This window comes from Alkalimonas sp. (genome assembly GCF_020831925.1).
Taxonomy (GTDB): domain Bacteria; phylum Pseudomonadota; class Gammaproteobacteria; order Enterobacterales; family Alteromonadaceae; genus Alkalimonas.
The window spans coordinates 1-115,343 of record NZ_JAFIFQ010000005.1 but is presented as its reverse complement, the minus strand read 5'-3'; the positions used below and the strand labels follow the sequence as shown (position 1 = coordinate 115,343).

Genomic DNA, 115,343 nt, shown 5'->3' with positions numbered 1-115,343 from the left:
AGCATTTCCAGTGCCTGATTGACGTTATTGATTAAGTCTTGAAAGTCGCCAATCATGCCATTCACGTCGGTAGCCAGCTGAGTCATTTCATCCTTGCCTTCCACCTGAATACGCTGCCTAAAATCATTGTCACGCCGGATCAGACCTACGGTCTGACACACCGCCAGGATCGGCTGCAAAATGCTGCGGCTGGTTAAAAACACCAGGCCAAGTACCACGAAGAGCACGAGCAGAAAGAAACTTAGCGCCAGCCACTGGGTACGGGCAACCGCAGCGGCGATGGCCTGACCGGTGGCCTCAGATAATTGCTGCAAGCTTTGCTCGGTGGCATGAATAGCCCGGCGCATCTCGCCCTGCAAACCCGAGTTTTGATCAAGCCCTGCTTGCTGATAAGCCGATACCAGATTGGAAAACGCCTGCTGGTAATCCGCTAACAATTGAAGCACTTGCTGACGGCTTGCTGCATCGACAATGCCAATCTGAATGGCACGCTGCAAGCTTTGGGCATCCTGTCCAAAGCGCTGGTAATAATCAGCATCCCGCCGTAACAAAAAGTCCTTTTCGTGCCTACGTAGCTGCAGCAACTGCGCCATCAGGCGATCATCCGAGCGCTGTTGAATGATGTGTTCGATTTGCTGTGCAGTCCGCCGCAACTCACCTTGCAAACCCTCAGCAGGGGTTAACCCCATCAGCTGATATTGCCGCACCAAAGCAGCAAAGCTGTGCTGGTACCGTTCTGTCAATTGGCTGAACTCCTGCAGTGGTCCCCGATCAATGCCATGGCGCTGCAGGTTTGCATCCAGACTGTTGGCCAATTGCTGCATACCACTGTAGTGTTGCTGCATCCGCTCCAGATAACGAGCCTCATACCGAAGCAAAAAGTCTTTTTCATGACGGCGAAACATCAACACATCGGTATTCAAACGCTGCACACTCTCCTGCGCCTGAGCAAGGCTAGTCAACTGACTGCTTTGATAAAACAACAGCCACAACATCACCAACATTGCCAGCACCAAGGCAATTCCATTGGCCATCAACCGCTGTTTAATACTAAATTGTCGAAACATAATCTCTCCAGTCAGAGCACTCCTTAGTTCATCAACAAGAATAGTGAGTAATTTCTGATACTGCCCGAAAATCAAAGAAAAAATTGATGCACTACTAAGATTCTGCAGATAAAGGACAAACTGCCGAGATAAGCGCTTGAGCTGTCACACAGGCCAGTTATACTATGGTTACCCGCGCTGTTCATCCGGAGCCACCCATGGAATACAATACCTCTGAATTATCCGATCTCTACGCCGACTCAATCGATGTGGTCGAGCCCATCTTCAGCAACTACGGCGGCCGTCGCTCATTTGGGGGCCAGGTTCGGACCGTCAAGTGCTTTGAAGACAATGGCCTGATTCGTCAGGTGCTGGCTGAGTCAGGTATTGGCAAGGTGCTGCTGATCGATGGCGGTGGTTCTACCCGCCGTGCTTTGCTGGATGCCGAACTAATTTCATTGGCCAATAGCCAGGGCTGGGAAGGTATTGTCTGTTATGGCTGTGTGCGGGATGTTGATGCGCTGGAAGACTTTGATGTCGGGGTGCAGGCCATTAATGCCATCCCGGTAGGCGCTGATGATAAAGGCTTTGGCGAACTGGATGTACCGGTGAACTTTGCCGGCGTTACCTTTTTACCCGACGATCATCTCTATGCCGATAATACCGGCATTATTTTATCGCCCGATCCACTGGATATCGAATAAATCATGGCTCTGCTGCGCTTCCAGGCCGATCAGCTCCAGGCCTTGTTCAACACCCGCCCAAAGGAGCAACGGCAGGGCCAGCATCTGCTGCTGCTGGATAAAGCACTGCCGCTCACAGAGGCATTGCAACAAGCCCGGCAGCAGGGCACTCGCTTTGCTCTGCTGGGGATACCGGAAGATATTGGCCCCAGAGCCAATCTTGGTCAAGGCGGTTCAGACCTTGGCTGGCAGGCTTTTCTGCGCAGCTGGCTCAACCTGCAGGCCAATCAGTTTACAGAAACTGCCGGCCCAATTTTACTGGCCGGTGAGGTGGACTGTGCTGATTTACAACTACAAAGTCAGACGCTGGATAGCAGCAAGCCAGAACAACTGCAGCAGTTAAGACAGCTTTGTACCGAGCTCGATCTGCGAGTAGAGCAAGCCATCCAGCCTTTATTTGATGCAGGCTTTGATGTGATGGTGATTGGTGGTGGTCACAACAATGCCTACCCCATCATCAAGGCGTTGGCCACGCACACCGCCATGCCTGTCAACTGCGCCAACCTGGACCCCCATGCGGATTTCAGGGCGCTGGAAGGACGTCATAGTGGCAACGGCTTTAGCTACGCCAAAGCAGAGCAATTGCTGGGGCAGTATTTTGTGCTTGGTCTGCACGAGTTAAAGAATAACAGAGACAGCCTTACTGCGCTGCAGCAAGCAGGCGCTGAGTTTATCAGCTTGCAAAAGTTAAGTCCCAGGCTAGAGCTTTCCTTTGCCGAGGCTTTGGATCAATGCGTTGATTTTATTGCCAACTCGAACGGGGCTATCGGCATTGAGCTCGATACCGACAGCATTGAGCTGATGCCAGTTAGCGCCTTTACCAGCAGTGGATTGTCAGTGCAAGCAGCCGAGCAATACGTCTACCAACTGGCCCAGCTGCCTCGCTGCCGCTATCTTCACCTGGCAGAAGCTGCACCCGTTCGGCACCCAGCAGGGCAAGCTGCTGGCATGCAGCATGCCGGTCAGGTGCTCGCAGGTTTATGTTATGCGTTTATTCAGGCGAGAGCTGCGCTGCCGGACCAGACGATTGCTGCCACTGTTTAAGCCAAGGCTGCAATCCTGCTAACTCGAAGGGCCGGGAATAATAAAATCCCTGCCCCCTTGTACAGCCCATCCGCAGTAATTTTTGCTCCACCATCTCTTCTTCAATACCTTCGGCAACAACCCCTAAGCCAAGGTTCCTGGCGATATCGATAATGGCACCAGCGATGGCAATATGGGTATCACTCTTATGCAAGTCATTGATGAAGCTACAATCAATCTTGACATGACTGATAGGCAGCTGACGCAAATAAAACAGCGAAGAAAAGCCAGTGCCAAAATCATCCAGCGCGAGCTCAACGCCAAGATTATGAAAGCGCTGAAGCATGGTAAGCGCTCGCACTGGATCATCGCTTAAAGCCCGCTCGGTTAGCTCCAGCACCAAACTGGCCGGTTTGACCTGGTATTCCAGCAACAAGCCTTGCAGATAATCCACCAACTCATCCTGCAACAGATCTTTGCTGGATAAGTTGACCGCCAACTTCATAGCCGGAAACTCAGCTTTTAATGAAGCCAGACTAGCAACGGCATGTTGAAGAACCCATTCAGTCAGTGAATAAATCACGCCCAGTTGCTCAGCAGTCTCCAGAAAATCTTCCGGCGGCAACAAACCAAGTCGAGGGTGCTGCCAGCGCACCAGCACCTCTGCAGCCAGAAGTTTTCGCTGTTTCAGTTCGATTTGCGGCTGTACATATAACAGCAATTGGTTTTGCTCAATACCCTGCCGTAACTCGGCCATAAAACGGAGCTTGTCATCACTGTAGTTGAGTAAGGAAGGATCAAACATCGCCGTATCCGGCGCTTGCCAGCGGTGATGTTGCATTGCCAGATAAGCGCGCTCCAGCAATTCATTCAACTGACTGCCATGGTCAGGGTAACAGGCAATACCGCTGACCAACTGGTAATTCATCGCACTGCTATGCAGCATCAGTGGTTGCGCTACCAATTGTTCGACTTGCTTGGCCAATTGCTCAGCCAGATAAGGTTTAGCCGTCACATCAGCCCAGGCCATAAAATCAACCCCGCCCAGATGGCATAACCGGACAGCTTTTTGCTCACGCCACTCCAGGCAAAGTAAGGCCTCGTGCTGATGCAGCTGTTCATTGATTCGATGCGCCAGCTGCATCAGCAGCAAATTGCTGTTCTGATAACCCAAGGCTTCGTTAATTTGTTCAAACTGAGTGACTTTAAACAGCAGTAACGCAAAACGTTTACCCTCTGATTGTTGCAACAACGGCTTTAATTGTCGGCGCAACAGTTCCTTATTTGGATAACCACTGATTTCATCATGCAGCAAGGTATGCTCAGGCGCGGTCGCCGGTTGTTGCCGACGCAGTTGTTGCTGCAGCACCCGGATCCGCCATAACAGCAACAGGATCACAACAACCAGCGCCAAGGGCCACCACAATAACCAGGCCGGAACAGTCGCTGTTTCGGCGATTGTCGGCAAAGGGCTTACCAGCAAGCAGGCAGTTAAAAAGCGCATTTTTTACAACTCAGTAGCATTCATTCGCCTAGCATAGCTGCTTTCACCTAATTGTAAAGTCAGTGCTTATTGGGTATCGACAGGCCATCAATCACCAATTGCCGCAACACATTCACCCCTTGCTGATACACCAGCTCAGCCGGTTGTTCGATAGCATAGCAGCCAAAGTTTGCCCGCTTTCCCAGCGCCAAGGTTCCAACATCGTGTAAGGCAAGCGCTTTGGCGGCATGGTGTGTTACCCCCAACAATGCTTCTTCCGGCGTTAAGCCAAACAGAGTGCAGGCCATATTCAGCATCAGGGGCAAATTACAAAAAGGCGAAGTGCCCGGGTTCAAATCCGTTGCCACCGCCATCGGCACCTGATAACGACGTAGCAGTGCTATCGGCGGTAGCTGGGTTTCTTTTAAAAAGTAATAAGCGCCGGGCAGCAAAACGGCGACCGTGCCAGCCTGAGCCATTGCCTGCACCCCGGTTTCATCCAGATACTCGACGTGATCGGCCGACAAACCGCCAAACTCAGCTACCAAAGCACTGCCGCCCAGATTGGACAACTGCTCGGCATGAGCTTTGACTGGCAACCCCAGGGCCCGGGCAGTTTCGAACAGGCGGCGGCTTTGTGCCACACTAAAGCCAATGCCCTCACAAAACACATCAACTGCATCTATCAGTCCTTCGTGGCGCAGCTCAGGTAGCATGCTCTGGCACAGGTAATCAATGTAGGCATCGCTGTCAGCGAATTCCGGCGGTAAAGCATGGGCGCCCAGAAAAGTCGTATGAATACGGATCGGGTACTGTTTATCCAGCGCACGGGCGACCCGCAGCATTTTGCGCTCTGTTGCCAGGTCCAGTCCATAGCCGGATTTAATTTCCACCTCGGTGACACCCTGTGCCAGCAAGGTATCCAGCCGGCGCTGACCCAGCTCAAACAGCTGCTGCTCTGTGGCTTGTCGGGTAGCCTGCACAGTGGAACGGATACCACCACCGGCTTTGGCAATCTCCTGATAACTTGCACCCTGTAAACGCAGTTCAAACTCGTTGGCCCGGCTACCGCCATAAATCAGGTGCGTGTGGCAATCGATCAGTCCAGGCAGCAGCCATTGACCACCAGCATCATGCACAGCCGTACAGGAGGTATCAAAGGCCGGCAAAGCACTTTGTGGCCCCAACCAGGCAATGCGACCATCCTTCACTGCCAAGGCGCCATTCTCAATGGCACCATAAGGCCCTAGCTCTGTTTGCATGGTGGCCAGGTTGGCATTAAGCCAAACCGCATCAAATTCTGTCATGGCATTGCTTCCTACATTCGTTGCCTGTTGCTGATAAAAATAGTGTACCGCAAAAACTTGTATATACAACCAAGATCGGCTATTTTTATTAGCACCAGTCGCAATCCACGGATAGTCACCGCATGGCCGTCGCAAAATTTGCCGAAATCAAAGATTTTATGCTGACCCAGATTGAAATCGGCGCCTGGCCGGAGCACAGCCGGGTACCGTCTGAAAACGAATTGGCCGAGCAGTTCTCGGTCAGTCGGATGACAGCGCGCCGTGCCTTGCAGGAACTGACCGAGCAAGGCATTTTGTATCGCACCCAGGGTGTTGGCAGCTTTGTCGCCGCGCTTAAGTCGCAATCCTCTTTGCTGGAAATTCGCAACATCGCTGATGAAATTCATAGCCGTGGCCACAGTTACCGGGCGCAGTTACTGCAACTGACCGAATTGCCCTGCCCGGCTACCGTAGCCGCCGCCCTAGGCTTAAAACACAACGAGCGGGTGTATTTTTCGCTGATTGTGCACTTTGAGGATCAGCTGCCGCTGCAGCTGGAAGCCCGTTACGTCAATCCACGGCAAATCCCGGAGTACATCCAGCAGGATTTCGCCCACATCACCCCCCACCTGTATTTGAGCCAGGTGGCACCGCTGACCGAAGCCGAGCATACCGTTGAGGCGATATTGCCCGACAGCTTCACCTGTCAGCATCTGCAGTTAAAAAAACCGGAAGCCTGCCTGCGCTTAACCCGTCGCACTTTTAGCCGCGATGGCGCTGTCAGTCTGGCTTATCTTACGTCTCCCGGCAGTCGTTACCGGCTGGGAGGCCATTTAAATTTCGCGCCAGCAGGCGCAACGAGGAGCTAATCATGTCTGATCCACGTTTAGATACCACCCGGGTGATCCGGGCCACTACAGGGCCTGAGAAAACCGCCAAAAGCTGGCTGACCGAAGCGGCCAAACGCATGCTGATGAACAACCTGGACCCGGATGTAGCCGAGCACCCGCAATCGCTGGTGGTGTACGGGGGTATCGGCCGGGCAGCACGTGACTGGGCCTGTTTTGATAAAATTGTCGAAGTGCTGGACAGACTGGAAGACGACCAGACCCTGCTGGTACAAAGCGGCAAACCGGTGGGCGTGTTCCCGACCCACCCGGATGCGCCACGGGTGCTGATTGCCAACTCTAATCTGGTACCGGCCTGGGCCAACTGGGAGCATTTTAACGAGCTGGATAAAAAAGGCCTGATGATGTACGGCCAGATGACTGCAGGCTCCTGGATTTACATTGGCTCGCAAGGCATTGTGCAAGGTACTTACGAGACCTTTGTCGCCATTGCCAAACAGCACTTTAACGGCGATGCCAGTGGCAAATGGATCCTGACCGGCGGCCTGGGCGGCATGGGTGGTGCCCAGCCACTGGCTGGAACCATGGCAGGCTTTCATATGATTGCCTGTGAGGTGGATGAAAGCCGCATTGATTTCCGCCTTCGTACCGGCTACGTCGATGTCAAAGCCACCAGCCTGGATCAAGCCTTAGCGCTGTTAAAGCAAGCCAAAGCATCCGGTAAGCCAACCTCCATTGGTTTGCTGGCCAATGCCGCCGATGTATTCGCCGAGCTGGTAAAGCGCAACATCATTCCGGATGTGGTGACCGATCAGACCTCAGCGCATGACCCTTTGAACGGTTATCTGCCGCAAGGCTGGAGCATGACACAAGCAGCGGAGCAGCGGCTGCAGGATCCCAAGGCAGTAGTGAAAGCCGCCAAACAATCGATGGCGGTGCAAGTACAGGCCACGCTCGATATGCAAAGCAAAGGTGCTGTTGCGGTGGATTATGGCAACAACATCCGCCAGATGGCGCAGGATGAAGGCGTACAGAATGCCTTTGACTACCCAGGCTTTGTGCCAGCTTACATCCGGCCTTTGTTTTGTGAAGGCATAGGCCCGTTCCGCTGGGTAGCCCTGTCCGGCGATCCGGAAGATATTTATAAAACCGACCAAAAAGTGAAAGAACTGATCCCGGACAATCCACAGCTGCACCACTGGCTGAATATGGCGCGCGAGAAAATCCATTTCCAGGGTTTGCCAGCCCGTATTTGCTGGATTGGTTTAAAAGATCGAGCCCGGGTAGCATTGGCCTTTAATGAGATGGTGAAAAGCGGCGAATTAAAGGCCCCTGTTGTCATTGGCCGCGACCACCTGGACTCCGGCTCGGTCGCCAGCCCAAACCGTGAAACCGAAGCCATGCTGGATGGCTCGGATGCTGTCTCCGATTGGCCACTACTAAATGCGCTGCTCAATACCGCTGGCGGCGCCAGCTGGGTTTCACTGCACCATGGCGGTGGCGTTGGTATGGGCTACAGCCAACACTCAGGCGTAGTCATTGTGGCCGATGGCACCGAAGCTGCCGCCAAACGGCTTGGCCGGGTGCTGTGGAACGATCCGGGTACCGGCGTGATGCGCCATGCCGATGCCGGTTACGACATTGCCCAAAACTGCGCCCGTGAGCAAGGGCTGGATTTACCGATGCTGAGCACCAAGGAGTAAGCCATGACCACCCCATTTATCGTAACACCCGGCCAGCTCAGCCTGAGCCAGTTGCGCCAGCTGTGGCAAACTGACCAAGCCATTGCGCTGGATAAATCCGCCTACCCGGCCATTGCCGCCTCGGCCAAAACCGTGGCCGAAGTGCTGGCCAAAGGCAAAACCGTCTATGGTATCAATACCGGCTTTGGCCTGCTGGCCAATACCAAGATTGCACCGGATCAACTGGAACTGCTGCAACGCTCTATCGTCTTGTCGCATGCAGCCGGTTATGGTGAGCTGATGTCCGACCAAACCGTGCGGTTGATTATGATCCTGAAAATCAACTCGCTGGCCCGTGGCTACTCCGGCATTCGTCAGGAAATTATCGATGCAATGATTGCCATGGTAAATAAAGGCGTTTATCCATGCATTCCAGCCCAGGGCTCCGTCGGCGCCTCCGGCGATCTGGCCCCGCTGGCACACATGGTGCTGCCATTGATTGGCGAAGGAGAAGTGCGTTATCAGGGTAAGCAGCTACCGGCCCAAGAAGGGCTGAAACTGGCTGGCCTGCAGCCGGTAGTTCTGGCCGCAAAAGAAGGGCTGGCTCTGCTAAACGGTACCCAGGCCTCTACTGCACTGGCGCTGGAAGGCTTATTCAAAGCCGAGGATTTGTATGCTGCGGCCAGCGTGATTGGCGCACTTAGCGTGGAAGCAGCTCTTGGCAGCCGGGCCCCGTTTGATGCCCGCATTCATGCCATCCGTGGCCAGCAAGGCCAGATTGATGCCGCTAGCGTGTACCGTCATTTGCTTGCTGAGCGCTCCGAGGTTGGCGACTCACATCAGGACTGCGAAAAAGTGCAGGACCCTTACAGCCTGCGTTGTCAGCCCCAGGTGATGGGCGCTTGCCTGACGCAAATCCGTCAGGCCGCTGTGGTGCTGGAAACCGAAGCCAATGGCGTCACCGACAACCCGCTGGTGTTTGCCGATGAGGGCGATATCCTGTCCGGCGGTAACTTCCATGCCGAGCCGGTGGCGATGGCAGCCGATAACCTGGCACTGGCTATTGCCGAAATCGGTTCTTTGTCCGAGCGCCGGATGGCGCTGCTGATTGATGCCAGCCTGAGCAAACTGCCAGCCTTTCTGGTCAACAACGGCGGTGTCAACAGCGGCTTTATGATTGCCCAGGTCACCTCTGCTGCTTTGGCATCCGAGAACAAATCCCTGGCCCACCCAGCCAGTGTCGATAGCCTACCGACTTCAGCCAATCAGGAAGATCACGTCTCCATGGCCACTTTCGCTGCCCGGCGCCTGGCCCAAATGGCCGACAATACCCGCGGTGTATTGGCCGTCGAGTACCTGGCTTCGGTGCAGGGACTGGATTTTCGTGCACCGCTTAAATCCACCGAGCGGCTGGAGCAGGCCCGGGCACTCTTGCGTGACCAGGTCAGCTTTTATGCCGAAGATCGCTACTTCGCACCGGATATCAAAGCCGCTGCCGAGCTGCTGGCTAGTGGCCGCTTAAGTAAGCTGCTGCCTGCGGCCATGCTGCCCAGCCAGTAAGTGCGTCTGGTACTAACTAGTACCGCACCCCATGCACCAGGCTGCAAGCCGGCAGCCGCACTGGGGTGCTTAGCGGTAGCAAGCGGGTAATAGCCGCCTTGCCAATGGCATCGCGGCTATCACTGCGCTCTATCTGGTAATAAAAATTCAGGTAGGTCTGCTCCTGATACAGCTGCAGATAAGGGTAACCGGTAAGCCGCCAGTTCGCCTGAAAGGACGGGTACGCCGGGTTGTCGCTTTCAAACACCATGCGGCCATCTGGCTGCAAGTTAAGCCGGTAATCAAAGTCACAGTCTTCGGCACTGTACGAATGCGCAACATCCATCGCGGTGCGGCCACCATGCACCTGTACCCCGGCCGGCACCAGAAAAAGTCCCACATTGTCCCGGGTAAACCACTGATTTGACTCCACCAGCAAGCGGTTGTCGCGCAGATGCCAACCGGTGTCATCCAGCGCTTGCTGCAACCGGCTGGCTGTTGCCTCTGGGTTTCGCATCATTGGCGAGTAGATCAGGGTGTTTTCACTGACCCGCGCCGGAAATGGATGCTGATTCAGTTCCACCCGCAGCCCTTGCTGCTGCAATGCCGAGACCAACTCACTGGTCTGCTTCTCATCCAGATAACGATGGTTCAGATGGACGGTAGGTTGAGCGCAGCTCACTAACAGCAACAGCGGCATCAGCGCGCACCACCTCAGGTAGTAACGCATTATTCGGCTACCGCCACAGACTCAGGGCAAGTTGGGGCTTCCCTTTCCAGCCACATCAGGCTTAGATTGCCCTCTTGTAAATCATCCGTCTGCTGAATAAAGGTCAGTAATAGACCTTGGCTGGTATGATGCACCGTGCTTTTGGCAGCGTGCACCTGCTCAGAGGAAAGCAGCTCTTCTACTGAGCCAAAGGTTAGCTCGGGTGTCACACAGGTCCGGTAAAGCCCTAAACGCTGATTCTCGCCCTTTGCTGAGTAATAAATATCAAGATTGCCATCCAGCCGCTTCACCGGGCTTAGATCATGGATATCCCCCTGCTGGGGCAGTGATGCCATGTCAGACCAACTATGCCCTTGATCAGATGAGACCTGCAACCGCCCCCCCATTTCGGTGATGGAAGGACCATTTTGGTAACTGACCAGCACAGTCCCATCGGCAAAACTGGCACTGGCAGGCATGGTCCCCACCGCAAACTGAACCGGCTCCCCAAAGGTAATACCGTCCTGCGAGCGACTAAAAAACAATTGGCTACGCCCGGCTCGGTACACCATCCCCAAACTGCCATCCTGCAATGCCACCACTCGGGCGATGGAATAAGCCCCATAATTGCCCGGTAATACAACGGGTTCAGCAGCTTTTAGGTTGGCTACGGGTGCTCGTAGCCATTGCGCCTGAGTACCCCAAAAACGAGCAGACACCATATAATATAGAAACTCCTGCCCCTCAAACTCAACGACAGAAGGGGAGGAGACAAAGTCGTAATCCGCGGTTGTGGTCAACGCCAGCGTTTCAGGCTGGCGATTAGCCAGTGCCAGCTGACGAATGATGGAAAAGCTAACCTCTAGATCTGAACGACCATAGAACAGGCTTTGTTGCTGATGGCTAAAAGCAGTCACAAAGTCCTGCCCTTGGCCCTGCTCAACGCTTTGCCACTCTGGCTCGACTGCCCTCACAGCCGGGCTAAAAAGTCGAATCGCCAGCACCAGGGTAACAGCGAACATGAACAATGCTTTGCACAACAAGGGATGACCAGCCACAGATAGCATCACTCAAAATTAACAGAAGAGGCAACAATAGCAGTAACATAAAAACAAAATCAAGCCATGATTAACGACTGCAATGCTTTTCATTCCTCGGATACTGAGCAATGGGTTCTGGCTAGACCAGTTGTGCAAAGTTTGCTAAGGTCAGAACCAGCTATAATAAAAATTCAAATAAGCTGAGACCTTTTCATGACACTGACCATTGCGCATCGCATCATCCTTGGATTTGGCTTGATTGTCCTCTTGCTGGTAGTGGCCAGCGGCTCCGCTCTGCTGAGCTTTCTATCAATAGAAGAGTCAACCCGCAACGTTAATGAGCGTGCCATACCCACCCAACAACTGAGTAATCAGGCACAAATCCAGTTACTGAGTATGGCCAATGCCAGCGCCCAGGGCTTTTCAACCGAACAACCAGCGCTGATCAGTCAACAGCAACAGCTCTTTGCTCAGGCCGATCGTGACCTGCAGCAGTTGTTGCAACAAGCAGCAGAGCTGACAGAACAACATAGCGAGCTGCAACTGGCCCTGCAAAAAGCCGAACAACAAAGCAGTGCCTACCGCCAATCCGTGCAACAAATGTTTGCACTTCGATTGGAAGTTGAACAAAGCCGGGATGAGGTACTGGCTTTGTTTCAGCAATTGGAGCAAAAACTCGATGCTCTCGGTGCCTTGCTGCTGGATTTATCCTATCTGGATGGTGCCGATAGCGAGACCCTGGAACTGGTTGAAGGTACCGCAGGTCGTATTGACGGCCAGTTGCTTGGCTTGATCAACACCTTACGAGAAGTGGCGAATGCCAGCGAGCTGGGCCAGTTACAACGCAGCGAAGATAACATCAGCTTTGCCTTTAGCGATATGCAGGTCAATATCGATTATTTGGCTCAGTTGGTGGCACAGATTGACACCGGTGGGCTTTGGTCGGATTTCCAGACACAGCTGCAACAACTGGAGCAAAGCCTGCTGCAAGAGCAGCCGTTGCTGCGCCTGCAACTGCAGCGGCTAACCCAGCAACAAAACGCGCGCCAGCATTTAAACCAGGCCGAGCTGGAATTCAGCAATGGCATCACAGCCTTGCAGCAAATGGCCAGTGCGGCCGATCAGCAGGTTAATCAACTGCAGCAGGCGGTTAGCCGCACCATTTCACAAGGCAACTGGCGCAATGTCATCATTTTGTTGGTGCTTATTGTGCTGGCGACAGTCATTGCCTGGGTCACCATCCGCGCCATGCTGCAACCGCTGGCTAAAATAAATCAGGTGCTAGGGGTGATGGCACAGGGCGATCTAAGCCAGCGCCTTACCATTCAACGCGATGATGAGTTTGGTAAATTGGCTGGTAACGTCAATCAACTGGTGGAAGCACTCAGCAGCCTGGTGCAGCGCATTCAAAACTATGCCAGCGAACTAAACCAAAGTTCGCAGCGCTCCGGCATGGATGTACAAGATATCCGAGAAGCACTGCAACAGCAAACCAGCCAAATCGCCAGCATTAACTCCAGCACGCATCAGCTTAGCGAACAAAGCCAGCACATCACCAAGCAGGCTGAGCAGGCAGTGCTAGAGATGCAGCAAGGGATGCAGCATAACAAAGAGGTGCATCAGCTGTCCGAGCAAAGCAATCAGCGTATTGGTCACCTGGCAAAACAGCTGCACAGCATCGATGAACTGATGCAGCAGGTCAATGCGCAAACCAAGCAAATTGGCAGCATTCTGGATACCATTGGCAGCATTGCCGAGCAAACCAATCTGTTGGCACTGAATGCAGCTATTGAAGCAGCCAGAGCCGGTGAGCAGGGCCGCGGCTTTGCGGTGGTTGCCGATGAAGTCCGCACTCTTGCGGGGCGCACCCAGCAAGCGACCAATGATATTCAAACCATGATAGAAACCTTGCAGCAAGGCACCAAAGCAGCCGTACAAGCGGTGCAGCAAGGCAACACAGATGCCAGTCAGTGTGTTGAAGAAAATCAGGCATTACTGCAAGCATTACAGCATATTCACCATGCCATCACTCAGATGCACGGCATCAATGCCAGCATCGCAGATGCCACAGCCATGCAGCTAAGTCAGGGCGAGCAAATCAGTCAGTCGATGGAAGTGGTGGTACAGCTGGCGCAAAACAGTACCGAAAAAGCCAGCAGCACCATGGCACATAGCCAGGATGTCACAAGGCTGGCATCAGAACTGGAGCAGGCCAGTTCGGCTTTCCGTTTGCGTCAGTAGAGCAGAGCGGCCGCTAAAGCCCTGCTCCAACATATCCGGCTGGTATTCAAGCAACTCAATATTGGCTTCGCGGGCGAAAATACGTTCCTGGCTGGTAAAACCCTGAAAACTAACTAGCATTCCCTGTCGACAATCATGACTGAGCATCTGCTGGAAGCGTTCACGTAAGCACTCCATCGAGACCATATTCTCAGCATCGGGATGAAAGTACACCAGGGTTTTTCCGGCCTTACTGTGCCAGAAAAATACTTCGTTATCGTCATTACAGACGGGTTCAATGGCACCTTGTTGTTGCAGTTGTTGTTTTAGGCGGCTGAAAAAAAATTCCTGCTGCTCGAATCGATTCTGTTCACGTTGAAATCGTTTCGGAAGTGCCAACCAACGGTTGCCTGAGTCCATTTCGATAAAAGCGATCAAATTAAACATCAAAGCCGACACAAACAGCAGGACAAACGCCCACAACAGGAAAGTGGACCAAAACTCTGATAACACCAGAGCTGACTGGGAAAATACGATGGAGTGTTCTGAAAACAACAAGAACAATGCACCTGCTGCTATCCCTAGCAAGGTACTGATGGTAGACAACAACAACCATTGACTGCGCATAACAACTCAACCTTGAGTGGCAAATACTGTGAGTGTGAGTATGGGGTGTTAACGGGTACTAGTCCTGACAAAAGCCTGATAAAAGTCCGATAAAGTCACTAGCGACCTGATAAATGTGTGTTTAGGAGCACTCAAGCAGCGCATGCAACGCAGATGGGTAACAATAGTCAAAGGGCAACTGTCGGCTAATACGATGAGCCAGCACCCGGCGCTGACTGGAACCAGCTGCACCAACTGTAAGCGCCGGAAGCTGCAACAGCGCCCTGGCTTGCTGATAAAACTGCTGGCGTGTGACCAAGTCCGGACAGCTCAAATTGTACAGCGCCGGCCAGGCTTGCTGCTGCAGAATAACCCGTACAGCCTCAATCACATCGTGACTATGCACCATATTCACCGGAGCATCTGGGTCATCCAACACGCCACTGCGCAGAAAGTTGCCTGGGTGTCGGCCAGGCCCGAACAAACCAGCAAGCCGCAAGGTACAGGTTGGCAAGGCTTGCTGTAGCAGTTGTTCACCTTGATACAGTAACTGCGCTTTGGCATCATTTACGGCCAGTTGACTTTGCTCATCGACTTCATCACTCAGGCCATTGTAAGCGCCGGTAGAACTAAAGTGCACACAAGCCAGGCTATTGGCTGCCTGCATCAGCCTGGCCAAAGACTGTAGGCTATCCAGATAACCAGCCCCACCCTGTTTACGCCAACCTGGTGTAATGGCAGATATCACCACCGCTTGCTGAAACTGATCCAATAACTTTGCCGAAAATGGCAGTGACAGCGGCAGCCTCAGCACCTGGCCTGAAACAGAGCCCGGTAGCTCTGCTAAAGCGGCCTCAGACTGGCGGGTGACCAATAGCTGGTGGCCATCCTGCTGCAAAACCGGCAGCAGTTGCCGTCCGAGCCAACCGCAACCCAGCAAAACAACTTTCATTGGGCTCTCCGTGGCAGCAGCGCCTTGTAATGGCCTTCAAACAAAGCCACCACCTTATCTGCGCTTAGCAGCTCTACCTTGATACGTTGACTGGCATGTCGCCCCTGGTTCAGTACCGATAAATCCCCTTTGGCGCTGAGCATGGAACAACGCGCTTGCGGAGTCTGTTGCATCGGCTTGAGATAACGAATATGTCCATCGGCTAGTACCAGATCGGCTTGTATTGACAACGCTTGCAATTGCAAATGCAGCAGGCCCCAGCCCGTCAGTGTGGCAAGGCTGTAAAGGCTGCCGGCAAACATGGTGCCGTGCAGGTTTATATTAGGTTCAAGCGGTGCCTGACAGCACAGCTCGGTGCCATCAAAGGTCACAATCTCTAATTGCATAAAGCGACTAAGCGGTATTTGCTGATGCCAGTTTTGTTGCAACTGTTGGCAACGAAGCTGCCAGTCTTCAGCAGATCCTGGCAGACGCAAATAACGTTGCATGCGGTAATGCGCAATACCAAACTGGCTGGCTGCTTCTTGCTGCATGCTGTACCCAAGCCGCTGATAAAAACCCAAGGCAGTGTCGCGAGCATTCAGCACCACCTGGGAACAACCAAGCGCCAACGCCTGCTGCTCAAGCTCCGTCAGCAAACGGGCACCAAGTTGCTGGCCCTGATATGCCGGGTCCACGGCCATGTAACGAACTTGCGCCTTACCATCATCCAGCTGATGCAAGCGAGCCACGCCGATCAGGCGATCTCCGTCCATCAGCATGCGATGATGGCTCTGATGCTCCAACTCATCACGTTCTGACCCAAGAGGCTGCTGCCAAGGGGCTCTTAGCTGTTGCCAACGGAACTGATAGTATGCCTGCCAGTCGGCGTCATTTCGCGGGATGTGCATGCGAATGGCCATGGTTTACCCGCTTTTGCTTTCAAGTAAAAAGGTCACAGGGCCATCGTTGACTAATGCTACCTGCATATCGGCCGCGAAACGACCACAGGCCACGTTCAGATTATGCTCTTCGCAACGCTCGATAAAGTGCTGGTACAAACGCTGTGCCTGTTCTGGCACGGCAGCTTGAGAAAAGCTGGGTCTGAGGCCCGTGTTGGTATCAGCTGCCAGCGTAAACTGCGAAACCACCAGCAACTGGCCTTTCACCTGCTGCACATTCAGATTCATTTTACCGTTGTCATCGCTAAACACCCGGTATTTACAGACCTTATCCGCCAGAAGCGCCGCACTAAGCTCCGAATCCGCCTGCTCGACCCCCAGCAGCACCAACAGGCCCTGTTCAATCTGCGCAATTTGCTCCCCAGCCACGCTAACATTGGCACTACGCACCCGCTGAATTAAGGCTTTCATTCACAGCATTCCTCCGTTTCACTGGCTTCATCCTTAGTAAGCTGCTCCCAGTCTTTCAGATAGGCGGTCAGCTCAGCACCCACCAAGACCACCAGCCAGCTCAGATAGACCCACAAAAATAGGATTGGGATCAAGGCCATGGCTCCATAGATCACCTGATAGGATGGGAAATGAGTGATATAAAGCGCAAAGCCATACTTCAACAGTTCAAACAACAGCATGGCCAGCAAGCCACCAAAGAAAGCATGCCGGATCCGGACCTTGGTATTAGGCACCACCAAATACAAAATACAAAATGCCAGCCAGGACATCAGATAAGGGACCAGCCCTAACAAGAAACTGGACAAACCGGGCGTGAAGTCATCAGCAAAGCGGGTCAGGGTCACCAGGTAGGAGCTAACCGCAATGGAAGTGCCAAACAAAATAGGGCCGAGTGTCAGGATCATCCAATAGATAGAAAAGGAGATCACCGGACGGGGTCGCTTATTGATGCGCCAGATTTTATTCAGGGTTTTATCAATGTTATGGATCAGCAGCAGCGCTACCACGATCAACGCTGTAATACCAACAGCGGTCATGCCACGGGTATTGCCGATAAATTCATTCACATAGTCTTTGATTTCATCACCGCGCGACGGCACCACATTGGCATAAAGCAGGCCCTCCATGCTTTGGCGAAACTCCGCAAACATGGGAAAAGCACTTAACATGGAGAACATCACGGCAATAAAGGGCACCAGCGATAACAAGGAAATATAGGCCAGGTACCCGCCAACCAGATTGATCTGATCCTGCTGACAACGCTGAATATAGCCTTTGATAAATAAATGGCTGGTATGAATACACTCTCGCCACTTGATTGCCTGCACCAGACCACTCCTTTGCATGAGGTTAGCGTCCATAGTATAAAAAAAGCCGGAAACTGACCAGCAGTTCCCGGCTCTTCAAGCCTTCTTTACCTTAAATCAGGCTATCATTAGGCACCTGACTGACGACTGGCACGTTTGCGGTCGTTTTCGGTCAGGTGACGCTTACGGATACGGATCGAGGCTGGAGTCACTTCTACCAGCTCGTCATCGTCAATAAACTCCAGCGCCTGCTCCAGCGTGAAGCGAATCGGCGGAACCAGGTTAATGGCTTCATCGGTACCCGATGCCCGTACGTTGGTCAGCTGCTTGCCTTTTAAGCAATTCACCGTCAAATCGTTGCTGCGGCTATGAATCCCAATGACCTGACCTTCATAGACTTCTTCGGCATGGCCGATGAACATCCGGCCGCGCTCCTGCAAGGAGAAAATGGCGTAACCAGCCGCTTTACCCATAGCATTGGCGATCATCACACCATTATTACGCAGACCAATGGTACCGCCTTTGAATTCACCGTAGTGATCGAAGCTGTGGTACATCAAGCCTGTACCAGAGGTTAAAGTAATGAACTCGGTACGGAAACCAATCAAACCGCGACTAGGCACCACGAAATCCATCCGTACCCGGCCTTTACCATCTGGCTGCATATTGGTCATTTCTGCCTTACGCTCACCCATTTTTTCCATAACAGCACCCTGATGCGACTCTTCACAGTCGATGGTCAGTTGCTCGTACGGCTCCATTTTGACGCCATCCACAGTTTTCATGATCACTTCCGGCCGCGATACGGCCAGTTCAAAACCTTCACGACGCATGCTTTCAATCAGTACACCTAAGTGCAGTTCACCACGACCGGAAACACGGAATTTATCACCATCTTCGGTTTCCTGAACCCGCAGCGCCACGTTGTGTTTCAGTTCATTTTGCAGACGCTCTAAAATCTGGCGTGAGGTGACAAACTTGCCTTCTTTGCCAGCAAAAGGCGAGGTGTTCACCTGAAAAGTCATGGTCACGGTTGGCTCATCAACCGTTAAAGCAGGTAAGGCTTCTACTGCAGATGGTGCACAAATGGTATCGGATATTTTCAGTTCACCCAGGCCGGTAAAGGCGACAATATCACCAGCAGTCGATTCGGTGGTATCAATCCGCTCCAGTCCGAGGTAACCAAAAACCTGACCAACTTTGCCATTGCGCTTTTTGCCATCAGCACTGACGATGGTCACCTGCTGGTTAGGGCGCAAGGTACCACGCTTTATCCGGCCGATACCGATGATGCCAAGGTAGCTGGAGTAGTCCAGCTGAGAAACTTGCAGCTGGGTGTCACCTTCCGGATCCACATCCGGCGGTGTCACATTATCCACGATGGCCTGGAACAATTCGGTCATGTCGGTTTTTGGCTCGTTATGATCCAGCGTTGCCCAACCATTCAAAGCCGAGGCATAGACAATCGGGAAATCCAGCTGCTCATCGGTCGCCCCCAGGTTATCAAACAGGTCGAAGACCTGATCAATCACCCAATCCGGCCGGGCACCAGGACGGTCGATTTTGTTTACCACGACGATAGGCTTCAAACCATGCGCAAAGGCTTTTTGGGTCACAAAACGGGTTTGTGGCATGGGGCCGTCTACAGCGTCCACCAACAACAGCACCGAATCGGCCATTGAAAGTACGCGCTCCACTTCACCGCCAAAGTCGGCGTGACCAGGGGTATCCAGGATATTGATGTGGAAACCGTTCCAGCGAACTGAAGTGTTTTTCGCCAGAATAGTAATACCACGCTCTTTTTCCTGATCATTCGAGTCCATCACCCGCTCTTGCAGTTTGGCACGTTCATCAAAGGTGCCGGATTGCTGCAGTAGTTTATCTACCAGCGTGGTTTTGCCGTGGTCAACGTGCGCAATAATGGCAACATTACGTAGTTTCTGAATATCGGTCGCGGTAACGCTCATGCTTTCTCTTTCCTCTGTGGCACCCTGTGACCGTCAACGTGACCACCAGGCAAACAACAAACTCTTTAAATAAGGGCGCATATTCTACTCTGTTTCGCGTCAAAGAAGAAATAAACTCGGATTTTTTTCCCGTTGGCGCCCAAAGCGCCCTGCTGGAGGTCAGAATTGTGCTAGGCTGGTATGCACCAGCATGGAGAATGGTCGCACCACACTGGTGCGCCATGGCAGTGCAGAAGCATAAAGTAAGTTTTATCTATTTGATTTTAAAGGCACTGAATGAATGGCACATATCTGGCATCTATTTGGTCGATGAAAAATTTTCCTATGGAACCAACTGGAGGAACCCATGGCTGCATCTATAATGAAGATGATTGAAGAAAACGAAGTTAAATACGTCGATTTACGTTTTACCGACACCAAAGGCAAAGAGCAGCACGTCACCGTGCCGGTTAGCCAGATTTCGGAAGATTTTTTTGAAGACGGTAAAATGTTCGACGGTTCTTCCATCATGGGCTGGAAAGGAATCAACGACTCCGACATGATCCTGATGCCAGATCCGGAAACCGCCGTGATGGATCCTTTCTTTGAAGAAAGCACCCTGAATATCCGCTGCAACGTCATTGAGCCAGGTACTATGCAGGGCTATGATCGTGATCCACGCTCCATCGCACTGCGCGCTGAAGAATACCTGAAATCAACCGGCATCGCCGATACCGTGCTGTTTGGCCCAGAACCAGAGTTCTTTATGTTCGACGACATTCGTTTCCACACCGATATGTCGGGCTCATTCTTCAAAATCAACGATGGCGAAGCTGCCTGGAACTCAGGTGCCGAGCTGGCTGATGGCAACAAAGGCCACCGTCCACGCGTGAAAGGCGGTTACTTCCCACTACCTCCGGTTGATTCATCACACGATATCCGTAGCGCCATGTGTACGGTGCTGGAAGAAATGGGCCAGGTGGTGGAAGCCCATCACCACGAGGTCGCCACGGCAGGTCAGAACGAAATTGCTACCCGTTTCAATACCCTGACTAAAAAAGCAGATGAAGTGCAAACTCTGAAGTATGTGATCCACAACGTAGCGGACATTTACGGCAAAACCGCCACCTTTATGCCAAAACCATTGTTTGGTGATAACGGCTCTGGTATGCACTGCCACCAGTCACTGGCCAAAGACGGCGTCAACTTGTTTGCCGGCGACAAATACGCAGGCCTGTCTGAAATCGCCCTGTACTATATTGGCGGTATCATCAAGCATGCCCGCGCTATCAATGCATTTACCAACCCGTCGACTAACTCGTACAAGCGTCTGGTGCCACATTACGAAGCTCCGGTGATGTTGGCTTACTCAGCCCGCAACCGCTCCGCTTCGATTCGTATTCCGATGGTACCAAGTGCCAAAGCGCGTCGGATTGAGTGCCGTTTTCCGGATCCGGCAGCCAACCCTTACCTGGCCTTTGTTGCCCAGTTGATGGCCGGTTTGGATGGCATTCAGAACAAAATCCATCCTGGCGATGCGATGGATAAAGATCTGTACGACTTGCCAGCAGAAGAAGCAGCCAATATTCCACAGGTTGCTACCTCACTGGATCAGGCGCTGGATGCACTGGATGCCTCACGCGAAATCTTCACCAAAGGCGGTGTGATGTCAAACGACATGATTGATGCCTACATCGCAATCAAGCGGGAAGAAGCGCGTCGGGTCAATATCGCCATTCATCCACTTGAATTCGAGCTGTACTACAGCGTCTAAGTCCTCTCCTTTGCTTTAAGCCCGCCAACCGGTGGGCTTTTTTCTGCCGATATCCTGGCAACAGGTCCTGCCTGCACAACAAATCTGGTCAAATGATGAAAACAGGCGTACAGTTAATGAAGAAAGGTTGACCAAATCAGCGACAGGATCCAACACCGTGATAACACGACTACTCACCATTGTGGTTTTGCTTCTGCTGTGTTTACCCATGCCAACAGACGCCAATGGCAAAGTTTATGTCTGGCGTGATGCCAATGGCGTGCTGGTGTTTTCCGACAGCCCCAAACCTGGCGCTGAAGAAGTCAATCTCACCACCCGGATCAACCTGATGGAGGCTACCGAGCCATTTCGGCCACAGCAACAAGAAAAGACGACTCCTTTCACCATTGAAATTACCAATCCCGAGCAGGAAGCGACTATTCGCGACAACACTGGCACTGTTCATATCACCGGGCGTGTACTACCCCGCTTTACCCGTGGATTCCAGGTCGCACTTAAGGTCAATGGCAGCCGTTACGGCGCCCCGCAAACTAGCACTACCTTCGTGCTACGCGATCAAGACCGCGGTGAATATCAGCTGCAAATGGAGCTCCTTGATCAAAGCGGCAAGCAAATTGCACTTAGTGAGATCATCACCTTTTATTTGCATAGAGCAACGGTGATATCCCCTAGATAGGGCATTTGTGATGCATTTTTCAGCGGACTGACGTACACTGGCATCGCAAATGCACCATAATGGTGCGTGAGGATTGGCCGTGACCGAATCAGGACAACAGTCGAGTACAACCGTTTCTTTTAAACCTGAGCAGCTCAGCGAGCTTCTTAGCACCGCTGTATTGGTGCTGGACCAACAACTGCGGATCTGTTTTTACAATGCCGCCTGCAGTCAGGTATTGACCATCAGCGCAAAACGGCTGAGTGGTCAGCCATTTCCCGAGCTATTTCAATACTGTGAGCTGGGGAAAGAACCTTTGCTTAGGGCCCTAGAGCAACAAACTAGCTTTGCCATCAGTGATGTGCAAACCATTTTGCACGATGGGCATCCGACCCTGCTGGATGTTTACCTGAGCCCTTTTGAGCATCAACAGCAGTGGTATTTACTGTTGGAAATTCGCCAAATTGAGCGGCAACGCAAAATCAGCCAGGAAAATGTGCAGCAGCATCAGCATCATGCAGCCCGCGAGCTGGTTCGCAATTTAGCACATGAGATTAAAAACCCGCTTGGTGGGCTGCGCGGTGCCGCACAGTTGCTGGAATCCTCGCTGTCCGACGAACAAAAAGAATACACTCAGCTCATCATTGCGCAGGCCGATCGGTTGCGCAAGCTGGTGGACCGCTTGCTCGGCCCCTATCGGCCACCACAGCAGCAATTTGCTAACTTGCATCAAGTGATTGAGCGGGTGTGTCAGCTGGCCCAACTGGATAACCCGGCACAAGTCCGTTTTCAGCGCGACTACGATCCAAGCATCCCGGTGTTTCGCTTTGATCCAGAGCTAATAGAGCAGGCTCTGCTCAACATTGTACGCAATGCCCAACAAGCTCTGGAACAAGGTGGCCAAATTCTGCTGCAAAGCAGAATTTTGTATCAACACACCTTGCACGGCCAGCGGCATAAATTAGTGGCTGCCATCAAGGTGATCGACAATGGCCCCGGCATCCCGGCTGATATTCGCGACACCCTGTTTTACCCCATGGTCAGTGGCAAACCGGGCGGCAGTGGTCTCGGCCTGACCATAGCGCAAACCCTATTGCACCAGCACAGTGGCTGGATCGATTGCGACAGCTGGCCTGGCCATACCGAATTCACCCTGTACCTTCCCATCAGTGACACAGAGGAAACCGCATGAATCAGGACGTATGGATCATTGATGACGACAACTCCATTCGCTGGGTGCTGGAAAAAGCATTGCAACGAGCTGAGATCCCCTGCGAGAGTTTCGCCAGTGCCGACTTGATGTTGCAGCGGCTTGACTACCACCAGCCAGCCGTAGTGCTCTCCGATATTCGTATGCCCGGCACCGATGGCATGGCCTTGCTGGCCCGTTTGCAACAATTAGCCCCGGAATTGCCAGTAATCATTATGACCGCCCACTCGGATCTGGACAGCGCCGTCAATGCCTTTAAACGCGGGGCCTTTGAATACCTGCCAAAACCCTTTGATATGGACGAAGCCGTAGCACTGGTAAGCCGGGCGCTGGAGCACAGCAAAGCCAGCTTGCGCAAAACCAAAGCCAGCCAACCGCAACTGTTGCCGGAGATCATTGGTGAAGCCCCAGCCATGCAGGAGGTATTTCGTGCCATCGGCCGGCTTAGCCGCTCCAGCATCAGCGTGCTAATTAATGGCCAATCCGGTACCGGCAAAGAGTTGGTGGCACATGCGCTGCACAAGCACAGCCCGCGCAGCGACCAGCCCTTTATTGCGCTGAATATGGCCGCAATCCCAAAAGATCTGATTGAATCCGAATTGTTCGGCCATGAAAAAGGCGCCTTTACCGGCGCCGCTAATGTGCGCAAAGGCCGTTTTGAACAAGCCGATGGCGGTACCTTATTTCTGGATGAAATCGGCGACATGCCACTGGATGTACAAACCCGGCTGCTACGGGTACTGGCCGATGGCCAGTTTTATCGGGTGGGTGGCCATCAGGCCATCAGTGTCGATGTGCGCATTATTGCGGCCACCCACCAGAATCTGGAGCAATTGGTGGCGAAACATTTATTTCGGGAAGATTTGTTTCACCGTCTGAATGTGATTCGGGTGCATCTGCCGCGTCTAAAAGAGCGGCGTGAAGATATCCCTGCACTGGCCCGACATTTTTTGCAACAGGCAGCCCGTGAGCTGAATGTCGAAGCCAAGCAGCTCAGCAGTGAAGCCGAAAAATTCCTGCAAAAACTGGACTGGCCCGGCAATGTGCGGCAGCTGGAGAACACCTGCCGTTGGCTCACCGTGATGGCCAGCGGTAAGCAAGTGCTGATAGCCGATTTACCACCGGAGTTATCAGGCCCGCCCCCGCAGGAGAACGAACCACTTAGCAACTCTGAGAATCCGTGCAGCGGCTGGCAGGACAGTTTTCGCCACTGGATGCAGCAGCAACTGAAGCTGGGCCGGATGGATATCCTGAACGAAGCCAGCCAGCAATTGGAAAGTATCGCTTTGCAGCAGGCGCTGCAGCACACCCATGGTCACAAACAGGAAGCGGCCCGTTTTTTAGGCTGGGGCCGCAATACGCTGACACGAAAGTTAAAAGAGTTGGATCTTAGCTAGCTGACGCGGTTGGCGCTCTGATCGCTGCTGCTGCCACTGCTCACGTTGCTCAGGGGTCAGCTGCTGCCAGAACTGATGACGAAACTCCAGCATAGCCAACTGACGCTCCAATTGCTGTTGCTGATGCTGTTCCAGCAGCAAGCGGGCAGCCGTGGCATCAAAACTATCGGCCTGCACCAGTTGCTGCAGTTGCTGACGTTGCTGGCGCTGCTCTGCCCGGTCGCCATACTGTGCTCGCTGCTCTTGCCGCATTGCCTGCAGTTGCTGTTTTTGTGCATCACTCAGTGCTAACTGACGCAAGGTATGACGCTCAGCCCCATGTCGGTTCTGTTTGCGGTACTGGCTGGCACCATCATGCGGCATACCTGCTTGCTTCGCTCTGTGCTGCCAGCGCTTACCTTGTTGTTGCGGTTGTGAAGTGCTGGTTTCAGCAGTCAACTCACCGGCTGCAATGGGTGCTGCCGTAAGGCTGACTGAAGCTGCCATCAATAACGAAATCATGCTGATTGCTTTCATGGTCTGTCTCCTTTTATTTGACGATTTCAGATTAGCAGGCTGAATGCAAAGCAGTGCAAAGGCCGTGTAAAGGTTCCGTAAAGATCTGTTCGCTGCGCCCGGATGACGTTAGACTGATCACCAGAGCAATGCATTGAAGTGAGTTTGATGAACCGAATCCTGATGATCGATGACGATGTCGCTCTGACTGAGCTGGTCAAAGACTACCTGCAGCTGGATGGCTTCGAGTTTGATGCCAGCCACGACGGGCCGGCCGGCCTGGAGCGCGCTCAAAGCCAACAGCATGACTTGCTGCTACTGGATGTGATGCTACCAGGCATGGATGGTTTTAGCCTGTTGCAGCAGCTGCGCAAAACCAGCAATTGTCCTGTGCTGATGCTGACCGCCCGTGGCGATGAAATAGACCGTATTGTTGGCCTGGAACTGGGTGCTGATGATTACCTGGCCAAGCCGTTTAACCCAAGAGAGTTGGTCGCACGCATCAAAGCGATTTTTCGTCGCATCGAACTGGTGCAGCAGAACAAAGAACGCCAAGTGACCACCATCACAGTGCACGATCTGCAACTGGATAGTGCCAGCCATCAGCTCACAGTACAACAACAGCCAGTGCAACTGACAGCCACCGAGTTTCAACTGCTGGATTATTTAATACGGCGGGTGGGCCAGGTCATCAGCAAAGAAGAATTAAGCAAACAGGTGCTGGGGCGCAGCCTACAACTGCATGATCGCAGCCTGGATATGCATCTGAGCAACATTCGTCGCAAACTGGCGCAGCACAGTGCGCAAGAATACATCCAGACATTGCGCGGCAGTGGTTTTCGCTTTGTGCCGGAGTCGGATCCATGTTAAAAAACCCGCTGCACTATTTAGCCAGCCGGATTTTTCTCTGGTTCTGGCTGGTGATTCTGGCCACAGTGGCAGCCACCTTACTGATTGCCCGAGGCCTGCCCGAGCAAACCGAGATCCGGCGACTGCCGCCACCGATGCAGCACCAGTTGCATGCGGCGGCTCGCTTTTACAGCGATGCCGACTCACTGGCTGATTTACTGCAACGACTTGAACGACGACGTCAAGGCCGCTGGTTGCTGGTAGACCCTGAGCAGCAGCAAGTGCTCAATCCTGCTGGGCTGCCAAGGCAGTTTGACCACAACTGGCTGACCGAGCTGTCTGATCTGGAGCAACCACGCCTGTTGCATCACTCCAACCTGTTTCTGGCTGGCCCGGTCGCCATCGAGGTAGAAGGCCGTGCTTTGGTGTTGTATCAGCAGCGGCAACGCCCAGAACAACCCTGGTGGCAGCTGAGCGCACTGCCGCAATCCTTGTTGTTGCTCAGCTTATTCCTGATTTCTGCTATTGCCAGTCTGTTTTTGGCGATCTCCATTACACGGCCACTGCGCGAACTGTTGCACAGCTATCAGAGCTTTGCTGCTGGCGAGCTGGCTCAGCGAAGCAGTAAACTGGCACAACGAAATGATGAACTTGGAGCTTTGGGCCGGGGGTTTAATGCGATGGCAGAGCGAATTAGCGGCTTACTCCAGGGGCAGCAGCGTCTGCTGCGCGATGTGTCGCATGAACTTCGCACCCCTTTAACCAGGGCACAGCTGGCGCTGGCATTGGAAGAGCGCCAGGGGGAGGGTAAACAACTACCACGGTTGCAATACGAGCTGGAGCAAGTGGATGCCCTGTTGGATGAACTCCTAACCTACAGCCGACTCAACAGTGGCCATTATCCACTTGAGCTTGAGCCACTGGATCTATCCGAGCTATTACAGCAGCTGGTAGACAGCAGCCAATTAGAAGCTCAACATAAGCAACAGCACATCAGTCTGGACTGCCCGGCACTGGTCGAACGAATGGCTGACAAGCGCTTGCTTAGCAGAGCACTGGAAAATATCTTACGCAATGCACTGAAATACAGTCCTGCAGGCAGCATCATTCATTGCCAGTTAGGCGAAAACGCGGCTCAGTTACAAATCAGCATCTGCGATCAGGGCCCTGGGGTGCCGGCATCCGAACTGGAGGCTATTTTCACGCCCTTTTACCGGGTCAGCCACAGTCGCAGCAGTGCAACTGGCGGTTTTGGTCTTGGTCTTGCAATCGCCGCTGAATCCGTCCGCCTTCATGGCGGTAAGCTGCAAGCCCAGCTAAATCAACCCGCGGGGCTTTGCCTGGTGCTGACCTTACCCGGAAACTGCAGTTCAACTTTAAAGGAATCAACCGATGCCAGCAAGTGACCAGTTGAACACAGAGAACCTTGTGCAGCAAAACTGGCTGCATCACTGGCAACCATTATGGCAACAAATGCAGCACGACAAGATGCTCAATCAACGCGGGCAGGTGTTGCACTACAGCTGTTTCAGACTTCCTAACGCGACCACAGCTATCGTTATCAGTGCAGGTCGTATCGAAATGGCCGTAAAATACAGCGCGGTGATTTTTGAGCTGGTACAGGCCGGCTACAGTGTCTACATTCTGGATCATCTGGGACAGGGTGCCTCAGCGCGTGAGCTGAGCAATCCGCATAAAGGTCATATCTGCACCTTTGATCATTACAGCGATGACTGGCAGTTTTTTATGCAGCAAGTCGTGATCCCAAGCCAACACCAACGCTATTTGGCTTTATGTCATTCGATGGGCTCCGCGATTTTTGCCAACTACCTGCTGCGCTACCCAGAGCATCCGTTTGCTGCGGCCGTGCTGTGCTCACCGATGCTAGGTATCTACTCGGGACCACTGCCATTTAAAGCGGCAATGCCTGTGGTGCGAGCGCTGCGCTGGCTCAACCGGCTTCTGTCAAGCCAAAGTTGGTATTTACCCGGTCAGGGCAATTACCGGCCCGATCCGTTTCCTGCCAACCGCCTGACCAGTTGCCCCCAACAGTACCAATGGCTACTTTCGCTGTATCAGGCCGAACCAACTCTGCAACTCGGCGGCGTGACGCTCGACTGGTTGTTGGCCGCCGATCAGGTGATGCAGCGTTTAGCAACGGCCGGGCACAGTATTGAGCTCCCTCTACTGGTTCTTCAGGCAGGTGCTGATCGGGTGGTGAATAATAAAGCACAACAGCAGTTTGTTGCCCAGCGGCCAGAGCTGCGCGAACTGAAAGTTCTTGCCGGGGCTAAGCACGAGTTACTGCTGGAGCAAGCCAGTATCCGAGAGCAGACGATGCACTCAATACTGCAGTTCTTTGCCCGCTATAGGGCCATGCAGGAATGACACTGCCCCTCAACTTCCGCCAACAAAGCCCTGCTGACGCCAGGCTTCGTAACTGATAATAGCCACCGCATTCGCCAGGTTCAGGCTACGACTACTTTGCTGCATCGGAATACGAATACGCTGACTGGCAGGGAAGGCATCCCGAATCGAATCTGGTAAACCCGAGGTTTCAGAGCCAAACAACAGCACATCGTCGTACTGAAACGCCACTTGATGGTAGCTCTGACTGCCTTTGGTGGTGCAGGCCAGGATCCGGCGCGAACCGATAACCGCCTGAAATGCAGCGTAATTAGCATGCCGGTGTACCCGGGTTAGATCATGGTAATCCAATCCAGCCCGGCGTAGCTTTTTTTCCTCCAACTCAAATCCCAGAGGCTCTATCAGGTGCAACTGAGCGCCTAGGTTGGCGCATAAACGGATGATATTTCCAGTGTTTGGCGCAATTTGTGGCTCAAAGAGGGCGATTTCAAACATAGAACCTCAATAGTGGTGGAAAAGACCTTTCAAAAAGCAGAAATATAACAGATAAAAGGCAGACTGACATCTGCTCTATCTAGCAGCTGTAAAGGCTTTTGACAGAAAACGTCACTTTAGTTTGCACTAAAATACTCTTTTCGATTTATTGTCTGGAAAACTGCATTAAAAGTTGCAATCTTTTGGCCGGCAGCGCTATAGTTAACGTTCAGATTTTGGTCAACACAGGGATGTTGTTACTATGGCGCAGCTCGGCCGCATTTTTTGTACTGCCACTCTTCTGCTTGTCAGCGGTCCTGCTTTTGCCTTTTCCGTCACATCCTCCACAGTCCCTGTTTACGTGTTGCTGCTAATCTTTGTCGTGCTAAGCCTATCGCTCTGGTTCAAATTGCATCGTGCAAATCAAGCCGCCAGCCAGCTGCATAACTTTATCCACCAACATCAGGATGCCGTCTGCCTGCTGGACGCAGACTTGGACATCCAGCAAGTAAACCCTGCATTTTGCCGGATTACCGGTTTTCGCAAAGAACAGGTAATTGGTCAGCCCCTGCGAGTATTTAACAGCCAGGGGGAGCCTGAAGACATTGCCTACACGATTCAAAAGTCCCTGCTAAAAAGCCAGTTCTGGCACGGTGATATCTGGAGCCGCAAAGCCAACCAACAGGTATTTGCACTGGATTTATCCATCAGTTGTTTGCGACCGGCTACCAAATCCAAGCCAGCGTTGTATCTGGCAACCTTTGCCGACATTAGCACCCGAAAAATGAATGAGTTGGAGTTGCGCCGAGTCAATACCAAGGATCCTGGCACCAGACTGCCCAACCGGGCTGTGTTTATGGATTATCTGGAACGCGAGCTCCAATCGGTCACTGAGCAACACCCAGTCTTTGCAGTGATGATCCTGCAACTCAACTCAGACTCAGATAACATGCCACAAAACCTTCCTTTAGCCGAGTTAGCCACAGCGATTCGCTCGCAGCTACCTACCGGGTTGCTGCTAGCCCGATTAAGCACCAACGAATTCGGCATTTTGTTGCCAGCCTATCTGGCCAGCCAACGATTGGATCTGCACTGTTACCGACTGGCACGCCAAGTCATGGCTGCACTGGAGCGTTCAACCGTAGAGCCGGCCCTGACACCTGCAATGGGAATCGCCTTATACCCGAATGATGGCCATAGTTACGATCAATTGTTGCGAAGTGCTGATCATGCCCTGCAGCGAGCTCGCTCAGCAGCCTCCCCAATCCAACTTTTCCATCAGGCGGCCCTGCCACGTTCCAGTGATTCATTTTTGCTTGAACAAGAGCTGCAATCAGCCTTGGAGAATCAGGAAATACGACTCAGCTTCCAACCCAAGCTATGTGTTAGCAGCAATCGGGTCACAGGTCTGGAAGCTTTGGTGCGCTGGCAGCACCCCCAGCGAGGATTGCTGTTACCTGCTCAGTTTCTGAGTATCGCAGCAGAAAGTGATAGCATCATTCATCTGGACCACTTGGTATTGCAGCAAGCCTGTGAGCATTTAAAACACTGGAATAATACGGGTTTAATGCGTGGTCGACTAGCCTTGAACATTGCCAGCAGGACATTCTTTCAACCGGATTTTTTGACTTATTATCTGCAGCAACTACAACAACACAATCTTAAGCCGGAACAGTTTGAGCTGGAATTGGACCAGACCATCCTGGAACAACAACCCGAACAAAGTAAACGTATTTTGCAAAGCGCCAAAGAAGCCGGTTTTTTCCTGGTGCTTGATCATTTTGGGTCAGGTTTATCTGCCTTGCAGCATCTACGTGATTTCTCCTTCGACCAAATCAAAATTGATGGCAGCCTCATCCAAAAACTGGAGCAATCTGAGCTTGATCGCAATCTCACAGCCAGTCTGATTCGAATGGCAGGCTATCTGCAGCTGGGGGTAGTTGCATGCCAGGTTGAAAACGAGATGCAGGCTTATCTGCTGCATGTGATGGGCTGCGAGACCATTCAGGGGCATGTATTCAGTAAAGCGGTGCTACCTTCGGAACTGGCAGCAGTCATTGCCAGAGAATCCCGAGCCATTCGCCAGCAAACAGGCTAATGCTTTTTGACCAAAAAAACGCGCTGTCACTGACAGCGCGTTTTTTGGCTTTGCGAAAGAAGCTTAGTTAATCTGTGGTGCTTCACCTGCTTCAGCCTGACGCTGTTGCACGTACTGAGCAAACAACGCATCAAAATTTACCGGCGCCAGGTTCAGCTGCGGGAAAGTACCCCGGTTAACCAGGTTAGAGACAGCCTCACGCGCGTACGGGAACAAAATGTTCGGGCAGAAGGATGCCAGCATATGCGCCAATTGATTTTCAGGCAGTTGCGCAATGCTGAAAATACCCGCTTGCTGCACTTCACACAAAAATGCCGTTTCTTCACCCACCGTCGTGGTGACAGTCAGGGATAAAACCACCTGATAGACATCATCTTCCAGCTTATCGCTACGGGTATCTAAATCCAGCTTTACCTCTGGTTTCCACTCTTTACGGAAAATCGCAGGCGCATTTGGCGCTTCAAAAGAAATGTCTTTTACAAAGATACGTTGAATGGCAAATTGCAGTGCCTGTGGATCCTGTTGCTCGTTTGCAACGCCGTTTGCTTGTTGTTCGGCCATGATAAGTCCTAAAATTCTGAGTCAATAATTAATCTAACAGCGGGTCCAGTTTACCGGCTGCATCCAGAGCAACCAGATCATCGCAACCGCCAATGTGCTGATCATTGATAAATATTTGCGGCACCGTGCTTCGGCCACCCGCTTTTTCAATCATCTGTGGGCGCAATTCAGGTTGCACATCAATGCGAAACTCCTGAAAATTGACCTTTTTACTGTTGAGTAATGCCACTGCGCGTACACAATAAGGACAATAAGCTTTGGTGTAAATAGTTACGTCTGCCATGAGTTCCTCACTTTGCACGAACAACAGGAAGGCTTGCACCAAGCCAGCTGTTCATTCCACCTTGTAACACCGTCACCTCGCTGCAACCTTGCTTTGCAAGTGCAGACGCAGCTTTTTGCGCTGAAATGCCAGCCTGACATACCACAATAATGGGGGCCGCTTTGAGCTTTTCAAGGCCTTTCGCTTCGCCTTGAATAATGTCGTTCAGTGGCAGATGCTTCGCACCTGTGATATGGCCTTTCTTGAAGTCGGCCTCCGGGCGAATATCCACCACAGTTGCATTCTGCCGGTTCACCAACATGGTGAGCTCGGTTGGGCTGACCAGTTTGATGCTGGAAAAGCGGGATTTGATCATGCCAAAGATCAACATAAATGCCAGTGCTGCCCAGATCAGACTTAATATAAGGTTGTTACCGATAAATTCTATCCACTGCTCCATGACGCTCTCTTGCACTCTTGCCAAATTGAAAGAGCAAGAGTATACCCGCTTTGTATCAATAAAACAGCCCCGACAGCCTCGGTTCAGGGCTGCAGCCGGCAGAAAAAACAGGTAAGATAAAGCATTCAGATTGACGCATAATCCAATGGAGAAACCGACAGCATGAGCATGGCAAAAAAACCGTTAGTATTGATGATTCTGGATGGTTGGGGTTACCGTGAAGACAAAGATGCCAATGCCATTGCTCAGGCCAATACCCCAGTAATGGATCGGCTGTGGCAGGACTACCCCCATACGCTGATTTCAGGCTCGGGCATGGATGTTGGTTTGCCTCATGGCCAGATGGGTAACTCCGAGGTTGGCCACGTCAACCTGGGTGCCGGCCGGGTGGTCTATCAGGATTTTACCCGGGTCACTAAAGCCATCGAAGATGGCAGCTTCCAACAAAACCCAGTGTTACAACAAGCCGTCGCCAAGGCTGTCGAAGCGGATGGTGCTGTGCATGTAATGGGCTTGTTGTCACCTGGCGGTGTGCACAGCCATGAAGACCATCTACTGGCGATGCTGGAGATGGCCAGAGCTCAGGGTGCTAAAAAAGTCTACCTGCACGCCTTTTTAGACGGCCGCGATACGCCGCCTCGCAGCGCCGAAGCCTCCTTACGGCGTGTTCAGGACTACTTTGACCAAGCGTCGTGTGGCCAGATTGCCTCCATTGTAGGCCGTTATTACGCCATGGACCGAGACAACCGCTGGGAGCGTGTAGAGCAAGCCTACCGCTTACTAACCAAGGGTCAGGCCGAGTATCTGAGTAGCGATGCCATCAGTGCTTTGCAACAAGCGTATCAGCGTGAAGAAAACGATGAGTTTGTTAAACCAACCGCTATCACCGATGCTGCAGGCGATGTGATCCGTATGCAGGATGGCGACAGCCTTATTTTTATGAACTTCCGCGCCGATCGCGCTCGCCAAATCAGTCAGACCTTTATCAATAATGATTTCTCAGGTTTCGAGCGTGGCCAGCGTCCACAATTGAGCCAGTTCACTATGCTGACCGAGTATTCAGCTGATCTAGCTGCGCCAGCGGCCTTTCCGCCAGAAAGCCTGAATAATGTGTTGGGAGAGTGGCTGGCTAAGCATCAGAAAACCCAACTACGCATTTCTGAAACGGAAAAGTACGCCCACGTTACCTTCTTTTTTAGCGGCGGCCGGGAAGACGTGTTCCCCGGCGAAGAGCGCATTTTGATCCCATCGCCGCAGGTGGCTACCTACGATCTGCAACCGGAAATGAGCTCGGAAGAATTAACCGATCAGCTGGTCGCCGCCATTCACAGTGGCAAGTACGATGTGATTGTTTGCAACTACCCCAATGGTGATATGGTGGGCCATACCGGTATTCTGTCGGCAGCCATCCAAGCTGTTGAGGCAGTCGATCACTGCATTGGCCGGGTGGTAGAAGCATTGCAGCAGGTAGGAGGCGAATGCCTGATCACCGCCGATCACGGCAACGCCGAGCAAATGACTGATCATCAATCCGGTCAGGCACATACCGCTCACACCAGTTGTCCGGTACCGCTGATTTATGTGGGACGCTCAGCGAAGGCCGCCACGAAAGGCATTCTCAGCGATATAGCCCCCACCATGCTACGACTGATGGACATGGCCATACCCGCCGAGATGACAGGCCACAACCTGTTTGAACTGAACTAACCCATGCCAGCGCTTAAGCTGCTTCTATTGACTAGCCTGCTGCTGTTTACCACTGCGCTGCAGGCTCAGGATCCCCGCGCCAGCTCAGAGCAAGAGCTGGCCGAAGTGCAAGAGAGCATTCGCCAGACAGAACAGCGACTAAAGCAACAACAACAGGCGCTGCAACAAGCCGAAAACCTGCTGCAGCAAGCGGATAGAACTCTTGCCACTGCCAGCCAGCAAGTACAGCAACAACAACAAGCTCTGCGTGAAACCGAGCAACGGCTGCAACAACTGGTTGCCGAGCAAGCGCAGCTAGAGCAAGACTTTGCCAGACAGCAGCAGCAACTGGCTGCGCAACTGCGAAGTGCTTATCAACTGGGTCAACATGATTATACCCAGCTGCTGCTCAATCAACAGGACGCCAGCCAGTTGGAGCGGGTACTCACTTATTACCAGTATTTTAACCGGGCACGGATGCAGCAATTAAGCGCGATCCGCAGTACCGCCGAACAATTAGAAAGCGTCCAGGCAGAGCTGCAATCCCGCCAGGAATTACTGGAACAACAACTGCAAAGCCTGCAACAGCGCCAAGAGCAGTTGCAACTGGCCCGCACGGAACAACAGAGCACGGTTCGTTCGTTGCAACGCCTGCTGGAAGAACAAGGCCAACAACTCAGTTATCTGCGCCAAAATGAAAGCAGCCTGCAAGCGACTATCGATGCCTTAAAAGCCCGGGCTCAGCAAGTTCAGCTCTCTGGTTTAACTGCGCTTAAAGGCCAATTGCAATGGCCATTACAAGGTCGGTTACTGCAACGCTTCAATGAATTGCGTCAGGGCGGTTTGCGCTCTCGTGGCATCCTGATTGAAGGTAGCGAAGGCAGTGCAGTTAGCGCCATTGCTAACGGCCAAGTGATCTATGCCGATTGGCTAAAAGGTTATGGTTGGGTGCTGGTACTGGATCATGGTGAAGGCTTTATGAGCCTGTATGGCCACAATCAGAATTTACTGAAAGAGCCTGGTGAACAAGTGATGGCGGGTGAGCAAATTGCTCTGGTCGGTCGCAGCGGAGGCCAGGCAACACCAGGAGTTTATTTTGAGATCCGTGACAAGGGCGAAGCGGTCAATCCACAGAGCTGGTTGCAGAGTCGTTAGCAGCACGCGGCCATTCGGTTAAATGGTAAAATTTGGGCTTTCCCTGGTCAAAAAACGACTTATAATGAAAAAAACAAGCTCAAGGTGAAATGCTAACCAGTGCTTTCGCCATCAACAATAAGAACGAACGCGACCTGTGCACGGATTACTAAAACTGCTCTTCCTGTGTTTGCTTGTCTGCTGCACCAGCGTAGCGGCCAAACCGCAAATTGCCATTATCATCGATGATATTGGCTACCAACGCAGTGATCTGGATATGGTGCGCCTGCCCTACCCGCTTACCATCGCTGTATTGCCTTTTACCCCTTATGGTCAACAATCCGCCCAGCTGGCCTACAGCCAACGCAAGGATGTGATGCTGCATATGCCGATGCAGGCCAGCAACGGCAAAGCCTTAGGCCCCGGCGGCCTGACCCACGATATGAACCGGGTAGATTTTACCCGGCAGCTCAGTTATGCCTTGCAGGATATTCCTTACGCCATCGGTGTCAATAACCACATGGGCAGCCTGCTGACAGAACTAGACCAACCGATGAGCTGGCTGATGCAGTATTTAAAACAACGGCAATTGTTTTTTGTCGATAGCCTGACTACTGTGCATAGCCGAGCCCGCTATCAGGCCGAGCAGCACGGCGTTACCAGTCTGAGCCGGCACGTGTTTCTGGATAATGATGTCAGTGAAGATGCGCTGCAGCAGCAATTTGATTTATTGATCCGCATTGCCAAACGACACAACAGAGCCATTGCCATCGGCCACCCTTACCCTGAAACCTACCGCTTTTTGCAACAGCGTTTAGCCGAACTCCCCGAGCTCGGAGTAGAGCTGGTACCCATTTCAGCCTTTTTACCCGAACATCACCGGGTGATTGCCGCCGGCTTCACAGCACCAGCCATCGCGGCACTGGAGTAACGCCAGTGATTGATGCAACATCACCTCTCAGCCAGGTCGTCACAGTTGCCCGCTAAAACCAGCCATGGGCATACCACATCCAACTCGCCATAGCGATCATCATCAGATTTTCTAGCAAGGACACAAAGCCAAGAGGAACCTTGCTCGAACCGCCGACACAGGCACATGTAAGCTCACGCTTATCGATGTATACCGCTTTAAAGACAGAAAAAGCCCCCACGCTGCCAATGAACAACGCCAACGGAATAGACAACCAATTGAGTAAGCCACCTACCATCAAGACGCCGGCCAGGCCTTCGGCAAAGGGGTAAACATAGCCATAGGGCACCCAGCGACGCGCCATTACATCGTAGTTCAGAAACATGGTAGCGAAGCTTTCCACATTCTGCAGTTTGAGCAACGCCAGCACCACCATCGACAGCGCTATAAACCATTCCACGGTTTGCACTGAAAGCCCAGCGCCATGCCCACCAAGGCTCAACGCCATGGCTGTTAATGCCGTCAGTGAAAACAACGCTACAACAGGCCGGTAACTGGTGGCATTGGCATCAGGCACCGACTTGCCCAAATGCCGGCGCAGGTCTTCGTAACCACCAATGCGCTCACCATCAATAAACACCTGCGGGGTTGTTTTCACCTGATACTTGGCTTTAAAAGCATCAATTTCATCTCGGCTTGTCAGGTGGTGATCTTCCACCTGATAACCGGCACGACGGAGTAAATACTGTGTTTTCAGCCCATAAGGGCATTGGTGTTTAGCCGTCATCATGCGGTACAAGACCGCCGTTTTGCTAGCACTCATAGGATGGGCTCCCTCTTGAGAAACGTCAACTCAGCTTCGAGCTTACACTATAGACCTAACTACAGAGTCAAGAGGGTTTTAAAATGAGCCGATGCCAGCCCGTTAGTCTGTTATTGCTTCATGGTTGCTAAGTAGATAGGCCTCGAACTGTTTGCCAAAATTAACCATGCCAGGCCGGTAAGGATCCAACACTTCAGGAGACGCAAACTTAATTGCATAGGTATTCTCGTCAGCGACTATGCTCATTGTTAAAGCGCCTTCAAAGTCCGCTATGGTTTTTCCCATCGGCCGTAAATAACCGGCCAGTACGTGCGTATCTGCTTTAAACGCTTGCAGGTGCCTTTCAATATCCGCAAGGCTGTTATCCCAGCCCTGCTCCAAAGCAATATTTTGGCTATGTGTGACGCTAACATTTACCTCTACGACATTCAGCTTGAGTAACACCAAACCAAGCACTGCAAACAATCCCAGGTAAACTCCTTGTCGCTTCGTCATCATTACGTCCTCATACTCACCTAAAAAAATTGGCCACCATCATCGCCCAAAACGCCCGGCGACTCAGGCTTTCTTTACAAACTCAGATTTTAGCTTCATCGCACCTATGCCATCGATTTTGCAATCGATGTTGTGGTCTTCATCGACCAGGCGGATGTTCTTCACCTTGGTACCCACTTTCACGATCAAAGAGCTGCTTTTCACTTTCAGATCTTTTATCACCGTGATGGTATCGCCATCCTGCAAAATATTACCATGGGCATCCTTTACCACGAAGTCATCGTCTGGCAGGGTTTCTTCGCCGGCTTGCCATTCATGGTCGCATTCAGGGCAGAGCAACAGAGCCCCATCCCGGTAGGTATAGACGGAGCCACAGCTTGGGCAGGCAGGGAAATCACTCATGGGTTCACGCTCTTCTTGATCTGAACTATGAAAAGGCAAGACCTTACAACAATGAAGAGCCGTTTGCCACCAGATAGCTGCTCTTAGACACGACATTAGACCCTGACCACCAGTTGCCTCTGCGGTGAGCCCTGTCGTTGACAGCTTGTGCAGAAAACTATTTTTTGGCTCAATCCGCTAATCTTTCACCAACTTTCTCATACCTCACCTTGCAGAAAGACATAGGTAATTGATTGTTATAATAAAAAATAATGGCATGTCATTTGCGATACGGCATGCTTCATTTGTCAAAAATAAAGAGGTAAACAATGAAACACTGGTTATTCACAATGTCCGCTTTGGCTTGGATCCTAACCGCCCAGGCACAGGATATTGAAGTCACAGTCAGCACCCCTGATCCCGCCGTCACTTTAGCCGGCACCTTAGTAATTCCGGACGGCGTTAGCACAGCTCCTGTCGCCATTTTGCTCACCGGCTCAGGTGACCATGTCCGCGATGGCATTATCTCAGGTACCCCAATGTTCAAAGAGATGTCAGATTATCTGAAGCGTCATGGCATCGCCTCGCTGCGGTTGGATGATCGTGGCACAGGGCAGTCAACAGGCCCCTCAACCCGAGCCTCTACCACGGCAGATCGTGTCACCGATATGGTAGCTGTGATCGACTTCCTGCAAGAGCAACAGCATTTCCAACTCAGCCAGTTGGGCCTGATTGGTTTTAGTGAAGGAGCCATGATTGCACCGCAAGTTGCCAATGCCAGAACAGAGGCAGTGGATTGGATGATTTTGCTTGGTACACCGGCGCTTCCCGGAGAGGTTGTCTGGGTGGATCAGCAAGTTGCCAACTTTGCCCGCCAGTTTGGCGAGCATTCACCACGACTGCCAATGGTCCGAGAGTTATTGCAGCAGATTGTTGCGCTTTCAGTCGCTGGCGGGTCTATGGAGCACATGGAAAAGCTGGTCATTGAGCTATTTGAGCTGGGCGATATTGCGGAGGCACAAGCACGGGAACAAGGCATGATCGAAGGTTTTAGCCGCACGGTGCTGGACCCCTGGATGAGCTTTTTCTTCAGCTATGACCCACGACCGGCACTAACTCAGGTGCAGCAACCAGTCCTGGCAGTGTATGGCTCGCTTGATACCCTGACATCCGCCCGCGTCAATGCGCCGGAATTGATGCAGGCTCTTCTGTTAGCTCCAACTCAGGATTTTACTGTGCAGATCATGCCGGACCAGGATCATTTCTTTTTACGCAGTGACGAGCTGGCACCCGGAGAGCATGCTTTTGGCAAGATGCACCTGGCACCCCAGCTTACTGAGCGGATGCAGCAATGGTTACAACCAAGGTTACCATAACAAAAAGCTATTTTATTTCGAAGCAGAGCCCGGTCAAACCGGGCGCTGCAAAAACCCGCCAACACCCCACTAAGATATGAAAGCAGCAAAGGCAAAACTGCCATTTTTAGGGCAGTTCTAACAGGCCTGGCTCTGGCAGCACGGCCGGTGTGCTATCCATGAAGGTGAGAAAGCGCTGCCAAAGCTCGTGCGTCCGTTGCTGGGTGAGTTCGGTCATGCAGGACAGTGCCATTGCTGTCCGAATGGTGCCATCGCGCCACTGGGTATAGACCGCCTGGCAATGCGCACTGGCATAACGCTCCCAATCCTGCTGAGCTGCCTGTATCGCTGCCACAAGTTCGGCATCATCACGACGATGCTCTAGTACAGTTTCCAGATAGTCCGTCAGCTGTTGCCTGGCTTTGTCCAGTTCCATGGCTGCACACTGATTGATGTCATAAGTGCTATAGGCCTTGTTGCAGTCGATACGGTGCTCCTCACAGGAAAAAGCTGCCAGCGAACAGCAAGCTAAGCACAAAACCAATCGTTTTTTCATCACGTAACCTCTGTAGTGTTCATTCTCACCCATGCTGTGGCAGCTACACATCGGCCACGGTTAGCGACGCACCTCAGTTTGATTGCTGCTCAGGCTGTAAAACACTATCAGCCAGTCCACGGCGCGCTGTTCCCACACCAGCAAGTACTTACCGGTTTAGGTTGTTTGCCCCTGCTCGCGCTGTTGCAAGGCATCGTGTACCTTCGCAGTTTTCGCAGGCACAGGCTGCTGTGCACAAGCACTGATAAACAGCAGCATAAAAACCAACAGGACAGAGACATATCGAGGCATTAAGGCAGCTCCTATTTTCTTAAATACGTTTTTTTGTTTTCAGATCCCCAAAAACACCTATATATATTGAATAAATTCCAAGACATATAAATGCCAATATACCCAGGTGAAAACCTATCGGGTTGTCATCTAAGGTAACAATCACTCTCCCACCTCTTGCTTTAATGACTCCCTCTATATGCATGACAGCAGAAGCCACAAACATCATCAGTGCGACGAATATCCAAATTACACGCTTAAAGATTATTAGCTCAGCTTCGTTTCTCTCTTTGTGTTCGCTGAGCGTCTGTTCATTATTTCGTTCCGGCTTTGCGAGCTCAGCCATCAAATTTTCGTAATTTTCAGGAAATGCAGCAGCATCAATGCTTTCAAGCGCTTCATACAATTCCAACAAACTATATTTCGTATAATCGACACGGCTCAAACGAAACTCCATTTGAAAAATAAAGATTGTATTTAACGGCAGCCCAACCGATGGTTACCTTAAGCATTCTTACTGCCAGCTTTCATCGTCATGCTGCAGCCTGATGATAACATTTCCTTTCTTGCGCCCGGTGTCGACATAGCGATGCGCCTCGGTGATCTGCTCAAACGGATAGCGCCGATCGATGACCGGTTTGAATGCTTCGGCTACAGCCAACTCTGCAAGAAAACGCAGATCTTCTGCGCGCACAGCCGCTGGTCCGGCAATAACTTTCTTGCTGCTCGTCATTGACACCCAAGGGATCTGCAGCATGTCCGGCAGCCCACCTAACACCATCAGCAGGCGCCCGCCTTCTTTTAACGAGGCTTTGCAACGTGCGTACGGAGCTGTGCCAGCGGTATCGACAATAACATCATAGCTTTCGCCATTTCGACAAAAGTCCTCTTTGGTATAGTCGATGACATGACTGGCACCCAGCGACCTGACCAACTCAGCATTCGCCGTACTGCATACTCCGGTCACCTCCGCACCGAAGTGCCTGGCCAGCTGCACCGCAGCCGTGCCTACGGCGCCGGAAGCACCATTCACCAGAACTCGCTCCCCGCGCTGAAGCTTGCCTCGTCTGAAAAAATCCAACGCCGTCGTGCCACCAAACGGCAGTGCTACGGCTGCATCGTAGCTCAGATTGAACGGCTTTAATGCCAAAGCCCCATCTTCCGGCATGCATTTGTACTCGGCATAACAGCCCATGCTCATATCGCTTAATGCAAACACCTGGTCGCCAACTTTGAACTTGCTGACGTCTTTGCCAACGGCTTCAATTTCACCGGCGATCTCTGTTCCTAATATGGCTTGCCTTGGCTTTGAGATGCCGAATACCAAACGCGAGATAAGCCCAAAACCAACAGGCATTGTAAGACTGCGTATCCGGCAGTCCCCGGATGTGACTGTGGTCGCGTGGGTTCTTATCAGGACTTCATTGCTCTGAGGGCTGGGCTTTTCAACCACCTTCAATAGCAGCACCTCGGGCGGCCCATATCGTTCATATACCATTGCTTTCATAGGCTATCGCCCCCGAATAATGCGGCCAGTTTGCACCCTATGGCGCGTTTTTGCTGGGTTCAATCTAGCCAACAACCCACATTCAATCAACAAATTTTTAACCCACCCTGGTTATGAGGCAAAGCAAAGCCGGCTTGCCACCTCGGATTTAGAAGCAAACCAGGTTAACCTTGGTCCATAAAAAAACCACCGCAAGCGGTGGTTTTTTTATGGACCAAGGTTGCTTAGCTCATCGCAGCTTGCAGCTTTTTCATGGCATTTTTTTCCAGCTGGCGTACCCGCTCGGCAGAGACTTGATAACGCTCGGCCAGTTCCTGCAAGGTCATCTTGCTTTGTGCCAACCAACGGGCTTGGATAATATCTTGGCTACGCTCGTCCAAGGTACGCAAGGCTGCGTGCAGTTGGTCATGCGCCATATCACCGGATTGCTGGTCCTGCACCTGGCTGGCCAGATCCGAGCTTTTATCTTCCAGGTAATAAGCCGGTGCTGTGTAAGCCTGGTCGTCATCACCTTCGGGTGCATCGAATGGCATGTCGTAGTTGCTCATACGAGATTCCATCTCGCGCACTTCATGCTCGGCTACACCGAGTGACTCGGCAACATGCTTGACTTCATCCTGGCTAAACCAGCCCAGATGTTTTTTCGATTTACGCAGGTTAAAGAACAGTTTGCGCTGGGCTTTGGTGGTGGCAATTTTCACAATGCGCCAATTCTTCAACACGTACTCATGAATTTCGGCTTTGATCCAGTGCACGGCAAAAGAAACCAGGCGAACTCCAACGGAAGGGTCAAAACGTTTAACGGCTTTCATCAGGCCGATATTGCCCTCTTGCACCAAGTCGCTGACTGGCAAACCATAACCTGAATAACTGCGGGCAATGTGCACCACAAAGCGTAAATGCGACATGATAAGCTGACGGGCGGCTGCTAAATCGCCATGCTGATGCAGACGCTCAGCTAAGCCTTTCTCTTCTTCCGCGCTTAACATCGGAATGGAGCTAACCGTCTGGGTATATGCTTCAAAGCTACTGCTGGCGCCTAAGGTCAGGGTCATAAGTTCAGATGATTTTGTCATGCTGGGCTTCCATCCATCTCAAATTGAAAAGTATCTTAGCACTCTTTGACGGAGAGTGCTAATTTTAGTTTCAGCTTTGCCAGAATTAATTTTTCTAAGGCCGCTATCTTCATAGCCATCAGTAATATACGGCACGAAGAAATTGCTTTACACTGAGCTGAGCAAGCAAAAGGAACCCATTTCATGTACGGTTTTGTGGCGCGCCAACCCATTTTTGACAAAGAGCAGCAGCTGCTTGGCTATGAGCTGCTCTTCCGGGATAGTGCACAAAACCGCTTTCCGGATATTGATCCGGATGAAGCGACCAGTCGGCTACTTTCTGAACAACATCTGCTGTTTGGCCTGGAGCGCATTACCGGCGATAAACTGGCCTTTATAAACTTCGCTGAAGACAGCCTGCTGTATCAATTTCCTACCGCACTCGATCCAAGCAAAACCGTGATTGAAATTCTGGAGTCGGTGCACTTTAGCAGCGAGCTGCTCACCGCCTGCCGTGAACTGCATGAACAGGGCTATCAGCTCGCATTGGACGATTTCACTTTTCATTCGCAGTGGCAGCGGCTGATGCCCTACATCAGCTACCTGAAAATTGACATCCAACAAAACCCACTGTCGGGCCTGGCAGAGAAACTGGCTGAGCTAAAAGACTTTCATGGCAAGCTGTTGGCCGAGAAAGTTGAAACCATGGCCGAATTTCAGCAGCTGCAGCAGCTGGGGTTTGATTACTTTCAGGGCTACTTCTTTGCCCGGCCCGAAATGCTCAAGCATAAACGCCTTGGCCATCACCAGATACACCTGTTGTCCCTGATTGCCGAAGCGGCCGAGCCGGAGCTGGATTTTGATAAGCTGGTGCAGGTTATGGAGCGAGATCTGGGGTTATCCTACAAGCTGCTGCGCTTTATCAACAGCGCCTATTACGCCCGCCCTAACCCTATTCAGTCGCTAAAACATGCCATGGTGTTTATGGGTGAAGTCGAGCTGAAAAAGTTTATCGCTCTGGTTGCGCTGTCCAACCTGGCAGAAAATAAACAACCTGAACTACTCAAGTTATCCATTATCCGGGCCCGCTTTTGCGATCTGGTGACCAAGGCAGCTGGCCAGACTGAACTGCAATCCAGTGCTTTTTTAACCGGCATGCTGTCTTTGATTGATGCCTTGCTGGAGCAGCCACTGGATCAGGTACTGTCGCAGCTGCCACTGGAGTCAAGTATCAAGGTGGCTTTACTGCAGCAGCAAGGGCCGCTAAGTAAGCCACTGAAATTGATCCTAGATTATGAACAAGCCAATTGGCAGCTGTGTGAACAAGCCAGCAGCAAGCTCATTCCTGGCCAAACCGACATCCGCTCGCTCTACCTGGATGCCATTGACTGGGCAGAACAGCTGCAGCTGTAGCTGTGCACCCCAGAGTGTCAGGGGCCACTTGGCTCAATGGCACGAATATGGCGACTGACAGAAATGTAAGAGCCGGCCAGTCCAAGCAGAACTGAAAGCAACAACAACGCCAGAAACTCACTAAAGCTCATCGTCATCAGGGTGAAATGACTCTGGTATAAATCGGTGATCTGACCGATAGCTCCTTCCAACCACCACACCATCAACTCCACCACCAGAAAGGCCAGCAAACCACCAAAAACGCCAAACCAGACGCCGGTGTACAAAAAAGGTCGCTGGATAAAAGCATCGGTGGCCCCGACCAGCTTCATCACTTCAATTTCTTCTTTCTTATTGATAATGGACAAGCGAATAGTATTGCCGATAATCAGTAGTACTGCAGTTAACAGCAACAAGGCAATAGCCAGCACCGCCTGGCGCATCAACAGCAAGATGGCATCCAGTCGTTCCAGCCAGGCAATATCCAGTTTACCAAAATCAACAATCCGCTCTTGCTCAATACGACGGCGTAGTTGCTCCGCCGCCTGAGGCTGGGTATGACGCGGTAACACCAGGATCACATGGGGCAAGGGGTTATCGTCCAGCAGCTGCAATGCCTGACCAAAACCCGATACTTGCTGAAACTCTGCCATAGCATCGCTTTTAGAAATAAAACGCACCTGCTCGATATCCGGATCAGCACTCAGCATGGTGACCAGCGTACTGATTTGGGTATCGGTGGCGTCATCTTTGATAAAAAAGCTGATCTCGGCGGCTTGAGTAAAGCTACCACTGATACTTTGCACGTTTTTAACCAGCAAATGCAGCGTCGTTGGCAGGGTCAGGCTGACACCAAGCACCGCTATGGTCATCAAGGACGCCAGCGGTGTGCGCCACAGCTCACCCAGGCTGCCAATGCACTGACGCAGGTGCTGCACCCAAAACATCAACCAGCGCTGCAATGGATGGATCTGTCTGCTGCTGGCACCAGCCGCCCGACCGGAAAACAGAATACTCACAGTGGCTCCTCGTATTGCAATAAGCCATCGTTGATCATTTTGCCCTGTTTTAACGTCAGGGTACGGTACCGCATCCGCGCTACCAGGCTGTGATCGTGGGTGGCAATCAGTACCGACACACCGACCTGATTAAAGGCTTCAAATACCCGCATAATGTCTTTCGACAACTCGGGGTCAAGGTTACCGGTCGGCTCATCGGCCAGCAGCAAAGGTGGCTTATTTACCACAGCGCGGGCAATGCCTACTCGCTGCTGTTCTCCACCGGATAGGGTTTCCGGCAGACAGCGTACTTTATCCAGCAAACCGACTTTATCCAGCGCCGCATGCACCCGCTTGACCATCTCTTTGCCGGTAAAGCCTTCTATCACCAAAGGTAGTGCCACATTATCGAACACAGTATGCTCCATCAGCAGACGGTGATTCTGGAAAATAATGCCAATATCACGCCGGATATAGGGTACCTGGGAGCGGCGAATCCGCTTTAAATCGACGTTGTTGATCAATACCCGGCCACTGGTAGGGCGCTCGATCAGGCTGATAAGTTTCAGCAAGGTGCTTTTACCGGCACCTGAGTGACCGGTTAAAAACGCCATCTCACCTTTGGCCAGCTCGAAACTGATACGATCCAGCGCGATAAAGCCACCGGGATAACTTTTACTGACCTGATCGAACGTCAGCATAATCAGGAGTCCTTGTTAAACAGTGCCTGGATAAAGTCGGTGCTGTGAAAGGTACGCAGGTCATCGATCCCTTCACCAACCCCAATGTAACGGATAGGGACCTTAAACTGATCGGCAATAGCAAAAATCACCCCGCCTTTGGCGGTACCGTCTAGCTTGGTCAGGCTGATGCCGGTTAAGGGCACCGCCTGATTAAAAATGCGCGCCTGACTAAGTGCATTCTGCCCGGTGCCGGCATCCAGCGTCAACATCACTTCGTGCGGGGCATCCGGCTGAATTTTTTGCAGCACCCGGACAATTTTCTTTAGTTCTTCCATTAAGTGGGCTTTGTTTTGCAGTCGACCAGCGGTATCGGCGATCAGCACATCGGCTTTACGCGCTCTGGCTGCCTGATAAGCATCAAAAATCACCGAGGCGCTGTCAGCGCCGGTATGCTGCGCCACCACCGGGATCTGGTTACGCTCGCCCCAAACCTGCAATTGCTCGACTGCCGCCGCACGAAAGGTATCACCGGCGGCCAGCATGACGGTTTTGCCCTGCTGCTTAAACTGCTGCGCCATCTTGCCTATGGTGGTGGTTTTACCAACCCCGTTGACACCAACCATCAGGATCACGAAGGGACCTTCACGGCACTCTGGCACCAACGGCTGTTCGACATCCTGCAGCAAAGTTGCCATATCCTGCTGCAGCTTTTGATACAGCAAGTCGGCATCTTTTAAGGCTTTACGATCGGCATGCTGGGTCAGCTGGCTGATGAGTTTCTGGGTGGTTTCCACCCCCACATCAGCCAGCAGCAACTGAGTTTCCAGCTCTTCGTACAATTCATCGTCTATTTTCCTGCCGGAAAATAAACTGGCCAGGCCCGCCCCCAGGTTCTGACTGGTTTTGCTCAGCCCTTGCCGCAAGCGGGCCAACAGGCCTGGCTTATTGGCCTGGACCGGCTCAGGCTTACTCATAGACTGCGGTGCATAATCAGCTGCAGACTTTGGTGCAGACTCATTTTCAGAACTAGTTACTGGTTCGGCTTTTTCCTCAGTCTCTGAGCTTGTCATTGGCTCTGGCGTTTTGTCGACTGGCTCAGGGTTGTCGACTCGCTCAGGGCTGTCTGCAGCCTCAGTGATCTCTGCTGGTTCAGTGCTGTCGGGCTTTGGCGCTTTCTTGCCAAAACCAAGCCAGGAGAAGAGTTTGGATTCTTTGCTCATAAGTCGGTGTCAGTGCACTTCAGATCGGGTAAAATTGGTGGTTATACTAGCATCTTCACTGACAGGCATAAACCATTAGATGAGACGACCAGCTGCAGCAAAAAAACCAGCCAGCCCGGGGCAAATCCGGATCATCAGCGGCCGCTGGCGGGGCCGGAAAATTCCGGTCGCCGATGCCGAAGGGCTTAGACCCACCACCGATCGGGTGCGGGAAACTCTGTTTAATTGGCTAATGCAGGAAGTTGCGGAGCAACGGGTACTGGATTGCTTTGCCGGCAGCGGCGCTCTGGCGCTGGAAGCCTTATCCCGTGAGGCCAGCTTTGCGTTGCTGCTGGAAAAAGACCGGCAGCAAGCTCAGCAGCTACAGAGTCTGTGCCAAAGCCTCGGTGCCAACGCCGAGGTGCAACAAACCGATAGCCTGCACTATTTGCAACAAGGCTGCAGCCAACCCTTTGATCTGGTGTTTATCGACCCACCATTTCGTCAGCAACTGGCCGAGCCATGCTGCCAATTGCTGGAACAACACGGGTGGCTCAGTGTCGAGGCCTGGATCTATCTGGAAACCGAGAAAGAGCTACCCTTGCAGGCGTTACCAGCCAGCTGGCAGCTGTACCGGGAAAAAATCGCCGGCCAGCTGGCCTATCGTTTGTTCCGCCGTCAGCCTTAACTTTTTTTCTTAGCCTTCGGCTTACCTTTGCCGGCTGGCTTACCCGGCCGGCCTTTGGCTGCCGGTTTGGCTGCGACCGCTTTGCGCCTGCTGCCAGCTGGCTTTTTCGCGCTCTTCACCACCACCTTACCAGGCAATGGCTGAGCCGGATCTTTGACTTTGCTCTTACTGCGGCGTGGTGTACCGCTTTCTTCCAGTGCAAGATCGATGGTGCGACTTTCTAAATTGACCGCCATCACCTTGACCTTGACCAGATCGCCAAGCCGGTAGCCCTGACGGGAATGTTCACCCATCAATATCTGGCGCTCGGCATCGAAGTGGTAGTAATCGTTTTTCAGTGAGGTCACATGCACCAACCCTTCGATGTACAGCTCGGTTAACCGGATAAAAAGGCCAAAGCTGGTGACGGTAGAGACCACTCCATCGAACTCCATGCCCAGATGATCCTGCATGTACTCGCATTTCAGCCAGTCCGATACTTCACGGGTAGCATCATCGGCCCGGCGTTCGGTCATTGAGCAGTGCTCACCGAGTTGCTCCACTTGCTCCGGGCTGTATCGGTGAGCACCTTTGGTGTGCTGACCTTGCTGCTGCAAAATCGACTTAATACTGCGGTGCACCACCAAATCCGGATAGCGCCGGATCGGGGAGGTAAAGTGGGCATAAGCCGGCAGCGCCAGACCAAAGTGCCCCTGGTTATCGCCCTGATAGACCGCCTGCTTCATCGAGCGTAGTAAGGTAGTTTCAATCAGCTCGCGATCCGGTCGGTCGGCCAACTTAGCCAACTCCTGCACCAGTTGCAGCGGCTCGGGCTCATCCGGCAAGGTGGTTTCAATACCAAGCTCGGCCAGGAAACGGCGGAAGTTGGCAAAGCGATCCGGGTCCGGTTGCTCATGCACCCGATACAGCGCAGGCGTTTTGTGCTTCTCGAGGAAGCGGGCCGCCGCCACATTGGCCATGATCATACACTCTTCGATCAACTTGTGCGCATCATTGCGGTGCACCGGCACAATCTGTTCAATTTTACGATGGCTGTTAAAGATAAAGCGAGTTTCCACCGTCTCAAATTCAATGGCGCCACGCTGCGCTCGGGTTTTCGCCAGCCGCCGGTACAGGCTGTACAAGGTTTCCAGTGCCGTAAGATTGGCTTGGTACTGCTGACGCAAAGCAAGATCGCCCTGCAAGATCGCATGCACCTTGCTGTAGGTCAGGCGGGCTTTCGAGTTCATCACCGCTTCAAAAAAGCGGTAATTCATCAATTTGCCATTGGCACCGATGTCCATCTCGGCCACCAGGCAAAGCCGGTCCACATGCGGGTTAAGTGAGCAAAGCCCATTGGACAGTGCTTCTGGTAACATAGGCACCACCTGATCCGGGAAGTACACCGAGGTGCCGCGTAATAAGGCTTCCTGATCCAGTGGCGTATCCACCTGCACATAGCTGCTGACATCAGCAATAGCCACCCAAAGACGCCAGCCGCCATCATCACGCGGCTCGGCATAAACAGCATCGTCAAAGTCACGGGCATCTTCACCATCGATGGTGACAAAAGGCATGGCGGTTAAATCGACCCGGTCGGCTTTATCGCCCGCGGCAACCTCTTCACCATAGTGGCTGACTTGTTTGCTCACCGCCTCTGGGAATTGGTGCGGGATTTGATGGTTACGAATCGCAACTTCGATTTCCATGCCAGGTGCCATATGTTCACCCAGCACTTCCAACACCCGGCCAACGGCATTCACCCGTTTGGTCGGCCGCTCGGTAATCTCAACCAGCACCACCTGGCCATGGCGCGCTTCGCCCTGGGCACCTTCAGGTACCACAATATCCTGACCAATGCGCGGATCATCCGGCACTACCACAGCCAGAGCATAATCACGGTAATAGCGTCCGACGACCGCTTCAGTGCGTGGTTCCAATACCCGTACAATACGTGCTTCCGTTTTTTGGCGGCCGCGGCTGCTTTCTGTCAAGGTGGCCAGTACTCTGTCGCCATGCAGCAACCGCTGCATCTCATGGTTTGGAATAAACCAATCCGGCCCGCCTTCATCCAGCTTTAAAAAACCAAAGCCATCGCGGTGACCAATCACCCGGCCCTGCTTCAAGTCCATTCGATCGACCAGACCGTAACGCCGGTTCTTGGTAAAAATTAACTGGCCATCGCGCTCCATAGCACGCAGCCGCTTTTTTAAGGCGAAAATAGCATCGTCATCGGTCAGCTTTAACTCGGCAACCAATTCCTCAAAATAGGCAGGTTGTTGCCGCTTTTCGATGTGCTCAAGAATAAACTCACGGCTTGGGATCGGGTTGTCGTACTTTTCCTGCTCACGGGCAAGGAATGGATCTTTAATGGTCATGCATGACCCTTCTGTAACCTAACTAATCTTCAGTGTAACACCTTCAGCGGATCCTTGTATGACATTCAGGACACTGGGCGGCGCGCCCGTTGCACCACCCGTTCAGGCATCCGCTGTTCGAACTGACGAAGTAACTGGCTGATTTTCTGATGCGTTGTGCTATCCGCAGTCACGGAATGGTGCAACCAGCGATAGACCTGCTCGTAATCACGCGGGCTGCCAGCATCGCCAAGCAAGATCTCCGCCAACCGAATAGTAGCCGGTAAATTGCCAAGAGCGGCCGCTTCACGCAAATAGACTATGGCTTTTTCAGCATCGGGCTGAACAAAGCGACCAATGTGGTAATAACGCCCCACTTGTTCCAGTCCCTCCGGCAAACCCTGAGCAGCGGAGTCCTGCATCAACTGCCAACCCCGCTCAATATCCCGCGGCACACAAACCGCATAAGCCAACATATCGCCCCACAAAAACTGATAAGCTGGAAGCTTCATAATATCCGCACGGGCTTCAATATCCCGCACCAGCTGGCAATCGTCGTCCTGCACCCGGCGCAAATGACTGTTGGTTCGGATCAGTGCCAACAGCTCATCCTGGGTATACAGCTGCACCGCTTCTAACTGGCGAATACGCACTTCTTCTGCCAATCCAAGGCCACTTAGCAACACACTAGCGAACACTGCTGCATATAAAAACCGTCTCATCTTATCTCGCCTGGCTGGTTGGTTGCAGAGCAACACCTCTGCACGTTAGCTGCTTAGTATAAAAATATAGCAAAAAAAAGGCCAACTCTGTTGGTTGGCCTTCTTTACGCAGCTTCAGAGGTTAGTGTTCATTCCACTGCTGCCAGAATGGCTGCGCCAGGTTTTGCTTCGGCGCTGTCAGACGCACAGGCCCGTCTGCTTGCAACAACAAGCTGTCAAACAACTGCTGTGAGCTGTCCGAGCAGCTACCGTTCGCTACATAATACAGCGCCTCCTTTAACAAGGCTTCTGAAGTTACCCCCCAATCACCCGGGATGGTTTCCCGGGCAGGGCAATTTGGCATCAGGCCTTCAAAGTAGTCACCAAAACCGTCCGCATTCACTGTCTGGAAATTCACCGCAAACATCACTTGATTACGTGCATCGAAAAACTCTGGCTGTTGGCCGACAGGTTTGCCACAAGTTACCTCACCAATTTGCACCACATCAATAAAAGGAGATAAAGAGTTGATTAAAATTTCGCTAGAGGAACAAGAACCAGGCGTTGTAAGCACATGCACGCGATCTAACCCAAGGGCAGTAAGATTCCTCAACTCCACATTGGTGAACAGGGATGTTTGATTTTTGTGGCTATTCTTATCGTTATAAGCAAAGGTCACAAAGGTTTTCCCTTGCACCGCTGGCCAGGCAATGTGGGATGCAAGCTGGCTTGCCACCCGAATCAGGCCACCACCGTTGTAACGAACATCCACAACTAACTCATCGATATTTTGTTGTTTGAAGTAGCTAAATGCTTGCTCCAGCTCGGTTTCCGACAGTTCAATAAAGGAATTAAACACCAGATAACCAACCCGCTTGCCTGCTTCTTCAATCACAGAGCGATGCAACACAGTATTGGTGGTTACTTCGCGCTTGATAAAATCGGATTGCATTACTGTACCATCCGGTTTAGTCCAAACGAAATTGCGCATCACGCCATCATCATTGGGGCCAAACATATCGTCATTGGTGGCACGTCCTGCATCTATATCGGCATACCACTCAGCAATGGACTTGCCTTCAATCTCCGTGATGCGGTCTCCACGACGCAAGCCGTTTTCAGCCGCTGAACCATCATCGTAGACGAAACGAACCAGCAAAGCGCTGTCGCTATCGACGATCCGAAATGACATGCCAAACCCAAAAAAACGGGCATCGATAAAGCGCGACTGATAGTCCGCTGCCGACATGGTGTAGCTAAACCGATCATTCGGCGCACTTAGTGCCTGCACCAACTGATTGGTGGAATTAAATTGTGTTAAATTGACCGTTTGCGGCATCTCGCGGTACCAAAGGTAGTAACGAAACATCAGGCAAAAGGCTTCGGCGTTAGCCGTCACGTAAGAAGGACAATTTGCCCCTGAAAATTGACTTTGATTTGGGCCCGTTGGTGGTGGAGGACCGCCGGTGGCCCCTGATGAATTAGAACCAGATCCACCACAGGCGACCAACAAAAGCGATGCAAATACAACAAGATACAACTTCATTTTAGCAACCTCATATTTACCTGATTGTGTATCATATAAAAAAAGCTGCCCTAATGGCAGCTTTTTAAGGAACCGAACATCACAAAAAACTAGGCGCTTGTAAAAGGGTGCCGTAAAGTAATCGTTTCATTTCTGTCCGGACCGGTCGAGATAATATCAATCGGCACGCCAGTGAGCTCTTCCAAACGCGCAATGTAATTGCGTGCCGCTTGCGGTAAATCATCAACCGACTGACAACCAAAAGTACTGTCCTGCCAGCCTGGCATGGTTTCATACACAGGCGTGACCTGCTCGTAGCCTTCCGCTGCCAGTGGTGGCACATCCAGCACTTCGCCGGATGGCATCTGATAGCCGGTACAGATACTGACCGTTTCCAGCCCATCCAGCACATCCAGCTTCGTCAGACAAAAACCGGAAATACTGTTCAGCTGTACCGCCCGACGCACCGCCACCGCATCAAACCAGCCGGTGCGACGTTTACGGCCGGTAGTGGCACCAAACTCATGGCCTTTAACACCAAGATGCTCACCAGCCGCACAGTGCAGCTCGGTTGGGAATGGACCAGCGCCAACCCGGGTAGTGTAGGCTTTGACAATACCCAGCACATAGTCCAGGTAACGAGGGCCAAAACCACACCCTGTCGCCACACCACCCGCCGTGGTATTGGATGAAGTAACATAGGGGTAAGTCCCATGGTCAATATCAAGCAAAGTACCCTGGGCACCTTCAAACATAATGGCCTTGCCGTCGCGCCGCGCTTTGTCCAGCAAATCGGTGACATCAGCCACCATGGCTTTCAGTGTATCGGCAATGGCCAGCGCATCATCCAACGTTTGCTGATAATCAACTGCTTCTGCCTGGTAGAATTGCGTCAGAGTAAAGTTGTGCAGTTCCATCACTGTTTTCAGCTTTTCAGCAAACAGCTCCGGATTGAACAAGTCACCAACACGCAAACCTCGACGAGCCACCTTGTCCTCGTAGGCTGGGCCGATGCCACGACCTGTGGTACCAATTGCTTTGGCACCACGCGCTTTCTCACGGGCAATATCCAGAGCAACATGGATCGGCAGGATCAATGGGCAGGCTTCGCTCAGTACCAGGCGATCTTTCACCGGGATACCACGCTGTTCCAGCATGGCCATTTCTTTTAGCAGAGCTTCCGGCGATACCACCACACCATTGCCGATCACGCAAGTGACGTTGTCACGCAGAATGCCTGACGGGATAAGGTGCAGAACCGTTTTCTCACCACCAATTACCAGGGTATGACCTGCATTATGACCGCCCTGATAGCGCACCACATAGCTGGCTTTATCAGTTAACAAGTCAACGATTTTACCTTTACCTTCGTCACCCCATTGGGTGCCCAACACAACGACGTTTTTGGCCATGGTTCCTACAACATGGAAAAAAAATAGGCGTGGATTCTACCAAAACTCTGAGCAAACTGCATCTGGATGGCTGAAAAAAAGTCAGTTACTCGTCGTAAATCGCTCCAGACAGCGCAAATCGAACTGTTCAGCGCATTGATAGAGGGCAAAACCAAAACGCAATCGGTTGCCACGGTAATCCGTAAGAATATGATGTTGCTTTAAAAAATCAGCCAGCGCTGCAGCCTCATCGGCTGTTGGCAGAGCAAAGGTGAAAAAATGACCGTGGTGCTGCACATCGCGCTGCAACAGCTGTTCATTGCTCAGTGCCGTCTGTGACAAGGTGCTGAGCTGTTGTAAAAAAGCCTGTTGCAGCTGCTGCACATAGTGATGAATGCGGCTGACACTGATCTGCTCGCTGTGCAATAAACGCAGCACTGCATGCAAACGAAACAGAGCACTGAAGTCCATGGTAGCGCCGGCAAAACGAAAGCCATCGGTACTGTATGGCACCCGCTCACCACGCTCTGCACTTAAAGTACCAAACTCAGCAAACCAACCGGTATAAAGCGGTCGGTAGGAGTTATCCTTTGGGCAGAGCATGAAACAACAGCCCTCACCCGCCTGAGCATACTTGTAGCTGCCAGCCAGATAAAAGATACGCGATTCAATGGCCGACAAATCCACTGGCAAAGCCATAAAGGCATGATAACCGTCAATGGCAATCATCGCTTGTGACACTGCGGCCAACTGCTGAACAAAGGCTGTTAAATCTGCCAGTGCCACACCGGAATTAAAAAACACCTGGCTGCAGAAAATCAACTCAAATTCCTGACTGGCCGCTGCTGCGACAAAACGCTGCTCAAAGTCAGTGAAGGGTTCGGTTGGAATCACCGTCAGTTGCACCAGGTTGTCTTCCTGCAGCCTGCTCACCTGGCGCTGGAAACTGTAAAACTCACTGTCGCTTGTCAGGATGCGGATGGGTTGGCGCCAGTCAAAACAACTGAGCAAACGCATCACCAGCTCATGGGTATTGGGCGCGAACACCAGTTGCTGCGGTTGTTGGCTGCCCAGCTGGGCTGCCAGTAATTGCTGCGTTTGCGGCAACACCTCGCCAAAGATGGTTTGCCACTTTTCATCGGAGCTGCGCGCGCTTAAGTCCCAGTAGTCCAGCATGGCCTGGCGGGTGACATCCGGCCAGAAGTGGTGGGAGTGACTGGCAAAGTGTTGCTTGCCCTGATGCCCCTGCAAAAAGTGCTGATACAAATGTTGATACATAATGATTTACCTAACAAAAAGGCCCCGCGGGGCCTCTTTTTTATGTACATGGTTTATTGACGTTGTATCGTCTTCATGTGTTTGAAGAAGTCGCTGTCCGGTTGAATCACCAACACATCGTCCTTACTGCGGAAGCTGCGCTTGTACGCTTCTAAGCTACGGATAAAGGAGAAGAACTCCGCATCCTGGTTGTAGGTATCCGCATAGATGTTGGCTGCCTGTGCATCCCCTTCACCGCGCACGGTGCGTGAGTTACGCTCTGCATCGGCCAGCATAACGGTGATACGGGCATCGACATCAGCCCGGATCTTTTCGGCTTCTTCCATACCGCGTGAGCGATGCTCACGGGCAACCGCCTGACGCTCGGCCCGCATCCGGGCAAAGATGGAAATACTGATTTCATCCGGCAGGTTAATTTGCTTCACCCGTACGTCAATGACTTCAATGCCAAGCTCAGCTGCCGCAATACCAGCTTGCTGCAGGGCGCTCTCCATCAACTCGGTCCGCTCACCAGAGACAATTTCCGGAATGGTACGGGTACCAAACTCGGTCCGCAAACCGTTGTTGATGTACTGCTTTAACAGCACTTCAGCTTGCTGGGTATTGCCACCGGTACTTAAGAAGTACTGACCAAAGTCACGAATGCGCCATTTAACATAGCTGTTGACCAACAAGTCTTTCTTTTCTGCGGTCACAAAGCGATCGGCCGGATCATCCAGGGTTTGTACCCGCGCATCCAGCTTACGCACGGTTTCAATCATCGGAATTTTAAAATGCAGGCCTGGCTCAAACACCTGCACATCGCCGGCAGCATCACGCTGAATCTTACCGAACTGGATCACGATGGCCCGCTCACCTTCCGGCACCACAAAGAGCGCCGAAGACAGGATCAGGCCGGCAACCACCAGGATTGCTACAATTAAATTTTTCATGCCTTAACGTCTCCCATCACGAGTTGTGGTGCCACGAATGCCATCCTGCCGCGGAGCGGTATTTTGCGAGTCCTGCAAAGAACGCGGAGGCGTTACTGGCAAGGCGCTGGACGAGCCGGAACCACCCGCACCACCTTTTAACATTTGATCCAGTGGCAAGTACATGATGTTGTTGCCGCTGCTGACATCGATCAAGACTTTAGAGGTGTTGCTGTACACTTCTTCCATGGTTTCCAGATACAAACGCTCACGGGTCACACGCGGTGCAGCCAGATACTGAGGCAGCAACTGCTCGAACCGAGCCACTTCCCCCTGGGCGCGTAAAATCACCTGTTGGCGATAGGCTTCTGCTTCTTGCATGATCCGGTTCACCTGACCACGGGCACGAGGTTCAATTTCACGGGCATAGGCTTCTGCTTCACGCACAAAACGTTCCTGATCTTCCTGTGCTGCTATGGCATCATCGAAAGCATCACGCACTTCTTCCGGTGGACGGGCATCACGGAAGTTGACATCCACCAGGGTCAGACCCATCTGGTATGGCGTTATGATGGTTTCCAGTTCCTGGCGGGTATTTTGCCGCACCACTTCCCGGCCACGAGTCAGGATATCATCCATCAGCGAGTGACCAATCACAAAACGCAAAGCTGCGTCGGTCGCTTCCTGCAGGCTGTTGTCTGCGTTCACCACCGAGAACAGGTAAGAGCGCGCATCAAACACCCGGTACTGAATTTCAAAGGTCACCCGCACCAGATTCTGATCCTGGGTCAGCATAAAGCCATCGGTTCGGAAAGAGCGAACACTGGCGATATCGACCGGTCGCACCTGATCAATAAAGGTGGGTTTCCAGTGAATGCCTGCCCCCACTTCGGTATGGTACTGACCGAAACGCAGGATCACTCCCCGCTCGGATTCTTTGATGGTGTAAAATCCACTGAAGGCCCAGACCAACGCCGCTACAATAGCCACCAGCAAGAGCAAGGTAGATATAGAGCCGCCACCAGAGGAACTTTGGTTGCCCCCGCCAGAGCCGCCAAAGATGCCACCAAACTTCTTACCAAAATTACGAAACACTTCATCTAAATCGGGCGGGCCTTGATCACGACCCCCTTGTTTCCAAGGGTCGTTATCTTTGCCATTCTTGCCCGGCTCATTCCAAGCCATGGTCTACTCCACTCAATATTGCAATTTGGGTTAATGTATCAAAAAAGCGGTTCGCTGACGATATAGTTTTCCAGTCTGCCTTTACTTTGCTGCAGCAAACGTCCCCAATCGGTCGCTGAAACACTGATGCGCAGTTCCGTTGTACCCTGCTCGGTAAAGTGCTCCTGTTCAACTGCATGCAATTGATGCAAGCGCGCCCGCCAGATACCAGCATCAGCCGGCAAGGATAGTGTCAGGCGTAAATAGTGCTGCGCCAACCGCTGTCGGATAGCGTCCAGCAACAGTGGCACCCCTTCCCCGGTCTGCGCCGACAAATACACCGCCTGTGGTAAGTCGTCTTCGTCACGATCAATACGGGGAGCCAGCGCACACTGATCAATTTTATTCCAAACCAGCAGTTGTGGCACCTCGGAGGCTTCAATTTCGGCCAGCACTTTTTGCACCTGTGCCAACTTCGCTGGATAATCGCCATCGGCATAATCCACCACCAACAGCACCAGATCAGCATCCTGAGTTTCCTGCAAGGTGGATTTGAATGCGGCAACCAAATCGTGAGGCAACTCACGGATAAAGCCAACGGTATCGGCCAGCACGACATCACCAAAATGAGCCAGCTCCAGACGGCGTAAAGTAGGATCCAGGGTGGCAAACAGTTGATCTGCCGCATGGACATTGGCTTGCGTCAGGCGATTAAACAATGAGGACTTACCAGCATTGGTATAACCGACCAATGCCAACACAGGCACTGCAGCTCTATGCCTGGCTTGACGGCCTTGCTCGCGCTGCTTCGTCATTTTATCCAACCGCTGACGCAAAGCAGTAACACGCTGACGCAGCAAGCGCCGATCCGTTTCCAGTTTGGTTTCGCCCGGGCCACGTAAACCAATGCCGCCTTTTTGCCGCTCGGCATTATCCCAGCCACGCACCAAACGCGACGATAAATGCCGCAGTTGTGCCAGTTCTACCTGCAGCTTGCCTTCGTAGCTGCGGGCCCGCTGCGAAAAAATATCCAGGATCAGGGTGGTACGGTCAATTACACGGCACTGACAACAACGTTCCAGATTGCGAGTCTGCGCCGGACTCAGATCGTGATTAAATATAAGGACCGTCAGTTCGGATGCAATGACGTGCTCTGCCAGAGATTGTGCAATGCCTGAACCAACGTAATAACGGCTGTCCGGTCGCTGCCTGCGACAACGCACCGTATCCACCACCTCGACACCCGCCGATCGAGCCAGCAATACAAGTTCGTGCAAAGATTCCTGCTGCCTTTGCGCAGAAAACTCGACCTGAACCAGCACTGCCCGTTCCAGATCCATACCCGATGGATCCGGGCTGTTTGGCCCTGTTGCTGCGGAGGGGTTAATCGTCTGCTTCGTCAGAGTCGCTCCCGCTGTTGGCGTGAGCCATCATGGTGTTCACTGCCCGCGAAGGCACCACCGTTGAAATGGCATGTTTGTAAACCATTTGGCTGACTGTATTCTTTAACAGAATGACGAATTGATCAAAAGACTCAACCTGCCCCTGCAATTTAATACCATTGACCAGATAGATAGAAACCGGGATACGCTCCCGCCGTAAAGTGTTCAGGAAAGGATCCTGTAATGATTGGCCTTTTGCCATGTGCCGCATTCCTTATTGTTATAAGTCCGCTTGATCTATGGATTCATTTAGATTTTTCAAGTTAAACAACTGACTATTTTTTTGCGTCCCGAGTTTAGCTTAGCGAAGTTAACACCGCTTGCAAGTTTTCCGTCAGTTTTGCTTCAGTTTTCAACCAGTTTACATTCTGCCAGCCCCGCAACCAGGTCAATTGTCGCTTAGCCAGTTGCCGGGTAGCGGCAATTCCTTGTTGTTGCATCTGCTGGTGATCGATAGCACCATCCAGATAATGCCACATCTGTCGGTAGCCTACACAGCGCATCGATGGCAATTGCAGATGCAAGTCACCCCGCTGCTTAAGTTGTTGCACTTCCTGCTCAAAGCCAGCTGCCAGCATTTGCATGAAGCGTAATTCTATACGTCTGTGCAGCTCGGCCCGATCGGTCGGCGCTATCGCAAATTGCCGAACCGGAAAGGGCAAGGCACTGCCTTGCTGTGCCGTTAGCTCCGTCATGGTCTGACCGCTGATGCGATAGACCTCCAGCGCCCGGTTAATACGCTGTGGATCATTTGGATGTATCCGAGCAGCTGAGACAGGGTCAATGACGGAAAGTTCCTGATGCAGTGCCTCCCAGCCTTTTTCCTGTGCTTCCTGTTCCAACTCAGCCCTGATTTGTGGGTCTGCCGCCGGTAAGGGTGAAATGCCTTGCAACAGCGCTTTGAAATACAACATGGTACCGCCTACCAGCAGTGGCAAACGGCCCCGCTGTTGGCTGCGTTCAATGCAGGCCAATGCATCGCTGCGAAAATCTGCGGCTGAATACGCCTCGGCTGGATCTTTAATATCAATCAAATAATGGGGTGCCGCCGCCAGTTCTTCTGCTGACGGCTTGGCTGTACCAATATCCATACCCCGGTAAATCAAGGCACTGTCAACACTGATGATATCAACCGGAAGCTCCGCCGCCAGCGCCAATGCCAGTGCTGTTTTGCCGGATGCCGTTGGCCCCATCAAAAATACAACCGGAGTTTGCTCTGGCATCTTATTGCTCCAGTGCCTGAACGGCCGGGTTGATATCAATGGCTACAGTGGCGGCTTCTAATCCATCACTCAACAGTTCTGGCTGATAGTGTATAAGGGTATCGGCCTGAAGCCAATGCGCCTTTAGCAGTATATCGATGGCGCCGGCCAAATCGTTCTGTTGCAATTGCTGGAAAAACGGCAGCAGGCACTGTTGCAATGGACTGCGTTGCAACCAAAGCGGCACGGCCCGCACAATCAGCAACTGATCACGCAGCAGTAAATCAAAGCCCAGCCCAACCAGCCTATCGGCCAGCTGTTGTAATAACGTCACTTCCTCCGGGCTGACGGCCAGCCGCATCGGTACCAGCAAGGTTTTGCCAGCAGGACGCTCGTTTGTCGTGGCCTGGCACAGCAGCGCCATGCCTTTGGCCAGGCTACGTAGCTGGATGCCCTCATCGCATTGCAGCAGCAAAAAGCGATTTTGCACCGACCAGGGTGTCGCTGCAGCCGGCGCTGATGCGCTTACGGTTTCTGTCTGCGGCGCCAGCACATAGGAAGCCTTGCCTGCATCCTGCAGCTGACTGACCTCATGTTGCTGGCTGCCTTGCTGCAGAGCATCCAAGTACTGCAACTGGCGCGCGACCTCTGCAGCCGCTGGTTTCGCGGGTGGATTATAACTACGGCTACTGCGGGCAGTGGCGGTTTGTCCAGGGCCTGGAGGTGTTTTCCAAACCGCTGACAATGCCGGCTCTGCTTGCGCTTGCATACTGACCGGCGTTGTAGCCGTAATCAATGCCTCAGGCTGCAACTGCGCCAGGGCATCGCCAAGCGCACTGGCAACAAAGTCGTGCACCAAACGGGCCTGATGAAAACGCACCTCATGCTTGGCCGGGTGCACATTCACATCCACTTCCGTCGCTGGCAGCTCCAGATACAGCACAAAAACCGGTTGCTGATCGTCGCTTAAATGTTCGCCATAGGCTTGCCGGATGGCATGATTGAGCAATTTATCGCGCATCATCCGGCCATTAACGTAACTGTACTGGCAGCCGGCTTGCCGCTCGATGGCTGCAGGCGGTAACAACCAACCCCAGAGCTTCAATTGCTGGTGTTGGTTTTCAATCCAGCAGGCGCTGTCGGCAAAGCGTCGGCCACAAAGACTGCCCACCCGCTGCAATTGTTGGGCGGCAGTACTGGCGGCTTTTAAACGTCGCACCGGCTGGCCGTTGTGACTGAGTGTCCACCCCACATCAAAACGACTAAGTGCCAGCCGTTTAATCAGCTCATCGATATGGAAAAATTCGGTTTTCTCGGTACGCAGAAATTTACGACGGGCCGGCGTATTGAAAAATAAATCCAGCACCTCGACCGTGCTGCCCACTGGGTGAGCGGCTGGACGCAGCTGAACGTGCATATCCCGTCCTTCGGCACTGGCTTGCCAGCCAGTCTCTTGATTGGCTGGCCGCGAGGTCAAGCTTAAACGAGCCACCGAACTGATACTGGCCAGGGCTTCACCACGAAAACCCAGGCTAAGTATCCGCTCCAAATCATCCAGACTGCTGATTTTACTGGTGGCATGGCGGCTTAACGCCAGGGTTAGTTCCTGCTGAGCAATACCGCAACCGTTATCCCGGATGCGGATCAGTCGGGCACCGCCTTTCTCAATATCAATATCGATTTGGCTGGCACCAGCATCCAACGCATTTTCCACCAGCTCCTTCACCACAGAGGCAGGGCGTTCGACGACCTCTCCCGCCGCAATCTGATTGGCTAGCTGCGGCGGCAAAATCTGAATTGGCATTAGTCTGGGATCCGCAGCACCTGGCCGATACGGATGGTATCGCCATTGAGCTGATTGTGTTGCCGCAAGGCTTCTACCGATACATTGTAACGCTGAGCAACCAGCGATAAAGACTCGCCACGCTCGACCCTATGCTCCCGCGAGCGATGCTGCGCAAACAAGGAGTCGGCAGGCGGTGATTCGCGAAAATGCCGGCGTAGGCCCTGGAACATGGATTGCGCCAGACGCTGTTGGTGCTGAGCCGTACGAAGCTGCTGCTCTTCCTGCGGGTTGGAGATAAAACCGACTTCCACCAAGATCGATGGGATATCGGGCGAGCGCAGCACCGCCAAACTGGCCGCTTGAGGCTCGCGCCGATGTAACCGAGTAATTTGCCCAAGCTCAGCCAATACATGTGTTGCAGCCTGGTGCGCCGACACCATCGAATGATTCATCGACAAATCCAGCACGGTTTGCGCCAGATAACGCTCCTGCGTTGAGTCGCGGATAATTTCACCGACCCCACCGAGCAGCTCAGAATGGCGCTCTTTTTGCTCCAGCATTCGACCTACTTCCGAGGTAGCACGGCGTAAGGACAATACCCAGACAGCAGCTCCACGCGGTTGTGGTGAAGTAAAGGCATCGGCGTGAATCGAGACCAGCAAATCAGCCTGCATCTCTCGGGCAATATCTGTCCGCCGATTCAGGTGTACAAAGTAATCGCCGGTACGCACCAGCACGGCTTTCATACCCGGCTCGTTATTAATCAGCTCCGCCAGCCGGCGAGCAATTGGCAGCACCAGGTTTTTCTCAAAAGTGCCCGCAGGTCCGATGGAGCCTGGGTCCTCTCCCCCATGGCCAGCATCGATGGCGATGATAATATCACGACCAGGCTGGCGCTGTGCCCGGGCCTGGGCTACGGGCAGCTCCCGCTGCTCGCCTTTAAAGTCAACCACCAGCCGATGCCCATAAGGCCCGGTCGGTGGCAGGCTAAATACGTTGGCAGAGGCTTTTTCCGACAAATCCAGCACGATGCGCAGCGTTTGGTTGTTGGCGGTATAGCTGGAACGGATATTTTGAATCAGACTGGCATCACCACTGGCTGCAGGCAGCCGGCTCTGGGCTTTGTGCTGGCGTAGATCAATGACAAAACGATGCGGATTCTCCAGTGCAAAGCTACGCTGATCTGGCGCAGCAGCCAAATCAAACACGACCCGTGTATTTTCCGGTGATGGCCAAATCCGGATACTTTGCACTTCATTGCTGGCTGCCCATACCGAACCAGCCCAGCAACACAGCAGTAACCACAGCCAGTGAACCTTTTTCTTATCGTTCTTCATGCGCACTCATCGTTGTTACTATCGAACGGCCCAACTCACTCTGTCCGTGGATACTCAGCGTACGTACCGGCTCGTCAGCGTCAGCCTGATAACTTAGCGCTAACACCAGGTCCGGCTCTGGCAAAAAGCCGAGTCCACGCTCCGGCCATTCAATCAGGCAAATCGCCTGGTCGCTGAAATAGTCGCGACCCCCAATAAATTCAAGCTCTTCCGGATCTGTTAACCGGTATAAATCAAAATGATAAATTTGTCTAGTCGCCAGTTGGTAAGGCTCTACCAGAGTGTAAGTGGGACTTTTCACTGCGCCCTGATGCCCCAGCGCTTGCAGCAAACCGCGACTAAAGGTGGTTTTTCCTGCCCCGAGAGGTCCCTGTAAAAACAACACCGCCTGCTCTGGCAGCAAATGAGCCAGTCTGGCAGCAACTTGCTGGGTCACAGCTTCATCCAGTAACACGATCTGAAAGCGATTTACTGCCTGCACGCGATTTGCCTCTACCATTTAGCTGCTCTGACCGCAGATTTTAACAAAAATTCCGCCCAACTGTTATCCCTGATGACAGCGGCACGAAAGATTACCAGCCAAGGGTGCTTATGCTACCATCGGTGCATTCATCCTTTACTTCACTACGGCATGAGCTTAGCAGCACTGGCAACACGCATTAAAACCTGGGCCAAGGAGCTTGGCTTTGCCGACTGTGGCATCACCGATACCGATTTAAAGCGGGAAGAGCCGCGCTTGCAGGCCTGGCTGGAGCAGGCCTTTCATGGTGAAATGGATTACATGGCGCGCCATGGCATGGTTCGCGCCCGCCCTGACGAATTACTTCCCGGTACACTGCGGGTGATTTCAGTGCGGATGGACTATTTGCCTGAACGCGCAGCTTTTGCCAGTAATTTACAAGACCCAAGCCAAGCCTACATCAGCCGTTATGCGCTGGGGCGCGATTACCACAAGGTGATCCGCAGAAAGCTGAGACAACTGGCTGAGCGGATAGAGCAGGAAGTCAGCGAGCTAGGTTACCGACCTTTTGTGGACTCAGCCCCGGTGCTGGAGCGACCACTGGCGCAAAAAGCAGGGCTTGGTTGGGTGGGTAAACACAGCTTGCTGCTCAATCAAGAAGCCGGCTCCTGGTTTTTTCTCGGCGAACTGCTGGTCAATCTGCCACTGCCGATTGATGAACCACACCCGGGGGATTGCGGCAGTTGCGTCGCCTGCATCACCAGTTGCCCAACCCAGGCCATCGTTGCCCCTTTTGTGGTGGATGGCCGGCGCTGCATTTCCTACCTCACCATCGAGCTAAAAGGGGCGATTCCACCGGAGTTTCGGCCACTACTTGGCAACCGGATCTATGGCTGTGACGACTGCCAGTTGGTCTGCCCGGAAAACCGGGCAGCACCGTTGAGCCTGGAAGCTGATTTTCAAATCAAAGAGCATTGGCGCGATCAAAGCTTACTGAGCTTGTTTGGTTGGGATGAACCCACTTTTTTACAGCGTACCGAAGGCAGCCCAATTCGCCGTATTGGTTTTGAGCGCTGGCAACGCAACCTGGCAGTGGCACTTGGTAATGCGCCTTTTTCTGAGGATATCGTGCAGGCGCTGCAACTAGCGCATGCAGCTTCATCCGAGCTAGTGCAAGAGCACATCGGCTGGGCCCTGCAGCAGCAACAGAAAAAGCAGTGGCTCAATGAATCTTTACTACCCCGGCAAACAGAGCGGCTGGTGCGGATTGTGAAAAAAGGCCTGCCACGCGATGCCTGACAGCCGCCACCAGCCTTCAAATCAACAAGTACAGAAAGCAAAAAAGCAGCCAGAAGGCTGCTTTTTCAGAATTTGGAGCGAGTAACGAGGTTCGAACTCGTGACCTCGACCTTGGCAAGGTCGCGCTCTACCAGCTGAGCTATACTCGCATTATGCATCAGGGCTGGTGACGTTCCTGATGCCGCGCATTTTACAAAAACCAGCGGCCAATGCAAGCCCTTTATTGCGGAATTTTGAAAAAATGCGTGCGATAGGTGACTAATTCACCGATGGAGTCACGGATATCATCCAGCGCCAGGTGGCTGCCCTGCTTTTGCACTTGTTTTAAAATCTCAGGAGCCCAACGTCTGGCCAGCTCTTTGACGGTACTGACATCCAGATTGCGGTAGTGAAAATAAGCCTCCAGCTCAGGCGCATACTCCACCAAAAAGCGCCGGTCCTGACCAATGCTATTGCCACACATCGGCGACTTTCCGGCCGGCACAAACTGGCGCAAAAAGGCCAGCGTTTGTTGCTCAGCCTCGGCCAGGCTGACGGTGCTGCGACGGCAACGCTCAGTCAGGCCACTTTTGCCGTGCTGCTCAACACACCAGGGATCCATGCCATCCAGCACTGCGTCCGGCTGCTTGATTGCCAGCGACGGCCCCTCGGCCAAAATAGTCAGCTGACTGTCAGTCACGATGGTGGCGATTTCCAGAATTACATCTTTTTTCGGGTCCAGCCCGGTCATTTCCAGATCAAGCCAGATTAAATTGTGTTCACTTACTGCCATTGCGGTTTCGCCTCTCAGCTGCGCTAAAGCGCCGGATACTTTTTAACAGAACGGTTTAAGGGTATCATACACCGCAATCCACACCTCGCCTAGTCGGCTACCGGTGATGAACAGGCGGAATCGAGTGAGCTCCAAACGACGTTTAACCAAACAGCAACAGGCCCGTATTGCCAAGCACAACCAAAAGCGGCTGGATACCAGCAAGCAGGAAAGCGCCGGTGATGACGACATCTATTTAGCCGCCGAGCCTGGCCTTATTTTAAGTCGCTTTGGCAAACATGCCGATGTTGAAGCTGCTGATGGCAGCGTGATCCGCTGTAACCTGCGCCGTACCTTAAGCTCGGTAGTGACTGGTGATCGGGTTGCATTTCGCCGGGTCCGTCAGTCACAGGGTAGTATCGATGGCATCATTGATGCAGTCGCCGAGCGCGACTCGGTGTTGCTTCGGCCCGATTTTTACGATGGCTTAAAACCGGTAGCAGCCAACATTGATCGCATTGTGGTGGTATCGGCTGTGTTGCCGGAGTTTTCAGCCCAGATCATCGATCGCTATCTGGTGGCGGCCGAAGTCACCGGCATCCCGCCGGTGCTGGTACTGAATAAAACCGACCTGCTGAGCGATGAACAGCGGCACGCCTTGCAACAACAGCTGCAGCTATATAGCGATTTGGGGTATGCCACCTTATGGCTGAGTGCCAAACAGGGCGAAGGCATGGCCGCGCTGCAGCAGTTGCTGCAGGAAGGCACGAGTATTCTGGTCGGGCAATCCGGTGTCGGCAAGTCGTCCATTATGAATGCCATTTTACCTGAGTTGGCGCTGTCGACCCAGCAGGTCTCGGATGTATCTGGCCTGGGTCAGCACACCACCACCGCCTCACGCCTGTATCATTTACCCAGTGGCGGCCAGCTGATTGACTCGCCCGGTATTCGTGAATTTGGCCTGTGGCATTTTAGTCCGGAGCAGGTCACCGCTGGCTTTGTCGAGTTTCAGCAGTTTCTTGGCCATTGCAAGTTTCGTGACTGCAAACATATCAAAGACCCCGGCTGTGCTATTCTGCAAGCAGTGGCCGATGGCGACATCAGCGAACAACGTTACCAGAGCTATCTGCGCATTCTGACCAGCATGGCAGAAGACAAACCAAATCATTTCTAACGTCAAAAGAGCCTGTTATGGACCAAGTAAAAATCATTCTGCAATACATTCTGCCTAAGCACCTGATCTCGCGGCTGGTCGGTTACCTGGCAGCCGCCCGGCTGGGCTTTTTCAGCCATATGCTGATTAAACTTTTCATCAAAGCCTACAAAATCGATATGACCGAAGCCAAGTACGAACAGGCGCGTGATTACCGCAGCTTCAATGAGTTTTTTACCCGGCCATTAAAAGATGGCATCCGGCCACTGGCGGAAGCGGCCGATATCATTGCCCACCCAGTCGATGGCACCATCAGTCAGTTAGGCGCTATTACCGATGGCAAGCTGGTGCAGGCCAAAAACCACGATTATTCGCTGCAAACGCTGCTAGGCGGCGAAGCTGAAACCGCAGTGCCATTTCTTGGCGGCCAGTTTGCCACCATCTATCTGGCACCGAAAGATTACCATCGCATTCATATGCCCGTCAGCGGCATCCTGCGCGAAATGATCTACGTGCCAGGTGATTTGTTCTCCGTGAATCCCCTGACCGCAGACAATGTGCCCAATCTGTTTGCCCGCAACGAGCGGGTCGTGACCATCTTTGATACCGAGCTGGGCCCAATGGCGCTGGTACTGGTAGGCGCGACCATTGTTGCCAGCATTGAAACGGTTTGGGCCGGCACCATCACGCCACCAACCGGTAAAACGGTGCATCGGTGGCAGTACCCGGCAACAGGCCCTACCGCTGTTCGACTGGAAAAAGGCGATGAAATGGGTCGCTTTAAGTTGGGCTCCACCGTTGTACTGGCGTTTGCACCTGAACAGCTGGAGTTTTTAGCCGAGCAGCAGCCAGGTAGTGTCACCCGGATGGGGGCACCCTTTGCCAAGCGACTGACGGCGGATTAAGCTAAATACCCGCATCACCTTAAGGAGCCTGTATGCAAATCATTGCCCATCGGGGAGCCAGTGGCGAGTTTCCAGAAAATACCCTGCTGGCGATAGCTCAGGCAATTTTGCAGGGAGCCGATGCCATCGAGGTGGATGTGTATGCAGTTGAAGGTGAGCTGATCGTGATTCACGATCCCAAGCTGGAGCGCACCACCAATGGCAGTGGTACCATTTACCAGCATAGCCTGGCTTATCTGCAACAGCTGGATGCCGGTGAGGGCGAGCCTATTCCTACCCTGTGGCAAGTACTGGAGCTGGTACAAGGCCGCTGCTGGCTGAATATCGAGCTCAAAGGCAAGGATACCGCCAAGCCACTACTGGCCTTGTTGGCGAGAGCTGAGCAAGAGCTTGGTTTGTCCCTCAACGAGGTGCTGGTGTCGTCTTTTAACCATCACCTGCTGTTGCAGTTGAAACAGGCCTTGCCTCAGCTCAGGCTAGGTGCCCTCACCGCCAGTCTGCAACTGAACTACGCCCAGTATGTGCATGATTTAGGCATGTATTCCGTGCACTGTGATCTGAACTTCATCGACCAGCAGCTGGTGCATGATGCCCACCAACTTGGCTTGAAAGTCTATGTCTATACCGTGGATGGACTGGATGACATCAGCGAGATGCAGCAGTTGGGAGTGGATGGTATCTTTACTAACTATCCGGCACGGAGCCGGATTTGGGCATTCGAAGCCGACTAAAGGCTAGCTTTGCAGTGGCTCTGCCTCATCTTTGCATGCCACGTCTGTTTTACAAGCGGTGCAACGCTGGCATAGCCGCATATTCAGCACATGCGCCAGTACCACAAAGGCTGCACCTATGGTGAGCACTGCGGGCTCCCAGTGGTGACCAAAAATATCTTTGTGCCAGTAGATAAAACCGCCTAAAAACAGCGAGTAGAAGGGGTAGAGTTTACGGTGGTAACGATGAAAACCTGAAAACAGTGCAATAAAACCCAGCACCATCGTCAGCAGCAAAGCAGCACGTTCAAAGCTCTCGTTGGCCAGAAAGCTAGCGCCAAGCAACGGCAATACCGGCAACAGCACAGGCAGCATAATGCAATGCACCGCACAAAGCGATGTCAGCGCAATCCCCGCTTTATCCAATACGTTTCGTCCCAGGCTAAGCACAGCAGTTACCACTCAATCATCAATAGGAATGAGATGATATAACAAATCGGCAAAAAATGAAATATGAACCAGGCACAAGCTGCTGCTTGCGGTCTGGCTTTATGGCATAATCCGCCCCATTATAGAGGATGAGATCGCAACCATGGATCAACTGCTGGACCAACTGGATGCCAACCTGAAAGAGTTGTACCGCAAAGCGCTGGATGCCGATCAGGCCCTGGACGCGCTGAAACAACAAGGCAAGGGTAAGTATCAGGCCATTTTCCCGGCCAATGCCGGCTTTCAAGTGCAAAGCGCCCGCTTTATGCCTTACTTAGCAGAAACTGCCGAACTGGTGGCTGCCATGCGTCAGAGCCAGCAGTTCAGTACCGCCACCTTGCAACGTGCAGTGCAGCAACTTAAGCAATTGCATCAAACCCTGCAAGAGTTTCAGCAGGCTTTAAAGCACCATTAAGCAAAACGACGAGCCTAAGCTCGCCGTTTTCATGCCCAATTCAATTTACTGGCTGACTTTGGGCAACTTGGCCTGATGTGCTTCGATTTGTGGCATCAAATCACGTTCAAACCAGCGTTTCAACATGGTGTACTCGTAGCGCAGGTCCTGATGCCGGGGCCCTACCATACGCGGGCTTTGTAAAAAGCCCATATCACGGATATTTTCTTCACCAGCAGCCACCTGCTCGCCGTAGCCATCCCGCAGTACATGGGTAAAGGCTACTCGCGGTGAATAAAGATCTTTCACTACCCGAATATCCTGGCCCGTACGGCTATACATCGGATTGACATCCCCGGCCAAATCGATGTCTGTCACCGTCACCTGCCACTGATACCCTTCCGGCAGCTCAGCCGCGAACTCCTGGAAAATTCGCTCAAAGCCGGCCAGAGTACGCTCGCGAAAACGTGCCCGGCTTTCATTAGCCGGCCGAATATCAGTAAATTTCTCCGGCTCCTGGAAAGTAAGGGTTAAGTTGGATGCATCCTCCGCCAGACCATGAAAGCTTGCGCTCATCAGCCCAGCCAGGGCACCTGCCATCATTAGTTTGCGCCAAATAGGTGTGGTCATTATTGCCTCCAATTAATAGCACGCAGATGCGTAGCTCGACGATACAAGGGTCGAGCCTGACTAAATACTAGTCAACTTTATATGACTATAGACTGAATTGGATTCATTAAGTTGTCATTTTTTGTTATTTGTTGTGCCGGTGTTCGCGAGTACAACACTCAGCCATTTGCTCCTAACGCCCAGGTGTTCATAAGGCCGCATCAGCGGCCTTACAGTAGAGTCTTGATAGCATCTTTAGCTTTTTCGTTTCATCCAAAATTGCTGAGCCAACTCATTCAGACCACTCGATAAGGTGGCCACAGCAGTAGCACTTTCTAAGTTCCCTTTGCCAATATGCACATTATCATTGGCCGCTTCCTGCATGCTGTTCACCGCCCGGTTAATGCTCTCACTTACCGTTCCCTGCTGCTCGGCAGCCATCGCTATCTGTACGTTCATATCACTGATTTTGTTGACTTTCTGGCCGATACTCTCCAGCGCTAAAGCCGCCTCTACCGCATCACTAACACACTCATTGGCTTGAGCACTGCTTTGTTCCATCGCCGCAACCGCAGTTTGCGCCCGGTTTTGCAAGGTGTCGATCATCGACTGAATATCGGTTGTTGATTGGCGGGTTCGGCCAGCTAGGCTTCGGACTTCATCAGCAACAACCGCAAAACCCCGGCCTTGCTCACCGGCTCGCGCCGCTTCAATAGCCGCATTTAAGGCCAGAAGATTCGTTTGCTCGGCCACTCCCCTGATCACCTCAAGCACCTTGGATATCTCAAAGCTTTGTTTCTCAAGTTCATGAATAGCTTGCGCCGCCTTGCTAAGCTCATGTTCCAGACTTTTAATGGAACCTTTGGTTTTCTCAACCAAATGCCGGCCACTTGCTGTTTCACTATCGGCTTCCTCTGCTGCATTGGCAGCAACCTGAGCACTCGATGCAACCTGCTGGATACTGGCCGCCATTTCAGTCACTGCCGTCGCAATCTGATCGGTTTCCGTTTGTTGCGCTGCATTGACCTTGTTGCCTGCTTCTACTTTCTGCAGTGAGCTGCGGGTATGCTGAGTTAGTTTGCCGGAAGCATCATGAATTCGGCCAACCACAGATCCCGTTTCGGCTTGCAACATGCGCAGTGCAAACTCAATCCCGCCAAATTCATCATTGCGATTGGTATATAATTTTTGGCTCAACGGGTTCTCAACGATGCTGGCTGAAAGCGCTCTGAGCTGCTTTAACGGCGCCAACAGATAAAAAATAGCGGCTGTGCTTAGCACAACAGGAGCCAGCAAGCTCAGGCTCAACTGAAGCCAGAACTCAGACACCAATAAGCTGCCAAAGCCACCAAGCAGCATACTCAAAACCACCCACAGCATCAGCTTCAGTGGTATGGATACTTTCGACTTTGCTGGTACAGCTTTGCCTGCGTGCAATGAGGCATAACATTGTTCAGCCCGTCGAATACTTTGTGGATCGGCTTTGGTACGCACCGATTGAATTTCAGTGATGCTGCCGTTCTTACTGATCGGCGTTACAAAAGCACTGACCCAATAATGGTCACCATTTTTGCAACGGTTTTTTACCAGCCCCATCCAGGAATGCCCTGCTTTAAGGGTGGCCCACATATGCTCAAAGGCCGCTGTCGGCATATCGGGATGCCGCACCAAATTATGCGGCTGCCCTATCAGCTCGGCTTCAGTGAATCCGCTGATTTTAATGAAATCGTCATTTACATAGGTAATATGACTATTCGGGCTGGTGGTCGATAAAATGTTGGAAGTGTCACTTAAGTGCACCTCACGATTGGTCACAGGTAAATTTTTTCTCATGGAGCAAACTCAAGGTGGCTGAACGCCAGTGGTAGGAAACGGCAGTGCATTATCGCATTCACCGTTTGAATGGTTCATGACTGAACTTGGGCGCAGAATATTTGAACAATAATTTAGAATACAGCGAAATTAATCGATTAAGATAATCACTTTTGTGAATGATGAACAAGAACAAGGGTTGGCGAATAAATCATCAGTTTCTAATTTTGAAAAAAGAAAAAACCGCCGCCAAGGCCGGCATTGGCCACGATTTGACGTAGTGCTGCCTCCATCGTAAGCAGGGTAATGTTCATGCCGCAGTTCCGAGCAAGGGATATTTTATTGACATAAAAATAACAACATATATAATTTTCATGTTTTTAAATGGAATTAAGTTTATGAATATAACTAAAGCAAAAAGCAAACTCCTTAACATACGGGGGCGGCTGTTAGAAAATCACTGTTCTGCGGTGATGGAACGTGTTGAAGTAGCCATGTTTTATAACTTCTTTTCCGATAATGAACTTTCCCTTGGAACTATCCGCAATATACTCCGATCCAAAGCTATGGCTATTATGATACGAACGCACCTTATGGATGACATCAGGATTGTATGCCTTGAAGAGAATTTACATAAGATTGCAGAAGCAGTCGCTGATCCAGCTGGATTTGAAATGGACACAGTAGGCAAAGTGTTAGAGCAAGGCAGCCAAAATATGCCTGGCCGCGCTGGTGCTGCGACAAGAAGTTTGGGACGTGCAAATCAATACTTTGCCACACACTTATCGCTAAAAACCATGACAAACGTGACTGGTGTTATGCTTGAGTTAATGTCTGAGCCTCGTAGCTTTGACTTTTGGCGAAATGCTCATGAAACTCAAATGGTCAGGCGTCTTGAGAGGGCAGGGTTTTTATGAAAGCGATAGTGTTGTTTCTAGTTTGCATGCTCACTTTGAGTGCTTCGGAATCTATCCATACACCTATTCCCTCACAACTTTGCAGTCAGCAAGACTCTATGTTTGCGGGGGCATCTATTATTTACTCTGAGTGCCAAGATGACATTGATGCAATTGTGATGCATGCCATTCAAAGCACGCACAGTTTCGAAGATCTGTTGCAATTTGCACAACGCTACCAAAAAGAACAAGTCGCCTTTGATGAGGCAATCACAGATCCTCTATTTGACGGCTTAGTGGTTGCATTGACGCCATTCGACCCAACCATGTCCATCAACCATGATCAAGTAAGTACGCTTGAGTTTTCGCTCAGTGACCGAACGGTGTTCTTTATTCGTGAAACCGGCCGCTGGCAAGTTATCACCGTACTACCAGCTAACAGCTCCCACTACTGAATTGTACCAATAAAAAACCCGGCGCCAAGGCCGGGTTTTCAGGGTTTCAGACGAGGTCTGAGCGCATCACATCATGCCGCCCATGCCACCCATTCCGCCCATGCCGCCCATATCTGGGGCAGCGGCTTCGTCTTTTGGTACTTCAGTCACCATGGCTTCGGTGGTGATCATCAGTGAGCCAACAGAAGCTGCGAACTGCAGTGCAGAACGGGTTACCTTGGTTGGATCCAGGATACCCATTTCCAGCATGTCGCCGTAGGTTTCATTGGCAGCGTTGTAGCCGTAGTTGCCAGAACCATCTTTGACTTTGTTCACAACCACTGACGGCTCTTCACCGGCGTTGGCCACGATTTGACGCAGTGGCGCTTCCATCGCACGCAGGGCGATTTTGATGCCGTGGTTCTGATCTTCATTTTCTGCAGTCAGGCCAGCCAGCTTGGCAGCAACACGTACCAGGGCTACACCACCGCCAGGTACCACGCCTTCTTCAACGGCAGCACGGGTTGCGTGCAGCGCGTCTTCAACGCGGGCTTTTTTCTCTTTCATTTCGATTTCAGTCGACGCACCGACTTTGATCACGGCAACACCGCCAGCCAGTTTGGCCAGACGCTCTTGCAGTTTTTCTTTGTCGTAATCAGAGGTCGCTTCTTCGATTTGCTGACGAATTTGCTTGACGCGGCCAGCAATGGCGTCTTCGTCACCGGCACCATCGATGATGGTGGTGTTGTCTTTGGTCAGTACCACGCGCTTGGCAGTACCCAGATCTTCCAGCGTAGCTTTTTCCAGCTCCAGGCCGATTTCCTCAGAAATCACAGTACCATTGGTCAGTACCGCAATATCCTGCAACATGGCTTTACGGCGGTCACCGAAACCAGGTGCTTTCACCGCGGCTACTTTAACGATGCCACGCATGTTGTTCACTACCAGAGTCGCTAAGGCTTCGCCTTCTACGTCTTCTGCGATGATCAGCAATGGCTTGCCTGCTTTGGCCACACCTTCCAGCACCGGCAACAGCTCGCGGATGTTGGAGATTTTCTTGTCCACATTCAGGATAAACGGGCTTTCCAGCTCAACCTGGCCGGCTTCCTGGTTGTTGATGAAGTAAGGTGACAGGTAGCCACGGTCAAACTGCATACCTTCAACCACGTCCAGCTCGTTGGCCAGCGCCTGACCTTCTTCAACTGTGATCACACCTTCTTTACCAACTTTGTCCATCGCATCGGCGATGATCTGGCCGATTTCCGCATCGGAGTTGGCAGAAATAGTACCTACCTGAGCGATTGATTTGCTGTCAGCACAAGGTTGTGACAAGTTTTTCAGCTCAGCAACAGCTTCAATCACGGCTTTGTCGATACCGCGCTTTAAATCCATTGGGTTCATGCCAGCGGCAACGGCTTTCACACCTTCGTTGATGATGCTTTGTGCCAAAACAGTGGCTGTGGTGGTGCCGTCACCGGCTTCGTCGTTGGCCTTAGAGGCAACTTCTTTCACCATCTGGGCGCCCATGTTCTCGAACTTGTCTTCCAGTTCGATTTCCTTGGCAACTGACACACCATCTTTGGTGATCAGCGGTGAACCGAAGGACTTATCCAGGATCACATTGCGACCTTTCGGACCCAGAGTGACACGAACGGCATTGGCCAGAATATTGACACCTTTCAGCATTTTATTGCGGGCATCATCACCAAAACGAACTTCTTTTGCTGCCATTTTCAATTTCCTCTAAATTCAGTTAGTGCAATGATGGATTAGGCTTCAACTACAGCCAGGATATCGTTCTCACTGACGATCAACACTTCTTCACCATCAATCTTTTGCGTCTTAACGCCGTAACCATCGTTGAAAATCACCGTGTCGCCAACTTTGACATCCAGTGCTTTCACATCACCGTTATCCAGAATGCGGCCGTTGCCAACGGCGATAACAGTACCACGGGTGGATTTCTCTGCGGCAGAGCCAGTCAGAACGATGCCACCAGCTGATTTGGTTTCAGCTTCCTGACGTTTGATGATGACGCGGTCATGTAAAGGACGAATATTCATGCTCTATCTCCTAAAGCGAGTTTGCGTTTTAACATGGGTTGTTAAATTGGGTTGCGCTGTATATGGGGTAAGCAAAAACTGAATCCAAGGGGGAAGCTAAAAAAATTTTCTGCAATGGCCAGATTACGACAACAGATTTTGCTAATGATAGCGTCAAACTGGTATTGTATCGCTTCAAACAAGACCGGAACCTGCCAGGCAGCGTATAGTCTGGCCTGCCTGAAACAAAGAAGAGAACCGATTGATGTTACGAGCTTTACTGAGTTGCTTGTTGTTGTGCTGGTTGGCGCTGTTACCGGCTCAGGCCAATGACAGTGTATTGGCCGCCATTACCGGTGAGTCATCACGTTTTTTACCGGTCGATCAGGCCTTCGAGTTTGATTTTCGCCAGCAGGACGATGAGCTGCTGCTCAGCTGGACCATTGCCGACGGCTACTACCTGTACAAAGAGCAATTCAAGTTTGCCGGTATTGCTGTTAGCTTCTCGCATCCCAGCTACCCGGCCGCCATGACCATCGAAGATGAGTTCTTCGGCGTGACCGATGTCTACTACCATCAGGTCATTCTGCGTTTGCCGTTATCCGATATTGGCGACGATGCCGAGCTACGGGTGCGCTATCAGGGTTGTGCCGAGGCTGGCTTTTGCTACCCGCCCACCACCAAAACCGTGCCGCTAAGCCCTGCCACCGGCAATACTGCCAGCAATGGCGCTGAATCGGTCGCGTCGTCCGCACCGATTTCCAGCCAGAATACCCTGGCCGAACGCTTGGCAGGCTCCGGCTTTTTACTGACGCTGGGGGTGTTCTTTTTACTGGGACTGGGTCTGGCTTTTACCCCGTGCGTCTTTCCGATGTACCCGATTTTATCCAGCATTATTGTCGGCCAGGGCAAGGATCTGTCCAATAAGAAAGCCTTTACCCTGTCTTTTGCCTATGTGCAGGGCATGGCGCTGACTTATGCCTTGCTTGGCCTGGTCATTGCCAGCCTGGGGGTGCGTTTTCAGGCCATGCTTCAGCACCCGGCCATTTTACTGCTGGTCAGCGCCTTGTTTGTGCTGCTGGCGCTGGCGATGTTTGGTGCGTTGAATTTTAGTTTGCCGAGCGCCTGGCAGGCGAAAGTTGCGGCCATTAGCAACAAACAACAGCGCGGTTCTGCCAAAGGGGCCTTTGTCATGGGCAGTTTGTCCGGTCTTATTGCCTCCCCCTGCACCACAGCTCCACTGACTGCTGCTCTGCTGTACGTAGCACAAAGCGGCGATTTGCTGCGCGGTGCTATTACGCTTTATGTGCTGAGCCTGGGTATGGGCTTACCGCTGCTGATATTGGGCAGCTCGGGCGCTAAGCTGCTGCCCAAAGCCGGCCAGTGGATGTACGCGGTAAAAAATATTTTTGGCTTTTTGCTGCTGGCGGTGCCGGTCTGGTTGCTCGATCGCTTTGTGCCCGGCTGGGTTACTTTGCTGCTGGGCACAGTACTGGCTTTATCTGCCGCCCTCTACCTGCATTATGTGTCGCAGCAACTGACCAGCCTCAAAGCCCGAAGCGCGCTCTGGTTACCGGCTCAGTTGTTGCTGATCCTGACGGTGCTGATCAATGTACAAAGCTGGTGGCCACAAAGCGGCAGTACGACAATGGCGCAGACATCTGCCGGGCAACAAACCCCAGGCCAGTTCCAGCTGGTGGCTAATCAGACCGAGCTAGATCAGGCATTGGCCAAAGCCAAAGCCAATGGCCAGGTGGTATTGCTGGACTTGTACGCTGAATGGTGTGTGGCCTGCAAGGAATTCGAGCTACTGACCTTCCCGGCCGAGCAAGTCCAACCCTACCTGCAGCAGATGGTACTGCTGAAAATTGATGTCACCCGCATGAGCAGGGCCGATCAGCAGTTGCTGGATCGCTACCAGGTGCTGGGGCTACCGACCTTGTTGTTCTTTGATGCCGATGGCAACGAAATGACGCAATCCCGTGTCACCGGCTTTATGGCGGCCCGCCCCTTTGCCCGCCACCTGGCAGCCATCCTTGAATAAGCAGCCCTGGTCGGATAAAGAGGCATGAGACAACGGAAAACTGGTCTTTTCCTGCTGATTAGACCAGTATTTTGCTGCCATTTGTCACGATTTCACTATAATAAGCCGTTAAATCGGAACCAAGCGCGCGTTATTTACTCATAAAACTCAAGGCAGCTGTTAATTCTGGTTGCTTCAGGCATAATGCAGAGAAATAACGTGAACGTGCAGGAAATGTGCAGCTTATGGTGAATAAAACGCGGATTCTGTTGTTAAATGGCCCAAACTTGAATATGTTGGGTGTGCGCGAGCCTACGGTCTATGGGCGTCAAACCCTGTCCGAGCTGGTGCAAGAACTGCAGGATTTTGCCGCTGGCATGAAGGTGCAGCTCAGCCATTTTCAGAGCAACGCTGAACATGAACTGCTCGACCGTATTCACCAGAGTCTGGGCCAGGTTGATTTTATTGTCATCAACCCGGGTGCCTTCACTCATACCAGCGTGGCTCTTCGTGATGCCTTGCTGGCGGTTGCCATTCCCTGCATTGAAGTGCATCTGAGCAATGTGCATGCTCGCGAGCCATTCCGGCAGCATTCGTATCTTTCGGACATTGCCAAAGGCGTGATTTGTGGTCTGGGACCACAAGGCTACCGCTTTGCCATTGAGGCAGCAGTGTCTTTTACGCAATCCAATCCATCCACCTAGAATGACAGGTTAAACCTTTATGGACATTAGAAAAATTAAGAAACTGATCGAGCTGGTTGAAGAGTCCGGTATCTCTGAGCTGGAAATCACCGAAGGCGAAGAATCGGTTCGCATCAGCCGTCAAAGCACAGCACCTCAGCAAGTTCACTATGCAGCGGCACCAGCCCCTATGGCTGCTCCTGCTCCGGCAGCAGCTCCAGCGGCTGCCCCAGCCGTTGCCAGTGCTCCGGCAGAAACCACAGGCCACCGGGTACGTTCACCCATGGTTGGTTCTTTCTACCGTTCGCCTTCGCCAACATCCAAGCCATTTATCGAGGTAGGCCAGAGTGTGAAAGTAGGCGATACCCTCTGCATCGTGGAAGCGATGAAGATGATGAACCAGATCCAGTCCGACAAAGCCGGTGTGGTGAAAGAAATTCTGGTCCAAGACGGCGAGCCGGTAGAATTTGACCAGCCCCTGGTTATTATCGAATAAGCAAAAAAGGCCAAACCTATGTTAGAAAAAGTCTTGATTGCCAACCGGGGCGAAATTGCACTACGCATTCTGCGTGCCTGCAAAGAGCTCGGGATCAAGACGGTCGCCGTGCACTCCACGGTCGATCGTAACCTGAAACATGTGCTGCTGGCCGATGAAACCATCTGCATCGGCCCAGCGCCCTCACCGAAAAGTTACCTGAATGTGCCAGCACTGATTGCGGCGGCGGAAGTCACCAATGCCCAAGCCATCCACCCAGGCTATGGCTTTTTGGCAGAAAACGCTGAGTTCGCGCAGCAAGTGGAAGAAAGCGGCCTGGTCTTTATTGGCCCGCGGCCGGACTCCATCCGCTTAATGGGCGATAAAGTCTCAGCCATCGAAGCAATGAAAAAAGCCGGCGTGCCGTGCGTGCCTGGCTCCGACGGTGCGGTCGGTGATGATGCCGCCAAGAACAAAGCCATTGCCAATCGCATCGGCTACCCGATCATTGTCAAAGCTGCTGGCGGCGGTGGTGGTCGTGGCATGCGGGTGGTGCGTTCGGAAAGCGAACTGGTCAGCTCGATTGAGATGACCAAAGCCGAAGCCAAAGCTGCCTTTGGCAACGACATGGTCTACATGGAAAAATTCCTGGAAAATCCACGCCATGTTGAAGTGCAGGTACTGGCCGATGGTCAGGGCCATGCCATTCACCTGGGTGAGCGCGACTGCTCGATGCAGCGTCGCCACCAAAAAGTGGTGGAAGAGGCTCCGGCCCCTGGCATTACTCAGGAGCTGCGTGATTTCATCGGTGGCCGCTGTGTCGATGCTTGTAAGGTAATGAACTACCGCGGTGCCGGTACTTTTGAGTTCCTGTTTGAAAACGGCGAGTTCTTTTTTATTGAAATGAACACCCGTATTCAGGTTGAGCATCCGGTCACTGAGATGATCACCGGCGTCGATCTGATCAAGGAGCAACTGCGCATCGCTTCTGGCTTGCCACTGAGCATCAAGCAAGAAGACATTGTGATTCGTGGCCATGCCATCGAGTGCCGTATCAATGCCGAAGATCCAGCCACCTTTATTCCATCGCCGGGCACCATTACCCGCTTCCATCCGCCGGGTGGTTTTGGCGTACGTTGGGATTCGCACATTTATGCCGATTACACAGTGCCACCGAATTACGATTCGATGGTTGGCAAGCTGATCACCTATGGTGATACCCGCGATGTGGCCATTGCCAAAATGCGCAATGCACTAAGCGAATTGCTGGTTGGCGGCATTAAAACCAATATCCCGCTGCACAAAGATATTATGAATGATGCCGGCTTCTGCAAAGGCGGCACCAATATTCATTATCTGGAAAAGAAGCTCGGCTTATAAGCCCGGCTTCAAACCATTAAAACAGGCTCTGCGGAGCCTGTTTTGTTTTGATGTCCTCATGACTCTGCTTTTTTTCGGCTTTGTCGCTGGCTGATGATAGAATACCGTTTTTTACAGCTAAACCATGAGAACCGCCATGCCCTGGATCCAACTTCGCATTCAAACCACCGAACATCATGCCGAACAAGTCAGTGACATGCTGATTGGCTGGGGCGCCCAGGCCGTGACCTTTATCGACAGCAAAGACACCCCCATTTACGAGCCCTTGCCCGGCGAAGTGCTGTACTGGCAGGACACCACCGTCATGGGTTTGTTTGAAGCCGATCATCCCATGCAAGCGGTGCTGGATAAACTGCGGCAAACGGCGTTGTTTAAACAGGGGCTAAGCTACAAGCTGGAGCAGCTGGAAGACAAAGACTGGGAGCGCGAATGGATGGATAATTTCCACCCGATTCAGTTTGGCAAGCGGCTCTGGGTCTGCCCCAGCTGGCGCGCGATTCCGGATCCAGATGCCATCAATGTGCTGCTGGACCCGGGTATTGCCTTTGGCACCGGCACCCACCCAACCACAGCCCTTTGCATGCAATGGCTGGACGCGCATATTGAACCAGAGCAAACCGTGGTCGATTTTGGATGTGGTTCCGGTATTCTGGCAATAGCTGCTTTAAAACTTGGCGCCAAGCGTGTGGTAGGCATCGACATCGACCCCCAGGCCATTCAAGCCAGCATGGCCAATGCTGAGCGCAATGCAGTGGCCGATAAGCTGGAGCTCTATTTACCCAAAGATCAACCTAGCTTAAACGCCGATGTGGTAGTGGCCAATATACTGGCAGGGCCCCTGGCCGAGCTAAATCAGGTCATTGCCGCTTATGTACGCCCTGGCGGCAGCCTGGTGATGTCTGGCATTTTGCCACAACAGGCAGAGCAGGTGATGGCCGCCTACCGCGATCGTTTTGCATTCGATCCTGTGGTGGAGCAGGACGAATGGGTACGCCTGAGCGCTCGTAAGCACAGTGCTTAACGATAAAAACAGCTCCGATCACCGCTGAGTAGCCTGAAATCCAGGCCAAAGGGACTGGTCAGCTCCAGCTATTTAATGTTATGTTATAACAAATCACAACCTAATATCGGAGATTTGCTGTGCGCACTTCAACCTCTTTTCCTCTGGCAGCCAGCCTGGCACTGGCCAGTGGCTTACTGCTGACCGGCTGTAACGACAGCCACACCTATTTGGACACTGTGGCAGAGGATCAACACGATCATGGCCATGACCACGATCATGATCACGACCACGGTCACCACAGCACCGAGGGCGGTCGCCTGGTCATCACCGCTGCGCCGCATCATGATGATGATCACGATCATGACCATAGCCACCACCATGTCTATGTGTTCGATTTGCATGACAATGAAATCATTGCCGAACTGGAAACAGAGCACGAAGTATCCCAACTCTTTGCCAGTCCGGGCTTTCGGTTTGCCCTGTTAAATCAGCGCAGCGAAAACATCACCCAGATACTCGATGGCGGTCAGTGGCAGGAAGATCACGGCGATCACATGCACGACTATGTGCAGGCCCCAGTCATGCTTAGCTTTGAACTGGCAGGCCCGGCGCCTACCCATTACGAGGCCCATGAAGGCCTGGCAGCACTGTTTTACGATGGTTACGCCGATCCACAGCAAAACGCTGCTGTATTCGTATTCAGCGATGACGATTTGGCACACGGCCGCATTGGTGCCAGCCTGACGCTGGATATCAACCAGCACGGTACCGCTGAAGTGCGTGGTGACTATCTGCTAACCACCTACCGGGCCGCTGGCACTGCCACCACCTTGCCAAGCCAGGTGGAGCTGTACCACCGCCATGATGATCATTACGATTTTGAAATTCGGTTCAACGAGCCATGCGAACGCTTGCACGGCAGCTATTCAATTGAAGATTATACGCTATTCGGCTGTGCTGATGGCGTGCTGTTAGTCGAACAACGTGGCACTCAGTTTCTGGCCAGCAAAATTGCCAATGCCGAAAGCCTGACTGGCCGTATTGGCAGCTTTAGCGGCCACAAGCACCAGCATGAAGTGATTGGCTATGCCGGCCAGGCCATCTGGATCATCGATGCCATTCACGGCAGTATGCGTGAGCTGGATTGGCGTGGCGACAGCGAGGTAACCCGTATTGCCTCTGCGGTGGATGCTCATGGTGAGCATTATGCGGTGCTGGATAGCACTGGAGCCTTGCATGTGTTCGATTGGGATGCGGATTTCGCTTTGAAAGACAGCCTGACGTTGATCGAAACCATCGACAACAACAACCGGCCACGCATTGCCGTCAATCAGCAAAATGAAACCATTTACCTGACCGATCCGGTGGCAAAACAACTGGTAGTGGTGGATTTACACAGCCTGACGGTTGAGCGTATTTCGCTGGATTTCGAGCCAGCGCTGATCACCTGGCTAGGTGTCGCGGACCCATCGCACGATGAGCACGATCACTAAAGGGTTCTAACCCTCCCGGTTTCCTGCACCTCTGTTCCTGAGTGTTGGGTATTGGCGCCGCCCTTGAGTGGCGCCTTTTTTATTCCGATGTCAGGCCTGGCCCGATGTTGGCGAAAATTCAAGCAGTTAGCTTTTGTCAAGGCATCAAGGCGCAATAAATTTCAGAATTGTTTAAATATTAGCCTTTGCAAGGCGGGCAAAAATCCGTAAACTTGCGCCCCCTGAGGGTAAGAGCTGTGCGAGCTGAGCGAATAAAGTGCGAATCGGTCCCTATCAACTGCCGAACAATGTCATTTGTGCCCCTATGGCAGGTGTCACGGACGTTGCCTTTCGTCAGCTGTGTCGTCGGTTTGGTGCAGGCCTGGCGGTGTCGGAAATGCTCTCAAGCAATCCGCTGGTGTGGCAGAGTGAGAAATCACAAAAGCGCATGACGCATCAGGCTGAAAGTGGCATCCGCTCGGTGCAGATTGCCGGGGCCGATCCAGCGCAAATGGCTGAAGCCGCTCAGTACAATGTGGAGCTGGGTGCCGATATCATTGATATCAATATGGGCTGCCCGGCCAAGAAAGTGAATAAAAAACTGGCTGGTTCTGCACTACTGCAATTTCCGCAATTGGTGGAACAGATCATCCAGGCCGTGGTCCAAGCCGTGTCGGTGCCAGTGACACTGAAAATTCGCACCGGCTGGCACCCGGATCATAGAAATGGAGTGGAAATTGCCCGTATTGCCGAAGCCAATGGCATACAAGCGCTGGCGGTTCATGGCCGTACCCGTGCTTGTATGTACAAAGGGAACGCAGAATACGATACAATTCGCGCCATCAAACAGGCAATCACCCTACCGGTGATTGCCAATGGTGATGTAACCTCACCGCAAAAAGCCAAGATGGTACTTGATTACACCGGCGCGGACGCCATTATGATTGGCCGCGCGGCCCAGGGTCGCCCTTGGATCTTCCGGGAAGTGGTTCACTTCCTGGCCACAGGGCAGGAATTAGCGCCCCCTGCGCTTTCGGAAGTCGAGTCCATTTTGCAAGAGCATGTGCAGGGATTGCATCAGCTCTATGGCCAGCACTTGGGGCCACGCATCGCGCGCAAGCATGTTGGCTGGTATCTGGCCGAGCATGATGCAGCCGGTGCATTTCGCCGAGAATTCAACGCCATCGAGCTGCCTGAACAGCAACTGGAGGCGTTAACTATGTATTTTCATCAACTAGCAGCAACTTAAGTAAAGAGAATCGCAATGTTTAATGAAACTGTTTCTTCGCCTTTTATCACCAATGCCCATGTGCAGTCTCAGGAAAAACCACAAGCGCTGAGAACCGCTGCTCAAAAGGCCGTTGCGCACTACCTGCAACAACTGAATGGTCAGGACGTCAATGATCTGTACAACCTGGTGTTGTCTGAGCTGGAGCGCCCACTGCTGGAAGAAGTGATGAAATATACCCGTGGCAACCAGACCCGTGCTGCCAACCTGATGGGTATTAACCGCGGTACTTTGCGGAAAAAATTAAAACAGTACGGCATGAGCTGAGACTGACGCAGGGGCCCCGGCCCCTGCTTAAAAGCACCGCCAGGTGCTTTTTTCATTTTAATCGCCCCGTTTAAGCAATAGAGAAACAAAAATGACTACCTATCGCCCTATTCGTCGTGCACTGCTAAGTGTGTCGGACAAAACCGGTATTGTTGAATTTGCCAGCGCCCTCCATCAAATGCAAGTAGAGATCCTCTCTACTGGCGGTACCGCCAAGCTGCTGGCTGAGCATGGCATTCCTGTACAGGAAGTCTCCAACTACACCGGTCACCCTGAAATCATGGCTGGCCGTGTCAAAACCCTGCACCCGAAAGTGCATGGTGGCATTCTGGCACGCCGTGGTCAGGACGAAGCCGTGATGGCAGAGCATGGCATTGGCGCCATCGATTTGGTCGCTGTCAATCTGTATCCTTTTGCTAAAACGATAGCGAACAAAGACTGCAGCCTGGAAGATGCCATTGAAAACATCGATATCGGTGGCCCAACCATGGTTCGTGCAGCAGCGAAGAACCACAAGGATGTTACCATCATTGTTAACGCCAGCGACTACGCCACTGTACTGGGCGAAATGAAAACCCATCAGGGCGGCACCACCCATGCTACCCGTTTCAGTCTGGCCATTGCGGCTTTTGAGCACACCGCTCAGTACGATGGCATGATCGCCAATCACTTTGGCACCATGCTACCAGCCTATGACACACCCGCCGAGCCAGCCAGCCGCTTCCCACGTACCTTCAACAGCCAGTTCGTGAAGAAACAGGATTTGCGTTACGGCGAGAACAGCCACCAACAAGCGGCATTCTATATTGACCCAACTGCTCAGGAAGCATCCGTTGCTACAGCCACTCAGCTGCAAGGCAAAGCACTGTCGTACAACAACATCGCCGACACCGATGCCGCGCTGGAGTGCGTGAAAGAGTTCAGTGAGCCAGCCTGTGTCATTGTAAAACACGCCAACCCATGCGGTGTGGCCATTGGTGACAGCATTCTGGCCGCCTACGAGCGTGCTTACCTGACCGATCCCACGTCAGCCTTTGGTGGCATCATCGCCTTTAATCGGGAGCTGGATGACACCACCGCCAAAGCCATCATCGATCGCCAGTTTGTTGAAGTGATCATTGCCCCGGCAGCAACTGAGGCTGCCATCGCCGTGATTGGCAGCAAGCCGAATGTACGACTGTTGGTTTGCGGTGCTTTTAGTACCGCGGCACCAGCGGTAGATATCAAGCAGGTCAATGGCGGTATTTTGTTGCAAGACCGTGATCAGGCCAGTGTCAGCGTAAGCGATCTAAAAGTGGTGACCAAGCGTCAGCCAACCGAGCAGGAGCTAACTGACTTGTTGTTCTGCTGGAAAGTGGCCAAATACGTCAAATCCAACGCCATCGTCTATGTCAAAGACAGCATGACCATTGGCGTCGGCGCCGGCCAGATGAGCCGGGTGTATAGCGCCAAAATTGCGGGCATTAAAGCCGCCGATGAAAAACTGGAGGTGAAAGGCTCTGTGATGGCCTCGGATGCCTTCTTCCCGTTTCGCGATGGTATCGATGCGGCCGCTGCCGCTGGCATTACTGCGGTGATCCAGCCAGGTGGCTCAATGCGCGATGCGGAAGTGATTGCCGCAGCCGATGAGCATGGCATGGCCATGGTCTTTACCGGTGTGCGTCACTTCCGTCACTAACCCCTGTTTTCGCTCTTCAACGGCAGCCTCTGGCTGCCGTTTTTATTTACCCGGCTGCCACTAAGGCCGAACTGGCTGATCTATACTAGTAGTCTTTCAGAGCAAGCAAAGGAAGACAGAATGCATCACGAACGCTGGCGACTGCTGATCCATGGCAAAGTGCAAGGCGTGTTTTACCGCGCATCAACCCAGCAGCAAGCCCAAATGTTAGGCCTGACCGGCTACTGCCAGAACCTGGAAGACGGCCTGGTACAGGTGGTTGCCGAAGGTATGCCGGATCATTTGCAGCAACTGCTGGAATGGTGCTGGCAAGGCCCGGCTCAGGCAGAAGTTAGCGCCATTGATGTTGATAAAGACTTACCGACCGACGAATGGCAGGATTTTCAGATCCGGCGCTAGTTCAGGGATGATTCAGTGTTGCCGCTTAAAATAAAGATGTTTATCAGTCTTCGAGGTTAAGTCGATGAAATCGTTACCCGCAAGCTTTTTAGCGGCCAGTATGCTGCTGCTTGGTTGTTCCGAGCCAAATGTGCCATTAAGTGCTGATAAGACGAGCACCCCGGCTGTGGCGGATCAGGCTCACAATAGCCGCAATGCGCTCGACTGGGACGGCCGTTACGAGGGGATTTTGCCCTGTGCCGATTGCGAAGGCATTCAAACCAGGCTCACGCTGCAGCAGGATGGCCAGTACCAGTTAGAAACCCGGTATTTGGGTAAGTCCGAGCACCTATTTCGTGAGCACGGTGCATTCGAGTGGGACAGCAGTGGCCAGATTATTCGTTTGGAGCGGTCTCAACCAGGAAGTGACCAGTTTTTTGTCGGGGAAAACGTACTCTGGCAATTGGATATGAATGGGCAGCGCATCACCGGTGAATTGGCAGAGAACTACAAGCTGCATAAAGCACCACCAGCTCAGCTGGCAACAAGCCCACTGGCCGGGACCAGGTGGCAGCTGACCGAACTGATGGGCCAGCCACTGCCAGCCGATACCCCAGCCTATATTGTCTTTAGCAGCACGGAGCCTAGGGTCCATGGCAATGCCGGTTGCAACCGTTTCTTTGGTGGCTATGAGCTGAATACGGCGCAATTGCGGCTTCGTTTGTCCGGTATTGGCATGACGCAGATGGCTTGCTTGCACGATACCATCGAGCCGGAGTTTTCCGAGGTGCTGCAAAGCTTTGACAACTTTAACCTGACCGACGACAGCCTGACGCTGAACCGGGCCAGGATGGCGCCACTGGCGCGCTTTACCGCAGCAGGCCCTGCCGAGAAGTAAATTGGTTTGCCTCGGGAAGGCTAAATGACAACGTTGTCATTTAGCCTTGATTCTGCTATGTTAGCAGCATAAAATGCCACCACCGGTTTGCCAGGTGGATATGCTGTAAACGATACAGGAAGCCTGTTATGCAGATAGTGATCCAGCCCACTGCCGATGCTGTTGCTGAGTATGGTGCCGACCAGTTCAGTCGTTTGCTGAGTAAAAAGCCCGACGCGGTTCTGGGGCTGGCTACAGGCTCGACCCCGGTCGCCCTTTATCAAAAGTTGATTGCACGCTATCAGGCTGGCAAGCTGAGTTTTGCTAAGGCCACCAGCTTTAACCTGGATGAATACTTAGGCCTGTCGCCCGATCACCCGCAAAGCTATCGCTATTTTATGCAGCAGCAGCTGTTTTCACAGATTAATATCCAGCCAGAACACACTCATGTGCCCGCTGGCGATGCCGCTGATCCCATTGCTGCTTGTCATGACTACGAAGCCAGGATTGCAGCGGCTGGCGGCATCGACTTACAGTTGCTGGGCATTGGCCGTAATGGTCATATTGGCTTTAACGAGCCATCTTCAGGCCTGCGCTCCCGCACCCGGGTCAAAACCCTGACTCAGGCCACCATCAACGACAACGCCCGATTTTTTAAAGAAGGTGAGTACCAGCCGCATTTATCCATTACCATGGGCATAGGCACCATCTTAGATGCCCGTAAGGTGTTGCTGCTGGCAACCGGCGAAGCCAAAGCCGATGCGGTGAAAGCCATGGTCGAAGGACCGCTCAGTGCCGCCTGCCCGGCCTCGGCGCTGCAATTGCATCAGCATGCGGTGGTGGTGCTGGATGACGCGGCTGCCAGCAAGCTGGCTGATCTGGCCTTTTACCGTCATATCGAGCGGGAAAATCAGTTGCTGCTGGAGCGGTTAGGGAAAAGCGAACACACTGCCTGATGGCTTAGGCAGTGTCAGTCGTTGTGCTTTGGCGGACGCCTTCTAAATAGGCATAGAGTTGTTCGGTAAAAAAACCATGCATCAAAAAACGCTGGCTGAGATTCCAGGGGCCCACCAGATAATGCGGGTGCTTGTTGTAAGCCATCTCGGCTAGCTTGGGGTTGCCCACCAGATCACCGATACGCAATGCGATGGACTGATCCAGATTAAAGCCATTGATAGCATCACGGTATTGTTCCCGCGTGAGTAGCAGGCAGAATAAACACATAAAAAGTGCGTGCGCGCTTTCAAAGTCCAGCCACTGTGTCCGCTTCTCTGCAAATTCAAAGTCCGCCATTTGCACTGGCTGCCAGTGTTGCCAGCTCAGCTCATCAACCGGCAGAGGCTTAGCCGGATGATGCCAGGCACCAAGCTCTGCGAACAAACGGAACAATTGCTGATCATGCTCAACAAAACTGGCATCCCTCATATCATCGATGCTTTTCGGATAGAGCTGCACCGGCTGATAATCGTCAACCGGGCTGTTGGCGGCCAGAAAGTTCAGCACATTGGATTCGGTGGCATAGTGGCGCAGGATCAGCAAATTTGCTTCTTTACTGACAAAGTGGCGGCAAAACCAGCAAATCAGCCGCTGCAAGCTCTGATGGGCGCTGAATTGCGGCAGCGGCAGGCGTTTAAAAAACCAGATCAAGTGCAACAAGATGGCAAAGACAAACTGCAGCAAGGGCCGTATGCCCCAACGCAATGGATTTTGTAAGTCCTTAAGCCATAAATCAAGCGCACTTTGCTCAATAGGCAATGAGTTATCACGGGCAATGGCTTGCAGATAAGCACTGGGTTTCTTAGCCATGCTCCACCTCTTCCAGTTGCAGACAGTAGAGCCTGGCCACGACTTTGGCAGTACGCACTATCGCCGCTAATTGTTCAGCATTGTTGCACACACGGTCCAATAGCTGATACAGCTCCTGCATATGGTGCTCATCCTGCGAGCCGTGGTAGCGCATAAAGCGGGTACAGCTGCTGTCGCAGCCAGTGGCCTGTTCAATTTGTCCTGCCCAACTGGACGCCATTTTCTGGCCCAGCCCTTCAATAATCCACATGGCACCGACTAAATCGACCGGATTCGGCTGGCTGGCCCGGTACATAATAAAGCCATGCAAGGCTTCCGAACCAATATTGTTTGCCCGGCTTGCCGCATGCATGACTACCAACTCGCCTCCGGCGGCAACAAAATCCTGCTCCAGCATTTCGTAATCCCGGTGCTCATCGCGGGCATGGCCGATAATGGCAGAGCGCACATCGCTGTAATGGCGGTCAAAGCTGGAGGCACAACGGCTGATCCAGCGTGAACCTTCAATCACCTGCTGACGCCAATGCAACAGTAGCTTTTGGTAATCGTCTATTGAAAACTGGCCACGCTGCAGGCGCTGCAACAAAGGAACACGCCCCAGTTGCCGCTCAAAATCAAACCAAACCCGCATCAGTGCCTGCAGTCCTTGCTGCGCCATTTCCGTGGTGATCTGTTCAGACATCATTGCTCCTTAGTAGGCATCCATCACAGTCAGCTGCATGTAAGCTGTATTAAAGCGGCCACTTTCCGGCACCATGCACAAAATAGTATCACCCGGCTGATAGCTCTGGGTGCGTCTGAACTCATCCAGCATAATAAAGATTGAAGCACAACCGGTATTGCCTCTATGGTACAGGTTGCTGTACCACTTGTCCTCAGCCAGCCCAACGCCCGCCTGCTGCATCATGTCAAAAATTTTACTCTTGAAATAATGCGATGAGTAATGACAAAGCACGTGATCAATCTCATCCGGCTGTATAAGGCCCTGGGCTATCAATCGCAGATAACCATCCACCCCCAGCTTGACTATCGCATCCAGCACACGCACATCTTGCCTGAGTAACAAAGCACCGGCTGTCTCTGCCTCGGCGTAGCTCGGGTAGTCTTGCCAGCTACGATTTTCATTGGGTGCCTGCCCCACGCTCATGCACACCGGATAGGCATCGGCATGGGAAAAGCTCCGGATCCAGTCAATGCGAAAGCTGCCAGCACGTGGCCTGGATTCCAGCAACAAAGCCCCGGCACCATCGGACAGCATCCAGCGTAAAAACTCTGCATTAAAATCCAGCTCGGCTCCAGCCACTTCGTATCGTCGCGCTTTAAATAACCGCGAGGTCAGTTCGCTGGCTACCACCATGGCGGTACTGTGCTCACCGGCCAGTAAGGCAGTATAAGCGGCTTTTAATGCCATCATGCTGCTGGAACAAATACCGTGACAGGTATGAAGCTCAACATCGGCCAGTTGCAACTCAGCCTGCACCATTGAGCCAAAACCAGGCAGCACCAAATCGCCCTGGCTGGTAGCCGCGCTAAGCATGGTCAGTTGCGGCTTGCCAATAAAGCTGTTTGCCAGGCAGTCTTCTGCCGCTTTGGCGGCCATCTGACTGTTGGAAAACAGGGTACGATGTTGCGCATCAATGGCATAGTGCCGACTCTGTATGCCATTGGACTGCAAAATACGACGCCGCAAACGGCTGGGTTTGCCATGCACAAAACCGAGGACTGATTCCATCTCGTCATTGCTTACCGCGGGCCCCGGTAAAAAATGACCGGTACTACTGATATACACACTCATCCTGCAGTCCTTTGCTGCCAGAAAACCCGCAGGCAACGAATATTCTCTTCAAGATAGGGCAATACGCATACCAGAAACATAAACCCTAAATAATACAGTAAGTAACCATCACCGCCATGAGCATAAGGCATGCGTTTGAACTGAAACTGCCCCTGCCAGTCCAGGGTCAGTAGCTGGATAAACACCGGGAAGTTGATGACAATAATCAACAGCAGCATAAACAGCGGTAAGGTTGCCAGGTAATTGTGGGCATGCATCTCCCAAATGCTGATGTGTCGTCTGGGGGCAGCATAATGCACATCGTAGTGTGCCACTAGCTCGTGTGCCAGCCAGGCCAGCAGGCAAATCAGCATGATCAGTACATTGACCTGAAATAACAGACACAACAAGATAGGAATCGCCATTTGGATCCCCATCAGTGAATGCACCAGGGATTCCTTCAAGCCGGAGGTGTGTTCAATTCGGGTGGCGCGGTGGCAGCACCAGTCAATAAAGCCTGCAATGCCCCATAATGGCAGGAATACATAGAGCATCAATTGAATTAACAAGTCACTGGTTTGCACAGCGGCTTCGTCCTTTGAGCACCTTTTTATTCATAGTAAATGAAAGGTCGCAGCTTGCCCAGCACCGGTTATATATGAAGCAGTGAAACCAAATGCAGCACTGCGCATCACACGTTGCCACTGAGTTCACCGGCACTCAGGAAGATGCCGCCAGTAGGCTTTTTCTACCTGTTATGGCATGATTCCAAGGCATGCCATAACAAAGGAATGATTGATGCCAGCCTATCGCTTTAACTTGTTGCTTATTGGCCTGACGTTGCTGGTTAAGGCTTTTCAGCCTGCCGCCGAAACAACGGAGCCTTTTCAAGCGACCAAAAGCACACCAGCAGCAAAGCCTACCGAGACACTGGTGCCGCTGAACCACCTGCCAGCACTGCAGGGCGATTATTTTAAGCTGCACTCCGAGGCCGTTGGCCGGGCCTTTCATATCTATATTCGCTTGCCAGAAGGCTACGACAGCCAAGCCGATACCCAGTACCCGGTGGTCTACCTGCTGGATGGTGATTCTTTATTTCCTATTCTTGCAGCTAATCATTTATTTCTTACCTTTGATGATCAGTTACCGGAAGCCATTGTGGTTGGCATTGCCTATGGCGGTTTTTCACCTGCTATCAATAAGAGGCACCTTGACTTTACCCCAGGTGCAGCCGATGGCATTGCCGGGGATGGCACTGCCGCCGCTTTTTTGCAGTTTTTAAAGCATGAATTGCTACCAAGGGTTGAATCCCATTATCGGGCAGATGCCAACAAACGCGTGCTGTTTGGGCAAAGTCGGGGCGGTAGCATGGTGCTCTACTCGGCTTTTACTGAGCCGGATTTGTTCTGGGGACGAATTGCCAGCAACCCGGCCTTCCGGCCTGGTCGCGAATTCTTTTATGCCGCTCCGGCCAGCGCCAGTCGCAATGATTTACACCTGATAGTCACCAGCGGTACCGCCGACAGGCCGCAGCTGATTGCGGATGCCAGAGCCTGGCTCGCTCACTGGCAAGGCAGTGACAAGCTGCCCTGGCAGCTGGAGTTCAAGGTGAGTGAAGGGGGCACTCACGCAGCCGACAGCCCGGCCAGCTACCGCAGCGGCATGCGCTGGCTGTTTCAGCTAGCGCCGCAATAACAGCCCTGCCGTTTAGGGCTGCAAGCCAGCGTTGTTAATCAGCCATAAAAAACGGCCACACAGAAGGTGGCCATTTCTGCGAAGGCTGCAGCTTAGCTCCAGTTCAGGATCACTTTGCCGGACTGGCCGGAACACATGATGTCAAAACCTTCCTGGTAGTTATCGACCGGCATTTCATGGGTGATCATCGGGCTTAAATCCAGGCCGGATTGAATCAGGCTGGCCATTTTGTACCAGGTCTCGAACATCTCACGGCCGTAGATGCCTTTGATGATCAAGCCTTTAAAAATCACCTGATTCCAGTCCACCGCCATATCAGAGGGTGGAATACCGAGCATGGCAATTTTACCGCCATGGTTCATGGTACTCAGCATGCTGTTAAAGGCCGACGGCACGCCAGACATTTCCAGGCCTACATCGAAGCCCTCGGTCATGCCCAGCTCTTTCATCACATCGGTTAGCTTTTCTTTGCTGACATCGACGGCCCGGGTGGCACCCATGTTGAGCGCCAGCTGCAAGCGGTACGGATTGACATCGGTGATCACCACGTGACGAGCACCGACATGGCGGGCAACAGCCGCTGCCATAATGCCAATCGGGCCAGCGCCGGTAATCAGCACATCCTCGCCGACCAGATCGAACGACAAAGCCGTGTGCACGGCATTGCCGAAGGGGTCAAAAATCGAGGCAATGTTATCCGGGATATTGTCCGGAATTTTAAAGGCGTTAAAGGCCGGGATCACCAGGTACTCGGCAAAAGCACCAGGGCGGTTCACCCCCACCCCTGTGGTATTGCGGCATAAATGCACCCGGCCGGCACGGCAGTTGCGGCAGTGGCCACAGGTAATATGCCCTTCGCCGGATACCCGGTCACCAACCTGAAAGCCCCGGACTTCCGAGCCCATGCCTTCTACCACACCGACGTATTCATGACCAACCACCATGCCATGCGGAATGGTGTTCTGTGCCCATTCATCCCACTTGTAAATATGCACATCGGTGCCACAGATGGCGGTTTTTTTGATACGAATTAACACATCGTTCGGGCCGACCTGAGGTTTCTCGGTTTCAGTTAACCAGATGCCAGGTTCGGCTTTGAGTTTGGCTAAGGCTTTCATTGGATCACTCCCATGTCTTTACCAATACGTATAAAGGCGTCAATGGCCTGGTCCAGCTGCTCGCGGCTGTGGGCAGCCGAGATCTGGGTACGAATACGGGCTTGGCCTTTTGGCACCACCGGGAAGGAGAAACCAACCACATAGATGCCTTCAGCCAGCATGCGCTGCGCCATCTCGGCCGCGACTTTGGCATCACCCAGCATCACCGGGATAATGGCGTGATCTTTTCCAGCCAGGGTAAAGCCCGCCGCCTGCATGCGCTCGCGAAAGTAACCGGCGTTTTGCCACAGCTTAGCCCGCAGTGCATCGCCTTCGGCCAACAAGTCCAGCACCCGGATCGACGCCGTAACAATGGCTGGTGCTACCGAGTTGGAAAACAAATACGGCCGTGAGCGCTGGCGTAGCCACTCGACGATTTCCTTGCGGGCCGAGGTGTAACCACCGGAGGCACCGCCCAGGGCTTTGCCAAGGGTACCGGTGATAATATCCACCCGATCCATCACGTCGCAGTATTCATGAGTGCCGCGCCCCTTGGCACCAACAAAGCCAACCGCATGGCTATCGTCCACCATGACCATGGCATCGTATTTATCGGCCAGATCGCAAATGGATTTCAGATCGGCAATCACGCCATCCATCGAGAAGACCCCATCGGTGGCGATCAGTTTAAAACGGGCGCCATCGGCCACCGCCTGCTGCAGTTGCTGCTCCAGCTCGGCCATATTGTTGTTGGCATAGCGGTAACGTTTCGCTTTGCACAGCCGCACCCCATCGATGATGGAAGCATGGTTCAACGCATCGGAAATAATGGCATCTTCCGAGCCAAGCAAAGTTTCGAACAAACCGGCATTGGCATCAAAACACGAGGAGTACAGAATGGTGTCTTCCATACCGAGGAAGCTGCTGATTTTCTGCTCCAGCTGCTTGTGAATATCCTGGGTACCACAGATAAAGCGCACCGAGGCCACACCAAAGCCATGGCTGTTTAACCCCTGCTGCGCAGCTTTGATCAACTCTGGGTGATTGGCCAGCCCTAAGTAGTTGTTGGCGCAGAAGTTCAGCACCTCACGATCGCCAACCTGAATGGCAGCGCTTTGCTGCGAGCTGATCAGGCGCTCGGCCTTGTACAGGCCTTCGCTTTTAACGTCATCGATTTGCTGTTGTAAGTGCTGCAAAAATGCAGTGGCTGGCATAAAGGTCTCCTGAGAAAAACGGCATGATTAGTCATCAATACTGCATATTGTACTGACTCGGCCGGACTTCTGCAGTGTTTTTCACAGCAGACCTGTTGGCAAAATGGAGGGTTGTAAAGTTCGCTATACGCTGACGCTTTCTGACTGCCGGGCCAGCCGCTGGTAATGCTGCTGCAGCTGCAAAATACGCGGCATCGCCGCCGGGCTGGCATAGGGCTTGAACAACAACAGCACTTTCAAAACGCCCTGATAGACACTGGCCTGATCAATGGTCTGCTCCGGCGCCTGGGTTTTCAGGTAGCTGATCCAAAAGGTCACCACCAGCTTGATGGTATGGGCAAATTCGCCGGTTTCCTGCTCCGGCATCTCAATCACGCCGGCCTGACGCAATGCATTAAGCACCCGGATCACCCGGGCCAGGACTTGCTCCTGCACTGCCTGATACTCTTTATGCAGCGCCGGGTCGCGCGCCAGAATATCCGGCAGGTTGGCGTAGAAAAAATGAAAACGCCACATCAGCTCAAACACCACATCCAGGTAGTTGGCCAGCGCATCCAGCGCCTCGGCGTTATCGCCTGGCGGTTGGATCCGACTTTCCAGCAAACGGGTATACTCTTTAAAGATATGCCGCAGAATGTCTTCTTTATTACGGAAATGGTAATACAGATTACCCGGGCTGATGCCCAGGTGAGCAGCAATGTGATTGGTGGTCACCTGACGCTCGCCCTGCGCATTAAACAGCTCAATGCTGGCCTGCACGATTTTGTCTTTGGTGCGAAGTTTCTTTTCCATCCCGGCCTGTCTTTGTTGTTTTTCTTTGGACTGTTTTCTTTGTATAGTAACGCTAAATTGACTAAAAACTCTAGTCACCATTTTTCTGACCACAGGATGCCTGTTTGCTGATGAATATAACCGCCATTTACCCCGGAACCTTCGACCCGCTGACCAATGGCCACGCCGATCTGGTGTTGCGTGCTGCCCGCCTATTCAGCACCGTGCTGGTTGCGGTCGCGGCCAACCCAAGCAAGCAACCCTTGTTCACCTTGGAAGAGCGGGTGGAGCTGGCCCGTACGCTGTTCGCCGGCCACAGCAATGTGAAAGTGATAGGCTTTTCCGGCTTGCTGGCAGATTTAGCCCGTGAGCAGGATGCCCAGGTGCTGATCCGTGGTGTGCGGGCGGTGGCTGATTTCGAATACGAGTTTCAACTAGCCAGCATGAACCGCACTCTGAACCCTAAGCTCGACAGCATCTTTATGACACCCTCGGAAAAGAACACCTTTATCTCTTCCACTCTGGTTAAAGAAGTCTGCCGCCACGGCGGCGATGTCAGCGGTTTTGTTTCGCCCGAGGTTGAGAAGGCCCTGAAAACCAAATTTGGTAAGTAAGACATTCACTTCCAGCCAGTTTGCACCCACCGGCAGTTACAACTATAGTCAACTAGTCTGTTTACAATTAATGACTTCAGGGTGCAATGCTTTGCTGCTCAGGATGAGTAGGTTTCCTTGATAAGTTACTTACCACCCGAATACACCCCAGCATGGTCATGAGGTGTATCCATGCATCAGTTTTGTATCACATTTACGCCAGCACTGTGAGCTATCGTCACTCAGGGGCTTATGTTGATTGATCTGAAGGTGACAGGATATGGAAAATGAAAAGCAGCTGCTTCAAAAGCAAGCAGAGCCTTTATTTCTGGCGGAAGCGAAAGAAGAGGGTTTTGTTCAGTTTATCAAGACGATTTCAAAAACTTTCCTGGCGATACCCGTTGGCTGGCTTGTTTTGTATGTCCTCATCCATAAGCAAGTACCACAACCCCACTTTATTATTTGGGTATCTATTTTCTTTGCCTACTGGCTTTATGCCGTTTACATGTTCAATAAGATTCATAAAGAGGGGGCAGCTACATCCAGGCACTTGCTTCATGTTAATATCATTTTAATCCTTGAGGGAGTGTTATGGGGAACCGTCTTCCTTGCTTTTATGGGATACAGCTTAAAAACAGATACTTGGGTGGCAATTTTCTTTGCAGGAATTATCTCAGTTATATTGCCGACTTACATTACTTATCCTAAGTCATTCCATGTGGTAATTCTCAGTGCGATTATCTCAGCTATCGCCTCTTTTATTCTGATTCAGGATCGAATTGAAAATGTTACCGAGGCAGCTTTTACTGTCACTATGTACCTCACAGCGTTGGGTTTTTTGATTAAACCAATTTCAATACGAGTCATAGAGGGTATCCGATTGGAGCTGGAAAATAAGTCGCTGACCAGGCAACTCAGAGAAAGTCTGGCAAAGATGTCGCACCAAGCAAATACCGATGCTTTAACCGGACATCTGAACCGTCATGCGTTAAGCAAAGCATTGGGGGATTTGGTTGTTAAAGGAGAAAGACGCCGGACTCCTTTTTCGTTGTTGATGATGGATATCGACTTTTTTAAAGCAATCAATGATACCTATGGTCATGATGTGGGTGACAAAGCTTTGCAGCATGTAGCTCAGTGTATTTCTGGTCAGCTGCGAAGCTTTGATCTTTGTGCACGTTTCGGAGGTGAGGAGTTTATCGTCCTCTTGCCATCGACCAATGCCAGTGAAGCGATGGACGTAGCAGAGCGCATCCGCAAAGCCGTCGAGTCATCCCCACTGGCCGATCCTCATCACCCGCTCACGATCTCTATAGGTGTAGCAACCTATAAATCAGGTATGAGCACAGAGGCGCTCCTTAAGACTGCCGATAATGCTGTATATGAAGCTAAAGAAAATGGCCGGAACCAGGTTCGCCAGTTTCAAATGGCTGTGCCATAAACAAACACTTGCAGCTAAGATGCTATCAATCCGTATTCTGATCATTCGGCCGCAACTGGCGCTGCAGGCCCATTAAGAAATTGCGCAGGATTTGATTTTGGCACTCACGATAATTTTTATGTTCAGGCTTGCGAAAGAAGGCACTTAATTCATGCTTACTGAGCCGGAAATCGACCCCTTGCATAATCGCCAGAATCTCTTCGGCTTGCAGATTTAATGCAATGCGCAACTTTTGGAACACCATGTTATTGGTGAGTTTTGTTTCCGCTTTGGGTTGCTCGCCCTCGCGTTTGCCGCGCTTTAAGGCAATAAAGCCATTCAAAAAGGCGGCCAGTTCGCTATCGGCCAGGGGCACAAACCCCTCATCCTCTTCTTTTTTAAGCCAGGCGGTGACTTGCGCCTGGCTGACCGTCAGGTCAGCTAACGCGAACACCTCAATCAGGGCGCTGTTTTTTAAATCAAATACATAGCGAATACGGCGCAAAATATCATTCGTAGTCAAAATAGATCCTAGTCTTAGGTAAACCAGCAGCATCACCGCGATGGCTGGCGAGCTGACATTTTAGCAGAAGCTAGGCACAAGCCCTAAGTTTGACTATCAGAAGAACACTATTTTAAAGCTTTATAAAAATCCGCCGCTGATACAGCCAGTAGGACAACCCCCAGAACAGCAGCACATGCAGCAGAGCAAAGGTGAGTGATGCCAGCTTGGCGGGTAGCAGTGTATGTAGGCTATCAAAGCCAAACTGGTACAGGCTGGTTGTTTGGCCAGCATAGCTAAAGCGGATCAATTGGCTGGCAGCAACGGCCCAGAGCCATGCGAGCATGTAGATAAAGAGTGGATTGCTGCCATACACCACCAATGGCTGTAACCAGCTTTTTTGTTGCACATCCAGCAACCAGACCATCCCTGCCAACAGCAGCAGAATCAGACCACTGGAAAACGCCACATAACTGCCAGTCCAGAGTGCTTTGTTAATAGGCCAGAGCAGGTGCCACACTAACCCCAGGACGGTGACACTCAGCCCAAAGCACAGCAGCCAATAGACACTGGTTGCTTTTTGCATTGAGCGCAACTGCTGAGCCACTAAAAAACCAATCAACACCGAGCTGACCGCTGGTAGCGTGCTGAGCAGCCCTTCTGGGTCAAAAGCCACGCCAAAGCCCTGATACAGATGCGCAGCCCCTAATAACCACAGATCAAAACGTTGCACTGCATTGCCAGCCAGCGCATAGGGCTGGCCGCTGGAAAATAACAGCAACAACAACCAATACAACCCAACCAGTACCAGCGAAGCAAGCCAGAGCTGACGCGGCCGAAAGTACAACACCAGCACCGCAGCAATGCCATAACAAAGTGCAATCCGCTGTAGCACCCCAGGGATCCGAAGCTCAGTGGTGCTGCCGGTAAAAGGAAACCAATGCAGCAATAAGCCACAAGCAAATAATAACAGCGTGCGTTTTATAACTTTTTGCCAGGCGGCCACGGAGGGCGTCATGCCAGCCATCGAAAAAGCCATGGCTGCGCCAACAGCGAACAAGAACATCGGAAACACGATGTCGGCAAAAGTAAATCCATGCCAGTCGGCATGCAGCAAAGGCGCATAGACATGGCTCCATGATCCCGGTGTATTCACCAGGATCATCAATGCCAATGCCAGGCCCCGAAGCGCATCCAGCGCGATAAAACGCTCACCGGCAACATGGCGCTGAACTGCACGGGCGCTCATCGTTATTTCCAGCTTTTTAACTTATGGCCTTTCACGGCATAGAACAGAATAAAGGCATAGCATGGCAGCATAACAAAGTAAGCGCCCTGCTGACCTAAGCCAGTACCGCTAAACAGGCCCCAGAACAAGGGGCCAAAAGCACCACCGGCTATGCCCATGATCAACAAAGCCGAACCTATGCTGGTGAGGTGCCCAAGGCCGGATAGCGCCAAAGGCCAGACCGCCGGCCAAACAATGGCATTAGCCAGGCCCAGCAAGGCAATAAACATCAGCGTATCCGGCAAGGCCACGCCACCAAAAGGCACCAGCACCGCATTGGCAATGGCGTAGGATTCATTGTTGCCAAAGACCACTGCCAGCGTCAGCACCAGGCCCAGCACAGCCGAAATCGCCAGGGCGGTTTGCTGCGATAATAGCCGAGGGATCAAGGCAATCCCCAGGCAGTAACCGACCACCATGCAGACCATGGTGTAGGAGGTCATCACGCTGTAGCGCTCCACGCCAAGTGATAAGGCGTACATGCCAATGGTATCGCCGGCAATCACTTCCACCGCCACATAAACAAACAGCGCCACCACGCCAAGCACCAGCGCTGGCTTGGCCAGCACGGCCTTAAGTTGGCTTTGATCAGCAGTACCAGCATCGGGTGCTGCGGTTTCAATCAGCTCAGGCAGGGGTGAAAAACGTACCGCCAGTGCCAGCAAGCCAAGGAAAATAGCCAAGCCAAGGTAAGGCAACACCATGCGATCGGCCATGGTATCGATTTGCCCCTGGGTCAACTCCGACCCAGCTGGTGCACTCAGGCTGCCAATAACCAAGGCAGTAAACACCAAGGGTGCTACCACGCCAGCGCCTTTGTTCAAAATGCCCATAATGCTCACCCGCACTGCAGCGGTTTCTTCCGGGCCAAGCCGCACCACATAAGGGTTGACCGCCGTTTGCAACAAAGTCTGGCCAGCGCCAATCACCAGCTGAGCGAACAAGAACACTGCAAAGATTTGGGTTTTTGCCGCTGGTATATACAGCAATCCCGCCAGCATCATCACCCCGATGCCAAGCGCCATACCATTTTTGTAACCGACTTTTCGGATCAACCAAGCCGATGGGATGGCCGTGAAGGTCACCGCAATGTAGAAGGAAAACAGGATCAATGACGCCTGCAAAGGCGTGAGCTGCAGCATCTGAGTCAGATACGGCATTAAAGAACCATTTAGCCAGGTAGCAAAACCCAGCACAAAAAATAAGATGGCGACGATCACCATCGGCATCAATTGTGTGCGCCTGACACTTTGCGTTGCTGCAGCTTCCATAAATACCCCTTGTTGATAAAACGTCCGGTTGCAACCGGATCTGACTAAGGCTGCTTAATGCAGCCCGAATTGTTTAATGACCCTGCCAAAGCGGCTGGCCTTGCCACCAGCTTTGCTGGCAATGCATCGCATCCGTTAGCAGCACCATATCGGCCAGGTAGCCCGGTTGCAATTTGCCCCGTACATCGGCACAGCCGATCGCCTCGGCCGGATACAAAGCTGCCATCCGCAGTGCTTCGCCAAACTCTACCCCCAGTACCTGCACCGCATACTGCACCGCCGCGGCCATATCCAGCACCGAGCCCGCCAGCGCACCTGCTTCATTGGTCAGCTTATTGCCTTGCCGAGCGACCTTGCCGTCAAAAAATGCAAATTCGGTGTCTGTGGTGCCAACCGGCGACATGGCGTCAGTTACCAGCAGCACTTTGCCGCCGGGCTTGGCCGCTAACGCCACCTTGGCCGCAATAGGGTCCATATGGTAGCCATCCAAAATAATGCCGCACCAACTGTCGCGATCGGCCAGTGCCACGCCTACCATGCCAGGCTCACGCGATGTCAATGGCGACATCGCATTGTATAAATGCGTAAAGCCGCTGGCTCCGGCCTGCAAAGCAGCCTGCACAGTCGCAGCATCAGCATTGGAGTGACCTAAAAACACAAGCACGCCGGCAGCCACCAATTGGTGAATTTGCGCTGGCGATATAGTTTCCGGTGCAACTGTCAGCATACGAATGCCCAGGTCACGGCGCTGGTAGAGCGCCAGCTCTTGCGTTGAAAGCGGCCGGATCTGATGTTCCGGATGCACGCCTTTTTTGGGCACCGACAAATGCGGCCCCTCAAAGTGAATACCAATAATTCCGGGCTGGTCGGCGGCAATAGCCGCGGCAACTGCATCGGCTGCCTGCTGCATGGTAGCCAAGCTATCGGTAATGACGGTAGGCAACATAGCGGTGGTTCCAAAGCGGCCATGCGCCTGCAGCATGGTGCGCAATGTGGCTGTTGTCGGCTCTGTATTAAACAAAGCACCACCACCGCCATTGACCTGAATATCAATAAAGCCAGGAACCAAGTTAGCTTGAATCACGGTATTAGACTCGCATGGCCGAATGCCGGCAACCCGTCCCTGTTCCACACTTATAGCAACGTTGCTGTGCCAGGCGTCGCCATCAAAAAGACGTGCTATCCGTAGTTCAAAGGTGCTGCTCACGCGGTTTTCTCCTGCTGCTGTGCCAGTTGCTGAGCATACCATACAGCACCCCATTCGGGGCTGGCATCAGCCACGACCAGCCGGGCACGGACGGCCGCATCCAGATAAGGTTCAACCTTGTAGGCCAAGCCACCAATCAAAGCCAGTTTCGGTGGTTCAATGCTCAACAAACGGTGCGCAATGGCATTAATATGAACGGCTCCCTGCTGCACAATAGCCTGCGCTTCGGCATCGCCCTGCTCCGCACAGGCAAAGACCAGGGGCGCGTATTTGGCATACAGGGTTGGGCTAGCGTGCATAAAATGCTGCACCAACGCCAGCTGGTCATGGCAGTGGCTGGCTTTGAATAACGCCTGGGTCATGGCCGTTGGCTGCGCCAGTCCATCCAGGCTCAGTAGTACCTGATGCACCATTTGCAAACCAAACCAGGCACCACTGCCATTATCGCCGTAAGGGAAACCATGGCCCCCAACTTCTATCATCTGTGTGCCAGACTGAGCAAGGCCGCAGGACCCAGTCCCAATAATAATCACAGCGCCATCCTGCCCATGGTGAGCCCCCATACAGGCAATGTGCAAATCACTGGTCAGGTGAAAAGCGGCAAAGGGATGTTGCCAATCGCGAAACAGCGCATGGTATTGGGGCACATTGACCCCAGCCAGGCCAGCACCAACGGTAAGCTCAGCCATAGCACGCTCCGGCATACCTGCACACAACAGCGCCTGCCTGGTCGCATCCATAATTGAAGCAGTGGCGATTTCCATACCCCGCAGCGGATTGCCTGGCCCTGAGATGCCTTCACCCAATATCTCAGAATCCTGCGATACCAGAATAGCGCGGCACTTACTGCCACCACCATCAATGCCCAGATACAATTGCTGTGGCTGTGCTGCTATGCTCATTCCCCTACCTCAATACACGCGGTTGTTGCACGCTGTCGATAAATTGTGCAAAAAACCGATTGACAGCGTTGTCATTTTTATCAAACAGCATATAATAAATCTGTAAAATGACAAGAGCCATGATGAATATTTGAGCTTATTATTTTCAGCGTTATGATGTAAGCTCATGAAAATACGGGGATTAGCAGATGATAAAAAACTTACTTTTACTCAGTCTCGCTTGGCTGAGCTGGCTGGCACTAGCTGGACCATTTCAGAGTCAGCAGCAATTGGATGACTTTACTGCCGGCACTGAGTGGTTTTTTGCCGTTGAAACCAATCTGCTGCCTGATGCCGGGCGTTTTCGCGGTCGGATTGAACTGCACAACAACTCCGGTATCACCCTCTCTGCAGGGAAGTCGGATTGGGGCTGGTACTTTCACTCTATCCGGAAAATCGAAACCACGCTAAGCCAGGGGCTGCAATTGGAACACATTCAAGGCGATCTGCACCGGATAGTTCCTACCACGGACTTTGCAGGTTTGCCAACTGGCCAGTCAATTCAGCTTACCTTTACCTCAGCCCCTTGGGTGATCAGCTACTCCGACTGGATGCCCCGAGCCTTTATGGTCGCAGGCGCGCTGCAACCGGCCATCTTTATCAATACAGATACCGAAGATTTCAGCCAATTTGTTCGCCCCATGACTGAGCCTGAGCAGCGGTTGCGCAATATCGGTGATGGCGATAAATTTGCCACTGTCACAGCAGAACATCGTTTTGCTTCGAATACCAAAGCCGTACACACCAACTTAAGTCCCGCCCAGCTGCAACAACGCATTATTCCGCAGCCGGTGCAGTTGCAACATCGCAGAGGTCAGACTGCTTTTGATACGAGCTGGCAGTTGCAAGCTCAAGGTGCTTTGGCCAATGAATTGGCCTACCTTACCGATCAATTACATCGCTACTTCGGCCAGCCATTAAATGGTCAGGCTAACAGTCCCATTATTGAGTTACGGCTGGATGCGAATCTGCCAAATTTAAAGCCAGAGGGCTATCAGCTAACTATCGAGCGCCAGCGTATTCGCATTACCGGTTTTGATGAAGCCGGTGTATTTTATGGGATTCAAAGCTTACTGGCGCTGCTTCCTGTAGCAAGCTCTGATCAGGTGCAGCTGCCACAGCTGACTATACTGGATTACCCGCGCTATCGCTGGCGTGGTATGCACTACGACATGGCGCGTAATTTTCATGGTCTGGATGTTACTTTGCGCTTGATTGAACAGATGGGCCGCTACAAGCTGAATAAACTGCATTTGCACCTGACCGAAGATGAAGGTTGGCGGCTGGAAATCCCCGGTTTACCAGAGCTCACCGAGTTTGGCGCCAATCGCTGCTTTGATTTAACCGAGCAACAGTGTCTGCTGACTCAGCTTGGCACCGGCCCGCACAGCTCAGGCTCTGGCAATGGCTATTACAGCCGGGATGATTTTATCCAGCTGCTGCGTCATGCCAAAGCACACCATATTGAAGTGATCCCGGAAATTGATATGCCTGGCCATGCCCGTGCGGCTATTAAAGCAATGGAAGCGCGCTACCAGCGTTTGCAGGCAGCAGGCCAAGCGGAAGAAGCCCGCCGCTATCTGTTATCAGAGGCGGACGACGCCTCCGAGTACCTGACCGTGCAAAACTACAACGACAACTCCATTAATGTCTGTATCGACTCCACCTATGCCTTTATCGATAAAGTGATGTACGAGCTGCAGCAGATGTATCGTGAAGCAGGTTTGCAACTGCGGGTCTTTCATATGGGCGGCGATGAAGTCGGCGCCGGCTCCTGGCAGGGTGCCCCAGCTTGTGAGCAGCTTTTTGCGGAGCCCCTGAATGGGGTCGCTGGTGTGGCCGATTTAAAACCCTACTTTATTAATCGGGTAGCACAACTCGCCAATCAGCGCGGCCTGGCGATGGCCGCGTGGGAAGATGGTCTGATGGCCGACAGTACCCGGCCATTTCGCCGCGAGCAATTCAACAACAGTGAGGTGATTGTTAACGCCTGGGATAATATCTGGGAATGGGGCTATGGTGACAGAGCCTACCGTTTTGCCAATGCAGGCTATCAGGTAGTGCAATCAGCGGGCACCAATCTGTATTTTGACCACCCACAGGAAGCCCATCCAAAAGAGCGTGGCTACTACTGGGCTGCTCGCTACACCGATACCGAAAAAGTGTTTTTCTACCGGCCGGATCACCTGTATAGCAATGCCGAATTCACCCGGGATGGCACGCCGATAAACGATTTGGAAGCCCTGCTTGGGCGGGCCTTGCCGGCACTTGAAAAGCCCGACAATATGCTGGGTATTCAAGGGCAGGTGTGGGGCGAAACCATTCGCACGGCCGCCCAGTTGGAGCAAATGATTTACCCACGGTTAATTGCCCTGGCAGAGCGAGCCTGGCACAGAGCCGATTGGGAACCAAATAAAGACAGCACAGCAGCACGCCAGAGCTGGCAACAATTTATCCAACGCCTGACTTCAGTCGAATTTACTCGCCTGGTACAGTCCGGCGCAGGGCATTATGTGCCGCCGCCCGGAGCCATCCGCGAGCAGGGCCAACTCAAAGCCAATCATGCCTGGCCGGCCATCAGTATTGAATACAGCCTGGATCAGGGGAAAAGCTGGCAGCACTATCAGCAGCCATTGCAACAGGATGGCGACATCTGGCTGCGAAGCCGCAGTCGCTCTGATCAACTGAGTCGCATTATCAGGCTGTAAAGCAAAATCTCAATCCAGCCCCGCAGCAGCGGGGCTTTTTTATGGCCGAAAAAAAGCCAGCAAAGCAAGCTTTGCTGGCAAGGTACCCTTGGATAAAGGATGGATAATCCACTCAACATCCGTGTCTACCGTACATATTCATTACCAACTACCAATAACGAACATCAGGGACTTACACTCTGGATCCGGTAACATCAGAGCCCCTCAGGAGTGGGTGCGGTGAAACACCCCAACGCTATCAACCAGGCTATGACAGCGCTGTCAAAACATATTATGCTGTTTTTTCAACCAATGCAAGCGCCAGCAACAAAAAAGGGCCTGACGGCCCTTTTTGCATGCTCAAACTTGTGATTACGCTTGTGCGGTTTCTTTCTCGCTCTGCCAGCGGGTCAAGCGCTGCACCTGCTGAACCGACAACATATGCGCATAAATTGGTGCCAGATAGCCTTGCTTACGCAGTTCCATAAACTGTTCATCGCTCAGCTCATTCAGCTTTTTCTCGTCGACCAGAAACAGGCCATTGATTTCGCGTTTCTGGCCATTGACCTGAACCGTTAAGGTTTTGGCTTCCAGCAGGCTTAGCTCGGTCAGCTTTTCTACGAAGGTACGGGTCACACGGCTGGTATCGAAGAAATCTGCCAGTTGCTGCTTAGCACGCTGCAACATTTCCGTCTCTTCACCCTGCTCGGTATACAAGGCTTCACCGTCGTCTTTACTAACCCGAGGGCTGTTCTCATCGATACCGATGGTCAGCTGCTTGTCGTTTTCCGGATCCGGCGTCAGGAAAAACGGGTAGTTGCGGGCGGAAATAGGCACATAAGTAGCCTGCATTTGCTCATCTTGCAGATACAAGTTTTTACCAGGCTCCAGACCCAGCAAAACAACCGGTTGGTAATTGTTTGAATCGTTGTTTTTTACAAACACTATCGGGTACACAGCCGCCGCCGGGCCAAATTCATGCACCACCACCGGCAGTAAATGCTCTTCGGCGATATGGGCAAAAGGTTGTTTGAAATGCACACGCAGCGCCTGATGCTGCTCTTTGGAAAGTGGAACTATCTTAGCTGTCATAGTAAATCCATACGTCATGTTATGTACAAAAAAATCGCCCGCCTACCTTACTGTAGTTTGTCGCATTCAGCCAGCCCCTGAGGTGTAAAACTTTAGCTCTTGGAGTTAGGTTCTGCCCTCTGCTGCTGCAATTGTTTTATTAACCAGGCATAAATAGCATGCTCATTCGGGCAGTCATCGGTACCCAGCACGCCTAATTTAGCCACAGGTAGATAGCTGAAGTCTTCAGGTTCGGCTGACAGATAATAACTGAACAGCGATTGCCAGGCTGCTCTTTGAGTCGCAGGCAACTGCCGCAGCTGAAGCAAAGTATGCAGCAGCGCTGCGAATGGGCTACCCCGAGAGTCAGCCGTACCGATGGAGCCATTCCACCAATAGTTGCAGAGCAAGCTGATGTCAGAACAGGATTCAACCTGATGCCACCACAAAGCAGGGATATAAAGCACATCACCTGGTTCTAACTCTGCAATTTGGGCCGTTTGCCAGGCAGCTTCTGCTTTTGGGTAGCGCTGCCAATCTGGGGCAGTAAAGTCTACCAAACTGATGGGCGTACCGGTTGGTGCATAGTCCAGCGGACCAATATACAGATTGCTAATTTGCTCAGGTGGAAACAAAGTAAAGCGCCGCTTGCCAGCCACCACACAAGCCAGATTATCTGCATCATCAAAGTGTGCCGGCACAGTCACCTGATTACCAAGCCAGATACGGGCTTGCACGCTGCCAGGGAGCAGTGGATTGCTGTTGTCACTGGCAAAACCAGGCAAACACTCATCCACCAAAGCGCTCTGAGCGGCAATACGTACTGCATCAGCCCGCCCCTGGCTTCGGACTAATTGTGTCAAAATGGCCGATATCGGGTACTGCCGCCGCTCAAAATTAAAGCCATTTAACTGCGGTTGATAAAAGATCCGGCCATTGGTGTGCGCTGCCAGCAAGAGCGTCGTGACCTGCAGACCACTGTCGAACGGTTGCAGATAGTGTGCAAGTTGCTCAGCTGAATGCCGAGCAGCATGCACCACAGGCCAATCCGCCACTAAGCCTTTTAAGACCGCAGGCTGATTCAATGGCTGAATATCTTCAAAAAACTGCTGTGGTGTTATCTGTTCCCAGCAACGGATGGTAGCAGGCATCACAACTCCTGAAAGCAAAAGGGGCTAACCCTTACTAGGGTAGCCCCTTATCTTATGTCAACCAAGCAGGCTTAGAAAGCCACGCGGATACCAGCCACATAACGACGGCCATTCTCGTAAATGGAGAAGACACGTGCTTTGTTGGTGTTGTACTCCACCACCTGCTCATTGGTCAGGTTGATGGCTTCAAACGCCAGGCTGATGTTATTCGACACATTGTAGGTGAAGCTGGCATCCAGCTGGCCATAGCTATCATTCCACAATTCAGAGCCATTAAAGTGCAACCCTTTGTACCATTCAGTACGGTAGTTGTACATCAAGCGCGCACTGAACAGATCCGTTTCATAATAGGCCGTCAGGTTGACCATATGATCCGAAGTACCTTCCACCAGGCCAGAGCCCGGCAGGTTCGGATTCCGCGCCTCGCTGCGCTTGGCGTCGGTGTAGGTGTAGTTGGCCACAACACCAAAGTGCTCACCAAAGGCTTGCTGATAGGTCAGCTCCAGGCCTTTAGTAGAACCACCAGGGCCATTCTCTGGCCTGGTAAAGGTGACATCCACCATCTGATCACCTTCTTCCCAGTAACGTTGATCCACAAAGGTACTGAAGCTGCGGTAGCTTTTAATGCGCTTGTAGAATAGCGTTGCTGCCAGCACCGATTGTGGGTTGAAATACCACTCGTAGGCGACATCAAACTGATCGGCAATTTGCGGTTTCAAATGTGGATTACTCGCCGTACCAGTTGGTTGTGCCACATTCAGCGAACCGTAAGTAATCGAGGTGGAAATATCATTCCAGTTTTGCCGAGCCATCACCCGGGCCGCACCAAAGCGTAGGATGGTATCATCCGCCAGATCGTACGCCAGGTTAAAGCTCGGCAGGATTTCGCGGTAATTGTTTTTCTGTTCCACCCAGGCCAGCTCAGCTGGCGTCAGCCAGTCTCGGTCAATGGTCAGAAAGCCCCAGCTATCACCAGAGAACTCATAACCGCCGGAAGTTTGACGGGTATCAACATAACGTACCCCAATATTACCGCGGTAGTTATCCCCCTCAAAATCACCCTGCAGGTACAAGGCGGTAATGTCTTCTTCTACCGCCCAGTTTTCATCCAGGATCAAGGAGCGGGCATAATCGGCTGGCACACCATTTAAACCGACAAACGCAATTTCCTCCATACGGGCACGGTTATGAGCCATTTGCTGGGTCATATTGCCATTGACCACGGCATTAATATTATGCGTTCCCTGCGTCAAACCACAATCAGCCATGGTAGGACAGGTATCGAAAATATACTGCAAGTAGACCGGCCAATCCGGTGCCAGACTTGCGTCACCCAATGTATTCGGGCCATGCCAGCTGTAAGCAATGCGATCTTGGGTACGCTTAGCAGCACGGTATTTCACCCCGGTATGAATGTCGGTAAAGGCACCGGCTTGTACTGGGAAGGTTAAGTCAAACTGAGCATAATTCTCGCGATCACTGGTTGGCTTCTCACCGCCCCAGATCCAGCCGGCATTGAACTGACTGCCGTCAGTGGCGTCCACATCGGTACTGGCTGATGGCGTCGAACCTCGTAAGTCAAAGTTGTAACCGGTAGCTGCGCCATATTCCCATGAAGTTTCCCGCAAGGTCCCGCCTTTGGCGCGAGTGCTGCCGACCTGAGCATGGATTTCAAAATTATCGCCACTGTAGTTAATATCCAGATCCAGTGAGCGGGTCTCGGTGGAAGCAACCCGGTTGATAAAGTTAAAAGCGGAAGTCCCGCCCTCTGCGACACTGCCCGCCACAACGCTGTTGTCTATACTGGTAATTCCCCCCAGACTGGCAGCATCATTATTGACAAAAATCAGCCAGTTTGAGTTTTGATTGTCGGCATCTACTTTCGAATTCAAGGCATTGAAGGTGATATCCCACTCGTGGCTTGGGGCAAACTGGAATGAGGCAAACACCGTTTCACGCTCACGTTTTTGCTGAAAACGCGCGACACCGATGTGGCTGGGTATTTTTTGCTCCAGAGCCGGGTTATCCGGCCAGCCCAGCACTTCAAAGCCTTGACGAACAAAGTCGCGATCTTGCCGCATGGCGGATATCAGTACACCGAAGGTTTCGTCGTCATTTTTCCAGGAGTACAGGCCGGACAATTGCGGATCCCACTTCTTGGACGTTTCGGTATATTGCATTTCCACCCCAAGATTGAGGGTGTTGGCTTCAAGATTAAGCGGGCGACGGGTACGTAGGATAACAGTACCACCTATTGATCCCTCATCAATCCGCGCCATGGGCGACTTGTACACTTCCAGATCCGAGATCAAAGCCGACGGCAACATGGTGTAGTTAAAGCTTCGGCCTGGTGCATCCAAAATAAACCAGTCGGCGGTGGCGATGGTCTGGCCATTTAATAAGGTACGGTTAGTGGCGGAACTGGCACCACGAATGGTGATTTTTTCACCCTCACCAAACTCTCGACTGACACCCACACCGGTAATGCGGGATAGCGATTCAGCCACGTTCTTATCCGGAAACTTACCAACATCTTCTGCAGTCACTACATCGACTACCGCATTAGCAAAGCGTTTAGCATTCAGGTTGGCTTCTTGCGATGCACGAATACCTCGCACCTGAATCACTTCAACATTATCTTCAGTGGCACCATCATTGGCCATCAAGGGCATGCTGAAGCCAAAGGCCCCAACCATCAACCCTAGTTTTACCGCCAAGGCACATTTATTTAGTTTATTGCTGGACATAAGCCTCTCCCGTTCCTCTTATTGGTCTTGTGCTGTCTATTTTTCTGATCCTGAATGACAACGCTGTCATTAAAATTTAACTTACACAAAAAAATTCGGTATTGCAAACCAAAATCGATGAAAATTTCAACTATTTTGCTGACAACATGGCTATCCGTAGCTCTGAAGTCTTACCCAAAGAGCCAGCACACCTTGAAATTACAAGATAAAAGCGACTTCCCGAAAGCAAATAATCTGGCATAAAATCCAAGCTGGATGGCCAGATTGCTTGCGATTTTGCCAAAAAAAGCGTATCACTATCACAAGAATGCTAATTTTTTGACCAGCGCTGTCATCATTTAGGGCCCACAGTAACCTTACTTACCGGCTATCGATACTGCGAGCTGTCAACGCAACCTACCAATCAAGGAAGCTGCATGAAAGTGACCATCAATGATGTGGCCAAACACGCCGGGGTGTCGATCAAGACCGTGTCCCGGGTGATGAACAATGAACCCTCGGTGCGCAAAGACACCTTTGATAAGGTAATGGCAGCCATCAATGAGCTGCATTACCAGCCCAACTCAGCCGCCCGCAACCTGGCCAGTACACGCTCCTACAGCATTGGTTACATCTATGATAACCCCAATGCCTATTACATTATTGATATGCAAAAAGGCTTGCTAGACAGCTGCAAAAAGCATGGCTACGAGCTGCTAATCCACCCAACCAATGCAAAATCACCCGGTATTGTCGAGGAAGTTAAAGAGCTGGTGAGTAAATCGCGGCTGGCCGGTTTGATTTTGACGCCGCCTTTTTCGGAAATGCCGCATATTGCCCAGGCGTTAGAAGAGATGAAGGTGGATTTTGTCCGGATCATCTCGGGCTCTACCCCTTCGCCAGGCGTGCACAACTGTGTGTTGATTGATGATTTTACCGCCGCTTTTAAAATTACCAATCACTTGCTGGAGCTCGGCCATACCGAGATTGCTTTTTTATGTGGTGATGAAGAGCACAGTTCCAGTGGCGAGCGTTTGGCCGGCTTTAAAGCCGCTTTAACCAAACGCGGTTTGCAGGTAAACCCTAAATTTATTGTGCCGGGGCATTATTCCTTTGAGTCCGGTGTGGAAGGTGCCAAGAAGTTGATGGCACTACCAAAGCGACCCAGTGCAATATTTGCCTGTAACGATGAAATTGCGGCCGGTGCCCTGTTCAGCGCCCGGCTGATGAATATCAGCATCCCGGAACAGTTATCCATTGCAGGCTTTGAAAACAGCCCGTTTTCCCGCCAAACCTGGCCGCCATTGACAACCGCAGACCAACCGAACAGCATTATTGCGTCGCAAGCGGCTGAGCTGCTATTTAAACACACTCGGCCCAATGCCAATAAAGCGCAGATTAACGCCCAGCCGGTGTTTATTCCGGAATTGCTGGTGCGGGAATCCACCTGTCCGGCGAGCAGCAAACAGGGATAAACGAGCCGAAATAACAAGGGCAGCCTAAGCTGCCCCTGTTGTTAGCCTTCGAAGCTGTAATAGGTCGGCGAGCCTGGCCCAACCGGTAAGCCAAATACAAAGACCCACAAACAAAACAATGTCACCCAGCCAATAAAGAACACCATGGTGTAAGGCAGCATAGTCGCAATCAAGGTACCAATGCCCATGTCTTTTTTGTAACGCGCCGCCACCGCCAGAATCAAACCAAAATAACTCATCATCGGTGTGATCAGGTTGGTGACCGAATCCCCAATCCGGTAAGCCGCCTGCACCACTTCGGGTGAATAGCCAATAATCATCAGCATAGGCACAAAGATAGGCGCGGTAATGGCCCATTGCGCCGAAGCCGAACCCAGCATTAGATTGACGAAGCCACACATGGCAATAAACAGGATAAACAGCAAGGGACCGGTCAGCCCCATCTCTTGCAGAAAAGTTGCTCCTTTTACCGCAAAGATAGTACCCAGGTTGGTCCAGCCAAAGAAGGCAACAAACTGAGCGGCAAAGAACACCAGCACGATATAAAGCCCCATCGAGCCGATGCTTTTCGACATGGCATTGATGACGTCTTTGTCGTTTTTCATGGTGCCGGCAATCTTGCCGTAAACAAAACCAGGAATGGCAAAGGTAATAAAGATATAGACCACAATGCCGCGCAGGAAAGGCGAACCCAATACACCGCCAGTATCCGGATTACGCAAAACGCCATTTTCCGGCACTACAGTCAGCGCCAGTAAGCCCAGCAAAGCTGCCAGCATCAGACCGGCCCCTATCAGGCCACGTTTTTCTTCCGGGCGCAGTGGCTCTAACCCCTGGCTTTCCAGATCAATCGATGCTTCCGAGCGATCGTATTTGCCAAGCTTAGGCTCGACAATTTTTTCGGTCACAATGGCGCCTAAAATCGCAATCACAAAGGTGCTTACCACCATAAAGAAGTAATTTGCTTCCGGGCCCACGGTATACTCAGGGTCAATCAAATGAGCGGCGGCTTCGGTAAATCCTGCCAACAGCGGATCAATAGTGCCTATCAGTAAGTTGGCACTGTAGCCACCAGATACGCCGGCAAAGGCTGCAGCCAGGCCTGCCAGGGGATGACGCCCTAAAGAATAGAAAATAGCGGCCGCCATCGGGATCAAGACGACATAACCGAGCTCCGAAGCGGTATTGGAAACAATACCGGCAAAGACGATAGTCACCGTGACCATGCGCGGTGACGCATTCATCACCATGCCGCGCATGGCGGCTGAAATCAAACCGGAGTGCTCTGCTACACTAACGCCCAGCAGCGCCACCAACACCACACCGAGCGGTGGAAAGTTGGTAAAATTGGTCACCAGGTTGGAGACGATACGCTGCAGACCATCCACACTGAGCAAGCTGACCACGGTAATCACACCATCAGGTGCGCGGCCGGCAGCCCCTTCAGGCCGTGGATCAATGGCACTTAACTCAAAAAACGACGCCACACCACTGCCCAGAATCACCGCCAGGGCAAAAAGCGCGAATAAAGTTACCGGATGCGGCAGGAGATTACCCAGCCACTCAACCGTATCCAGAAAGCGGGTAAACCAACCACGCTTTTCGGTCGGGGTAAAGGATTGCTGTGAACCAGCCATAAAAGCCTCTTCTTTTATTTATTGGTCATTCCGCTACAGCCTTGTGGATGCCTGAACTGATGAAAATGATCCTTTTAATACCTTATCGCTAAAAACAGGCAAAACAGCGCAAATTCAGCATTAAAATCAGCAAGAAGCAGGCGGAAACGACACTTTAATCGTGATAAACCGCCAGACTGTACCATAAATTACGCAAGCCAGAAAAGCCAACCAGCTGAATCCGGCCACCACAGAGCTCCAGATGGCTAAGGCAGCCTGAGTAACCGACACGAATAGCACTAAAGTACCGTTGTCGAACCCGGTGCTTCTGCCTAGCATAAGTGGTGATCAATTATGAAAGGAGCCACCGCCATGCGCGTTGTGATTACCGGAGCGACCGGTGGGATTGGTTTTGCCGTTGCCGAGCATTTTGCCCGTCAGTCCCATCAAGTGATACTGGCCGATTTGTTGCCAGAGCGCATCGAGCAATGCGTCGCGCAACTACGCCAACAAGGCTTGGCTGCAGAGGGTTTTGTGCTGGATGTGACCGATGCCGATGCCATCGCCCGCTGCGCCGCAGACTTTCCAGCCGATGTGCTGGTAAACAACGCCGGCATTCAGCATGTCGCCCGCTTAGAAGATTTCCCGGCCGATAAATGGCGCCTGTTGCTGGAAGTCATGCTGACCGGTCCGGCCATGCTGAGCAAAGCCATGCTACCCGGCATGCAGCAGCGTAATTTTGGCCGCATTATCAATATCGGCTCCATTCATGCGCTGGTTGCTTCGCCGTTTAAATCGGCATATGTCGCCGCCAAGCATGGTTTGATTGGCTTTAGCAAGGTGGTCGCGCTGGAGAACGCCAGCCACAACATCACCATCAACACCATTTGCCCGGCTTATGTGAAAACGCCTTTGGTGGAACAACAAATTGCCGCCCAGGCCAAAGAGCATGGCATCAGTGAGCAACAGGTGATCGATACCATTATGCTGGCCCCTATGCCACAAAAAGCCTTTATTGATGTGGCCGAAATCGCCGCCAGTGCCGCCTTTTTGTGCTCCGATGCGGCCCGCCATATCACGGCTCAGACTCTGGTACTGGACGGTGGCTGGACCGCACGGTAAGCTCAACAGCATCAGAAACTGGCGCCCCACTGTGCTGCCACCGGAGCCTGCATGAAAGAACCAGCCGAATTGATTGCGGAGCAAGGCCATATTGGCCTTGGCACCATAGCCGCAATTTCGGTGCTCTACCTGGTAGTGCTGTTCAGTGTCGGCTATTTTGGCCGGCGCATTGATGGCAAGCACCCGCTGGCTCCCTGGGTGTTCAGCTTTGCCTTATCGATTTACTGCACCTCCTGGGCTTTTTATGGTGTCACCGCCCAGGCGGCTGTGAATGGCTGGTGGATCCCACCGACCTACATCGGCTCCTTTATTCTGTTCTGGTTTGGTTTCCAGTTGATGGCCCGCATCGCCATCGCCTGCCGGCGATACCGCATTACCTCCATTGCCGACTTTATCGCTACCCGCTTTGGTCACTCACGCCTGCTGGCTGTCAGCATTACGCTGATTTTATTTTTAGCGGTGATTCCCTACATCGCCTTGCAACTGCATGCGGTGTCAACCAGCATCAATGTGTTGGTGGCTTCTGAGCAAGCCAGTGACTGGTTTCGTGATACCGGCCTTTATGTCAGCCTGTGGATGGCAGTGTTTGCGTTGCTGTTTGTCAGCAAAAGTGCCAAGGCGCACCAGCCCAATCCGGGCCTGATGACTGCCATTGCCTTTGAGTCGCTGGTGAAACTACTGGCACTACTGGCCATAGGCGCTTTTGTCTGTTTTGGCATTTACGATGGTGTTCAATCCATTTTTGCAGCCGCCCGCGAGCATCCGGGCCTGCTTGAACTGCAACGCCAGGCACTTCCCACCCACACCTACTGGGTGCATGTGCTGCTGGGCTTTACCGCTACGCTTTGTTTGCCGCGGATGTTTCATGTGTCCTTTGTTGAAAATCAGCGGCTGGGACATCTGCGCAGTGCCCGCTGGATTTTCCCGCTCTATTTGCTGCTGATGAGCATCTTCACGCTGCCACTGGCCATGGCCGGTGTGATGCTGCTTGGACACGAGGTCAATATTGATCTGGTGGTATTGCAACTGCCGCTGGCGGCAAACCGCACCGATATCGCCCTGCTGGCCTATTTGGGTGGCTTCTCCGCCGCCACCAGCATGGTGGTGGTGGCCACTGTGGTACTGGGCATTATGATCACCAACGAACTGCTGACCCCACTGTTGTTTCGTGCCCGCCAGACCGAGCTAAGCCCGCCCAGCCTGTTAAAAATTGCCAACCTGCGGCGCGGTTCCATGCTGCTGGTGCTGATGCTGGGGTTTGTCTATTACCGCTGGATTGGTACCGATACCGGCCTGGCCCAGCTTGGCCTGATGGCTTTCACCCTGGTGGCTCAATTAGCACCGGCCTTGATCCTGGGCCTGCTCTCACGCCGGGTCAACCAGCAAGGCGCCCTGGCAGGCTTGCTCAGTGGCGCTGTGGTCTGGGCCTACATCCTGCTGCTGCCAGAGCTCAGCCGGGCCGGCTGGCTCAGTACTCAATGGCTCACTCAGGGACCTTTTGGTATTGGCTGGCTGGCGCCGCATCAATTGTTTGGCTGGCAGGTCGATGCCATTACACTTGGCGTCTTGCTCAGCCTGAGCTGCAACCTGCTGATGGTACTGCTGGTCAGCCAGCTCACCCAAACCCGGGTTGGCGAATGGCTGGAAAGTGGCCGCTTCTTACAAAAGCAACAAAGCACCCCGGTGGCCAGTCGCCAGGCGCGCTTATCGGTACAAGATTGCTATTTGCTGCTGCGCCGCTTTGCCGGTGAATCTGAAGCCAACCGGGTATTGCAACGCACCGTGCGCAGCACCCAGCTGGAGCAGTATGCGCCGGCACCGGTCAATCTGGTGCAGGCATCCGAGCGGGCCTTATCGGCAGTGATTGGCGGTGCTTCGATGCGGCTGGTAATGGATGCAGCCAGCCGGCATAGTCAGTTGCCGCTGGAAACAGTAGCCCGTTTTGTTGATGAAGCCAGCCAGGTGTTTCAGTTTAACCAGGCTTTGCTGCAAGCCACCATCGATAACATCAGTCAGGGCATCAGCGTGGTAGACGCAGATTTGCGGCTGATTGCCTGGAACCAGCGCTATCTGGATATGTTTGCCTACCCGCCAGGCCTGGTCGATGTTGGCCGGCCGGTGGCCGATTTGATCCGTTTTAACGCCGAGCGCGGCCTTATTCACAGTGCCGATGTCGATAGTGAGGTTGAAAAGCGTCTTAGTTACCTGCGCCAGGGCAGCAGTTACAAGTTTCAGCGGCCACAAAAAGATGGCCGGGTGTTCGAGATGCAGGGCAATCCGCTCCCCGGCGGCGGCTTTGTCACCACCT

108 protein-coding genes and 1 tRNA gene (1 of these 109 running past the window's edge) are annotated in these 115,343 nt (G+C 52.4%); 47 read left to right on the top strand and 62 right to left on the bottom strand.

Going from position 1 to position 115,343, the window contains the following annotated elements; translation table 11 throughout:
- On the bottom strand, positions 1-1,067 hold the 5' portion of the coding sequence (locus tag JJU14_RS03450; RefSeq protein WP_228611208.1) for a methyl-accepting chemotaxis protein. It extends 808 nt beyond the left edge of the window; 1,067 of the gene's 1,875 nt are visible here — the first part of the coding sequence; the start codon lies at positions 1,065-1,067; its stop codon lies beyond the left edge, outside the window.
- A gap of 197 nt (positions 1,068-1,264) precedes the next feature.
- Between JJU14_RS03450 and rraA the strand changes: the two genes are divergently transcribed.
- Both rraA and JJU14_RS03440 read left to right on the top strand, forming a co-directional pair.
- Entirely contained in the window at positions 1,265-1,750 is a 486-nt protein-coding gene (rraA, locus tag JJU14_RS03445) for a ribonuclease E activity regulator RraA (RefSeq protein WP_228611207.1), read from the top strand.
- Positions 1,751-1,753: 3 nt separating this feature from the next.
- Positions 1,754-2,833 (top strand): formimidoylglutamase, encoded by a 1,080-nt coding sequence (locus JJU14_RS03440; protein ID WP_228611206.1) that lies wholly within the window; start codon positions 1,754-1,756, stop codon positions 2,831-2,833.
- Here JJU14_RS03440 and JJU14_RS03435 read toward each other — a convergent pair.
- Together JJU14_RS03435 and hutI are read right to left on the bottom strand one after the other, a co-directional pair.
- Positions 2,781-4,316 (bottom strand): GGDEF domain-containing phosphodiesterase, encoded by a 1,536-nt coding sequence (locus JJU14_RS03435; RefSeq protein WP_228611205.1) that lies wholly within the window; start codon positions 4,314-4,316, stop codon positions 2,781-2,783. The genes JJU14_RS03440 and JJU14_RS03435 overlap by 53 nt on opposite strands.
- Before the next feature lie 59 nt (positions 4,317-4,375).
- Positions 4,376-5,602, bottom strand: a complete 1,227-nt coding sequence (gene hutI, locus JJU14_RS03430) for an imidazolonepropionase (RefSeq protein ID WP_228611204.1) — start codon at positions 5,600-5,602, stop codon at positions 4,376-4,378.
- Between the two features lie 122 nt (positions 5,603-5,724).
- Between hutI and hutC the strand changes: the two genes are divergently transcribed.
- Genes hutC through hutH form a run of 3 tightly spaced genes read left to right on the top strand, consistent with a single transcriptional unit; the run spans position 5,725 to position 9,671 of the window.
- Positions 5,725-6,450: a histidine utilization repressor gene (gene hutC, locus JJU14_RS03425; RefSeq protein ID WP_228611203.1), complete on the top strand. Its 726-nt coding sequence runs from the start codon at positions 5,725-5,727 to the stop codon at positions 6,448-6,450.
- 2 nt (positions 6,451-6,452) lie between these two features.
- Complete coding sequence (gene hutU, locus JJU14_RS03420) at positions 6,453-8,132, top strand: urocanate hydratase (RefSeq protein WP_228611202.1); 1,680 nt, start codon at positions 6,453-6,455, stop codon at positions 8,130-8,132.
- Positions 8,133-8,135: 3 nt separating this feature from the next.
- Positions 8,136-9,671 carry a histidine ammonia-lyase gene (hutH, locus tag JJU14_RS03415; RefSeq protein ID WP_228611201.1) on the top strand — a complete coding sequence of 512 codons (1,536 nt, stop codon included), beginning with the start codon at positions 8,136-8,138 and terminating at the stop codon, positions 9,669-9,671.
- A 16-nt stretch (positions 9,672-9,687) separates the two neighbouring features.
- Here the strand turns inward: hutH and JJU14_RS03410 are convergent, their stop codons facing one another.
- On the bottom strand, positions 9,688-10,350 hold the full coding sequence (locus JJU14_RS03410) for a hypothetical protein (protein ID WP_228611200.1): 663 nt from the start codon (positions 10,348-10,350) through the stop codon (positions 9,688-9,690).
- A 29-nt stretch (positions 10,351-10,379) separates the two neighbouring features.
- A complete protein-coding gene (locus JJU14_RS03405; RefSeq protein WP_228611198.1) occupies positions 10,380-11,381 on the bottom strand; it encodes a sialidase family protein in 1,002 nt (333 codons plus the stop codon).
- A gap of 231 nt (positions 11,382-11,612) precedes the next feature.
- Here JJU14_RS03405 and JJU14_RS03400 point away from each other — a divergent pair, with 231 nt between their 5' ends.
- The gene (locus JJU14_RS03400) at positions 11,613-13,640 is read left to right on the top strand and encodes a methyl-accepting chemotaxis protein (RefSeq protein WP_228611196.1); all 2,028 of its coding nucleotides are present in this window, start codon (positions 11,613-11,615) and stop codon (positions 13,638-13,640) included.
- Here JJU14_RS03400 and JJU14_RS03395 read toward each other — a convergent pair.
- The 6 genes from JJU14_RS03395 to typA form a co-directional block, all read right to left on the bottom strand.
- Complete coding sequence (locus JJU14_RS03395) at positions 13,596-14,246, bottom strand: hypothetical protein (protein WP_228611195.1); 651 nt, start codon at positions 14,244-14,246, stop codon at positions 13,596-13,598. The genes JJU14_RS03400 and JJU14_RS03395 overlap by 45 nt on opposite strands.
- A 121-nt stretch (positions 14,247-14,367) precedes the next feature.
- Positions 14,368-15,177 carry an epimerase gene (locus JJU14_RS03390; protein ID WP_228611194.1) on the bottom strand — a complete coding sequence of 270 codons (810 nt, stop codon included), beginning with the start codon at positions 15,175-15,177 and terminating at the stop codon, positions 14,368-14,370.
- Positions 15,174-16,079: a bifunctional GNAT family N-acetyltransferase/hotdog fold thioesterase gene (locus JJU14_RS03385; RefSeq protein ID WP_228611193.1), complete on the bottom strand. Its 906-nt coding sequence runs from the start codon at positions 16,077-16,079 to the stop codon at positions 15,174-15,176. The genes JJU14_RS03390 and JJU14_RS03385 overlap by 4 nt, the downstream gene beginning before the upstream one ends.
- Positions 16,080-16,082: 3 nt before the next feature.
- Positions 16,083-16,529, bottom strand: a complete 447-nt coding sequence (gene dtd, locus JJU14_RS03380) for a D-aminoacyl-tRNA deacylase (protein WP_228611192.1) — start codon at positions 16,527-16,529, stop codon at positions 16,083-16,085.
- Entirely contained in the window at positions 16,526-17,398 is an 873-nt protein-coding gene (locus JJU14_RS03375) for a virulence factor BrkB family protein (protein WP_366914873.1), read from the bottom strand. The genes dtd and JJU14_RS03375 overlap by 4 nt, the downstream gene beginning before the upstream one ends.
- A 107-nt stretch (positions 17,399-17,505) precedes the next feature.
- The gene (typA, locus tag JJU14_RS03370; RefSeq protein ID WP_228611191.1) at positions 17,506-19,344 is read right to left on the bottom strand and encodes a translational GTPase TypA; all 1,839 of its coding nucleotides are present in this window, start codon (positions 19,342-19,344) and stop codon (positions 17,506-17,508) included.
- Between the two features lie 26 nt (positions 19,345-19,370).
- Between typA and JJU14_RS03365 the strand changes: the two genes are divergently transcribed.
- From JJU14_RS03365 to glnG, 5 genes are all read left to right on the top strand, one after another.
- Entirely contained in the window at positions 19,371-19,706 is a 336-nt protein-coding gene (locus JJU14_RS03365; RefSeq protein ID WP_228611190.1) for a hypothetical protein, read from the top strand.
- Positions 19,691-21,097: a glutamate--ammonia ligase gene (gene glnA / locus JJU14_RS03360; protein ID WP_228611189.1), complete on the top strand. Its 1,407-nt coding sequence runs from the start codon at positions 19,691-19,693 to the stop codon at positions 21,095-21,097. The genes JJU14_RS03365 and glnA overlap by 16 nt, the downstream gene beginning before the upstream one ends.
- Positions 21,098-21,254: 157 nt before the next feature.
- Positions 21,255-21,773, top strand: coding sequence for a DUF4124 domain-containing protein (locus JJU14_RS03355; protein WP_228611188.1), 519 nt, complete (start codon positions 21,255-21,257; stop codon positions 21,771-21,773).
- A gap of 79 nt (positions 21,774-21,852) precedes the next feature.
- Complete coding sequence (gene glnL, locus JJU14_RS03350; protein ID WP_228611187.1) at positions 21,853-22,944, top strand: nitrogen regulation protein NR(II); 1,092 nt, start codon at positions 21,853-21,855, stop codon at positions 22,942-22,944.
- Complete coding sequence (glnG, locus tag JJU14_RS03345) at positions 22,941-24,359, top strand: nitrogen regulation protein NR(I) (protein WP_228611186.1); 1,419 nt, start codon at positions 22,941-22,943, stop codon at positions 24,357-24,359. The genes glnL and glnG overlap by 4 nt, the downstream gene beginning before the upstream one ends.
- On the opposite strand, the gene JJU14_RS03340 is transcribed toward glnG, so the two are convergent.
- Positions 24,336-24,875, bottom strand: coding sequence for a Spy/CpxP family protein refolding chaperone (locus tag JJU14_RS03340; RefSeq protein WP_228611185.1), 540 nt, complete (start codon positions 24,873-24,875; stop codon positions 24,336-24,338). The two genes, glnG and JJU14_RS03340, sit on opposite strands and share 24 nt — an antisense overlap.
- Positions 24,876-25,022: 147 nt before the next feature.
- On the opposite strand from JJU14_RS03340, the gene JJU14_RS03335 reads away from it, so the two are divergent.
- Genes JJU14_RS03335 through JJU14_RS03325 form a run of 3 tightly spaced genes read left to right on the top strand, consistent with a single transcriptional unit; the run spans position 25,023 to position 28,091 of the window.
- The gene (locus tag JJU14_RS03335; RefSeq protein WP_228611183.1) at positions 25,023-25,724 is read left to right on the top strand and encodes a response regulator transcription factor; all 702 of its coding nucleotides are present in this window, start codon (positions 25,023-25,025) and stop codon (positions 25,722-25,724) included.
- Positions 25,718-27,109 carry an ATP-binding protein gene (locus tag JJU14_RS03330; RefSeq protein WP_228611182.1) on the top strand — a complete coding sequence of 464 codons (1,392 nt, stop codon included), beginning with the start codon at positions 25,718-25,720 and terminating at the stop codon, positions 27,107-27,109. The genes JJU14_RS03335 and JJU14_RS03330 overlap by 7 nt, the downstream gene beginning before the upstream one ends.
- Positions 27,096-28,091, top strand: coding sequence for an alpha/beta fold hydrolase (locus JJU14_RS03325; protein ID WP_228611181.1), 996 nt, complete (start codon positions 27,096-27,098; stop codon positions 28,089-28,091). Before JJU14_RS03330 ends, JJU14_RS03325 begins: the two co-directional genes overlap by 14 nt.
- Positions 28,092-28,100: 9 nt before the next feature.
- Here the strand turns inward: JJU14_RS03325 and JJU14_RS03320 are convergent, their stop codons facing one another.
- Entirely contained in the window at positions 28,101-28,565 is a 465-nt protein-coding gene (locus tag JJU14_RS03320; RefSeq protein WP_228611180.1) for a tRNA (cytidine(34)-2'-O)-methyltransferase, read from the bottom strand.
- 388 nt (positions 28,566-28,953) lie between these two features.
- Between JJU14_RS03320 and JJU14_RS03315 the strand changes: the two genes are divergently transcribed.
- Positions 28,954-30,642: a GGDEF domain-containing phosphodiesterase gene (locus JJU14_RS03315; protein WP_228611179.1), complete on the top strand. Its 1,689-nt coding sequence runs from the start codon at positions 28,954-28,956 to the stop codon at positions 30,640-30,642.
- Between the two features lie 63 nt (positions 30,643-30,705).
- Here JJU14_RS03315 and secB read toward each other — a convergent pair whose 3' ends face one another.
- The 3 genes from secB to JJU14_RS03300 are packed head-to-tail and all read right to left on the bottom strand — an operon-like array spanning position 30,706 to position 31,925.
- A complete protein-coding gene (gene secB / locus JJU14_RS03310) occupies positions 30,706-31,203 on the bottom strand; it encodes a protein-export chaperone SecB (RefSeq protein WP_228611178.1) in 498 nt (165 codons plus the stop codon).
- 28 nt (positions 31,204-31,231) lie between these two features.
- Positions 31,232-31,486, bottom strand: coding sequence for a glutaredoxin 3 (grxC, locus tag JJU14_RS03305; RefSeq protein ID WP_091338924.1), 255 nt, complete (start codon positions 31,484-31,486; stop codon positions 31,232-31,234).
- Between the two features lie 7 nt (positions 31,487-31,493).
- Positions 31,494-31,925 (bottom strand): rhodanese-like domain-containing protein, encoded by a 432-nt coding sequence (locus JJU14_RS03300; protein ID WP_228611177.1) that lies wholly within the window; start codon positions 31,923-31,925, stop codon positions 31,494-31,496.
- A gap of 162 nt (positions 31,926-32,087) precedes the next feature.
- Between JJU14_RS03300 and gpmM the strand changes: the two genes are divergently transcribed.
- The 3 genes from gpmM to JJU14_RS03285 all read left to right on the top strand — a co-directional run bounded on the left by gpmM (position 32,088) and on the right by JJU14_RS03285 (position 35,676).
- Entirely contained in the window at positions 32,088-33,632 is a 1,545-nt protein-coding gene (gene gpmM, locus JJU14_RS03295) for a 2,3-bisphosphoglycerate-independent phosphoglycerate mutase (RefSeq protein WP_300976138.1), read from the top strand.
- 3 nt (positions 33,633-33,635) lie between these two features.
- Complete coding sequence (locus tag JJU14_RS03290; protein ID WP_228611176.1) at positions 33,636-34,766, top strand: peptidoglycan DD-metalloendopeptidase family protein; 1,131 nt, start codon at positions 33,636-33,638, stop codon at positions 34,764-34,766.
- Between the two features lie 136 nt (positions 34,767-34,902).
- Positions 34,903-35,676 (top strand): divergent polysaccharide deacetylase family protein, encoded by a 774-nt coding sequence (locus tag JJU14_RS03285; protein WP_228611174.1) that lies wholly within the window; start codon positions 34,903-34,905, stop codon positions 35,674-35,676.
- A 52-nt stretch (positions 35,677-35,728) separates the two neighbouring features.
- Here JJU14_RS03285 and JJU14_RS03280 read toward each other — a convergent pair whose 3' ends face one another.
- The 3 genes from JJU14_RS03280 to JJU14_RS03270 all read right to left on the bottom strand — a co-directional run bounded on the left by JJU14_RS03280 (position 35,729) and on the right by JJU14_RS03270 (position 37,375).
- Positions 35,729-36,478, bottom strand: coding sequence for a glutaredoxin (locus JJU14_RS03280; RefSeq protein WP_228611173.1), 750 nt, complete (start codon positions 36,476-36,478; stop codon positions 35,729-35,731).
- 102 nt (positions 36,479-36,580) lie between these two features.
- Positions 36,581-36,943 carry a hypothetical protein gene (locus tag JJU14_RS03275; protein WP_228611172.1) on the bottom strand — a complete coding sequence of 121 codons (363 nt, stop codon included), beginning with the start codon at positions 36,941-36,943 and terminating at the stop codon, positions 36,581-36,583.
- A 93-nt stretch (positions 36,944-37,036) separates the two neighbouring features.
- Positions 37,037-37,375 (bottom strand): zinc ribbon domain-containing protein YjdM, encoded by a 339-nt coding sequence (locus tag JJU14_RS03270; RefSeq protein ID WP_228611171.1) that lies wholly within the window; start codon positions 37,373-37,375, stop codon positions 37,037-37,039.
- Positions 37,376-37,683: 308 nt separating this feature from the next.
- Between JJU14_RS03270 and JJU14_RS03265 the strand changes: the two genes are divergently transcribed.
- Positions 37,684-38,730: an alpha/beta fold hydrolase gene (locus JJU14_RS03265; protein WP_228611169.1), complete on the top strand. Its 1,047-nt coding sequence runs from the start codon at positions 37,684-37,686 to the stop codon at positions 38,728-38,730.
- Between the two features lie 106 nt (positions 38,731-38,836).
- Here JJU14_RS03265 and JJU14_RS03260 read toward each other — a convergent pair whose 3' ends face one another.
- The 4 genes from JJU14_RS03260 to rpoH all read right to left on the bottom strand — a co-directional run bounded on the left by JJU14_RS03260 (position 38,837) and on the right by rpoH (position 42,118).
- On the bottom strand, positions 38,837-39,265 hold the full coding sequence (locus tag JJU14_RS03260) for a lysozyme inhibitor LprI family protein (protein WP_228611168.1): 429 nt from the start codon (positions 39,263-39,265) through the stop codon (positions 38,837-38,839).
- Between the two features lie 310 nt (positions 39,266-39,575).
- Positions 39,576-39,980 (bottom strand): hypothetical protein, encoded by a 405-nt coding sequence (locus tag JJU14_RS03255; protein WP_228611167.1) that lies wholly within the window; start codon positions 39,978-39,980, stop codon positions 39,576-39,578.
- Positions 39,981-40,049: 69 nt separating this feature from the next.
- Complete coding sequence (locus JJU14_RS03250) at positions 40,050-41,042, bottom strand: NAD(P)-dependent alcohol dehydrogenase (RefSeq protein ID WP_228611165.1); 993 nt, start codon at positions 41,040-41,042, stop codon at positions 40,050-40,052.
- A gap of 224 nt (positions 41,043-41,266) precedes the next feature.
- Positions 41,267-42,118 carry an RNA polymerase sigma factor RpoH gene (gene rpoH, locus JJU14_RS03245; protein ID WP_228611164.1) on the bottom strand — a complete coding sequence of 284 codons (852 nt, stop codon included), beginning with the start codon at positions 42,116-42,118 and terminating at the stop codon, positions 41,267-41,269.
- A gap of 183 nt (positions 42,119-42,301) precedes the next feature.
- Between rpoH and JJU14_RS03240 the strand changes: the two genes are divergently transcribed.
- Entirely contained in the window at positions 42,302-43,510 is a 1,209-nt protein-coding gene (locus tag JJU14_RS03240) for an HDOD domain-containing protein (protein ID WP_228611163.1), read from the top strand.
- 17 nt (positions 43,511-43,527) lie between these two features.
- On the opposite strand, the gene ftsX is transcribed toward JJU14_RS03240, so the two are convergent.
- From ftsX to ftsY, 3 genes are read right to left on the bottom strand one after another with little or no spacing between them, the layout of a single operon-like run.
- A complete protein-coding gene (gene ftsX / locus JJU14_RS03235; RefSeq protein ID WP_228611162.1) occupies positions 43,528-44,508 on the bottom strand; it encodes a permease-like cell division protein FtsX in 981 nt (326 codons plus the stop codon).
- Positions 44,505-45,188, bottom strand: a complete 684-nt coding sequence (gene ftsE, locus JJU14_RS03230; RefSeq protein WP_228611161.1) for a cell division ATP-binding protein FtsE — start codon at positions 45,186-45,188, stop codon at positions 44,505-44,507. The genes ftsX and ftsE overlap by 4 nt, the downstream gene beginning before the upstream one ends.
- A gap of 2 nt (positions 45,189-45,190) precedes the next feature.
- A complete protein-coding gene (gene ftsY / locus JJU14_RS03225; protein WP_228611160.1) occupies positions 45,191-46,390 on the bottom strand; it encodes a signal recognition particle-docking protein FtsY in 1,200 nt (399 codons plus the stop codon).
- 79 nt (positions 46,391-46,469) lie between these two features.
- Between ftsY and rsmD the strand changes: the two genes are divergently transcribed.
- Positions 46,470-47,057: a 16S rRNA (guanine(966)-N(2))-methyltransferase RsmD gene (gene rsmD / locus JJU14_RS03220; RefSeq protein WP_228611159.1), complete on the top strand. Its 588-nt coding sequence runs from the start codon at positions 46,470-46,472 to the stop codon at positions 47,055-47,057.
- Here the strand turns inward: rsmD and rnr are convergent.
- From rnr to tsaE, 13 genes are all read right to left on the bottom strand, one after another.
- Positions 47,054-49,414 carry a ribonuclease R gene (gene rnr, locus JJU14_RS03215; RefSeq protein ID WP_228611158.1) on the bottom strand — a complete coding sequence of 787 codons (2,361 nt, stop codon included), beginning with the start codon at positions 49,412-49,414 and terminating at the stop codon, positions 47,054-47,056. The two genes, rsmD and rnr, sit on opposite strands and share 4 nt — an antisense overlap.
- 65 nt (positions 49,415-49,479) lie before the next feature.
- Positions 49,480-50,115, bottom strand: a complete 636-nt coding sequence (locus tag JJU14_RS03210) for a tetratricopeptide repeat protein (protein ID WP_228611157.1) — start codon at positions 50,113-50,115, stop codon at positions 49,480-49,482.
- A 121-nt stretch (positions 50,116-50,236) separates the two neighbouring features.
- The gene (locus JJU14_RS03205; RefSeq protein WP_228611156.1) at positions 50,237-51,493 is read right to left on the bottom strand and encodes a S41 family peptidase; all 1,257 of its coding nucleotides are present in this window, start codon (positions 51,491-51,493) and stop codon (positions 50,237-50,239) included.
- Between the two features lie 236 nt (positions 51,494-51,729).
- Positions 51,730-53,031: an adenylosuccinate synthase gene (locus JJU14_RS03200; RefSeq protein WP_228611155.1), complete on the bottom strand. Its 1,302-nt coding sequence runs from the start codon at positions 53,029-53,031 to the stop codon at positions 51,730-51,732.
- An 81-nt stretch (positions 53,032-53,112) separates the two neighbouring features.
- Positions 53,113-54,288 (bottom strand): aminotransferase class V-fold PLP-dependent enzyme, encoded by a 1,176-nt coding sequence (locus JJU14_RS03195; protein WP_228611154.1) that lies wholly within the window; start codon positions 54,286-54,288, stop codon positions 53,113-53,115.
- A gap of 53 nt (positions 54,289-54,341) precedes the next feature.
- On the bottom strand, positions 54,342-55,220 hold the full coding sequence (gene hflC / locus JJU14_RS03190) for a protease modulator HflC (protein ID WP_228611153.1): 879 nt from the start codon (positions 55,218-55,220) through the stop codon (positions 54,342-54,344).
- Positions 55,221-55,223: 3 nt separating this feature from the next.
- Positions 55,224-56,384, bottom strand: a complete 1,161-nt coding sequence (gene hflK / locus JJU14_RS03185) for an FtsH protease activity modulator HflK (RefSeq protein ID WP_228611152.1) — start codon at positions 56,382-56,384, stop codon at positions 55,224-55,226.
- Between the two features lie 38 nt (positions 56,385-56,422).
- Entirely contained in the window at positions 56,423-57,703 is a 1,281-nt protein-coding gene (gene hflX, locus JJU14_RS03180) for a ribosome rescue GTPase HflX (RefSeq protein ID WP_228611151.1), read from the bottom strand.
- A 43-nt stretch (positions 57,704-57,746) separates the two neighbouring features.
- Positions 57,747-58,007, bottom strand: coding sequence for an RNA chaperone Hfq (hfq, locus tag JJU14_RS03175; protein ID WP_091338981.1), 261 nt, complete (start codon positions 58,005-58,007; stop codon positions 57,747-57,749).
- A gap of 94 nt (positions 58,008-58,101) precedes the next feature.
- Positions 58,102-59,028, bottom strand: a complete 927-nt coding sequence (miaA, locus tag JJU14_RS03170; RefSeq protein ID WP_228611150.1) for a tRNA (adenosine(37)-N6)-dimethylallyltransferase MiaA — start codon at positions 59,026-59,028, stop codon at positions 58,102-58,104.
- 1 nt (position 59,029) lies between these two features.
- Complete coding sequence (gene mutL / locus JJU14_RS03165; protein WP_228611149.1) at positions 59,030-60,811, bottom strand: DNA mismatch repair endonuclease MutL; 1,782 nt, start codon at positions 60,809-60,811, stop codon at positions 59,030-59,032.
- Positions 60,811-62,130, bottom strand: coding sequence for an N-acetylmuramoyl-L-alanine amidase (locus JJU14_RS03160; RefSeq protein ID WP_228611148.1), 1,320 nt, complete (start codon positions 62,128-62,130; stop codon positions 60,811-60,813). Before JJU14_RS03160 ends, mutL begins: the two co-directional genes overlap by 1 nt.
- A complete protein-coding gene (gene tsaE / locus JJU14_RS03155) occupies positions 62,117-62,629 on the bottom strand; it encodes a tRNA (adenosine(37)-N6)-threonylcarbamoyltransferase complex ATPase subunit type 1 TsaE (RefSeq protein ID WP_228611147.1) in 513 nt (170 codons plus the stop codon). The genes JJU14_RS03160 and tsaE overlap by 14 nt, the downstream gene beginning before the upstream one ends.
- 132 nt (positions 62,630-62,761) lie before the next feature.
- On the opposite strand from tsaE, the gene queG reads away from it, so the two are divergent.
- Positions 62,762-63,889, top strand: coding sequence for a tRNA epoxyqueuosine(34) reductase QueG (gene queG / locus JJU14_RS03150; RefSeq protein WP_228611146.1), 1,128 nt, complete (start codon positions 62,762-62,764; stop codon positions 63,887-63,889).
- Positions 63,890-63,962: 73 nt separating this feature from the next.
- Here the strand turns inward: queG and JJU14_RS03145 are convergent.
- A tRNA-Gly gene (locus JJU14_RS03145) sits at positions 63,963-64,038 on the bottom strand.
- Between the two features lie 71 nt (positions 64,039-64,109).
- Positions 64,110-64,661 (bottom strand): oligoribonuclease, encoded by a 552-nt coding sequence (orn, locus tag JJU14_RS03140; RefSeq protein WP_228611145.1) that lies wholly within the window; start codon positions 64,659-64,661, stop codon positions 64,110-64,112.
- Positions 64,662-64,785: 124 nt separating this feature from the next.
- Here orn and rsgA point away from each other — a divergent pair, with 124 nt between their 5' ends.
- From rsgA to JJU14_RS03125, 3 genes are read left to right on the top strand one after another with little or no spacing between them, the layout of a single operon-like run.
- On the top strand, positions 64,786-65,814 hold the full coding sequence (rsgA, locus tag JJU14_RS03135) for a small ribosomal subunit biogenesis GTPase RsgA (protein ID WP_228611144.1): 1,029 nt from the start codon (positions 64,786-64,788) through the stop codon (positions 65,812-65,814).
- Between the two features lie 17 nt (positions 65,815-65,831).
- Positions 65,832-66,698, top strand: a complete 867-nt coding sequence (asd, locus tag JJU14_RS03130) for an archaetidylserine decarboxylase (RefSeq protein WP_228611143.1) — start codon at positions 65,832-65,834, stop codon at positions 66,696-66,698.
- 32 nt (positions 66,699-66,730) lie between these two features.
- Positions 66,731-67,429, top strand: a complete 699-nt coding sequence (locus JJU14_RS03125) for a glycerophosphodiester phosphodiesterase family protein (RefSeq protein ID WP_228611142.1) — start codon at positions 66,731-66,733, stop codon at positions 67,427-67,429.
- 3 nt (positions 67,430-67,432) lie between these two features.
- Here JJU14_RS03125 and JJU14_RS03120 read toward each other — a convergent pair whose 3' ends face one another.
- The gene (locus JJU14_RS03120) at positions 67,433-67,870 is read right to left on the bottom strand and encodes a MerC domain-containing protein (protein ID WP_228611141.1); all 438 of its coding nucleotides are present in this window, start codon (positions 67,868-67,870) and stop codon (positions 67,433-67,435) included.
- Positions 67,871-68,000: 130 nt separating this feature from the next.
- On the opposite strand from JJU14_RS03120, the gene JJU14_RS03115 reads away from it, so the two are divergent.
- Entirely contained in the window at positions 68,001-68,312 is a 312-nt protein-coding gene (locus JJU14_RS03115) for a prephenate dehydrogenase (protein WP_091339016.1), read from the top strand.
- A gap of 45 nt (positions 68,313-68,357) precedes the next feature.
- Here the strand turns inward: JJU14_RS03115 and JJU14_RS03110 are convergent, their stop codons facing one another.
- Together JJU14_RS03110 and JJU14_RS03105 are read right to left on the bottom strand one after the other, a co-directional pair.
- Positions 68,358-68,921, bottom strand: a complete 564-nt coding sequence (locus tag JJU14_RS03110) for a DUF3016 domain-containing protein (RefSeq protein WP_228611140.1) — start codon at positions 68,919-68,921, stop codon at positions 68,358-68,360.
- A 234-nt stretch (positions 68,922-69,155) separates the two neighbouring features.
- Positions 69,156-70,733: a PAS domain-containing methyl-accepting chemotaxis protein gene (locus JJU14_RS03105; protein ID WP_228611139.1), complete on the bottom strand. Its 1,578-nt coding sequence runs from the start codon at positions 70,731-70,733 to the stop codon at positions 69,156-69,158.
- Positions 70,734-71,110: 377 nt separating this feature from the next.
- On the opposite strand from JJU14_RS03105, the gene JJU14_RS03100 reads away from it, so the two are divergent.
- Entirely contained in the window at positions 71,111-71,629 is a 519-nt protein-coding gene (locus JJU14_RS03100) for a hypothetical protein (RefSeq protein ID WP_228611138.1), read from the top strand.
- Positions 71,626-72,063, top strand: coding sequence for a hypothetical protein (locus JJU14_RS03095; protein WP_228611137.1), 438 nt, complete (start codon positions 71,626-71,628; stop codon positions 72,061-72,063). Before JJU14_RS03100 ends, JJU14_RS03095 begins: the two co-directional genes overlap by 4 nt.
- Before the next feature lie 66 nt (positions 72,064-72,129).
- Here JJU14_RS03095 and groL read toward each other — a convergent pair whose 3' ends face one another.
- Positions 72,130-73,773, bottom strand: coding sequence for a chaperonin GroEL (gene groL, locus JJU14_RS03090; protein WP_091339030.1), 1,644 nt, complete (start codon positions 73,771-73,773; stop codon positions 72,130-72,132).
- A gap of 38 nt (positions 73,774-73,811) precedes the next feature.
- A complete protein-coding gene (locus tag JJU14_RS03085) occupies positions 73,812-74,105 on the bottom strand; it encodes a co-chaperone GroES (RefSeq protein WP_091339034.1) in 294 nt (97 codons plus the stop codon).
- A gap of 244 nt (positions 74,106-74,349) precedes the next feature.
- On the opposite strand from JJU14_RS03085, the gene JJU14_RS03080 reads away from it, so the two are divergent.
- The 12 genes from JJU14_RS03080 to nagB all read left to right on the top strand — a co-directional run bounded on the left by JJU14_RS03080 (position 74,350) and on the right by nagB (position 86,564).
- Positions 74,350-76,128, top strand: coding sequence for a protein-disulfide reductase DsbD (locus JJU14_RS03080; RefSeq protein ID WP_228611136.1), 1,779 nt, complete (start codon positions 74,350-74,352; stop codon positions 76,126-76,128).
- Positions 76,129-76,352: 224 nt separating this feature from the next.
- A complete protein-coding gene (gene aroQ, locus JJU14_RS03075) occupies positions 76,353-76,811 on the top strand; it encodes a type II 3-dehydroquinate dehydratase (RefSeq protein WP_228611135.1) in 459 nt (152 codons plus the stop codon).
- 19 nt (positions 76,812-76,830) lie between these two features.
- Positions 76,831-77,286 (top strand): acetyl-CoA carboxylase biotin carboxyl carrier protein, encoded by a 456-nt coding sequence (accB, locus tag JJU14_RS03070; protein ID WP_228611134.1) that lies wholly within the window; start codon positions 76,831-76,833, stop codon positions 77,284-77,286.
- 18 nt (positions 77,287-77,304) lie between these two features.
- Entirely contained in the window at positions 77,305-78,645 is a 1,341-nt protein-coding gene (gene accC, locus JJU14_RS03065; protein ID WP_228611133.1) for an acetyl-CoA carboxylase biotin carboxylase subunit, read from the top strand.
- A 136-nt stretch (positions 78,646-78,781) separates the two neighbouring features.
- Positions 78,782-79,666 (top strand): 50S ribosomal protein L11 methyltransferase, encoded by an 885-nt coding sequence (gene prmA / locus JJU14_RS03060; RefSeq protein WP_228611132.1) that lies wholly within the window; start codon positions 78,782-78,784, stop codon positions 79,664-79,666.
- 119 nt (positions 79,667-79,785) lie between these two features.
- Positions 79,786-81,141, top strand: coding sequence for a hypothetical protein (locus JJU14_RS03055; protein ID WP_228611131.1), 1,356 nt, complete (start codon positions 79,786-79,788; stop codon positions 81,139-81,141).
- A 256-nt stretch (positions 81,142-81,397) separates the two neighbouring features.
- The gene (dusB, locus tag JJU14_RS03050) at positions 81,398-82,369 is read left to right on the top strand and encodes a tRNA dihydrouridine synthase DusB (protein ID WP_228611130.1); all 972 of its coding nucleotides are present in this window, start codon (positions 81,398-81,400) and stop codon (positions 82,367-82,369) included.
- A gap of 15 nt (positions 82,370-82,384) precedes the next feature.
- Positions 82,385-82,675 carry a DNA-binding transcriptional regulator Fis gene (fis, locus tag JJU14_RS03045; protein ID WP_091339061.1) on the top strand — a complete coding sequence of 97 codons (291 nt, stop codon included), beginning with the start codon at positions 82,385-82,387 and terminating at the stop codon, positions 82,673-82,675.
- 91 nt (positions 82,676-82,766) lie between these two features.
- Positions 82,767-84,353, top strand: coding sequence for a bifunctional phosphoribosylaminoimidazolecarboxamide formyltransferase/IMP cyclohydrolase (gene purH, locus JJU14_RS03040; RefSeq protein ID WP_228611129.1), 1,587 nt, complete (start codon positions 82,767-82,769; stop codon positions 84,351-84,353).
- Positions 84,354-84,473: 120 nt separating this feature from the next.
- On the top strand, positions 84,474-84,752 hold the full coding sequence (locus JJU14_RS03035; RefSeq protein ID WP_228611128.1) for an acylphosphatase: 279 nt from the start codon (positions 84,474-84,476) through the stop codon (positions 84,750-84,752).
- A 64-nt stretch (positions 84,753-84,816) separates the two neighbouring features.
- Positions 84,817-85,629: a copper resistance protein NlpE N-terminal domain-containing protein gene (locus JJU14_RS03030; protein ID WP_228611127.1), complete on the top strand. Its 813-nt coding sequence runs from the start codon at positions 84,817-84,819 to the stop codon at positions 85,627-85,629.
- Positions 85,630-85,757: 128 nt separating this feature from the next.
- Complete coding sequence (gene nagB / locus JJU14_RS03025; RefSeq protein WP_228611126.1) at positions 85,758-86,564, top strand: glucosamine-6-phosphate deaminase; 807 nt, start codon at positions 85,758-85,760, stop codon at positions 86,562-86,564.
- Between the two features lie 4 nt (positions 86,565-86,568).
- Here nagB and JJU14_RS03020 read toward each other — a convergent pair whose 3' ends face one another.
- Genes JJU14_RS03020 through JJU14_RS03005 form a run of 4 tightly spaced genes read right to left on the bottom strand, consistent with a single transcriptional unit; the run spans position 86,569 to position 89,772 of the window.
- Positions 86,569-87,414, bottom strand: coding sequence for a hypothetical protein (locus tag JJU14_RS03020; RefSeq protein ID WP_228611125.1), 846 nt, complete (start codon positions 87,412-87,414; stop codon positions 86,569-86,571).
- On the bottom strand, positions 87,407-88,096 hold the full coding sequence (locus JJU14_RS03015) for an iron-containing redox enzyme family protein (protein ID WP_228611124.1): 690 nt from the start codon (positions 88,094-88,096) through the stop codon (positions 87,407-87,409). Before JJU14_RS03015 ends, JJU14_RS03020 begins: the two co-directional genes overlap by 8 nt.
- Positions 88,097-88,105: 9 nt before the next feature.
- Entirely contained in the window at positions 88,106-89,209 is a 1,104-nt protein-coding gene (locus tag JJU14_RS03010; RefSeq protein ID WP_228611123.1) for a beta-ketoacyl-ACP synthase III, read from the bottom strand.
- The gene (locus JJU14_RS03005; RefSeq protein ID WP_228611122.1) at positions 89,206-89,772 is read right to left on the bottom strand and encodes a diguanylate cyclase; all 567 of its coding nucleotides are present in this window, start codon (positions 89,770-89,772) and stop codon (positions 89,206-89,208) included. Before JJU14_RS03005 ends, JJU14_RS03010 begins: the two co-directional genes overlap by 4 nt.
- Positions 89,773-89,986: 214 nt before the next feature.
- Between JJU14_RS03005 and JJU14_RS03000 the strand changes: the two genes are divergently transcribed.
- Positions 89,987-90,883 carry an alpha/beta hydrolase-fold protein gene (locus JJU14_RS03000; RefSeq protein ID WP_228611121.1) on the top strand — a complete coding sequence of 299 codons (897 nt, stop codon included), beginning with the start codon at positions 89,987-89,989 and terminating at the stop codon, positions 90,881-90,883.
- A 92-nt stretch (positions 90,884-90,975) separates the two neighbouring features.
- Here the strand turns inward: JJU14_RS03000 and tdh are convergent, their stop codons facing one another.
- From tdh to JJU14_RS02985, 3 genes are all read right to left on the bottom strand, one after another.
- On the bottom strand, positions 90,976-92,001 hold the full coding sequence (gene tdh / locus JJU14_RS02995; RefSeq protein WP_228611120.1) for an L-threonine 3-dehydrogenase: 1,026 nt from the start codon (positions 91,999-92,001) through the stop codon (positions 90,976-90,978).
- Positions 91,998-93,194: a glycine C-acetyltransferase gene (locus JJU14_RS02990; RefSeq protein WP_228611119.1), complete on the bottom strand. Its 1,197-nt coding sequence runs from the start codon at positions 93,192-93,194 to the stop codon at positions 91,998-92,000. The genes tdh and JJU14_RS02990 overlap by 4 nt, the downstream gene beginning before the upstream one ends.
- Positions 93,195-93,317: 123 nt before the next feature.
- On the bottom strand, positions 93,318-93,986 hold the full coding sequence (locus JJU14_RS02985) for a TetR/AcrR family transcriptional regulator (protein ID WP_228611118.1): 669 nt from the start codon (positions 93,984-93,986) through the stop codon (positions 93,318-93,320).
- Between the two features lie 110 nt (positions 93,987-94,096).
- On the opposite strand from JJU14_RS02985, the gene coaD reads away from it, so the two are divergent.
- Positions 94,097-94,579, top strand: a complete 483-nt coding sequence (gene coaD, locus JJU14_RS02980) for a pantetheine-phosphate adenylyltransferase (RefSeq protein ID WP_228611218.1) — start codon at positions 94,097-94,099, stop codon at positions 94,577-94,579.
- Positions 94,580-94,838: 259 nt separating this feature from the next.
- The gene (locus JJU14_RS02975; RefSeq protein WP_228611117.1) at positions 94,839-95,999 is read left to right on the top strand and encodes a GGDEF domain-containing protein; all 1,161 of its coding nucleotides are present in this window, start codon (positions 94,839-94,841) and stop codon (positions 95,997-95,999) included.
- A gap of 25 nt (positions 96,000-96,024) precedes the next feature.
- Here JJU14_RS02975 and JJU14_RS02970 read toward each other — a convergent pair whose 3' ends face one another.
- The 5 genes from JJU14_RS02970 to nagK form a co-directional block, all read right to left on the bottom strand.
- Positions 96,025-96,501: a DUF1456 family protein gene (locus JJU14_RS02970; RefSeq protein WP_228611116.1), complete on the bottom strand. Its 477-nt coding sequence runs from the start codon at positions 96,499-96,501 to the stop codon at positions 96,025-96,027.
- Between the two features lie 112 nt (positions 96,502-96,613).
- Positions 96,614-97,729, bottom strand: a complete 1,116-nt coding sequence (locus tag JJU14_RS02965; RefSeq protein WP_228611115.1) for a heparan-alpha-glucosaminide N-acetyltransferase domain-containing protein — start codon at positions 97,727-97,729, stop codon at positions 96,614-96,616.
- A 2-nt stretch (positions 97,730-97,731) separates the two neighbouring features.
- Positions 97,732-99,039, bottom strand: a complete 1,308-nt coding sequence (gene nagP / locus JJU14_RS02960) for an N-acetylglucosamine MFS transporter NagP (protein WP_228611114.1) — start codon at positions 99,037-99,039, stop codon at positions 97,732-97,734.
- 73 nt (positions 99,040-99,112) lie between these two features.
- The gene (gene nagA, locus JJU14_RS02955) at positions 99,113-100,246 is read right to left on the bottom strand and encodes an N-acetylglucosamine-6-phosphate deacetylase (protein WP_228611113.1); all 1,134 of its coding nucleotides are present in this window, start codon (positions 100,244-100,246) and stop codon (positions 99,113-99,115) included.
- Positions 100,243-101,148: an N-acetylglucosamine kinase gene (nagK, locus tag JJU14_RS02950; RefSeq protein ID WP_228611112.1), complete on the bottom strand. Its 906-nt coding sequence runs from the start codon at positions 101,146-101,148 to the stop codon at positions 100,243-100,245. Before nagK ends, nagA begins: the two co-directional genes overlap by 4 nt.
- 188 nt (positions 101,149-101,336) lie before the next feature.
- On the opposite strand from nagK, the gene JJU14_RS02945 reads away from it, so the two are divergent.
- On the top strand, positions 101,337-103,895 hold the full coding sequence (locus JJU14_RS02945) for a family 20 glycosylhydrolase (protein ID WP_228611111.1): 2,559 nt from the start codon (positions 101,337-101,339) through the stop codon (positions 103,893-103,895).
- Between the two features lie 351 nt (positions 103,896-104,246).
- Here the strand turns inward: JJU14_RS02945 and JJU14_RS02940 are convergent, their stop codons facing one another.
- The 3 genes from JJU14_RS02940 to JJU14_RS02930 form a co-directional block, all read right to left on the bottom strand.
- Positions 104,247-104,966, bottom strand: coding sequence for a SapC family protein (locus JJU14_RS02940; RefSeq protein ID WP_228611110.1), 720 nt, complete (start codon positions 104,964-104,966; stop codon positions 104,247-104,249).
- 92 nt (positions 104,967-105,058) lie between these two features.
- On the bottom strand, positions 105,059-106,096 hold the full coding sequence (locus JJU14_RS02935; RefSeq protein WP_228611109.1) for a cupin-like domain-containing protein: 1,038 nt from the start codon (positions 106,094-106,096) through the stop codon (positions 105,059-105,061).
- A 71-nt stretch (positions 106,097-106,167) separates the two neighbouring features.
- A complete protein-coding gene (locus JJU14_RS02930; RefSeq protein ID WP_228611217.1) occupies positions 106,168-108,768 on the bottom strand; it encodes a TonB-dependent receptor in 2,601 nt (866 codons plus the stop codon).
- A gap of 491 nt (positions 108,769-109,259) precedes the next feature.
- Here JJU14_RS02930 and JJU14_RS02925 point away from each other — a divergent pair, with 491 nt between their 5' ends.
- On the top strand, positions 109,260-110,297 hold the full coding sequence (locus tag JJU14_RS02925) for a LacI family DNA-binding transcriptional regulator (RefSeq protein WP_228611108.1): 1,038 nt from the start codon (positions 109,260-109,262) through the stop codon (positions 110,295-110,297).
- A gap of 41 nt (positions 110,298-110,338) precedes the next feature.
- Here the strand turns inward: JJU14_RS02925 and JJU14_RS02920 are convergent, their stop codons facing one another.
- The gene (locus JJU14_RS02920; protein ID WP_228611107.1) at positions 110,339-111,934 is read right to left on the bottom strand and encodes an AbgT family transporter; all 1,596 of its coding nucleotides are present in this window, start codon (positions 111,932-111,934) and stop codon (positions 110,339-110,341) included.
- Between the two features lie 351 nt (positions 111,935-112,285).
- Between JJU14_RS02920 and JJU14_RS02915 the strand changes: the two genes are divergently transcribed.
- Both JJU14_RS02915 and JJU14_RS02910 read left to right on the top strand, forming a co-directional pair.
- Positions 112,286-113,035 carry a 3-hydroxybutyrate dehydrogenase gene (locus JJU14_RS02915; protein WP_228611106.1) on the top strand — a complete coding sequence of 250 codons (750 nt, stop codon included), beginning with the start codon at positions 112,286-112,288 and terminating at the stop codon, positions 113,033-113,035.
- A 51-nt stretch (positions 113,036-113,086) separates the two neighbouring features.
- Positions 113,087-115,343: PAS-domain containing protein (locus JJU14_RS02910; protein WP_228611105.1), on the top strand; the 2,257-nt coding region annotated here is incomplete at its 3' end.

Coding starts and splice junctions, on each gene's coding strand:
- nagB (WP_228611126.1), top strand. CDS start 85,758: ATGCAGATAGTGATCCAGCCCACTGCCGATGCTGTTGCTGAGTATGGT.
- groL (WP_091339030.1), bottom strand. CDS start 73,773: ATGGCAGCAAAAGAAGTTCGTTTTGGTGATGATGCCCGCAATAAAATG.
- JJU14_RS03010 (WP_228611123.1), bottom strand. CDS start 89,209: ATGAGTGTGTATATCAGTAGTACCGGTCATTTTTTACCGGGGCCCGCG.
- rpoH (WP_228611164.1), bottom strand. CDS start 42,118: ATGACAAAATCATCTGAACTTATGACCCTGACCTTAGGCGCCAGCAGT.
- JJU14_RS03095 (WP_228611137.1), top strand. CDS start 71,626: ATGAAAGCGATAGTGTTGTTTCTAGTTTGCATGCTCACTTTGAGTGCT.
- JJU14_RS03270 (WP_228611171.1), bottom strand. CDS start 37,375: ATGAGTGATTTCCCTGCCTGCCCAAGCTGTGGCTCCGTCTATACCTAC.
- JJU14_RS03340 (WP_228611185.1), bottom strand. CDS start 24,875: ATGAAAGCAATCAGCATGATTTCGTTATTGATGGCAGCTTCAGTCAGC.
- miaA (WP_228611150.1), bottom strand. CDS start 59,028: ATGCCAGAGCAAACTCCGGTTGTATTTTTGATGGGGCCAACGGCATCC.
- nagK (WP_228611112.1), bottom strand. CDS start 101,148: ATGAGCATAGCAGCACAGCCACAGCAATTGTATCTGGGCATTGATGGT.
- JJU14_RS03405 (WP_228611198.1), bottom strand. CDS start 11,381: ATGTTCGCTGTTACCCTGGTGCTGGCGATTCGACTTTTTAGCCCGGCT.
- JJU14_RS03435 (WP_228611205.1), bottom strand. CDS start 4,316: ATGCGCTTTTTAACTGCCTGCTTGCTGGTAAGCCCTTTGCCGACAATC.
- JJU14_RS03210 (WP_228611157.1), bottom strand. CDS start 50,115: ATGAGACGGTTTTTATATGCAGCAGTGTTCGCTAGTGTGTTGCTAAGT.
- purH (WP_228611129.1), top strand. CDS start 82,767: ATGACTACCTATCGCCCTATTCGTCGTGCACTGCTAAGTGTGTCGGAC.
- JJU14_RS03260 (WP_228611168.1), bottom strand. CDS start 39,265: ATGAAAAAACGATTGGTTTTGTGCTTAGCTTGCTGTTCGCTGGCAGCT.
- JJU14_RS03280 (WP_228611173.1), bottom strand. CDS start 36,478: ATGAGTGCTAGCAAAACGGCGGTCTTGTACCGCATGATGACGGCTAAA.
- JJU14_RS03015 (WP_228611124.1), bottom strand. CDS start 88,096: ATGTCTGAACAGATCACCACGGAAATGGCGCAGCAAGGACTGCAGGCA.
- JJU14_RS03200 (WP_228611155.1), bottom strand. CDS start 53,031: ATGGCCAAAAACGTCGTTGTGTTGGGCACCCAATGGGGTGACGAAGGT.
- JJU14_RS03250 (WP_228611165.1), bottom strand. CDS start 41,042: ATGAAAGCAATGGTATATGAACGATATGGGCCGCCCGAGGTGCTGCTA.
- JJU14_RS03300 (WP_228611177.1), bottom strand. CDS start 31,925: ATGGAGCAGTGGATAGAATTTATCGGTAACAACCTTATATTAAGTCTG.
- hutU (WP_228611202.1), top strand. CDS start 6,453: ATGTCTGATCCACGTTTAGATACCACCCGGGTGATCCGGGCCACTACA.
- hflK (WP_228611152.1), bottom strand. CDS start 56,384: ATGGCTTGGAATGAGCCGGGCAAGAATGGCAAAGATAACGACCCTTGG.
- accB (WP_228611134.1), top strand. CDS start 76,831: ATGGACATTAGAAAAATTAAGAAACTGATCGAGCTGGTTGAAGAGTCC.
- JJU14_RS02945 (WP_228611111.1), top strand. CDS start 101,337: ATGATAAAAAACTTACTTTTACTCAGTCTCGCTTGGCTGAGCTGGCTG.
- prmA (WP_228611132.1), top strand. CDS start 78,782: ATGCCCTGGATCCAACTTCGCATTCAAACCACCGAACATCATGCCGAA.
- JJU14_RS03290 (WP_228611176.1), top strand. CDS start 33,636: ATGCCAGCGCTTAAGCTGCTTCTATTGACTAGCCTGCTGCTGTTTACC.
- JJU14_RS02920 (WP_228611107.1), bottom strand. CDS start 111,934: ATGGCTGGTTCACAGCAATCCTTTACCCCGACCGAAAAGCGTGGTTGG.
- hutI (WP_228611204.1), bottom strand. CDS start 5,602: ATGACAGAATTTGATGCGGTTTGGCTTAATGCCAACCTGGCCACCATG.
- JJU14_RS03410 (WP_228611200.1), bottom strand. CDS start 10,350: ATGCCGCTGTTGCTGTTAGTGAGCTGCGCTCAACCTACCGTCCATCTG.
- asd (WP_228611143.1), top strand. CDS start 65,832: ATGGACCAAGTAAAAATCATTCTGCAATACATTCTGCCTAAGCACCTG.
- JJU14_RS03085 (WP_091339034.1), bottom strand. CDS start 74,105: ATGAATATTCGTCCTTTACATGACCGCGTCATCATCAAACGTCAGGAA.
- JJU14_RS03240 (WP_228611163.1), top strand. CDS start 42,302: ATGTACGGTTTTGTGGCGCGCCAACCCATTTTTGACAAAGAGCAGCAG.
- orn (WP_228611145.1), bottom strand. CDS start 64,661: ATGGCAGTAAGTGAACACAATTTAATCTGGCTTGATCTGGAAATGACC.
- mutL (WP_228611149.1), bottom strand. CDS start 60,811: ATGCCAATTCAGATTTTGCCGCCGCAGCTAGCCAATCAGATTGCGGCG.
- JJU14_RS02925 (WP_228611108.1), top strand. CDS start 109,260: ATGAAAGTGACCATCAATGATGTGGCCAAACACGCCGGGGTGTCGATC.
- JJU14_RS03100 (WP_228611138.1), top strand. CDS start 71,111: ATGAATATAACTAAAGCAAAAAGCAAACTCCTTAACATACGGGGGCGG.
- JJU14_RS03385 (WP_228611193.1), bottom strand. CDS start 16,079: ATGGCCATTCGCATGCACATCCCGCGAAATGACGCCGACTGGCAGGCA.
- JJU14_RS03035 (WP_228611128.1), top strand. CDS start 84,474: ATGCATCACGAACGCTGGCGACTGCTGATCCATGGCAAAGTGCAAGGC.
- JJU14_RS03320 (WP_228611180.1), bottom strand. CDS start 28,565: ATGTTTGAAATCGCCCTCTTTGAGCCACAAATTGCGCCAAACACTGGA.
- JJU14_RS02915 (WP_228611106.1), top strand. CDS start 112,286: ATGCGCGTTGTGATTACCGGAGCGACCGGTGGGATTGGTTTTGCCGTT.
- JJU14_RS02940 (WP_228611110.1), bottom strand. CDS start 104,966: ATGACAGCTAAGATAGTTCCACTTTCCAAAGAGCAGCATCAGGCGCTG.
- dtd (WP_228611192.1), bottom strand. CDS start 16,529: ATGAAAGCCTTAATTCAGCGGGTGCGTAGTGCCAATGTTAGCGTGGCT.
- JJU14_RS03395 (WP_228611195.1), bottom strand. CDS start 14,246: ATGCGCAGTCAATGGTTGTTGTTGTCTACCATCAGTACCTTGCTAGGG.
- JJU14_RS03080 (WP_228611136.1), top strand. CDS start 74,350: ATGTTACGAGCTTTACTGAGTTGCTTGTTGTTGTGCTGGTTGGCGCTG.
- hflC (WP_228611153.1), bottom strand. CDS start 55,220: ATGAAAAATTTAATTGTAGCAATCCTGGTGGTTGCCGGCCTGATCCTG.
- JJU14_RS02935 (WP_228611109.1), bottom strand. CDS start 106,096: ATGCCTGCTACCATCCGTTGCTGGGAACAGATAACACCACAGCAGTTT.
- hutC (WP_228611203.1), top strand. CDS start 5,725: ATGGCCGTCGCAAAATTTGCCGAAATCAAAGATTTTATGCTGACCCAG.
- JJU14_RS03265 (WP_228611169.1), top strand. CDS start 37,684: ATGAAACACTGGTTATTCACAATGTCCGCTTTGGCTTGGATCCTAACC.
- JJU14_RS02975 (WP_228611117.1), top strand. CDS start 94,839: ATGGAAAATGAAAAGCAGCTGCTTCAAAAGCAAGCAGAGCCTTTATTT.
- JJU14_RS03160 (WP_228611148.1), bottom strand. CDS start 62,130: ATGAAGAACGATAAGAAAAAGGTTCACTGGCTGTGGTTACTGCTGTGT.
- JJU14_RS03030 (WP_228611127.1), top strand. CDS start 84,817: ATGAAATCGTTACCCGCAAGCTTTTTAGCGGCCAGTATGCTGCTGCTT.
- JJU14_RS03400 (WP_228611196.1), top strand. CDS start 11,613: ATGACACTGACCATTGCGCATCGCATCATCCTTGGATTTGGCTTGATT.
- coaD (WP_228611218.1), top strand. CDS start 94,097: ATGAATATAACCGCCATTTACCCCGGAACCTTCGACCCGCTGACCAAT.
- JJU14_RS03020 (WP_228611125.1), bottom strand. CDS start 87,414: ATGGCTAAGAAACCCAGTGCTTATCTGCAAGCCATTGCCCGTGATAAC.
- JJU14_RS02990 (WP_228611119.1), bottom strand. CDS start 93,194: ATGCCAGCCACTGCATTTTTGCAGCACTTACAACAGCAAATCGATGAC.
- accC (WP_228611133.1), top strand. CDS start 77,305: ATGTTAGAAAAAGTCTTGATTGCCAACCGGGGCGAAATTGCACTACGC.
- ftsE (WP_228611161.1), bottom strand. CDS start 45,188: ATGCTGACGTTCGATCAGGTCAGTAAAAGTTATCCCGGTGGCTTTATC.
- glnA (WP_228611189.1), top strand. CDS start 19,691: ATGGCTGCATCTATAATGAAGATGATTGAAGAAAACGAAGTTAAATAC.
- hflX (WP_228611151.1), bottom strand. CDS start 57,703: ATGGATCTGGAACGGGCAGTGCTGGTTCAGGTCGAGTTTTCTGCGCAA.
- gpmM (WP_300976138.1), top strand. CDS start 32,088: ATGAGCATGGCAAAAAAACCGTTAGTATTGATGATTCTGGATGGTTGG.
- glnG (WP_228611186.1), top strand. CDS start 22,941: ATGAATCAGGACGTATGGATCATTGATGACGACAACTCCATTCGCTGG.
- JJU14_RS03105 (WP_228611139.1), bottom strand. CDS start 70,733: ATGAGAAAAAATTTACCTGTGACCAATCGTGAGGTGCACTTAAGTGAC.
- tsaE (WP_228611147.1), bottom strand. CDS start 62,629: ATGGTAGAGGCAAATCGCGTGCAGGCAGTAAATCGCTTTCAGATCGTG.
- ftsY (WP_228611160.1), bottom strand. CDS start 46,390: ATGAGCAAAGAATCCAAACTCTTCTCCTGGCTTGGTTTTGGCAAGAAA.
- JJU14_RS02965 (WP_228611115.1), bottom strand. CDS start 97,729: ATGAGCGCCCGTGCAGTTCAGCGCCATGTTGCCGGTGAGCGTTTTATC.
- typA (WP_228611191.1), bottom strand. CDS start 19,344: ATGAGCGTTACCGCGACCGATATTCAGAAACTACGTAATGTTGCCATT.
- aroQ (WP_228611135.1), top strand. CDS start 76,353: ATGGTGAATAAAACGCGGATTCTGTTGTTAAATGGCCCAAACTTGAAT.
- secB (WP_228611178.1), bottom strand. CDS start 31,203: ATGGCCGAACAACAAGCAAACGGCGTTGCAAACGAGCAACAGGATCCA.
- JJU14_RS03390 (WP_228611194.1), bottom strand. CDS start 15,177: ATGAAAGTTGTTTTGCTGGGTTGCGGTTGGCTCGGACGGCAACTGCTG.
- grxC (WP_091338924.1), bottom strand. CDS start 31,486: ATGGCAGACGTAACTATTTACACCAAAGCTTATTGTCCTTATTGTGTA.
- JJU14_RS03000 (WP_228611121.1), top strand. CDS start 89,987: ATGCCAGCCTATCGCTTTAACTTGTTGCTTATTGGCCTGACGTTGCTG.
- hutH (WP_228611201.1), top strand. CDS start 8,136: ATGACCACCCCATTTATCGTAACACCCGGCCAGCTCAGCCTGAGCCAG.
- tdh (WP_228611120.1), bottom strand. CDS start 92,001: ATGAAAGCCTTAGCCAAACTCAAAGCCGAACCTGGCATCTGGTTAACT.
- JJU14_RS03110 (WP_228611140.1), bottom strand. CDS start 68,921: ATGACCACACCTATTTGGCGCAAACTAATGATGGCAGGTGCCCTGGCT.
- JJU14_RS03325 (WP_228611181.1), top strand. CDS start 27,096: ATGCCAGCAAGTGACCAGTTGAACACAGAGAACCTTGTGCAGCAAAAC.
- JJU14_RS03195 (WP_228611154.1), bottom strand. CDS start 54,288: ATGTATCAACATTTGTATCAGCACTTTTTGCAGGGGCATCAGGGCAAG.
- JJU14_RS02930 (WP_228611217.1), bottom strand. CDS start 108,768: ATGCCCTTGATGGCCAATGATGGTGCCACTGAAGATAATGTTGAAGTG.
- JJU14_RS03330 (WP_228611182.1), top strand. CDS start 25,718: ATGTTAAAAAACCCGCTGCACTATTTAGCCAGCCGGATTTTTCTCTGG.
- queG (WP_228611146.1), top strand. CDS start 62,762: ATGAGCTTAGCAGCACTGGCAACACGCATTAAAACCTGGGCCAAGGAG.
- fis (WP_091339061.1), top strand. CDS start 82,385: ATGTTTAATGAAACTGTTTCTTCGCCTTTTATCACCAATGCCCATGTG.
- rraA (WP_228611207.1), top strand. CDS start 1,265: ATGGAATACAATACCTCTGAATTATCCGATCTCTACGCCGACTCAATC.
- hfq (WP_091338981.1), bottom strand. CDS start 58,007: ATGGCAAAAGGCCAATCATTACAGGATCCTTTCCTGAACACTTTACGG.
- rnr (WP_228611158.1), bottom strand. CDS start 49,414: ATGACCATTAAAGATCCATTCCTTGCCCGTGAGCAGGAAAAGTACGAC.
- JJU14_RS02985 (WP_228611118.1), bottom strand. CDS start 93,986: ATGGAAAAGAAACTTCGCACCAAAGACAAAATCGTGCAGGCCAGCATT.
- JJU14_RS03115 (WP_091339016.1), top strand. CDS start 68,001: ATGGATCAACTGCTGGACCAACTGGATGCCAACCTGAAAGAGTTGTAC.
- nagP (WP_228611114.1), bottom strand. CDS start 99,039: ATGGAAGCTGCAGCAACGCAAAGTGTCAGGCGCACACAATTGATGCCG.
- JJU14_RS03440 (WP_228611206.1), top strand. CDS start 1,754: ATGGCTCTGCTGCGCTTCCAGGCCGATCAGCTCCAGGCCTTGTTCAAC.
- JJU14_RS03335 (WP_228611183.1), top strand. CDS start 25,023: ATGAACCGAATCCTGATGATCGATGACGATGTCGCTCTGACTGAGCTG.
- rsmD (WP_228611159.1), top strand. CDS start 46,470: ATGAGACGACCAGCTGCAGCAAAAAAACCAGCCAGCCCGGGGCAAATC.
- JJU14_RS03125 (WP_228611142.1), top strand. CDS start 66,731: ATGCAAATCATTGCCCATCGGGGAGCCAGTGGCGAGTTTCCAGAAAAT.